The sequence below is a fragment of the Geodermatophilus sp. SYSU D00698 genome, from assembly GCF_054050335.1.
Window position 1 is genome coordinate 112,475 of sequence record NZ_JBJGZD010000007.1, and the last position, 113,570, is coordinate 226,044.

The 113,570-nt window shown below is 76.4% G+C and carries 105 protein-coding genes (1 of these 105 cut by a window edge); 47 read left to right on the plus strand and 58 right to left on the minus strand.

Annotated elements, in window-relative coordinates:
- On the plus strand, positions 1-837 hold the 3' portion of the coding sequence (locus tag ACI8AB_RS08810) for a hypothetical protein (RefSeq protein ID WP_456949810.1). Its footprint begins 63 nt before the window's first position; the window shows 837 of its 900 coding nt (coding positions 64-900); the start codon falls outside the window, past its left edge; the stop codon is at positions 835-837.
- Between the two features lie 6 nt (positions 838-843).
- Here ACI8AB_RS08810 and ACI8AB_RS08815 read toward each other — a convergent pair whose 3' ends face one another.
- Positions 844-1,824: a YihY/virulence factor BrkB family protein gene (locus ACI8AB_RS08815; RefSeq protein ID WP_456949811.1), complete on the minus strand. Its 981-nt coding sequence runs from the start codon at positions 1,822-1,824 to the stop codon at positions 844-846.
- A gap of 115 nt (positions 1,825-1,939) precedes the next feature.
- Here ACI8AB_RS08815 and ACI8AB_RS08820 point away from each other — a divergent pair, with 115 nt between their 5' ends.
- Positions 1,940-2,749, plus strand: coding sequence for a sulfite exporter TauE/SafE family protein (locus tag ACI8AB_RS08820; protein ID WP_456902200.1), 810 nt, complete (start codon positions 1,940-1,942; stop codon positions 2,747-2,749).
- A 132-nt stretch (positions 2,750-2,881) separates the two neighbouring features.
- The gene (locus ACI8AB_RS08825; RefSeq protein ID WP_456949812.1) at positions 2,882-3,778 is read left to right on the plus strand and encodes a hypothetical protein; all 897 of its coding nucleotides are present in this window, start codon (positions 2,882-2,884) and stop codon (positions 3,776-3,778) included.
- A gap of 39 nt (positions 3,779-3,817) precedes the next feature.
- Here ACI8AB_RS08825 and ACI8AB_RS08830 read toward each other — a convergent pair whose 3' ends face one another.
- Positions 3,818-5,467, minus strand: a complete 1,650-nt coding sequence (locus tag ACI8AB_RS08830; protein ID WP_456949813.1) for an AMP-binding protein — start codon at positions 5,465-5,467, stop codon at positions 3,818-3,820.
- 7 nt (positions 5,468-5,474) lie between these two features.
- Positions 5,475-6,446 (minus strand): cyclase family protein, encoded by a 972-nt coding sequence (locus tag ACI8AB_RS08835; protein ID WP_387988902.1) that lies wholly within the window; start codon positions 6,444-6,446, stop codon positions 5,475-5,477.
- 117 nt (positions 6,447-6,563) lie between these two features.
- Between ACI8AB_RS08835 and ACI8AB_RS08840 the strand changes: the two genes are divergently transcribed.
- The gene (locus tag ACI8AB_RS08840; RefSeq protein ID WP_456949814.1) at positions 6,564-7,835 is read left to right on the plus strand and encodes a hydroxyacid-oxoacid transhydrogenase; all 1,272 of its coding nucleotides are present in this window, start codon (positions 6,564-6,566) and stop codon (positions 7,833-7,835) included.
- Between the two features lie 66 nt (positions 7,836-7,901).
- Here ACI8AB_RS08840 and ACI8AB_RS08845 read toward each other — a convergent pair whose 3' ends face one another.
- Positions 7,902-8,318 (minus strand): PaaI family thioesterase, encoded by a 417-nt coding sequence (locus tag ACI8AB_RS08845; RefSeq protein WP_456949815.1) that lies wholly within the window; start codon positions 8,316-8,318, stop codon positions 7,902-7,904.
- Between the two features lie 191 nt (positions 8,319-8,509).
- On the minus strand, positions 8,510-8,836 hold the full coding sequence (locus ACI8AB_RS08850) for a WhiB family transcriptional regulator (RefSeq protein WP_456949816.1): 327 nt from the start codon (positions 8,834-8,836) through the stop codon (positions 8,510-8,512).
- Positions 8,837-9,099: 263 nt separating this feature from the next.
- On the opposite strand from ACI8AB_RS08850, the gene ACI8AB_RS08855 reads away from it, so the two are divergent.
- The 6 genes from ACI8AB_RS08855 (at position 9,100) to ACI8AB_RS08880 (ending at position 15,453) form a co-directional block, all read left to right on the plus strand.
- Positions 9,100-9,441 carry a YciI family protein gene (locus ACI8AB_RS08855; protein WP_387988905.1) on the plus strand — a complete coding sequence of 114 codons (342 nt, stop codon included), beginning with the start codon at positions 9,100-9,102 and terminating at the stop codon, positions 9,439-9,441.
- 1 nt (position 9,442) lies between these two features.
- Entirely contained in the window at positions 9,443-10,687 is a 1,245-nt protein-coding gene (locus tag ACI8AB_RS08860) for an RNA polymerase sigma factor (protein WP_456949817.1), read from the plus strand.
- 158 nt (positions 10,688-10,845) lie between these two features.
- Positions 10,846-11,832: a BMP family protein gene (locus ACI8AB_RS08865; protein WP_456949818.1), complete on the plus strand. Its 987-nt coding sequence runs from the start codon at positions 10,846-10,848 to the stop codon at positions 11,830-11,832.
- Positions 11,833-11,894: 62 nt separating this feature from the next.
- Entirely contained in the window at positions 11,895-13,445 is a 1,551-nt protein-coding gene (locus tag ACI8AB_RS08870) for an ABC transporter ATP-binding protein (protein ID WP_456949819.1), read from the plus strand.
- A complete protein-coding gene (locus ACI8AB_RS08875) occupies positions 13,442-14,527 on the plus strand; it encodes an ABC transporter permease (protein WP_456949820.1) in 1,086 nt (361 codons plus the stop codon). The genes ACI8AB_RS08870 and ACI8AB_RS08875 overlap by 4 nt, the downstream gene beginning before the upstream one ends.
- On the plus strand, positions 14,524-15,453 hold the full coding sequence (locus ACI8AB_RS08880; RefSeq protein ID WP_456949821.1) for an ABC transporter permease: 930 nt from the start codon (positions 14,524-14,526) through the stop codon (positions 15,451-15,453). The genes ACI8AB_RS08875 and ACI8AB_RS08880 overlap by 4 nt, the downstream gene beginning before the upstream one ends.
- A gap of 41 nt (positions 15,454-15,494) precedes the next feature.
- Here the strand turns inward: ACI8AB_RS08880 and ACI8AB_RS08885 are convergent, their stop codons facing one another.
- The 6 genes from ACI8AB_RS08885 to ACI8AB_RS08910 form a co-directional block, all read right to left on the minus strand.
- Positions 15,495-16,757 (minus strand): D-arabinono-1,4-lactone oxidase, encoded by a 1,263-nt coding sequence (locus ACI8AB_RS08885; RefSeq protein ID WP_456949822.1) that lies wholly within the window; start codon positions 16,755-16,757, stop codon positions 15,495-15,497.
- A gap of 23 nt (positions 16,758-16,780) precedes the next feature.
- Complete coding sequence (locus ACI8AB_RS08890; RefSeq protein ID WP_456949823.1) at positions 16,781-18,127, minus strand: cytochrome P450; 1,347 nt, start codon at positions 18,125-18,127, stop codon at positions 16,781-16,783.
- Between the two features lie 96 nt (positions 18,128-18,223).
- Complete coding sequence (locus ACI8AB_RS08895; RefSeq protein WP_456949824.1) at positions 18,224-18,691, minus strand: heme-degrading domain-containing protein; 468 nt, start codon at positions 18,689-18,691, stop codon at positions 18,224-18,226.
- Positions 18,688-18,969: a YciI-like protein gene (locus ACI8AB_RS08900; protein ID WP_456949825.1), complete on the minus strand. Its 282-nt coding sequence runs from the start codon at positions 18,967-18,969 to the stop codon at positions 18,688-18,690. The genes ACI8AB_RS08895 and ACI8AB_RS08900 overlap by 4 nt, the downstream gene beginning before the upstream one ends.
- 166 nt (positions 18,970-19,135) lie before the next feature.
- Positions 19,136-19,339, minus strand: a complete 204-nt coding sequence (locus ACI8AB_RS08905) for a cold-shock protein (RefSeq protein WP_012948522.1) — start codon at positions 19,337-19,339, stop codon at positions 19,136-19,138.
- Positions 19,340-19,533: 194 nt separating this feature from the next.
- Positions 19,534-19,680 carry a hypothetical protein gene (locus ACI8AB_RS08910; RefSeq protein ID WP_387988915.1) on the minus strand — a complete coding sequence of 49 codons (147 nt, stop codon included), beginning with the start codon at positions 19,678-19,680 and terminating at the stop codon, positions 19,534-19,536.
- 205 nt (positions 19,681-19,885) lie between these two features.
- Between ACI8AB_RS08910 and ACI8AB_RS08915 the strand changes: the two genes are divergently transcribed.
- Positions 19,886-20,710, plus strand: a complete 825-nt coding sequence (locus ACI8AB_RS08915; protein WP_456949826.1) for an alpha/beta hydrolase — start codon at positions 19,886-19,888, stop codon at positions 20,708-20,710.
- 2 nt (positions 20,711-20,712) lie between these two features.
- On the opposite strand, the gene ACI8AB_RS08920 is transcribed toward ACI8AB_RS08915, so the two are convergent.
- Both ACI8AB_RS08920 and ACI8AB_RS08925 read right to left on the minus strand, forming a co-directional pair.
- The gene (locus ACI8AB_RS08920; RefSeq protein WP_387988917.1) at positions 20,713-20,901 is read right to left on the minus strand and encodes a hypothetical protein; all 189 of its coding nucleotides are present in this window, start codon (positions 20,899-20,901) and stop codon (positions 20,713-20,715) included.
- A gap of 78 nt (positions 20,902-20,979) precedes the next feature.
- Positions 20,980-23,403 carry an MFS transporter gene (locus ACI8AB_RS08925; protein WP_456949827.1) on the minus strand — a complete coding sequence of 808 codons (2,424 nt, stop codon included), beginning with the start codon at positions 23,401-23,403 and terminating at the stop codon, positions 20,980-20,982.
- 63 nt (positions 23,404-23,466) lie between these two features.
- On the opposite strand from ACI8AB_RS08925, the gene ACI8AB_RS08930 reads away from it, so the two are divergent.
- Entirely contained in the window at positions 23,467-24,078 is a 612-nt protein-coding gene (locus tag ACI8AB_RS08930; protein ID WP_456949828.1) for a TetR family transcriptional regulator, read from the plus strand.
- Position 24,079: 1 nt separating this feature from the next.
- On the opposite strand, the gene ACI8AB_RS08935 is transcribed toward ACI8AB_RS08930, so the two are convergent.
- Positions 24,080-25,408, minus strand: coding sequence for a cytochrome P450 (locus ACI8AB_RS08935; protein WP_456949829.1), 1,329 nt, complete (start codon positions 25,406-25,408; stop codon positions 24,080-24,082).
- Between the two features lie 204 nt (positions 25,409-25,612).
- Between ACI8AB_RS08935 and ACI8AB_RS08940 the strand changes: the two genes are divergently transcribed.
- Both ACI8AB_RS08940 and ACI8AB_RS08945 read left to right on the plus strand, forming a co-directional pair.
- On the plus strand, positions 25,613-26,002 hold the full coding sequence (locus tag ACI8AB_RS08940) for a DUF4326 domain-containing protein (protein ID WP_456949830.1): 390 nt from the start codon (positions 25,613-25,615) through the stop codon (positions 26,000-26,002).
- Positions 26,003-26,039: 37 nt separating this feature from the next.
- Positions 26,040-27,065 carry an aldo/keto reductase gene (locus ACI8AB_RS08945; protein WP_456949831.1) on the plus strand — a complete coding sequence of 342 codons (1,026 nt, stop codon included), beginning with the start codon at positions 26,040-26,042 and terminating at the stop codon, positions 27,063-27,065.
- A gap of 25 nt (positions 27,066-27,090) precedes the next feature.
- Here ACI8AB_RS08945 and ACI8AB_RS08950 read toward each other — a convergent pair whose 3' ends face one another.
- Entirely contained in the window at positions 27,091-28,266 is a 1,176-nt protein-coding gene (locus ACI8AB_RS08950; protein WP_456949832.1) for a DUF222 domain-containing protein, read from the minus strand.
- 89 nt (positions 28,267-28,355) lie between these two features.
- Entirely contained in the window at positions 28,356-29,528 is a 1,173-nt protein-coding gene (locus ACI8AB_RS08955) for an MFS transporter (RefSeq protein WP_456949833.1), read from the minus strand.
- Positions 29,529-29,588: 60 nt separating this feature from the next.
- Between ACI8AB_RS08955 and ACI8AB_RS08960 the strand changes: the two genes are divergently transcribed.
- Positions 29,589-30,074, plus strand: coding sequence for a cupin domain-containing protein (locus tag ACI8AB_RS08960; protein ID WP_456949834.1), 486 nt, complete (start codon positions 29,589-29,591; stop codon positions 30,072-30,074).
- A 38-nt stretch (positions 30,075-30,112) separates the two neighbouring features.
- On the opposite strand, the gene ACI8AB_RS08965 is transcribed toward ACI8AB_RS08960, so the two are convergent.
- The 7 genes from ACI8AB_RS08965 to ACI8AB_RS08995 all read right to left on the minus strand — a co-directional run bounded on the left by ACI8AB_RS08965 (position 30,113) and on the right by ACI8AB_RS08995 (position 36,690).
- Positions 30,113-31,048: an alpha/beta hydrolase gene (locus tag ACI8AB_RS08965; RefSeq protein ID WP_456949835.1), complete on the minus strand. Its 936-nt coding sequence runs from the start codon at positions 31,046-31,048 to the stop codon at positions 30,113-30,115.
- Positions 31,049-31,126: 78 nt separating this feature from the next.
- Positions 31,127-31,975, minus strand: a complete 849-nt coding sequence (locus ACI8AB_RS08970; protein WP_387988927.1) for an ABC transporter permease — start codon at positions 31,973-31,975, stop codon at positions 31,127-31,129.
- Positions 31,972-32,934 (minus strand): ABC transporter ATP-binding protein, encoded by a 963-nt coding sequence (locus tag ACI8AB_RS08975; RefSeq protein WP_456949836.1) that lies wholly within the window; start codon positions 32,932-32,934, stop codon positions 31,972-31,974. The genes ACI8AB_RS08970 and ACI8AB_RS08975 overlap by 4 nt, the downstream gene beginning before the upstream one ends.
- Entirely contained in the window at positions 32,931-34,025 is a 1,095-nt protein-coding gene (locus ACI8AB_RS08980; protein WP_456949837.1) for a hypothetical protein, read from the minus strand. The genes ACI8AB_RS08975 and ACI8AB_RS08980 overlap by 4 nt, the downstream gene beginning before the upstream one ends.
- Positions 34,009-34,518 carry a sigma-70 family RNA polymerase sigma factor gene (locus ACI8AB_RS08985; RefSeq protein ID WP_387988930.1) on the minus strand — a complete coding sequence of 170 codons (510 nt, stop codon included), beginning with the start codon at positions 34,516-34,518 and terminating at the stop codon, positions 34,009-34,011. The genes ACI8AB_RS08980 and ACI8AB_RS08985 overlap by 17 nt, the downstream gene beginning before the upstream one ends.
- Before the next feature lie 169 nt (positions 34,519-34,687).
- Positions 34,688-35,278: a TetR/AcrR family transcriptional regulator gene (locus ACI8AB_RS08990; RefSeq protein ID WP_456949838.1), complete on the minus strand. Its 591-nt coding sequence runs from the start codon at positions 35,276-35,278 to the stop codon at positions 34,688-34,690.
- Complete coding sequence (locus ACI8AB_RS08995) at positions 35,278-36,690, minus strand: amidase (RefSeq protein ID WP_456949839.1); 1,413 nt, start codon at positions 36,688-36,690, stop codon at positions 35,278-35,280. Before ACI8AB_RS08995 ends, ACI8AB_RS08990 begins: the two co-directional genes overlap by 1 nt.
- Positions 36,691-36,826: 136 nt before the next feature.
- Here ACI8AB_RS08995 and ACI8AB_RS09000 point away from each other — a divergent pair, with 136 nt between their 5' ends.
- Complete coding sequence (locus tag ACI8AB_RS09000) at positions 36,827-38,029, plus strand: cation:proton antiporter (protein WP_456949840.1); 1,203 nt, start codon at positions 36,827-36,829, stop codon at positions 38,027-38,029.
- Positions 38,030-38,039: 10 nt separating this feature from the next.
- On the opposite strand, the gene ACI8AB_RS09005 is transcribed toward ACI8AB_RS09000, so the two are convergent.
- The 7 genes from ACI8AB_RS09005 to ACI8AB_RS09035 all read right to left on the minus strand — a co-directional run bounded on the left by ACI8AB_RS09005 (position 38,040) and on the right by ACI8AB_RS09035 (position 44,261).
- Positions 38,040-39,446, minus strand: a complete 1,407-nt coding sequence (locus ACI8AB_RS09005) for an ATP-binding protein (protein WP_456949841.1) — start codon at positions 39,444-39,446, stop codon at positions 38,040-38,042.
- A 91-nt stretch (positions 39,447-39,537) separates the two neighbouring features.
- The gene (locus tag ACI8AB_RS09010; RefSeq protein WP_456949842.1) at positions 39,538-40,866 is read right to left on the minus strand and encodes an alpha-amylase family glycosyl hydrolase; all 1,329 of its coding nucleotides are present in this window, start codon (positions 40,864-40,866) and stop codon (positions 39,538-39,540) included.
- Between the two features lie 82 nt (positions 40,867-40,948).
- Positions 40,949-41,545, minus strand: a complete 597-nt coding sequence (locus ACI8AB_RS09015; protein WP_456949843.1) for a hypothetical protein — start codon at positions 41,543-41,545, stop codon at positions 40,949-40,951.
- Entirely contained in the window at positions 41,542-42,249 is a 708-nt protein-coding gene (locus tag ACI8AB_RS09020) for an HDIG domain-containing metalloprotein (protein WP_456949844.1), read from the minus strand. Before ACI8AB_RS09020 ends, ACI8AB_RS09015 begins: the two co-directional genes overlap by 4 nt.
- 80 nt (positions 42,250-42,329) lie before the next feature.
- A complete protein-coding gene (locus ACI8AB_RS09025) occupies positions 42,330-42,536 on the minus strand; it encodes a hypothetical protein (protein ID WP_456949845.1) in 207 nt (68 codons plus the stop codon).
- Positions 42,537-42,639: 103 nt separating this feature from the next.
- Positions 42,640-43,161 carry an RDD family protein gene (locus ACI8AB_RS09030; RefSeq protein WP_456949846.1) on the minus strand — a complete coding sequence of 174 codons (522 nt, stop codon included), beginning with the start codon at positions 43,159-43,161 and terminating at the stop codon, positions 42,640-42,642.
- Positions 43,158-44,261 (minus strand): hypothetical protein, encoded by a 1,104-nt coding sequence (locus ACI8AB_RS09035; protein WP_456949847.1) that lies wholly within the window; start codon positions 44,259-44,261, stop codon positions 43,158-43,160. Before ACI8AB_RS09035 ends, ACI8AB_RS09030 begins: the two co-directional genes overlap by 4 nt.
- A gap of 313 nt (positions 44,262-44,574) precedes the next feature.
- On the opposite strand from ACI8AB_RS09035, the gene ACI8AB_RS09040 reads away from it, so the two are divergent.
- The 3 genes from ACI8AB_RS09040 (at position 44,575) to ACI8AB_RS09050 (ending at position 48,537) form a co-directional block, all read left to right on the plus strand.
- Positions 44,575-47,256, plus strand: coding sequence for a LuxR C-terminal-related transcriptional regulator (locus ACI8AB_RS09040; protein ID WP_456949848.1), 2,682 nt, complete (start codon positions 44,575-44,577; stop codon positions 47,254-47,256).
- Positions 47,257-47,417: 161 nt separating this feature from the next.
- Positions 47,418-47,897: a DUF7144 family membrane protein gene (locus ACI8AB_RS09045; RefSeq protein WP_456949849.1), complete on the plus strand. Its 480-nt coding sequence runs from the start codon at positions 47,418-47,420 to the stop codon at positions 47,895-47,897.
- Between the two features lie 142 nt (positions 47,898-48,039).
- On the plus strand, positions 48,040-48,537 hold the full coding sequence (locus tag ACI8AB_RS09050; RefSeq protein ID WP_456949850.1) for a DUF6325 family protein: 498 nt from the start codon (positions 48,040-48,042) through the stop codon (positions 48,535-48,537).
- A 12-nt stretch (positions 48,538-48,549) separates the two neighbouring features.
- Here the strand turns inward: ACI8AB_RS09050 and ACI8AB_RS09055 are convergent, their stop codons facing one another.
- The 4 genes from ACI8AB_RS09055 to ACI8AB_RS09070 all read right to left on the minus strand — a co-directional run bounded on the left by ACI8AB_RS09055 (position 48,550) and on the right by ACI8AB_RS09070 (position 52,983).
- A complete protein-coding gene (locus ACI8AB_RS09055; protein ID WP_456949851.1) occupies positions 48,550-49,146 on the minus strand; it encodes an Rv1733c family protein in 597 nt (198 codons plus the stop codon).
- Between the two features lie 15 nt (positions 49,147-49,161).
- On the minus strand, positions 49,162-50,580 hold the full coding sequence (locus tag ACI8AB_RS09060) for an MFS transporter (protein WP_456949852.1): 1,419 nt from the start codon (positions 50,578-50,580) through the stop codon (positions 49,162-49,164).
- Positions 50,581-50,622: 42 nt separating this feature from the next.
- Positions 50,623-50,985 carry a carboxymuconolactone decarboxylase family protein gene (locus ACI8AB_RS09065; RefSeq protein ID WP_456949853.1) on the minus strand — a complete coding sequence of 121 codons (363 nt, stop codon included), beginning with the start codon at positions 50,983-50,985 and terminating at the stop codon, positions 50,623-50,625.
- Positions 50,986-51,105: 120 nt separating this feature from the next.
- The gene (locus tag ACI8AB_RS09070) at positions 51,106-52,983 is read right to left on the minus strand and encodes a glycoside hydrolase family 15 protein (protein ID WP_456949854.1); all 1,878 of its coding nucleotides are present in this window, start codon (positions 52,981-52,983) and stop codon (positions 51,106-51,108) included.
- Between the two features lie 133 nt (positions 52,984-53,116).
- Between ACI8AB_RS09070 and ACI8AB_RS09075 the strand changes: the two genes are divergently transcribed.
- The gene (locus ACI8AB_RS09075) at positions 53,117-54,706 is read left to right on the plus strand and encodes a hypothetical protein (RefSeq protein WP_456949855.1); all 1,590 of its coding nucleotides are present in this window, start codon (positions 53,117-53,119) and stop codon (positions 54,704-54,706) included.
- A gap of 12 nt (positions 54,707-54,718) precedes the next feature.
- Here the strand turns inward: ACI8AB_RS09075 and ACI8AB_RS09080 are convergent, their stop codons facing one another.
- Together ACI8AB_RS09080 and ACI8AB_RS09085 are read right to left on the minus strand one after the other, a co-directional pair.
- Positions 54,719-55,306: a potassium channel family protein gene (locus ACI8AB_RS09080; RefSeq protein ID WP_456949856.1), complete on the minus strand. Its 588-nt coding sequence runs from the start codon at positions 55,304-55,306 to the stop codon at positions 54,719-54,721.
- An 8-nt stretch (positions 55,307-55,314) separates the two neighbouring features.
- On the minus strand, positions 55,315-56,862 hold the full coding sequence (locus ACI8AB_RS09085; protein ID WP_456949857.1) for a DUF2252 domain-containing protein: 1,548 nt from the start codon (positions 56,860-56,862) through the stop codon (positions 55,315-55,317).
- 112 nt (positions 56,863-56,974) lie between these two features.
- On the opposite strand from ACI8AB_RS09085, the gene ACI8AB_RS09090 reads away from it, so the two are divergent.
- The 3 genes from ACI8AB_RS09090 to ACI8AB_RS09100 are packed head-to-tail and all read left to right on the plus strand — an operon-like array spanning position 56,975 to position 58,434.
- Entirely contained in the window at positions 56,975-57,541 is a 567-nt protein-coding gene (locus tag ACI8AB_RS09090) for an HdeD family acid-resistance protein (protein ID WP_456949858.1), read from the plus strand.
- A gap of 57 nt (positions 57,542-57,598) precedes the next feature.
- A complete protein-coding gene (locus tag ACI8AB_RS09095; RefSeq protein WP_456949859.1) occupies positions 57,599-57,868 on the plus strand; it encodes an SHOCT domain-containing protein in 270 nt (89 codons plus the stop codon).
- A gap of 44 nt (positions 57,869-57,912) precedes the next feature.
- On the plus strand, positions 57,913-58,434 hold the full coding sequence (locus ACI8AB_RS09100; protein WP_456949860.1) for a DUF1269 domain-containing protein: 522 nt from the start codon (positions 57,913-57,915) through the stop codon (positions 58,432-58,434).
- A 109-nt stretch (positions 58,435-58,543) separates the two neighbouring features.
- Here ACI8AB_RS09100 and ACI8AB_RS09105 read toward each other — a convergent pair whose 3' ends face one another.
- On the minus strand, positions 58,544-59,035 hold the full coding sequence (locus ACI8AB_RS09105; RefSeq protein WP_456949861.1) for a hypothetical protein: 492 nt from the start codon (positions 59,033-59,035) through the stop codon (positions 58,544-58,546).
- A 144-nt stretch (positions 59,036-59,179) separates the two neighbouring features.
- On the opposite strand from ACI8AB_RS09105, the gene ACI8AB_RS09110 reads away from it, so the two are divergent.
- The 4 genes from ACI8AB_RS09110 (at position 59,180) to ACI8AB_RS09125 (ending at position 63,748) form a co-directional block, all read left to right on the plus strand.
- Positions 59,180-60,877, plus strand: coding sequence for an alpha/beta hydrolase (locus tag ACI8AB_RS09110; RefSeq protein WP_456949862.1), 1,698 nt, complete (start codon positions 59,180-59,182; stop codon positions 60,875-60,877).
- Positions 60,878-60,895: 18 nt separating this feature from the next.
- Entirely contained in the window at positions 60,896-61,606 is a 711-nt protein-coding gene (locus ACI8AB_RS09115) for a CPBP family intramembrane glutamic endopeptidase (RefSeq protein ID WP_456949863.1), read from the plus strand.
- Between the two features lie 74 nt (positions 61,607-61,680).
- Positions 61,681-61,920 (plus strand): three-helix bundle dimerization domain-containing protein, encoded by a 240-nt coding sequence (locus ACI8AB_RS09120; protein WP_387988951.1) that lies wholly within the window; start codon positions 61,681-61,683, stop codon positions 61,918-61,920.
- Positions 61,886-63,748, plus strand: a complete 1,863-nt coding sequence (locus ACI8AB_RS09125; RefSeq protein WP_456949864.1) for a SulP family inorganic anion transporter — start codon at positions 61,886-61,888, stop codon at positions 63,746-63,748. The genes ACI8AB_RS09120 and ACI8AB_RS09125 overlap by 35 nt, the downstream gene beginning before the upstream one ends.
- Here ACI8AB_RS09125 and ACI8AB_RS09130 read toward each other — a convergent pair.
- Positions 63,724-65,103: a diacylglycerol/lipid kinase family protein gene (locus tag ACI8AB_RS09130; RefSeq protein WP_456949865.1), complete on the minus strand. Its 1,380-nt coding sequence runs from the start codon at positions 65,101-65,103 to the stop codon at positions 63,724-63,726. The genes ACI8AB_RS09125 and ACI8AB_RS09130 overlap by 25 nt on opposite strands.
- 262 nt (positions 65,104-65,365) lie before the next feature.
- Between ACI8AB_RS09130 and ACI8AB_RS09135 the strand changes: the two genes are divergently transcribed.
- Both ACI8AB_RS09135 and serA read left to right on the plus strand, forming a co-directional pair.
- Positions 65,366-66,106 (plus strand): HpcH/HpaI aldolase family protein, encoded by a 741-nt coding sequence (locus ACI8AB_RS09135; protein ID WP_456949866.1) that lies wholly within the window; start codon positions 65,366-65,368, stop codon positions 66,104-66,106.
- Positions 66,107-66,184: 78 nt separating this feature from the next.
- Positions 66,185-67,393, plus strand: coding sequence for a phosphoglycerate dehydrogenase (gene serA / locus ACI8AB_RS09140; protein WP_456949867.1), 1,209 nt, complete (start codon positions 66,185-66,187; stop codon positions 67,391-67,393).
- A gap of 60 nt (positions 67,394-67,453) precedes the next feature.
- Here the strand turns inward: serA and ACI8AB_RS09145 are convergent, their stop codons facing one another.
- Complete coding sequence (locus ACI8AB_RS09145; RefSeq protein ID WP_456949868.1) at positions 67,454-69,730, minus strand: immune inhibitor A domain-containing protein; 2,277 nt, start codon at positions 69,728-69,730, stop codon at positions 67,454-67,456.
- Between the two features lie 354 nt (positions 69,731-70,084).
- Between ACI8AB_RS09145 and ACI8AB_RS09150 the strand changes: the two genes are divergently transcribed.
- Complete coding sequence (locus ACI8AB_RS09150; protein ID WP_456949869.1) at positions 70,085-71,029, plus strand: sugar phosphate isomerase/epimerase family protein; 945 nt, start codon at positions 70,085-70,087, stop codon at positions 71,027-71,029.
- On the opposite strand, the gene ACI8AB_RS09155 is transcribed toward ACI8AB_RS09150, so the two are convergent.
- Positions 71,010-72,428, minus strand: a complete 1,419-nt coding sequence (locus tag ACI8AB_RS09155) for an MFS transporter (RefSeq protein ID WP_456949870.1) — start codon at positions 72,426-72,428, stop codon at positions 71,010-71,012. The two genes, ACI8AB_RS09150 and ACI8AB_RS09155, sit on opposite strands and share 20 nt — an antisense overlap.
- A gap of 148 nt (positions 72,429-72,576) precedes the next feature.
- Here ACI8AB_RS09155 and ACI8AB_RS09160 point away from each other — a divergent pair, with 148 nt between their 5' ends.
- The 6 genes from ACI8AB_RS09160 to ACI8AB_RS09185 all read left to right on the plus strand — a co-directional run bounded on the left by ACI8AB_RS09160 (position 72,577) and on the right by ACI8AB_RS09185 (position 78,968).
- Positions 72,577-73,764, plus strand: a complete 1,188-nt coding sequence (locus ACI8AB_RS09160) for a YVTN family beta-propeller repeat protein (RefSeq protein WP_456949871.1) — start codon at positions 72,577-72,579, stop codon at positions 73,762-73,764.
- A gap of 160 nt (positions 73,765-73,924) precedes the next feature.
- Positions 73,925-74,716 carry an ABC transporter ATP-binding protein gene (locus tag ACI8AB_RS09165; RefSeq protein ID WP_456949872.1) on the plus strand — a complete coding sequence of 264 codons (792 nt, stop codon included), beginning with the start codon at positions 73,925-73,927 and terminating at the stop codon, positions 74,714-74,716.
- Entirely contained in the window at positions 74,704-75,612 is a 909-nt protein-coding gene (locus ACI8AB_RS09170) for an ABC transporter ATP-binding protein (RefSeq protein WP_456949873.1), read from the plus strand. Before ACI8AB_RS09165 ends, ACI8AB_RS09170 begins: the two co-directional genes overlap by 13 nt.
- Complete coding sequence (locus tag ACI8AB_RS09175) at positions 75,609-76,499, plus strand: branched-chain amino acid ABC transporter permease (RefSeq protein WP_456949874.1); 891 nt, start codon at positions 75,609-75,611, stop codon at positions 76,497-76,499. The genes ACI8AB_RS09170 and ACI8AB_RS09175 overlap by 4 nt, the downstream gene beginning before the upstream one ends.
- Positions 76,492-77,730, plus strand: coding sequence for a branched-chain amino acid ABC transporter permease (locus ACI8AB_RS09180; RefSeq protein ID WP_456949875.1), 1,239 nt, complete (start codon positions 76,492-76,494; stop codon positions 77,728-77,730). Before ACI8AB_RS09175 ends, ACI8AB_RS09180 begins: the two co-directional genes overlap by 8 nt.
- Entirely contained in the window at positions 77,727-78,968 is a 1,242-nt protein-coding gene (locus ACI8AB_RS09185) for an ABC transporter substrate-binding protein (RefSeq protein ID WP_456949876.1), read from the plus strand. Before ACI8AB_RS09180 ends, ACI8AB_RS09185 begins: the two co-directional genes overlap by 4 nt.
- Before the next feature lie 53 nt (positions 78,969-79,021).
- On the opposite strand, the gene ACI8AB_RS09190 is transcribed toward ACI8AB_RS09185, so the two are convergent.
- Both ACI8AB_RS09190 and ACI8AB_RS09195 read right to left on the minus strand, forming a co-directional pair.
- On the minus strand, positions 79,022-80,179 hold the full coding sequence (locus tag ACI8AB_RS09190) for an acyl-CoA dehydrogenase family protein (protein ID WP_456949877.1): 1,158 nt from the start codon (positions 80,177-80,179) through the stop codon (positions 79,022-79,024).
- On the minus strand, positions 80,176-81,723 hold the full coding sequence (locus tag ACI8AB_RS09195; protein WP_456949878.1) for an acyl-CoA synthetase: 1,548 nt from the start codon (positions 81,721-81,723) through the stop codon (positions 80,176-80,178). Before ACI8AB_RS09195 ends, ACI8AB_RS09190 begins: the two co-directional genes overlap by 4 nt.
- 121 nt (positions 81,724-81,844) lie before the next feature.
- On the opposite strand from ACI8AB_RS09195, the gene ACI8AB_RS09200 reads away from it, so the two are divergent.
- On the plus strand, positions 81,845-82,513 hold the full coding sequence (locus ACI8AB_RS09200; protein WP_456949879.1) for a TetR/AcrR family transcriptional regulator: 669 nt from the start codon (positions 81,845-81,847) through the stop codon (positions 82,511-82,513).
- A 2-nt stretch (positions 82,514-82,515) separates the two neighbouring features.
- On the opposite strand, the gene ACI8AB_RS09205 is transcribed toward ACI8AB_RS09200, so the two are convergent.
- The 7 genes from ACI8AB_RS09205 to ACI8AB_RS09235 are packed head-to-tail and all read right to left on the minus strand — an operon-like array spanning position 82,516 to position 92,179.
- Complete coding sequence (locus tag ACI8AB_RS09205) at positions 82,516-83,280, minus strand: enoyl-CoA hydratase-related protein (protein ID WP_456949880.1); 765 nt, start codon at positions 83,278-83,280, stop codon at positions 82,516-82,518.
- Positions 83,273-84,874 carry a class I adenylate-forming enzyme family protein gene (locus ACI8AB_RS09210; protein ID WP_456949881.1) on the minus strand — a complete coding sequence of 534 codons (1,602 nt, stop codon included), beginning with the start codon at positions 84,872-84,874 and terminating at the stop codon, positions 83,273-83,275. The genes ACI8AB_RS09205 and ACI8AB_RS09210 overlap by 8 nt, the downstream gene beginning before the upstream one ends.
- Positions 84,864-86,903: an ATP-binding protein gene (locus tag ACI8AB_RS09215; RefSeq protein WP_456949882.1), complete on the minus strand. Its 2,040-nt coding sequence runs from the start codon at positions 86,901-86,903 to the stop codon at positions 84,864-84,866. The genes ACI8AB_RS09210 and ACI8AB_RS09215 overlap by 11 nt, the downstream gene beginning before the upstream one ends.
- Positions 86,900-88,480 (minus strand): acyl-CoA carboxylase subunit beta, encoded by a 1,581-nt coding sequence (locus ACI8AB_RS09220; protein WP_456949883.1) that lies wholly within the window; start codon positions 88,478-88,480, stop codon positions 86,900-86,902. Before ACI8AB_RS09220 ends, ACI8AB_RS09215 begins: the two co-directional genes overlap by 4 nt.
- On the minus strand, positions 88,477-90,246 hold the full coding sequence (locus ACI8AB_RS09225; RefSeq protein ID WP_456949884.1) for an acyclic terpene utilization AtuA family protein: 1,770 nt from the start codon (positions 90,244-90,246) through the stop codon (positions 88,477-88,479). Before ACI8AB_RS09225 ends, ACI8AB_RS09220 begins: the two co-directional genes overlap by 4 nt.
- Positions 90,243-91,037 carry a TIGR03084 family metal-binding protein gene (locus ACI8AB_RS09230; protein WP_456949885.1) on the minus strand — a complete coding sequence of 265 codons (795 nt, stop codon included), beginning with the start codon at positions 91,035-91,037 and terminating at the stop codon, positions 90,243-90,245. The genes ACI8AB_RS09225 and ACI8AB_RS09230 overlap by 4 nt, the downstream gene beginning before the upstream one ends.
- Positions 91,034-92,179 carry an acyl-CoA dehydrogenase family protein gene (locus ACI8AB_RS09235; RefSeq protein ID WP_387988996.1) on the minus strand — a complete coding sequence of 382 codons (1,146 nt, stop codon included), beginning with the start codon at positions 92,177-92,179 and terminating at the stop codon, positions 91,034-91,036. The genes ACI8AB_RS09230 and ACI8AB_RS09235 overlap by 4 nt, the downstream gene beginning before the upstream one ends.
- Positions 92,180-92,297: 118 nt before the next feature.
- On the opposite strand from ACI8AB_RS09235, the gene ACI8AB_RS09240 reads away from it, so the two are divergent.
- The 4 genes from ACI8AB_RS09240 (at position 92,298) to ACI8AB_RS09255 (ending at position 96,076) form a co-directional block, all read left to right on the plus strand.
- Entirely contained in the window at positions 92,298-93,320 is a 1,023-nt protein-coding gene (locus ACI8AB_RS09240) for an LLM class F420-dependent oxidoreductase (protein WP_456949886.1), read from the plus strand.
- Positions 93,321-93,371: 51 nt separating this feature from the next.
- The gene (locus tag ACI8AB_RS09245) at positions 93,372-94,223 is read left to right on the plus strand and encodes a patatin-like phospholipase family protein (protein WP_387989000.1); all 852 of its coding nucleotides are present in this window, start codon (positions 93,372-93,374) and stop codon (positions 94,221-94,223) included.
- A gap of 1 nt (position 94,224) precedes the next feature.
- Positions 94,225-95,253 carry a lysophospholipid acyltransferase family protein gene (locus ACI8AB_RS09250; RefSeq protein ID WP_456949887.1) on the plus strand — a complete coding sequence of 343 codons (1,029 nt, stop codon included), beginning with the start codon at positions 94,225-94,227 and terminating at the stop codon, positions 95,251-95,253.
- Between the two features lie 67 nt (positions 95,254-95,320).
- Positions 95,321-96,076, plus strand: coding sequence for an alpha/beta fold hydrolase (locus tag ACI8AB_RS09255; protein WP_456949888.1), 756 nt, complete (start codon positions 95,321-95,323; stop codon positions 96,074-96,076).
- 22 nt (positions 96,077-96,098) lie between these two features.
- Here ACI8AB_RS09255 and ACI8AB_RS09260 read toward each other — a convergent pair whose 3' ends face one another.
- The 3 genes from ACI8AB_RS09260 to ACI8AB_RS09270 all read right to left on the minus strand — a co-directional run bounded on the left by ACI8AB_RS09260 (position 96,099) and on the right by ACI8AB_RS09270 (position 100,263).
- Positions 96,099-96,836: a ferredoxin reductase gene (locus tag ACI8AB_RS09260; protein WP_456949889.1), complete on the minus strand. Its 738-nt coding sequence runs from the start codon at positions 96,834-96,836 to the stop codon at positions 96,099-96,101.
- Positions 96,806-97,414: a molybdopterin-dependent oxidoreductase gene (locus tag ACI8AB_RS09265; RefSeq protein ID WP_456949890.1), complete on the minus strand. Its 609-nt coding sequence runs from the start codon at positions 97,412-97,414 to the stop codon at positions 96,806-96,808. Before ACI8AB_RS09265 ends, ACI8AB_RS09260 begins: the two co-directional genes overlap by 31 nt.
- A 71-nt stretch (positions 97,415-97,485) precedes the next feature.
- Positions 97,486-100,263, minus strand: a complete 2,778-nt coding sequence (locus ACI8AB_RS09270; RefSeq protein WP_456949891.1) for a LuxR C-terminal-related transcriptional regulator — start codon at positions 100,261-100,263, stop codon at positions 97,486-97,488.
- Between the two features lie 206 nt (positions 100,264-100,469).
- Here ACI8AB_RS09270 and ACI8AB_RS09275 point away from each other — a divergent pair, with 206 nt between their 5' ends.
- The 5 genes from ACI8AB_RS09275 to ACI8AB_RS09295 all read left to right on the plus strand — a co-directional run bounded on the left by ACI8AB_RS09275 (position 100,470) and on the right by ACI8AB_RS09295 (position 105,144).
- Positions 100,470-100,823: a DUF6510 family protein gene (locus ACI8AB_RS09275; RefSeq protein ID WP_456949892.1), complete on the plus strand. Its 354-nt coding sequence runs from the start codon at positions 100,470-100,472 to the stop codon at positions 100,821-100,823.
- A gap of 26 nt (positions 100,824-100,849) precedes the next feature.
- Positions 100,850-101,836: a thioredoxin gene (locus ACI8AB_RS09280; RefSeq protein WP_456949893.1), complete on the plus strand. Its 987-nt coding sequence runs from the start codon at positions 100,850-100,852 to the stop codon at positions 101,834-101,836.
- A gap of 29 nt (positions 101,837-101,865) precedes the next feature.
- A complete protein-coding gene (locus tag ACI8AB_RS09285) occupies positions 101,866-103,125 on the plus strand; it encodes an epoxide hydrolase family protein (RefSeq protein WP_456949894.1) in 1,260 nt (419 codons plus the stop codon).
- A complete protein-coding gene (locus ACI8AB_RS09290) occupies positions 103,122-103,589 on the plus strand; it encodes a hypothetical protein (RefSeq protein WP_456949895.1) in 468 nt (155 codons plus the stop codon). Before ACI8AB_RS09285 ends, ACI8AB_RS09290 begins: the two co-directional genes overlap by 4 nt.
- 85 nt (positions 103,590-103,674) lie before the next feature.
- Positions 103,675-105,144, plus strand: coding sequence for a peptide ligase PGM1-related protein (locus ACI8AB_RS09295; protein ID WP_456949896.1), 1,470 nt, complete (start codon positions 103,675-103,677; stop codon positions 105,142-105,144).
- Positions 105,145-105,221: 77 nt separating this feature from the next.
- On the opposite strand, the gene ACI8AB_RS09300 is transcribed toward ACI8AB_RS09295, so the two are convergent.
- The 6 genes from ACI8AB_RS09300 to ACI8AB_RS09325 form a co-directional block, all read right to left on the minus strand.
- On the minus strand, positions 105,222-105,842 hold the full coding sequence (locus tag ACI8AB_RS09300) for a hypothetical protein (protein ID WP_456949897.1): 621 nt from the start codon (positions 105,840-105,842) through the stop codon (positions 105,222-105,224).
- 108 nt (positions 105,843-105,950) lie between these two features.
- The gene (locus tag ACI8AB_RS09305) at positions 105,951-106,781 is read right to left on the minus strand and encodes a succinate dehydrogenase/fumarate reductase iron-sulfur subunit (protein ID WP_456949898.1); all 831 of its coding nucleotides are present in this window, start codon (positions 106,779-106,781) and stop codon (positions 105,951-105,953) included.
- 73 nt (positions 106,782-106,854) lie between these two features.
- Positions 106,855-108,651, minus strand: coding sequence for a fumarate reductase/succinate dehydrogenase flavoprotein subunit (locus ACI8AB_RS09310; RefSeq protein WP_456949899.1), 1,797 nt, complete (start codon positions 108,649-108,651; stop codon positions 106,855-106,857).
- Positions 108,651-109,481, minus strand: coding sequence for a hypothetical protein (locus ACI8AB_RS09315; protein WP_387994201.1), 831 nt, complete (start codon positions 109,479-109,481; stop codon positions 108,651-108,653). Before ACI8AB_RS09315 ends, ACI8AB_RS09310 begins: the two co-directional genes overlap by 1 nt.
- Positions 109,478-109,729: a hypothetical protein gene (locus tag ACI8AB_RS09320; protein WP_456949900.1), complete on the minus strand. Its 252-nt coding sequence runs from the start codon at positions 109,727-109,729 to the stop codon at positions 109,478-109,480. The genes ACI8AB_RS09315 and ACI8AB_RS09320 overlap by 4 nt, the downstream gene beginning before the upstream one ends.
- A 97-nt stretch (positions 109,730-109,826) precedes the next feature.
- Positions 109,827-110,771, minus strand: a complete 945-nt coding sequence (locus ACI8AB_RS09325) for a hypothetical protein (protein ID WP_456949901.1) — start codon at positions 110,769-110,771, stop codon at positions 109,827-109,829.
- 222 nt (positions 110,772-110,993) lie between these two features.
- Between ACI8AB_RS09325 and ACI8AB_RS09330 the strand changes: the two genes are divergently transcribed.
- Positions 110,994-111,233: a hypothetical protein gene (locus ACI8AB_RS09330; protein ID WP_456949902.1), complete on the plus strand. Its 240-nt coding sequence runs from the start codon at positions 110,994-110,996 to the stop codon at positions 111,231-111,233.
- Positions 111,234-113,570: the final 2,337 nt, after the last annotated feature.

Below are 113,570 nucleotides of genomic sequence, written 5' to 3' on the forward strand. Positions count from 1 at the left end.
CCGCCGGCCGCGCACCGCCGTCCGGGCCTGTACCTGGGCGTCGCCGCCGCCGGCGCGGTCCTGGTCAACGTCCTGGTCGGCCCGCAGCCGGCCGCCACCGCCGAGGCCGGGACGGCGAGCGGGTCGGTCGCCGTCGCCGAGGCGCTGGGGCTGTCGGCGCAGTCCGGCCCGGTGACCGCCACCGCCCCGCCGGACCTGGCGCCGCTCGAGGACCTCGCCGCCACCCGCAGCTCGCGGGAGGCCGCCGAGACCGCGGCCCAGCAGTCGCAGGCCGCCGCCGACCAGGCCACCGTCGACCGGCAGCGGGCCGAGGCCGAGGCCGCCGCCCGCGCCGCCGCGGAGGCCGCCGCAGCCGCCGCGGCCGCCGAGGCCGCCGCCGCGGCGGAGGCCGCCGCAGCCGCCGAGGCCGCCGAGGCCGCCGAGGCCGAGGAGGAGGCCGGCCCGGCGGAGACCGCGGGCACCACCGTCGTCTCGGCCGTCGCCCGCATCACCAACAGCACCGGTCCGGTCGAGCCGCAGGTGCAGGCCGCCGCGGACGCCGTCGTCAGCAACGTGCCGGGGGCGGACGCGATCACCCTGGGCGGCACCCGCGCCAGCGCGGCCGACCCGGGCGGCCACCCCTCCGGCAGGGCGCTGGACTACATGGTCATGACCGACGCCGCCCTCGGCGACGCGATCGTCGCCTACCACCGCGCGCACTGGGACGAGCTCGGCGTCGACTACCTGATCTGGGAGCAGCGGATGCTGTCCTCGCCGAACGGGTCGTGGCAGACGATGGAGGACCGCGGCGGCACGACGGCCAACCACTTCGACCACGTGCACGTCAACTACCTCTGACCGCCCTCAGCGCTCGCCCGGGTAGGGCGGCGCGCTGTCGGCGACCACCGCGCCGCGCTCGCCGAGCGGCCGCTCGGGGCCCACGGTGGAGTCCCGGGCGGTCTGCCGCTCGGTCTCGGCGTTGACGACCGCGCCGACGAGCACGAGGAAGACCGTCGTCCACAGCCAGAACATGCTGATGGCCACGCCGGCGAGCGAGCCGTACGTCGCGGAGTAGTCGCCCAGGCTGCGGACGTAGGCGAAGAAGCCGATCGTCGTCGCGAGCCACAGCCCGGTGGTCAGCGCCGCTCCGGGGGTGATCCACCGCCACCGGGCCTGCCTGCGGTCGGGGCCGAACCGGTAGAGGACGGCGAGCACCGCGCTCATCAGCACCGCCGCGGCGACCCACGTCAGCACGGGGGCGACGTCACGGACGGCGCCCGGTGCCCCGGCGAGCGCACCCGAGACCTCGCCGGCGCCGGCGATGATCCCGCCGAGCAGGACCGCGCCGCCGAGGACGAGGACGAGCGCCAGCGCGCTGCGGCGGAGGAAGCCCCGGGTCTCGGTCTCGTGGTACGCGAGGGTCAGCCCGTCGATCAGGTAGGTCATCGCGGTCGTCGCCGTCCACAGCGCCGCGGCCAGGCCGCCGAGCCCGCGCCAGGTGTTCACGTGCGTGGAGGCGGTGGTGATCGTCGTCAGCTGGTCGACCACCAGCGACCGCAGGTCCTCCGGCAGCATCCCCGCCACCCCGGACAGCTGGTGCAGCGCGTCCTGCGGGGTGTTGACGACGCCGTACACCGAGACCGCCGTGACCAGCACCGGCGCCACCGACAGCAGCGCGAAGAACGCCACCGCCGACGCCTGCACCATGAGCCGGTCGCTGAGCACGTGGCGCGCGACGCGGCGCAGCACCCGGCGCCAGTCGCGGGCGGTGAGCCGGTGCGGCGAGTGTGCGTCGGCCGCCGCGCCGACGGGCGGCTGCCGGGTGCGCGCTCCACCCCCTGTCATCGCACCATCGCACCGCCGGACGCGACCGGCCGCAACGCGGCTCCCCGGACCCGGCCGTCCGGTCCCCTCCGGCGTCGGGGAGGCTGGCTGTCCGTGACCGCCCCGGGACGCACGCGTGACTGACCTGCTCCTGCCGGAGGGCCTGACGCCCTCCCTGCTCGCCCTCGTGCTCGTCGCGGCGCTGGCCGCCGGCTGGGTGGACGCCGTCGTCGGCGGCGGCGGGCTGATCCAGCTGCCCGCGCTGCTGCTGGTGCCGGGCCTGGCCCCGGTGCAGGCGCTGGCCACCAACAAGCTGGCGTCGGTGTTCGGCACCACCACCAGCGCGGTCACCTACCAGCGGCGGGTGCACCCGGACCTGCGGACGGCGCTGCCCATGGCCGCGGTCGCCCTGGTCGGCTCGTCCTGCGGGGCGTCGGTGGCGGCCCTGCTGCCGGCCGCGGTGTTCAAGCCGGTGATCGTCGTGGCGCTGGTCGGCATCGCGCTGTTCACCGCGTTCCGCCCGGCGCTGGGGGAGGTGACGGCGCTGCGGCACACCGGCCGCCGCCACCACGGCACCGCGCTCGCCGTCGGGGCGGTGATCGGCTTCTACGACGGCGTCCTCGGCCCCGGCACCGGCTCGTTCCTCGTGTTCGCCCTGGTGTCGCTGCTGGGCTACGACTTCCTCAACGCCAGCGCCAAGGCGAAGATCGTCAACGTCGCGACCAACCTCGGCGCGCTGGCGTTCTTCGTGCCGCACGGGTCGGTCGTCTGGGGCCTGGGCCTGTGCCTGGGCGCGGCCAACACGCTCGGCGGCTACGTCGGCTCCCGGACGGCGACCTCCCGCGGCACCGGGTTCATCCGCGTCGTGTTCCTCGTCGTGGTCACCGCGCTGGTCGTGCGGCTCGGCTGGGACGTGTGGACGGAGAACGTGCGCGCCGCCGGCTGAGGAGCCGGAGCCGATGGGCCCTCGACCCGGCGCGGACGCCGTGCCAGCCTGGGTCGCCGGTCCGGGGTCCGGCGCCGGTGCGCGCCCAGCCGACCCCGTCGCGGGCCGGGCACGACCGACAGGCGGCAGCCGATGGAACCCGTCGCACCGCGGACGCCGGACCCCGCCGAGGAGGTCCGCCCCGGCACCCGGTGGCTGCTGACGGCCTTCCTCGCGCTCACGCTGCTCGCCGTCTCCGAGCTGCTGCTGCTCGCCGACGTCGCCGACCGCTTCTGGGCCTGGTCCATCCGCACCGAGGCGACGGCCGCGTTCCTCGGCGCCGCCTACACCGCCGGCGCGGTGCTGTCGGTCCTCTCCCTCCGGCAGGACCGGTGGAGCCGGATCCGGGTGCCGGTCCTCACGGTCACCCTGTTCACCGTCCTCACCTGCGCCGCGACGCTGATCCACACCCACCGCCTGCACCTGCTCACCGGCGGGCCGGTCGCCCGGGCGGCGGCCTGGGTCTGGCTGGCCGTCTACCTCGTCGTCCCGGCGCTGTGCCTGGCGGTGGTCCTCGGGCAGGAGGTCCGCCGGGGCCGGCGCCCGCCCGTGCGGCTGCCGATGCCGGCCCGGCTCACCGCGCTGCTGCTCGTCGAGGGGGCGCTGCTGGCCGCGGCGGGCGCGGTCCTGTTCGCCGGCGGGCTCACCGTGCACCACCACGTGGAGACCGTCACGTCGTTCTGGCCGTGGGAGATCACGCCGCTGAGCTCGCAGGTGATCGGCGCCTGGCTGCTCGCCCTCGGGTTCGCCGCGGCGCTGTCGGTCCGCGAGCGGGACCTGGACCGGCTGGGCGTCGCGGCGGTCACCTACACCGTGTTCGGCGCGCTCGAGCTCGTGGTGGTGCTCTGGTACCGCCGCGACGTCGAGGCCGACGACCCGTGGCTGTGGGCCTGGGTGGCCCTGCTGGTCGCGGTCGTGGGCACCGGCGCGGCCGGGATCCGGGCCGCCCGGCCCACGTGGTCGCGCCGGCCGGGCGCGCCGGTGCGGTGACCGGGTCCCCGCCCGGGGCGGGGCGGGGACCCGGCCCGCTCACGTCCCCCGCAGCTCGCGGCGGAGGATCTTGCCGGTGACCGTCTTCGGCAGCTCGTCGAGCACGACCACGCTGCGCGGGTACTTGTAGGCGGCCATCCGCTCCCTGCAGTGCGCGATCAGCTCCTCCGGGGTGGTGCTGGCCCCCGGCCTGAGGCTGACGAACGCCTTGACCGTCTCGCCGCGCTTCTCGTCGGGCACGCCGACGACGGCGGACTCGCGGACGGCGGGGTGCTCGGCCAGGACGTCCTCGACCTCGCGCGGCCACACCTTGTAACCGGACGCGTTGATCATGTCCTTCTTGCGGTCGACGATGAACACCCAGCCCTGCGGGTCCATGAACCCGACGTCGCCGCTCCTCAGCGCCCCGCCGGGCAGGTTGGTCGTCGTCTCCTCGGGCTTGCCCCAGTAGCCGGCCACCACCTGCGGGCCCTCGGCCACGATCTCGCCGACCTCGCCCAGCGGCAGGTCCTGCCCGTCGTCGCCCTGGATGCGGACGACGGTGTTCGGCGCCGGCACGCCCACCGACAGTGCGCCCGAGTTCGGGTCCACCGGCGACGGCGACCCGAACGGCGTCACCGTCATCGGCGACGTCGTCTCGGTGAGGCCGTAGGCGTTGTGCACCTGCTTGCCGGTGGCCTCGAAGAACCCGCGCTCGGCGGCCGGGGAGATCGCGGCCCCGCCGGAGTAGACCGACGTGAACGAGTCGAAGTGCTCCTTGCGGAACCCCGGGGCGTTGAGCAGCGCGCTGAAGGCGGTGATCGCGCCGATGGTGAACGCCGGCCGGTGCTCGAGGAACGCGTCGAGCACCACCTGCGGCTCGAACCGGTAGGCCAGCACCAGCGGCGCCGGCACCAGCATGCTCACCGCCACGTGGCCGATCAGGCCGGTGATGTGGAACAGCGGCGCGATGCCGAAGATCGCGCCGTCCCGCCCGGCGTGGGTCCAGTCGCGGTAGACCTGCGCGGTGAAGCAGACGTTGCGGTGGGTGTTCATCGCGCCCTTGGGCACGCCCGTCGTCCCCGACGTGTAGGTCAGGAACGCGACGTCGTCGGGGCCCAGCTCCACCGGCGGCGGGGTCTGCCCGCGGTACCGCTCGACGAACTCGAGCAGGTCGGTGGTGCCCTCGTGCCGCTGCCTGGTGACGCCGGCGAACAGCCGCTCGTCGTCGCGGGTCTGCAGGTCCAGGCCGCTGGTGGTGAGCACCAGGCGGACGTCGGTGCCCGGGACGACGTCGCGGGCGACCTCGTCGTAGAGGGTGTCCAGGCACAGCAGCACCGTCGCGCCGGAGTCGGCCAGCAGGTAGGACAGCTCCCGCGCCCGGCTCATCGGGTTGATCGACACCATGACGCCGCCGGCCTTCCAGGTGGCGACCATGGCCACGACGAACTGCGGCACGTTCTGCAGGTAGACCGCCAGCCGGTCACCCGGCCGGAAGCCGGACTCCAGCAGCCCGGCGGCCATCGCGTCGGTCATCGCGTCGAGGTCCCGGCGGACGACCGTGCCGTCGAAGTAGCGCAGCGCGTCGCCGTCGGGGTCGCGCTGCACGCCGGCGCGGAACATCGACAGGGCGTCGCCGAACTCGATGTCGTAGTCCGGCGGCTGGTCGCCGTAGAGCGCCAGCCAGGGGCGGTCGTCGTAGACGCTCACGACGGGCTCACTTGAGGACGACGGGGTTGACCGGCGAGCCGCTGGCCTTGTGCACCTTGAGCGGCGCGGCGACGTAGAGGCCCTCGTACTGCCCGTCCTCGGCGGAGTCGGCGGCCAGCGCCTCGAGGTCGGCGATCTCGGTGAGGGTGACCCCGAGGTTGCGCATGAGCGCGTTGTGCAGCACCAGCGCGACGCCGTTGTTCGGGTCGGTGGTGACCTCGTTGGCGATGGTGTCGGTGACCAGGTTGGGGATCTCCATGTCCTGGAACCACCGCACCAGCTCCGGGCTGTAGACCAGGCCGGGCTCGTTGAAGCCGTCGTAGAAGGCGTCGCCCTGGTCGAAGAACAGCTGCAGGAAGTTCGTCCGGATGATCAGGACGTCCCGCTTGCGGATCTCCACGCCCTGCTGCTCGGCGCAGGCGAGCAGGTCCTCGTGGGTGAAGGTCTCGCCCTTGTCGAGGGTCGGCTTGCCGCGGAACCGGGCCATGTCCAGCAGCACGCCGCGGCCGACGACGCCGCGCTGCGCGATCGGCTCGACGCTGGCCTTGTCCATGCCGCCGACGGTGGTGCGGGCGTCGTAGCCGTTCCAGAGCTTGCCGCCGTACCAGACGTGGCCGAGGCCGTCGTACTGCGTGGAGCCCTGGAGGAAGGCGTTGATCTTGTCGTCGGCGTAGTGCAGGCCGCCGGGGTACTGCGGCGCGTCGTCGGAGTCCCAGGTGGACTCGTCGAGGATCTGGGTGCGCTCGGCGGGGGAGCGGCCGGGCCACACCGGGTCGCCCTTCGGGTCGCCGATCAGCCGCTGCAGCGTGAACACCTTGCCCTGCCGGACCAGCCCGACGGCGGCCAGCACCTGCTCGGGGCCGAGGTAGTTCAGGGCGCCGACCTCGTCGTCGTCGCCCCACTTGCCCCAGTTGGTGGGGGAGTCGGCGAGCAGGTCGTCGAGGGCGGGGACGGCGGTGGTCTCGGGTTCTGCGGTCACGGCTGACCTCCAGGGGAAGGTTGGTGGACGCACCCGACCCTGCCGCGCTGTGGTCCCCGCCACAAGGAGGGTGCAACGATCCGTGCAACCGGATCCGCCCGAGCCGAGGAGGCCGACATGACCGCCGAGTCCGTGTTCACCTACGGGGCGCCGCAGCTGAAGTTCGGCAGCGGGGCGTCGGAGGAGATCGGGTACGACCTCAGCCGCTTCGGCGTGCGGCGGGTCCTGGTGGTCACCGACGCTGGGGTGTCGGCCACCGGCCTGCCGCAGCGGGTCGCCGACCAGATGGGCCGCTTCGGCATCGAGGCGCGGGTCTACGACGGCGTGCACGTCGAGCCGACCGACGTCAGCCTGACCGAGGCGATCGAGGCCGCCCGCGAGTCCGGGCCGTGGGACGCGTTCGTCGCCGTCGGCGGCGGGTCGAGCATCGACACCGCCAAGGCGATCAACCTGCTCACCACCAACCCCGGCGAGCTCCTGGACTACGTCAACGTGCCGGTGGGGAAGGGGCAGGCGCCCACCGAGCAGCTCAAGCCGCTCGTCGCCGTCCCGACGACGACCGGCACCGGGTCGGAGAGCACGACCATCTGCGTGATGGACGTGCTGGCGCAGCGGGTGAAGACCGGCATCAGCCACGCGCGGCTGCGGCCCACCCTCGCCGTCATCGACCCCGACCTCACCGTCACCCAGCCGCCCGGGGTCACCGCCGCGGCGGGGATGGACATCCTGTGCCACGCGCTGGAGAGCTACACCGCCCGCTGGTACACGACCTACGACCGCAAGGCCCCCGAGCAGCGGGTGCCCTACTGCGGGTCCAACCCGATCTCGGACATGTGGTCGGAGAAGGCGCTGTCGCTGCTCGCGGGCTCGTTCCGGCGGGCGGTGCGGCACGGCGACGACACCGCCGCGCGCGGGGACATGGCGATGGCCGCGACCTTCGCCGGCATGGGCTTCGGCAACGCCGGGGTGCACGTCCCGCACGCCAACGCCTACCCGATCGCCGGGCAGGTGAAGGACTTCCATCCGAAGGACTACCCGGCCGGTGAGCCGATGGTGCCGCACGGGATGTCGGTGGCGCTGACCGCGCCGGAGGCGTTCCGGTTCACCTTCGAGGCCGCGCCCGAGCGGCACGTCCGGGCGGCGCAGCTGCTCGCCCCGAACGCCGGCCAGCCCGACGACCCGGCCGAGTTCCTGCCCACCGTCCTCACCGACCTGATGCGCGACATCGACATCCCCAACGGGATCGCCGCGGTCGGCTTCGACGAGGGCGACGTCGACGACCTGGTCGAGGGCACGATGAAGCAGCAGCGGCTGCTGGCCACCTGCCCGCGGGAGGTCACCGCCGAGGACGTCGCCGGGATCTTCCGCCGCTCGATGTCGCTGTGGTGACGTCGCTGTGGTGACGTCGCTGTGGTGAGCCCGCGCCGGTGAGCCGGGGCCGCCCCGCGCCGCGGATCAGCCCGCCGGGACGATCGTCTTCGTGACCTGCGCCGAGGCGACGAGGGCGCCGTCCACCGTCGCCTCGGACCGCAGGAACGCCACCGCGCGGCCGCGGCGCAGCACCGAGCCGGTGACGTCGACCCGCGCACCGGCGCGCACCGGGCGCAGCAGCGAGGCGGTGAGGTCGTGGGTGACCGCGTGCTCGGCGTCGCCCAGGGAGGGCAGCAGCGCGAGGAAGGCCGCGACGTCGAGGAAGGTGTAGACGACGCCGCCGTGCAGCAGCGCCGCCTGGTTCTGCGCGGGCGCGCCGACGGGGAACCAGATGCCGGCGGTCGGGTCGGCGGGGTCGCGCAGCTGCATGCCCAGGTGCCGGTGCAGCGGGATGTCGAGGACCGCCTGCACCCGGGCGGCGCCGACGTCGGGCGAGCTCACCGGCGGGCCGGCAGGTCGAGCACCCGGCGGGTGGGCAGCGCGGCCGTCGCGGGGACGCCGGGCGCCGGCCCCGGCGGGTGGTGGAACGGCACGACCTCGGCCACGGGCGGCTCCTTCGTCGGGCGGTGGTCCGGCCACGGGACCCGCGTCGGACCGTAACCCGCGGGACCGGGGCCGCCCCGCGCAGGCGGTCAGGCGCTGAGCCGCATGCTGCGGCGGGCCAGGCGCACCCGCCGCCGCTCACGCTCGGACAGTCCGCCCCAGATGCCGAAGCGCTCGTCGTTGGCCAGCGCGAACTCCAGGCACTCGGTGCGGACGTCGCAGCCGGCGCACACGCGCTTGGCCTCGCGGGTCGAGCCGCCCTTCTCCGGGAAGAAGGCCTCGGGGTCGGTCTCGGCGCACAGCGCGTCCAGCCGCCAGGTGGCGTCGCCGCCTGACAGGACGCTCCAGACCGAGCCGGCGAGCGCGTCGGGCTGCGCGGAGGACTCGGTGATCAGGCTGAGGCGGGAGGTCGGCACGGGGGGCTCCTCGGGGTCTGGGAGGTGGCGTGACCCGTGCGTGACGGACGGGTACGCCCTGACTGCTGACAGTGACGTTACGGAGTGCCCGACCCGTCGCGCACCGTCAGAACATCTGCGGAACCTGGCCGTCCGGTTGTCAGATCATGCCGGATACGACGACGCCCGGAAGTCCTTCCGCGCGAGCTGTCGATCTGGTGCGGTGCTGCGTGTCGTAGAGGTGGAGGGCCCGGCAGGCGGGCCCCCGGAGCCCGGAGGACACCATGACGAAGTACCTGGTCCTGATCTACGAGGACGAGGCGCAGTACGCCACCGCGACCCCCGACGTCTACGGCGAGATCATGGCCGAGCACGAGGCCTTCTCCGCGGGCGTCGAGCAGCTGGGTGCGAAGCTGCTCGGCGGCGAGGCGCTGGAGCCGACGACGACCGCGACCAGCGTGCGCGGCGGCGAGGTCACCGACGGCCCGTTCGTCGAGACCAAGGAGGCCCTCGGCGGCTACTACCTCGTCGACGCCCCCGACCTCGACACCGCGCTGGCCGTCGCGCGGACGGTGCCGGCCCGCTTCGGCGGCGTCGAGGTCCGCCCGGTGATGACCTTCGACTGAGGTGGCCCTCCCGACCGCCGACGCCGTCGCGGCCGCGGTCGCCGACGCGCACCGTCGCGAGTGGGCCTTCGTGCTCGCCGCGACGGTGCGCGTCACCCGCGACCTCGACGTCGCCGAGGAGTGCGTGCAGGACGCCTTCGCCGCGGCGCTGACCGACTGGGCCGCGCACGGCGTCCCCGCCCGGCCCGGCGCCTGGCTCACCACCGCCGCCCGGCGGCGGGCGCTCAACGTGCTGCGGCACCGCGGCGTCGAGCGGCGGCACCTGCCGCTGCTGGTCGAGGAGGACGTCGCGCCGGCGCTGGTGGACGAGGCGCACGGCTACCCCGACGACCGGCTGCGACTGGTGGTCACCTGCTGCCACCCGGCGCTGGACCGCCCCGCGCAGGTGGCGCTGACCCTGCGCCTGGTGTGCGGGCTGAGCACCGCCGAGGTGGCCCGCGCCTTCCTCGTCCCGACGGCGACGATGGCCGCGCGGATCACCCGCGCCAAGAGGAAAATCGCCGTCGCCCGCATCCCGTACCGGGTGCCGCCGCCCGCGGAGCTGCCCGAGCGGGTCGACGCCGTCCTGTCGGTGGTGCACCTGCTGTTCACCACCGGCCACACCACCCCGGCCGGGGAGGACCTGGTGCGCCACGACCTGGTGGAGCGCTCGGTCGGGCTGGCCCGGATGCTGCGCCGGCTGCTGCCGGGCGACCCGGCGGTGGCCGGGCTGCTCGCGCTGCTGCTGCTCACCGACGCCCGCCGCGAGACGCGCACCGGCGCCGACGGCCGGCTGCTGCTGCTCGAGGAGCAGGACCGCACCCGCTGGGACCGGGCCGCCATCGCCGAGGGCGTCGCGCTGGTCCGCGAGGCGCTGGGGGCCCGGCCGCCGTCGCGGTACGCGCTGCAGGCGGCGATCGCCGCGGTGCACGCCGAGTCGCCGTCGTGGGCCGACACCGACTGGGCGGAGATCGTCGCGCTCTACGGCGTCCTCACCGCGGTGTGGCCCTCGCCGGTCGTGGCGCTCAACCGCGCCGTCGCCGTCGGCTTCGCGTCCGGGCCCGCGGCGGGGCTGGCCGCCCTCGACGAGCTGGCCGCCGAGCCGCAGCTGGCCGGCTACGGCTACCTGCCCGCGGCCCGCGCGGACCTGCTGCGGCGCCTCGGCCGGGTCGCCGAGGCCCGCGACGCCTACGCCGAGGCGCTGCTGCTCACGGAGAACGCCGTCGAGCGGGAGTTCCTCGCCGGCCGGCTGCGCGAGCTCGGCTGAGCCGGGCCAGGGCGGTCGGCGAGGCTGCGACTCGATCACGGCTCGGCGCGGGGTGTTGTGTCCCACACGTCTCAGCGCTGAGATACCCGCACGATCTCCCAGCCGGTCGACGACGGGATGTGCCGCCCATGCGATCTCCTCGAACCAGTGCGAGTGCCGTGGCCGTAGCGGCCCTGCTCGTCCTCACCGCCTGTGGCGGGTCGAGCGACGGGGGCGGCGGCGGGGGAGGAGGCGACGGCGACGCGCCGCGGATCGCCGCCGTCTTCTCCGGCACCACCACCGACGCCGACTACACCTTCCTCGGCCTGCAGGCCCTGCAGGCCGCCGAGGAGGACCACGGCGCGGAGACCACCTACTCCGAGAGCGTCCAGGTGCCCGACGCCGAGCGGGTGCTGCGCGAGTACGTCGCCGACGGCTACACCGTCATCTGGACCCACGGCAGCCAGTTCTACGACGCCACGGTGGCCGTCGCCGAGGAGGCGCCGGAGGTCGTCTTCATCGCCGAGCAGGACACCCAGCCCTCCGACGTCCCCGACAACGTCTGGGTCCTCGACCGCAACTTCCACCTGGCCTTCTACCCGCTGGGTGTCCTGGCCGCCGGTGCCAGCCGGAGCGGGCGCATCGCCTACCTCGGTGGCGTGACGCTGCCCTTCTCCTACTCCGAGGTGCACGCGGTCGAGCAGGCGCTGGCCGACAGCGGGTCCACCGCGACCCTGACCCCCGTGTGGACCGGGGACTTCAACGACCCGACGCGCGCCCAGCAGTTCACCAGCCAGCTGCTCGCCGACGGCAACGACGTCGTCCTGACCTCGCTGAACCTCGGGGCCGTCGGCGCCTTCGAGGGCGTCGGCGACGCCCCCGCGGGCGTGCTCATGACGGCCAAGTACACCGACAAGTCCAACCTCGCCCCCGACCACTACCTGACGTCGGTGCTCTACGACTTCACGCCGATGCTCGACGAGATCCTCACCTCGGTGGAGGACGGCGAGACCGGCGGCTACCTCGGCATGGACTACGAGCAGGGCATCTCGCTCCAGCCACCGACCAACGTCGACCAGGCCGTGATCGACCAGGTCGACCAGGTCGTCGAGCAGCTCCGGTCCGGCGAGATCGAGGTCGAGCGCGACGTGACCCCGGTCGAGTGAGCGGCGCCATCGCGGCGGGCCCGGCCGGGGGTGCTGCCCCCGGCCGGGACCGCCCGCTCACGATGAACGGGATCACCAAGTCCTTCGGGACCGTCCGCGCCCTCGTCGACGCCGACCTGGAGCTGGCGCCGGGAGAGGTGCACGGGCTGGTCGGGGGCAACGGTGCCGGCAAGACGACGCTGATGAACGTCCTCTACGGCCTGTACCGGGCCGACGCCGGCGACGTCCGCGTCGACGGCCGCACCGTGCACATCCGGTCCCCGCGCGACGCCATCGCCCTCGGCATCGGGATGGTGCACCAGCACCTGCTCCAGGTGTCGAGCTACACCGTCCTCGAGAACGTGGTGCTGGGGACCACCGCCGGGACCGGTGGGCTGCGCGGTGCCGCACGCCGGATCACCGAGCTCTCCGACCGCTTCGGCCTGGCGGTGGACCCGCGGGCCCGCACCGACCGGCTGTCGGTGGGCGCGCGGCAGCGGGTGGAGATCCTCAAGGTCCTCTACCGCGGGGCCCGGGTGCTGGTCCTCGACGAGCCGACGACCAACCTCACGCCGCAGGAGGTCGACGGGCTCTTCGTCTCCCTGCGCGGCATCGTCGCCGAGGGCACCAGCGTCGTGTTCATCTCGCACAAGGCGCGCGAGGTGCTGGCCATCTGCGACCGGATCTCCGTCATGCGCGACGGCCGGCGGATCGCCACGGTGCCCCGGTCCTCGACCGACGCCACCGGCCTGGCCTCCCTCATGGTCGGCGAGCTGGCCGCGGAACGGACCTCCGAGGTCGCGGCGGCCCTCGGGGTCGGCGCGGTCGGGCAGACCCCGGCCGCGCCGCCCGCCGAGCAGCGGCGCCCCGACGCCGGGCGGGTGCGGCTGGCCGTCTCCGGCGTCACGGCCGACAACGACCACGGCGTCCCGGCGCTGCGCGGGCTGGGACTCGAGGTCCGGGCGGGCGAGGTGCTGGGTGTCGCCGGGGTGGCCGGCAACGGGCAGGTCGAGCTGGCGGAGGTGCTCGCCGGCGTCCGGCCGGTCCGTGCCGGCCGCGTGTCCGTCGACGGCACCGACCTGGCCGGTGCACCCACCCACCGCTGGCTGTCCGCGGGGGTCGCCTACGTGCCCGAGGACCGGCACCGGGACGGGATCCTGGGGGCGGCCACCGTCGCGGACAACCTGCTCCTGGGCGCCCAGAGGCGCGCCGAGCACCGTCGCGCCGGGCTGATCGACTGGCGGCGGGTGCGCGACCACGCCCGGGAGACCATCGACCGGTACTCGATCAAGGCACCCGGTCCCGACGCCCTGGCCGGGAACCTCTCCGGGGGCAACATCCAGCGGCTGGTGCTGGCCCGGGCCTTCGACCGGGAGCCCGCGGTCCTCGTGCTGCAGAACCCCACCCGCGGGCTGGACCTGCGCTCGACCCGCTTCGTCTACGACCGGGTCCACGAGGCCCGCGACCGGGGCTGCGCGGTCGTGCTGATCTCCGAGGACCTCGACGAGCTGAGCCTGCTCGCCGATCGGATGGTCGTCCTCTACTCCGGGGAGGTCGTCGGGGAACGGGCCCGCGGGGACTACGACGTCTACGAGCTCGGCCGCCTCATGGCCGGGGTCCAGGAGGACGCATGAGCGCCCCCGTCCTGACCGACACCGACGCGCCGGCCCCAGCGCCCTCGGGGCCCCTGGCCCGGCTGCTGCGCGGGCTCCTGCCCTATGCGCTCGCGCTCGTGCTGGCCTTCGCCGTCTCCGGCGTCGTCATCGCGGCCCTGGGCTACGACGTCGTCGAGGCGTACCGGACGATCCTGACCACGTCGTTCCGCACCGGGTTCGGCTTCACCGAGACGCTGACCAAGTGGGTGCCGCTCACGCTGCTCGCACTGGGCTTCACCATCCCGCTCGCGGTGGGGCGGTTCAACATCGGCGGTGAGGGCCAGCTCCTGGTGGGGGCCACGGCCGCGGCCGGGGTGGGGATCGTCTACGCCGACCTGCCGGCCGCCGTCCTGCTGCCCCTGGTGGTCCTGGCCGGGGTGCTCTCCGGCGCGGTCTGGGCCGGGATCGCGGCGCTGCTGATGGGGCGCTTCCGGGTCAACGAGATCCTCAGCACCGTCCTGCTGAACTTCGTGTCCTTCCAGGTGCTCGACTACGCCGCGACCGAGGTGTGGCCGGACCCCGCGGCCGGGGTGGCGGCCACGCAGCGGGTCGGTGAGGGCGCCGAGCTGCCGGTCCTGGGCGGGCCGCCGGGCGTGCACGCCGGCATCCTGCTCGCGCTGCTCGTGGCGGCGGTGACGGTCGTGGTCATGCGGCGCACGGCCGCGGGCTTCGATCTGCGGGCGGCGGGGGTCAACCCGCGGGCGGCGGCCATCAACGGCATCCGGGTGGAGAAGGTCGCCGTCCTCGCGCTGGTCGTCGGGGGCGCGCTCGGGGGACTGGCCGGCGCGCTCGAGGTGGGTGGCGTGCACGGGCGCGCCATCGAGGGCATGCAGTCCAACTTCCTGCTGCTCGGCATCATCATCGGGCTGATCGCCCGGGGCAGCGCGCTCTGGGTGCCGGTGGTGGCCTTCGGCATCGCGATCCTCGAGGTGGGCGCGAGCTCCATGCAGCGCACCGTCGGGGTCCCGGCCGAGATGGTGCTCATCATCGAGGCGCTGATCCTGATCTTCCTGCTGCTCTCCGACGTGATCGCGGGGCGGCTGGCGCGGAGGGTGGCATGACCGAGTTCGCGTCCCTGGCCCAGCTCACCGTCGTGGCCATGGTCCCCTACCTGCTCGCCTCCCTCGGCACGATGATCGGCGGCCTGACCGGCGTCTTCAGCGTGTCGCAGGAGGGCGTGATGCTCCTCGGGGCGGCCGTCGGCTTCCTCGTCAGCTACGGCACGGGCAGCACCACGGTCGGCATCCTGCTGGCGGCCGGGACCGGGGCGGTGTTCGGCGCCGCCCTGGGGTGGGCGACGACCATCCTGCGGCTCGACCAGTTCGTGGTCGGACTGGCGCTGTTCTTCGCCGCCACGGGCCTCGCGGGGCTGCTGTACCGGATCGTCATCGGCCAGGGGGCGACGACGCCGCGCGTCGACACCCTCCCGCGGCTGGAGATCCCGCTGCTGAGCGACATCCCGGTCCTCGGGACCGCGCTGTTCTCCCACAACGTGCTCGTCTACCTCACCGCCCTGCTCACGGTCGGCGCGTGGTTCTTCCTCTACCGCACCCGGGCCGGCCTGGACCTGCGGTCGGTGGGGGAGAACCCCAAGGCGGCCGACAGCCTGGGCATCCCGGTGGTGCGCAACCGGCTGTGGACGGCCACCGCGGGAGGCGCGCTCATGGCGGTGGCGGGGGCGTACCTGCCGCTGGTCTACACCGGGACCTACACCGACACCATCGTCGGCGGCCGCGGCTGGCTGGCGATCGCCCTGACCTTCTTCGGCGGGTGGCGGCCGCAGTTCATCGCCCTCGGCGCCCTGTTCTTCGCGGCCATGGACGTCGTCGCGCTGCGCGCCGAGGTGGCCGGCATCGACATCCCCAGCCAGGTGCTGCTGGTGGTGCCCTACGTGGCCACCCTGCTGGTGATGGTGTTCGCCTTCCGGTGGGCGAAGGTGCCGGAGTTCCTCGGCCGCAACTACGACCGCGAGTCCCGGACCGCCTGACGTCGGCGGGGCCGGCCGGTCCCCCGGAGCCGGCCGGCCCCTCAGGCGAACGCGGCGACCGTCCGGTCGAGGTAGTCGTTGCGGAACGCGCCGCGCGGGTCGTACCGGCGCACCAGCGCCCGGAAGTCGGCCATCCGCGGGTAGAGCCCGGCCAGCTCCGCGGCCTCCGTGGTGAACAGCTTGCCCCAGTGCGGGCGGGCGCCGAACGGCCGCAGCGCGGCCTCGATCTCCGGCAGCACCGCGGTCACGGCGGGCTGGTCGGGCAGCCAGGTGAAGTGCAGCGCCATGACGTCGCCGCCCGACGCCGGGCTCAGCCACAGCTCGTCGCCGGCGACGGTGCGGATCTCGCTGACCTGCAGCAGCGGCGCGACCCGGTCGGCGAGCCCGCGCAGCGCCTCGAGGGCGGCGCGGCCGTGCCGGCGGGGGACGAACCACTCGCTCTGCAGCTCGTCGCCCTTGCTGGGGGTGAACTCGGCGCGGAAGTGCGGCAGCCGCTCGTGCCACTCGCCGGGGACGCCGAGCTGCTGGGTGAGGTTCTCGACCGGGGTGTCCGGGAGCATGTGCGTCGGCTCGGTCGCCGCGCGGGCGCCGAAGAAGTCCTCGGGTGCCGCCGGGTCCTCCGGCCGGGACTTGACCCACACCGAGGTGACCCGGTGCCAGTCGGTGAAGACGCTGACGCTGTAGGCGGCGTCGGCGACGCCGTCGAGGTCGGCGAACAGCCGGTCCCAGGTCATGTCGACGTAGACGGTGTTGGCGACGTCGAAGGTCGGCTGGAACCGCAGCGCGACCCGGGTGACGACGCCGAGCGCGCCGAGGTGGACGACCGCGCCGGGCAGGTCGGCGTCGTCCTCGCCGAGCACGACGACCTCGCCGTCGGAACGCACCAGCTCCAGCCCCGCCACCGACGTGGCGAGCGAGCCGTTGCGGTTGCCCGAGCCGTGGGTGCCGGTCGCGGTCGCGCCGGCGACGGTGATGTGCGGCAGCGACGCCAGGTTGTGCAGCGCCCGCCCGGACGCGGCCAGCGCCCGGACCAGCTCGCCGTACCGCATCCCGGCCGGCACCCACAGCACGCCGCCGCCGTCGTCGTCGATCCGCGCGACCTCGACGCCGGTGTCGAGGTCGTCGAGGACCACCAGGTCGGCGGTGGTGTCGGCGATGTCGTTGAAGCAGTGCCGCGAGCCGAGGGCCTTGACCCGCTCGCTGCCGGCGACGACCTCCTGCACCTCGGCCACCGTCCGCGGCCGGTGCACCCGCGCGGCGCGGTAGGTGAGGTTGCCGGCCCAGGTCCGCAGCGGGGTCTCCACCGGTGGCACGCTACGCGGCGCCCTCAACGGGCGAGGCCGGCGGCGGGGGACAGCGCCGGGGTCAGCGTGACCGGCAGCGACTCCCAGCCGCGCAGGATGACCGTGCTCCGGCGGCGCCCGGCGCCGGCGGCGGCGAGGTCGGGGAACCGCTCGAACAGCGCCAGCAGCGCCACCTCGCCCTCCATCCGGGCCAGGGCAGCGCCCAGGCAGAAGTGGATGCCGCTGGAGAAGGCGACGTGGTCACGGGCGTTGCGGCGGGTGACGTCGAAGGCGTGCGGGTCGTCGAACACCCGCGGGTCGCGGTTGGCCGCGGCGAGGACCAGCAGCACCAGGTCGCCCTCGGCGATCGGCACCCCGTGCACCTCGGTCGCGCGCCGGGCCCGCCGGCCGGTCCGCTGCACCGGCGACTCCAGGCGCAGCACCTCGTCGACGGCGTTCGGCCACAGCGACGGGTCCTCGGCGAGCAGCCGGCGCTGGGCCGGGTGCGCGAACAGCAGCGCGGCGCCGTTGCCGACGAGGTTCACGGTCGTCTCGAAGCCCGCGCCGAACACCAGCGCGGCGGTGGCCATGAGCTCCTGCTCGGTGAGCGCGGCGCCGTCGTCGTCGGCCGCGGTGACCAGGCCGGACAGCAGGTCGTCGCCGGGCTCGCGGCGCAGCCGGCGCAGGTGGCCGCGGAACCAGGCGTCGAGCTCGCCGAGGTTGCGCTCGACCTCGCGGTGGGTGCGCCAGGACAGGCCCATGTCCAGGCTCGGGGTGGCGCCGTCGGCCCAGGCGAGGAACTGCTCGCGCATCGCCACCGGCACCCCGAGCACCTCGGAGATGACCGTGACCGGCAGCAGGCTGGCGTAGCGGGCGACGAGGTCGACCTGCCCGCCGGTGGCCGCGGCCTCGCGCTCGAGGTCGTCGAGCAGGGCGTGGGCGATCTCGCCGGTGCGCTCGCGCAGCCGGGCCACCGCCCGGGCGGTGAAGGCCCGGCTGACCAGCCGGCGGTAGCGGGTGTGGTCGGGCGGGTCGACGGCGAGCATCGACGGCGGGTCGATCGGCCCGACGCTGGGCCGGGGGCCGGCCAGGCGCAGCGCCAGCCGCAGCACCGGCGGCAGGCCCTCGGTGCGGTTGCCGCCGATCTGGCCGAAGTCGTCGCTGCGCAGGACGTCGGTGCAGACGTCGTGGTGCACGCTGACCCGGGCGAACGCGCCGCCGGCGAACGGTGCCGGCGTGCGCAGCCGCTCGTAGTGGGCGTGGGGGTCCTCGCGCACGACCGGGTCGCGGAGGACCTCGGCGTCGGGGTTGCCCGCCCGGGCCCGTGCCCGGATCGCCAGCCGCATCGCGCCGTGCGTCGCGGCCCAGCGGACCGCACTGCGCACCGTCACGTCCCCGCACCTCCGGAGTCCCGTCCTCGGCGCCGTCACCGTCGACGGTGCACATCCTGTGACACGGGTCCCACAGGTACCAGTACCGACCCGTACTCAGCGGCCGAGGTGCGCCCGCATCGCCGCGACGACCATCCGGTGGTCCTCCAGCTGCGGCAGCCCGGACACGACGACGACGCCGACCGGGCCGACGTCGCGCACGAGCACCGGCACGGCGCCGCCGTGCGCGGCGTACCGCCGGGGGTCCAGCCCGGAGGACTCCTCGAACGTCGTGCCCTTCTCCACCCAGGACTGCCGGACGTACAGCGAGCTGTGCCCGAAGCGGTGCACGGTCCGGGCCTTGCGCGCGATCCAGTCCGCGTTGTCGGGGGTGGCGCCGGTCAGGGCGGCGGAGAACAGCCGGTGCCCGTTGCGCCGGATCTCGACCGCGACCGGCGCGTCGGCGCGGCGGGCTCCGGCCACGAGCGCCGAGCCGAGGTCCCAGGCGTCGTCGTTGGTGAAGGTTGTGAACCGCAGCTCGTCCTCCTCGGCGGCGAGCTCCGCGACGGTCGGGAAGCCGCTCACGACTCCCGCCCCCCGACGACGACGTCCCACGGCCGGACCGTCCAGCCGGTCACCAGGCCGTGGACGACGTAGGGGTCGGACTCGGCGAAGCGCTCCACGACCTCGCGGTCGGCCGTCCAGACCAGCAGCGCCCGGTCGAACGGGTCCGGCTGCGCGCCGGCGAGCAGCAGCTCACCCCGCTCGTGCGCCGCGCGGGCGAGCGCGAGGTGGTCCTCCCGCAGCGCGGCCCGCCGCTCCAGGTAGTCGTCGGCCAGGGAGTACTCGAGCAGCAGGTACATGGCCGCCACTCTCACACGGGGGCGTGCCCGCCGGGCGCCCCGCGGTCCGGCGGTCCGGTTCCGGGCCCGGGGACGACGGGACCCCCGCGGCCGAGGGGCCGTGGGGGTCCGGTGGTGGTGCGGCGGGAGGACACGGCGCGGTCGCGCCGCGTGCCCCCGGTGGTGCTCAGATCGCGCGGACGTTCTCCGCCTGGGGGCCCTTCTGGCCCTGGGTGACGTCGAACTCGACGCGCTGCGCCTCGTCCAGCGACCGGTAGCCGGAGCCGCTGATCGCCGAGAAGTGGCAGAAGACGTCGGGGCCGCCGCCGTCCTGCTCGATGAAGCCGAAGCCCTTCTCCGCGTTGAACCACTTCACGGTGCCCTGGGTCATGTCGTTCTCTCTTCCGTGCTGGGGGTGTCGGTCCGGCAGGTGCCGGCGCCGGGTCGCCGCACCGACCGGCAGGACCGAGAGGAACGTCAGGCAGAGACGACTGCGGACGTCCGAGAACGAAGCAGAGGCACGACAGCGACCGGAGGCCACTGTACCGGCTCCCGGCGCGGGGGCGGCGGCCGTCCCCGCCGTCGTCACCAGCGGAGCGGGTCGGTCAGCCGGGACTGTGCCGTGCGGCAGACCCGGCAGTTCCCCCAGGCGAGCAGGGACAGCGGTGTGGTCGGGGAGCCGCACTCGGGGCAGTCCACCGGCTCGTCGGACCGGGCCCGGGCGTCGCGCATCTCACTCGAGCGTCGCTCGTGGACGGTCTCGTCGCCCCGGCAGGGGCATCCGAGGTGGGCTTCGGCGCAGCGTCCGCGGTGTGTGGGAACGGGACCTCCTCCGGTCCGTCCCGACGCTACCGGTCGCGGGCCCTCCTCGGGTGCGTCCCGCGGCGCCGCCCGGTCCGGCGGGGTGGCGGTGCGGGCCGTCCGCGACCATCGGGCCGTGCGCTCCGGACCGCGGGCGGCGCTGGCCGTCGTCGTCGTGTTGGCTGTGGTCGTGGGCCTGCTGTGGACGTTCCAGCGGCGCCTGGTCTACCTCCCCGACGACGGCCCGCTGCCCGCCGCGGCCGTCGCGGTGCCCGGCGCCCGGGACGTCGGGCTGACCACCGCCGACGGCCTGACCCTGGGCGCCTGGTTCGTCCCCGGCCCGGCCGCCGACGCGCCCGCCGTCCTGGTGGCGAACGGCAACGGCGGGCACCGGGGGCTGCGCGCGCCGCTGGCCCGGGCGCTGTCGGACGCCGGGCTGGCGGTGCTGCTGTTCGACTACCGCGGCTACGGCGGCAACCCGGGCAGCCCGAGCGAGGAGGGCCTGGCGCTCGACGTCCGGGCCGCGCGGACCTGGGTGCTCGAGGAGGCCGGCGTGCCCGCCGGCCGGCTCCTCTACTACGGCGAGAGCCTGGGGGCGGCGGTGGTGACCGAGCTGGCCGTGGAGCACCCGCCGGCCGGGCTGGTGCTGCGGTCGCCGTTCACCGACCTGGCCGCCGTCGGCGCCGAGCACTACCCGTTCCTGCCGGTCCGGCTGCTGCTGCGCGACCGGTACCCGGTGGCCGAGCGGGTCGCCCGGGTGCGGGTGCCGACGACGGTCGTGCTCGGCACCGCGGACACGATCGTGCCGCCGGCGCAGAGCCGGCGGGTGGCCGACGCCGCCGCCGCTCTGCACCGGCTGGTCGAGGTCCCCGGTGCCGACCACAACGACCTCGTCCTGCTCGACGGCGCGGCGCTGGTCGACGCCGTCGTCGAGCTGGCCGCGCTGACCGCCGGGGAGTGAGGTCAGCGCGGCTCGTCCGGCAGGACGCTGCCCACCAGGCGCCGGCCCACCCAGTGCAGGGCCTCGTCCCCGGGCGCGGGGTCCCAGCCGGCGGGCGAGAGGTACACCTCCCACAGGTGCACCTGGGCCTGCCAGTACCGGGTCACCGCCTGCCGGACCCGGCCCGCTGTGCTCGCGGTCAGGATGTCCATGCCCCAGGATCGGTCGCCGCGTCGCGCCGCGACAGGGGTGTCCCTGCCGGGGACCGCAGCAGTTCTGCCGGATCCGGCTCAGGGACTCGCCGGCGCGGAGGTGGTGGTGCCCGAGGTGGTGGTGCCCGAGGTGGTGGTGCCCGAGGTGGTGGTGCCCGAGGTGGTCGCGGTCCCGGTCGACGGCGTGGTCCCGGTCGGGGTGGTCGTCGTCGTCCCCGCCGGTGGGGTGGTGGTCGTGGTCGGTGGGGTCGTGGTCGGTGGAGTCGTGGTCGGTGGGGTGGTGGTGGTCGCGGGCGGCGTGGTGGTCGGGGTGGGCGTGGTGGTCGGCGCCGGCGGCGTGGTGGTCGGGGCAGGCGGTGTGGTGGTCGCGGGCGGCGTGGTGGTCGGGGTGGGCGGTGTGGTGGTCACGGCCGGTGGGGTCGTGGTCGGTGGGGGCGTGGTCGGGGTGGGCGTCGCCGTCGCGGCCGGCGGGGTGGTGGCCTCGGGTGGAGTGGTGATCTCGGCCGGCGGGGAGGTGGTCTCGGGTGGAGCGGTGGTCACGGCCGGCGGGGTGGTGGTCTCGGCGGGCTGCGTGGTCGGGGCCGCCGTGGTCGGGGCCGCCGTGGCCGGGGCCGGCGCGGGCGCGGCCGTGGTGGTGGGCGCCGGCGCCGGCGTGTCCGGGGGCGGCTCGGACGTCCCGGGGAGCGCGGTCGCGTCGGTCGCGGGCGGAGGCACGACCGCGGCGGAGGTGGGGGACAGCTGCGGCGGGGCGGTCCGCGGCGCCTCGGTCAGCGCGGCGGGGACGGTGTCCGGCACGTCGGTCGACCGCGTGAGGACCTGGGTCAGCAGGACGACACCGCCGAAGAGGCCCAGCACCATCCCGCCCACCAGGGCGACCTCCACACCCCGCGGCAGGCGCCGGGTCGGGACCACCCGGGACACCGGCGCGACACCCACGACCGGCCGCCGACGGGCCACCACCGAGACGACCGGACCCAGGGCGCGTCCGATGCCGCGGTGCCGGGCCTGCGCCCGCCGGGGTGCGAGCACGGCGGACAGCAGCGCACCGCCGAGCAGGACCGCCGCCCCGACGCGCAACGTGACGGCGTAGCCGGCGGCGAACGCCTCCCGGGCGCCGTCGGCGACCGCCGCGCCGGCGGACCCCGAGCGGCCGGCCACCTCGACGGCCTGCGCCATGCCGGACCTCGCCCAGGCGGAGGTCTGCGTGGGCAGGTCCGCGACCACGGGGGACAGGTCGCCCCGGTAGACGGCGAGCAGGACACCGGCGGCGACCGCGCCGCCGAGCGCGCCGCCGACCCAGCGCGTCGCGTCCCCGACCGTGGCGGCGGGCGAGCGCCGGTCGGCGGGCAGGCCCTCGGCGATCAGTGCCGTGGCCGAGATCAGCGCCTGGCCGAAGCCGATCCCGAAGAGGAACGTCGCCGCGGGGAACTGCCACAGCGGCGCGTCGCCGTCGGCCTGCCGGGACAGCAGGAACGCCCCGATGCCCATCTGGAGCAGCGCCCTCGTCGTGACCGCGCGGGGGCCCTGCCGGCGCAGGACCGGGGCGATCCGCACGGCCACGGTGGTGCCGACCGCCATCGGAAGCAGCCACAGCGCGGCCTCCAGAGGCGAGAGGCCGCGCACGTACTGCAGCCACTGCGGCGCGAGGAAGAGCAGACCGCAGGCGGCGGCGAACTGCAGGAGGACGACGGCACGGCCCAGGGACAGGCGCCGGTCGCGCAACAGCCGGACGTCGACCAGCGGGTGCCGGCTGCGCAGCTGGTGGCGGGTGAACGCGGCCAGCGACACCGCGCCGACGGCGAGGGCGCCGAGCGTCGTCGCGTCGGTCCACCCGCGCACGGGCCCCTCGATGACGCCCCACACCGCACCGCCGAGACCGGCGAGGGCGAGCACGCCGCCGAGCGGGTCCAGCGGCCGGTCCGGGTTCCGCGAGGCCGGGACGACGACGAGGCACAGCACCAGGACCAGCCCGGCGAGCGCGCCGGAGGCGACCTGCACGCTGCCCCACCAGGCGACCTCGAGCAGCGCGCCGGCGAGCAGCAGCCCCAGCAGCACCCCCGCGCCGGAGACCGCGGCCCACACGCCGATCGCGGAGGCGTGGCGCTCGGCGGGATGGGCGTCGACCAGGACCGACAGCGTGGCCGGCACGACCGCCGCCGCGCCGGCGCCTGCCAGCCCGCGCAGCGCGACGAGCGCGACCGGGTCGGTGACCAGGCCCGACGCGGCGGTGCAGGCGGCGAACACCGCCAGGCCCAGCAGCAGCGCGCCGCGCCGGCCGAAGCGGTCGGCGGCGACGCCCAGCGGCAGCAGCAGCGCGGCGAAGGCCAGCCCGTAGGCCTGGACCGCCCAGGTCAGCTCGGTCTGCGTCGCCCCGGTGGCGCGGCCGAGCTCGGGCAGGGCCAGCGCGAGCGAGGGGGCGGCTCCGACGACCAGGGCCGAGGCGGCGCCCGTGGCGGCGAGCAGGGTGCCGAGGCCGCCCCGGGCTCCTCGGGCGTCGGGCATGCTGGACTCCAGACGATCGCCTGACACGCCCGTCTCAGGGCGGTGACCCAGGATGGAGGGGCCGTGACGGAGGTCGCAACCCCCGTGCGGCTGCTGGACGCGGCCGAGGAACTGCTCGCGACCGCCGGTGCCGCGGGCACCTCGGTGCGTGACGTGCTGCGGCGGGCAGGCGTCGCCAACGCCGCCGCTGTGGGCTACTACTTCGGCGGCAAGGACGGGCTGGTCGCCGCCGTCGAGCGCCGGGTGGTGGACGGTGTGGTCGCCGACCGGGAGCGGGTGCTGGCCGACCTCGGCGGGCACGCCGGCGTCGAGGCGCTCGTCGACGGCTGGGTGCGGCCGATCGTCGCGCTGCGCTGCGCGGGCCGCGGCCGGTACGCCGCCCGCGTGTTCACCCGGATCTTCGACCAGCCGCCGGACCGCTGGGAGGCCAACGGCGCCGCGGCGGTGCGTGCGACGGCCGGGCGGTACTGCGCCGCCCTGGCGCCGCTGCTCCCGCACCTCGACGGCCGCGAGCTCACCTGGCGCTGGCAGTGCGTCACCGCGACGACGGACTTCTACGCCATCGGCGCCCTCGACTTCGGCGAGCCGGCACCCGGCCCGGACGACGTCGACGCGCACGTCCGCCGCCTCGTCGTCCCGGGCGCCGCGCTGCTGCGCGCCGACCCCGCCGGCTGAGTCAGAACGTCACCGGCAGCGCGTCGACGCCGTACACGAACGACAGCCGGCGGAACGCCAGCCGCTCGGGCGGCACCGCGAGGGCGATGTCCGGGAACCGCCGGAACAGCGCGGGCAGCACGATCCGCAGCTCCAGCCGCGCCAGCTCGGCGCCGACGCAGCGGTGGATCCCGTGGCCGAAGGCCAGGTGCCCGCCGCGGGTCGGCCGCCCGGGGGCGAGCGCGTCGGGGTGCGCGCCGGCCCAGGCCGGGTCGCGGTTCGCGGCGCTCAGCGAGACCAGGACCGCGTCGCCGGCCCGCAGCCGGTGCCCGGCGACCTCGGTGTCCCGCCGGGCGAAGCGGGGGAAGGCCACCTGCACCACCGACAGCAGCCGCAGCAGCTCGTCCACCACCGTCTCGGCGTCCCGGCGCGGGCCCTCGCGCACCAGCGCCGCGGCGGCCGGGTCGCGCAGCAGGACCAGCGTGCCGAGCGAGATCGTCGACGCCGTCGTCTCGAACCCGCCGGTGACGATCCCGTCCGCCAGGCCGGCCAGGTCGGCGTCGGAGACGGCGTCGCCGTGCTCGCGGACGATCCGCCCGAGCAACCCGTCGCCGGGGTCCCGGCGCTGCCGTGCGACCGCGTCGAACAGCAGCCGGCGCTGCGCGGACACCGCGCCGAACGCGCCGGCGGTGCCGCGGGCGGCGTCGAAGCGCCGAGTGGCCAGGCGGGTGACCAGCTGCTCGTCGGGACGGTCGAGGCCGAGGAGGTCGCAGACCGTCCGCATCGGGACCGGGCCGGAGACGTGCCGGGCGAGGTCGGCCGGCGGCCCGGCCGCTTCGAGCTCGTCGAGCTGCCGGGCCACGGTCTCCTCGATCGCGGGTTCGAGGCGCTGCAGGCGGGCCCGCGTGAACTCCGGGGCGACCAGGCCGCGCAGCCGGGTGTGGTCGGGCGGGTCGGTGAACCCCAGGCCGCCGACGTCGTCGGCGGTGGCCGACCCGGTGCCGCTGAACAGGTGGCGGACGTCGGTGCTGAAGCCGTCGCGGTCGGCGAGCACCGCGCGGGCCTCCGCGGCGCCGGTCACCAGGAGCACGGAGAGGTCGAAGGGCAGGTCCAGCCGCCGCACCGGCCCGCCGTCGCGCAGCTCGGGCACCGGGTCGACGTCGACCCGCCGCAGCGGGACCGTCGCGGCGGCGGGGAGGAACGTCAGGCGGGAGAGGTCCAGCCCGCGGCGGCGGACGCGGCGCAGCGCCAGGCGGCCGAGCCGGTCCCGGACGCGCGCCGCCGGACCGCGGCGGGGAGGGTCGGGAGCGGAGGGCTGCGCGGGGTCGAGGGTGCACTCGGGAGCGGACACGGCGCCTCGTCGTCGGCCACGGGGGTGGAGCCCGGCGGGAGGTGACCTCGGTCCCGCCGGGCACCTCGAGCCTCGCGACGGCGCCGCGCGCGGACCATCGGGTGAGGCCCCCGAAAGCGCTCGTCGGACCGGGGGTGTCCCCGGACGGGGGAGCCCCGGGGGTCGCGGCGCGGTCCTGTCACACCCGCGCGGCAGCATCGGCCCATGACCGGTCCGGTGCGTGTGCAGCTCTCCCGGGCGCGCGGCTGGCGGAAGCCGCCGAACACCGTCGTCGTCGCCCGCCCCTCGCGCTGGGGCAACCCGTTCCGGGTGGGGGAGACCTACCTGTGGCTGCCCGGCGACGACGAGACCGCGTGGCCGCTGCCGACCGCGCGGGAGCCGGGGGAGCAGGAGGACGGCAGCCGCGTCGTCCGCTGCGCCGACCGTGCCACCGCCATCGAGTGGTATCGCCGCTGGGCCGCCTCCGGCGACCTCGCCGCCCAGGCCCGCCGGCAGCTGCGGGGGCGGAACCTCGCCTGCTGGTGCCCGGCCGGCGAGCCCTGCCACGCCGACGTGCTGCTGGAGCTGGCCAACCGGGTGCCGGCCCTGCGCTGACCTCGCGCGGCCCCGCGTCCTGTGGCTTGCTGGACGCATGGACCTGCGCACCCTCGGCCGCAGCGGCTGTGCCGTCTCCTCCCTGGCGCTCGGCACGATGACCTTCGGCGCGGAGACCGACGAGGCGGGAGCGCACGAGCAGCTCGACGTGTTCGTCGAGGCGGGCGGCACGCTCGTCGACACCGCCGACGTCTACTCCGCCGGCGCGTCCGAGGAGATCGTGGGGCGCTGGCTGGCCTCGCGCCCGGCCGACGTCCGCGACCGCGTCGTCCTCGCCACCAAGGGCCGCTTCCCGATGGGCGGGGACGTCAACGCGCTCGGCACCTCCCGCCGGCACCTGCGCCGGGCGCTGCACGACTCGCTGCGCCGGCTCGGCGTCGACTCCGTCGACCTCTACCAGCTGCACGCGTGGGACCCGCTCACGCCGCTGGAGGAGACGCTGCGCTTCCTCGACGACGCCGTGTCCGCGGGCGAGATCGCCTACCCGGGGCTGTCGAACTTCACCGGCTGGCAGGTGCAGCGGGCCGTGGACGTGGCCGAGCGCGCGCACCTCGCCGTGCCGGTGACCCTGCAGCCGTCGTACAGCCTGCTCGTGCGCGACGTCGAGGCCGAGATCGTGCCCGCCTGCCTGGCCAACGGCCTGGGGCTGCTGCCCTGGGGTCCGCTGGGCGGCGGGTGGCTGTCGGGCAAGTACACCCGGGACCAGCGGCCCACCGGGGCGACGCGGCTGGGCGAGGACCCGGCGCGCGGGATGGAGGCCTACGACCGGGTCGCCGCGCGGGAGCGCACGTGGGACGTGCTGTCGGCGGTGCAGGACGTCGCGGAGGCGCGCGGTGCGACGATGCCGCAGGTGGCGCTGGCCTGGCTGCTGGCCCGGCCGGGCGTCAGCTCGGTGATCCTCGGGGCCCGCACCACCGACCAGCTGCGCGGCAACCTGGGAGCCGCCGGACTCGTGCTGAGCGAGGAGGAGACCGCGCGGCTCGACGCCGTCAGCGACCCCGGTTGGTCCGACTACCCCTACGGCGAGGTCGGCGCGGAGCAGCGCAGCCGCTCGCTGGGCTGACACAGGCGCGCAGGCGCGAGGTACGTCAGGCGGCGGGGGCGAGCAGGGGTGCCGGGGTGGTGATCTCGGTGCCGTCCGGCCGGTAGGTGCGCCATCGGCCGTCCGGTTGTCGCTCGACCCGGAACCCGTGGTGGACCTTCGTGTGGTGCCGCTCACACAGCAGCGCCGCGTTGTCGAGGCTGGTGTCGCCGCCGTCGATCCAGTGGACCAGGTGGTGCACGTCGCACCACCACGTCGGCGCCCCGCAGCCGGCGAACACGCACCCCCCGTCGCGCAGCTCGGCCGCCTTGCGGATGTGGCGGCTGGCCAGCCGCTGCTCGCGGCCGAGGTCCAGCGGTGCGCCGTCGGGGCCGAACACCACCCGGGACACCGCCCCGTCGCAGGCCAGCCAGCGGGCTCTCGCGGCGGAGATGGTGGCGCCGAAACCCATCCGCCCGGCGTTGGGACGCCCGTGCGGGTCGACCAGCTCGTCGAGGTCGATGACGACGGCGATCTGCGGCCTGTGGCCGCGCAGCTGCGGCAGCGAGCCGGCGGCCAGGGCGTTGTCGGCGACCTGCACCAGCGCGTCGCCGAGGCGCTGGGCGCGGGTGCGCCCGTCGCCGGCGGGCCGGTCGGCCTGCACGTGCGCCTCCAGCACGGTCTGCAGCCTCTCCCCGCCGACGGCGTCCAGATGCCCGCGGAAGGACAGCGACCCGTCGGCGTGCCGGGACAGCGTCAACGACCGGCCCTCGGTCGGGTCAGGCTCCGGCCCGTCCGGGTCGAGGTCGTCGCAGTAGCGCTGGACCACCGCGACGAGGTCGGCGTGCGACTGCTCGACCGCCACGCCGGTGAGCACCGCGTCGACCACCGCCAGGTCCACGCCCTGCTCGGCGGCCGAGGCCAGCCGCTCCAGGGTCACCGCCTCGGCCGCCTTCGCCATCTGCTCGGCGGTGACCAGTCCGGCGTCGTGGGCCTCGGCCAGCGCCGGGAGGTGCTCCAGCGCCCGCCCGGTGCGCACCAGCCGCGCGGCGGCGGCACCGGAGAGCCGGCAGTGCCCGCGCAGCCACGACGCCATCGACCTCAGCCCGTCCCGCTCCGGCGCCTGGGACAGCTCCGCGGCCCGCACCGCGCGGGCGAGGCGGGCGTCGATCCGGTTGCGCTCGGCGACCAGCGCGGCGACGTCGTCGAGGACGTCCCTGCTCCCCGGCTCACCCGAACACATGTACGAAGCCTACCCAATCAGGCACCCTCCCGCGCGGTGAATCCCCAGGTCAAACGCCTGTCCACGGATCGCATCCGAGGGTTGACATCTCACCCGCGGGCGGTGGACCGCAGCTCCCACCACAGCCAGGCGGCGAGCGCGAGCGGCACCGCCACGAACGCCGCCAGCGCCGGGACGGTGCCGGACACCGAGCCCAGCCAGGCGAGCAGCAGCGGGGTGCCGAACCCGACGTAGGCGAAGGCGTAGAAGGCGCTGTTCATCGCCCCGCGGGTGTGCGGGGGCGCGAGCTGCGCGGTCAGCGTCAGCCCAGCGGTCAGGCACAGCCCCCCGCCGGCGCCCATCAGCGCCGACGCCGGCAGCAGCAGCGGCTCGAACGTGGTCGCCACCGCGACCACGCCGAGCGCGAGGCCGACGGCGCCGAGCGTCATCCCGAGCGGACCGCCGGCGCCCCCGGCCCGCCGACCGAGCCGCGCCGCCACCGCGCTCGCCGCCAGCGCCAGCCCGCCCACCAGTCCGGCGTACGCGACGCCGACGCCGTCGGGCACCACCAGCAGCGGCAGCACGGTCGCCGCCACCGCGGGGAAGGCGAACACGCCCGTGGCGGTGGGCGCGAGCACCGCGCGGAACGGCCGCCGCGCCTCCGGCGGCAGGCCGAGGGTCATCAGCCGGCCCGGCCGGCGCTCCCGCACGGTCTCCGGCACGGTCAGCAGCGCGGCCAGCCCGACCAGCAGGACGGCGACGTGCACGAGGTACGGCAGCGTCGTCGGCGCCGGGCCGTACTCGGCGAGCACCCCGCTCATGGCGGGCGCGATCGCGAAGCCCAGCGACGTCGACACCGCCCCGCGGGTGGCCGCCGACTGCTGCCCGCCGGGACCGGCCAGGTCCTGCAGCCACGCGTTGGCCACCGAGAACACGACGCCGGACACCGCGCCCTGCAGCAGCCGTCCCGCGTACAGCAGCGGCAGGTGCTCGGCCGCGGGCACGAACAGCAGCGAGACCAGTCCCGCCAGCACCGCGAAGGGGAGGACGACGGTGCGCCGGCCGAACCGGTCCGAGGCGGCGCCGGACACGGTCAGCGCGGCGATCAGGCCGATCGCGTAGCAGCCGAAGACGGCGGTGAGGTCGGCGTCGGACAGCCCGAGGGTGCGCCGGTAGACCAGCAGCAGCGGCGTGGGGACGTTGGTGCCCAGGGCGACGGTGAAGAGCCCGAACGTGAGGGCGTCCAGCCGCCGCCCGACCTGCTCCGTCGCAGCGTCCGGCACCCGGCGGACGCTACCGCCCCGCTGCGAGGATGGGCGCCGGCGACGAGAGGAGCCGGAGCCGTGTCCCTGCACCGCCACTACCCGCCCGACCTCTACCGCGGCACCACCGGCGAGGCCACCGCCTGGCTGCGCCGCGCCGACCAGCCCCCGGACACCGTCTCGGCCGCCGGCGTCACCTGCGAGTTCCTCGCCACCGGGGACCAGACGACCGGCCGGTTCGGCCTCTACCGGTGGACCTTCGGCACCGACGCGTCCGGCCCCGGCCCGCACTTCCACCGCTCGATCTCCGAGCAGTTCTACGTCCTGCGCGGCGAGGTGGAGGTCTACGACGGGCGCAGCTGGGTCACCGCGGGCGCGGGCGACTTCCTCTACGTCCCCGAGGGCGGGATCCACGGGTTCCGCGGCGGCGACCACGCGTCGATGCTGCTGATGTTCGCGCCGGGCGGGCCGCGCGAGGAGTACTTCCGGACGCTCGCGCGGGGTGCGCAGATGACGCCGGAGGAGCGGGCGGAGTTCATGCTCCGCCACGACACGTACTGGGTCTGACGGGCCGGCCACCCGCGGCGGGTGGCCGGCCCGCCGCCTCAGCCCCGGAGCAGCTCGCCGAAGCGCGCGCAGCTCTCGTCGATCGCGGCCTGCGCGGCCGGGGACCAGGCGCCCATGTCGAAGAAGCCGTGGACCATCCCGTCGTAGCGGCGCACGTCGGCCTGCACGCCCGCGGCCCCGAGCGCCTCGCCGTAGGCCTCGCCCTCGTCGCGCAGCGGGTCGAACTCGGCGGTGACCACGAGCGCCGGCGGCAGGCCGGCCAGGTCGGCGGCGTGCAGCGGGGACAGCCGCGGGTCGCGGGCGTCCTCCCAGGTCCCGGCGTAGTGGCCGTGGAACCAGTCCATCGTGTCCCGCTCGAGGAAGTAGCCCTTCCCGTTCTCCACCCGGGACGGGTACTCGCCGGCGACGTCGACCGACGGGTAGACCAGGAACTGGGCGGCGACCTTCGTGCCGTCGTCGCGGAGGACCTGGGCGACGACGGCGGCCAGGTTGCCGCCGGCGCTGTCGCCGGCGAGCCCGAGCCGGGAGTCGCCGCCGAGCTCGTCCAGGTGCTGCGCCACCCAGCGCGCCGCGGCGACGGCGTCCTCGGCGGCGGCCGGGAACGGGTGCTCGGGGGCGAGCCGGTAGTCGACGGCGACCACCACGGCCCCGGCGCCGCGGCAGACGTTGCGGGCCATGTTGTCGTGGGTGTCGAGGTCGCCGATCACCCAGCCGCCGCCGTGGAAGAACACGACCGTGGGGAACGGCCCCTCGCCCTCGGGCCGGTACACCCGCGCCCGCAGGTCGCCCTCGGCGCCGGGGACGGTGCGGTCCTCGGTGCTCGCCACCGGCACCAGGTGCTCGGGCGAGCGCGCGCCGTGCGTGAGCGCCAGGTACTGGGCGCGGCCGGCCTCGGGCGTGCCCTCCCACATGGGCGGCGCGCCGGACTGCGCGAGCAGGGACAGCAGGGCGGAGATGTGCGGGTCGACCGGCACGGGGCAACTCCAGACGGCGTCGTCGGGCGGGGGCGGGGTCGTGTGACCCCGGCCACGGACGGTACCGAGCCGGGACGGCTACAGGTCGCGGCGGGAGAACGCCATCCCCGCGAGCCCCAGGACGACGGCGACCCACAGCGCCGCCCACGCCAGGTAGGTGGCGGTGAGCGGGGCCTCGCCGAAGAACGGCGACCCGCCGAGCTCGGTGAACTGCCCGACCAGCGTCGGGTCCTGGAAGGCGTTCATCGCCCCGCGCCACAGCCCGTCGGTGGGCAGCAGCATCCGCGACACCGCGCCCACCCGCGCGACGCCCTCGTTGCCCAGCGCGTCGCCGATCCCGCCGACGACGCCCGCGATCCAGGTGGCGCCGAACAGGCCGACCGCCACCACGCCCGAGGCCATCGGCGAGATGACCGTGGACAGCAGCAGGGCCAGGGTCAGCAGCACCGCGGTCTGCGCGGCGAGCAGCGCGAGCCCCACCAGCGGCCGGGGCGGCCAGTACCCGACCGTTCCCTGGACGACGACGAACTGCGCGAGCCCCGCCAGCGCGACGAACGCGCTGCCGAACGCCACCAGCCCCAGCCACTTGCCGACCAGCACCGCCGAGCGGCGGACCGGCCGCGCCAGCACCGCCAGCGCCGCCCCGGACTCCACCTCCCCGGAGACGGTCGGGCCGGCGAGGAACGCCGTCCCGAGCGCGGCGATGAGGCTGTAGCCGAACATCACCAGGTTGAGCACGGTCGACGCCGCGATCCGCGCCTCGCCGCTGGTCAGCCCGCCGAACTCAGCGTCCAGCCGGGCGAAGCCCCACGCGGACAGCCCGAGCAGCGCCAGCGTGAGCACCGCGAGGGAGCGCAGCACCTTCCGCCGCGCGGCCTCGCGCAGGGTCAGGCCGGCGATCGTCAGCACGACGCGGGCGGTGCTCACGACTGCGCCGCCGGACCCGAGCGGAGGACGTCGAGCAGCCGCTCCTCCAGGCTGATCCGCCCTGGCTCCACCGCGTGCACCCGGACGCCGAGCGCGACCAGGTCGGCGACCAGCGCCGGCACCGCGGCGTCGGCGTCCTCGGGCAGCGTGACGGTGAACCGGTCGCCGCTGCGGGTCAGCCGGCCGGTGGCGGCCAGCCGCGCCTCGGCGCGGGCGTCGACGCCGTCGAGCCGCAGCCGCACCTCCCGCTGCCCGAGCAGCTCGGCCAGCGTCCCGGCCGCCGCGACCCGCCCCCGGTCGAGGATGACCACGCGGTCGCAGACCCGCTCCACCTCGCCGATCAGGTGCGAGTTGAGCAGCACCGCGACGCCGCGCTCGCGCAGCGACAGCACGACGTCGCGGACGTCCACGCGGCCGAGCGGGTCCAGCGCGCTGGTCGGCTCGTCGAGCACCACCAGCTCCGGGCGCGCCACCAGCGCCACGGCCAGCCCCAGCCGCTGCTGCATGCCCTTGGAGAAGCCGCCCACCCGGTCGCCGGCGCGGTCGGCCAGGCCGACCAGTGCCAGGACGTCGCGCTGCTCGGCCGCCGGCACCGCCGCGCCGGACAGCCGCACGTGCAGGGCCAGCACCTCCGCCGCGCTGAGCCACGGCTGGTAGCGGAACAGCTCGGGCAGGTAGCCGACGCGGGCCCGGGCCCGCGGGTCGCGTGCCGGCCGCCCGAGCAGCAGCACCTCCCCGGCGTCGGGCCGGACGAGGCCGAGCAGCATCTTGATGACGCTGGTCTTGCCCGCGCCGTTGGGCCCGAGCAGCCCGAGCACCTCGCCGCGGCCGACGGCGAAGGACACCCCGTCGACCGCGGTCCGCCGTCCGTACCGCTTGCGCAGCCCCTGGCACCAGACCGCCGGCGACGGCGGCAGCTCGGCCAGCAGCCGTTCCGCGGCGGCGGTCGGGGAGGTCACTCCGACAGACCCCGGGCGACGGCGAGCACCTCGTCGGCGCCCAGCGACCCGGCCACCGCGGTGACGACGCCGTCGGTCACCCACACCACGCCGGCGACCGAGCCGTCCCGCGAGGTGAGCACCGTGGCCTCCTCGCCGTCGACCTCGGCGGTCGAGCTGGTCGCCAGCCCGGCCGGCACCGGCAGCGGCAGCGTCGTGCCGTCGCCGGAGAAGGACCGCAGCTGGGCGGCGAGGTCCTCGGGCATGCCGGGCAGCGACAGCAGGTAGTCGCGGGCGGTCCCGAACGGGATGCCCGAGGACTCGGCGGTGGGGGCGACGACCCGGGCGACGACCAGGCCGGGCGCGCCGCTGCCGCTGGTCCAGACCGCGGCGACGCCGGGACCGGCGGTCAGCCGGAACCGGCCGCCGTCGAGACCGGCCGGCGGGGGCGGCAGCGTCTCCCCGGACGCCGCGGCCGCCTGCGCCGCCCGCTCGGCGGAGAAGGTGAACTCCACGGCCGCCCGGTCGCCGACCTGGTAGGACGGCTCGCCGCCCACCCCACCGGGGAGCTCGCCGACCCGCGGGACGGCGAGCCCGGTGACGTCCTCCGCGGCGGCGGCGTCGGCCACCGGGCGGACGTCGGGCTCCTCCAGCACCTGCGCGGTGCCGTAGGCGGACAGGTCGGGCAGCGCCACCAGGTCGGCCTGGGTGACCGTGACCGGCGCGATCTCCTCGGTGCGGAAGACCTGCAGCCAGTCCGCGGCGGCGGCCGCGCCGCCGCCGGCCAGCAGCGCGACTACGCCGACGGCGGCCACGAGCGGGCTGCGCAGCCGGGCGCGCCGGCGGCGGGCCGGGGCGGGAGCGGCCGCGCGGCGGCGCTCGTCCAGGGCGACCGCGGACGACAGGCGGTGCCAGGCGGCCCCGGTGTCGGGGGCGGTGTCGGCGGCGGTGTCCGGGGACAGGGCCGCGGAGACGGCGGTGGCGTCGCGCTGGGCGGCGGCCAGGCCGGTCAGGCACGTGGCGCAGCCGGCGACGTGCTCGCGGTCGGCGTCGGGGACACCGGCCGGCTCGTCCACGAGCCGGCGCAGCGTGCCCTCAGTCGGATGACGCATGGCGGGTCAACTCCTCGCGCAGGGCGGACTCGGCGCGTCGCACGGTCGTGCCGACGCTGCCGGGGGACAGGTCGAGGGCGGCCGCGACCTCGGCGTAGCTGAGGCCGCTGTGCCGCAGGACGAGCGCGACGGCCTGGCGGCGGGGGAGCCGGGCCAGGGCCGCCCGCACGCGGCGGCGCTCGTCGAGGGTGACGACGTCGTCGGCGACGTCGGGCACCGCGGGGTCGGGGCCGCCGGCCGCCTCCTCTCGGGTGGCGCGGCGGCGGCCGGAGCGGAGGTGGTTGAGGGCGGTGTGGGCCGCGGCGACCGAGAGCCAGCCCGGCGCCTCGCCGGCCGGCACCGTGGTGCGGGCGAAGGAGAGGAAGACCTCCTGGGCGACGTCCTCGGCGCCGTCCCGGGAGCCGAGCACCCGGGCGGCGACGCCGACCACGCGCGGGTAGGAGGCGCGGAAGACCTGCTCGAGGTCGGCGCGGACCGCTCCCCGTCCCGACACGGCCCCGCCGTCCTCCCGATCCGCCCGGCCCACCCGCCGGCTCCGGCCGGCCCGGGACAGGACGGCCGGCACGGCGGCCGCCGGTGCGGGGACACCGTGCCTCATCGCGCTCACGTCCAGGGAGCACCGCCGCGCCCGCGGATGTGACACGGCGGCTCCGGGCCCGGGCTCAGGTGTCCTGGCGGAGGTGGGCGACGAGCCCGTCGAGACCGGGGAGCTGGTAGCTCCAGAAGCCGGCGACGAGGGCGCGGCCGTGGTCCCGGTCGCGCGCCGTCCGCAGGATGCGGGCCAGCGCGCGGCGGGTGTTGTCGAAGACGAGGTCGAGGACCTCCCGCTGCTCGGGGGTCGGCCGCCGGCCGAGGGAGCGCTCGGCGTGGCCGACCAGGCGCCGGACGAAGGCGGCGGGGTAGCCGGCGAACGGCGTCCCCTCCGCGCGGTCGAGCAGCACGGCGACGGCGAGGGGGTGGTCGAGCCAGAAGCCGAGGAGCTCGTCGGCCGGGGCGCGGTGGGCGGATCCCTCGGCCAGGGCCGCGACCCGGGTGTCGAGCAGCCGGTCGTGGCGGGCCGGCAGGTCCGGCGGCACCACCGCGTCGAACAGTGCCTGCTTGGAGCCGAAGTACCGGTACACGTTCCCCGGGACGGTGCCGGCCAGGTCCCCGATCGCGGCGACCGAGGTGCCGGGGTAGCCGTGCTCGGCGAAGCAGCGCAGGGCGGCGTCCTCGATCCGCGCGCGCACCTCCGGCTTGAGGACCTGGGCCATCACCGCGCTCCCGGAGCGGCCGGCTCCGGTGGCCGGACGTCGGCCCACGGGGCGGCGCCCTCGAGCTCGAGGGCGAGCGCCAGCAGCATCCGGTCGGCACCGGGCCGGGCGGCGAAGTGGATGCCGACCGGCAGCCCGTCGTGCCGGCCGAGGGGGACCGACATCCCCGGGCACCCCGCGACGTTGTGGATCGGCGTGTACCCGACGGCCTCCTCGGTGCGGCGGATCAGCGTCTCCCGGCCCGCGGAGGGGGACAGGTGCCCGACCGGCCAGGAGGTGCGGGCGAGCGTCGGGCTGAGGACGACGTCGCAGTGCTCGAACAGGCCGAGGTAGGCGCGGGTGGCGTCCGCGAACGCGCGCCCGGCCCGCGCCGGCCCGTCCGGGCCGCGCGACGAGGCCCAGTCGATCAGCTCGAGGGTGAACGGCTCCAGCTCGTCCGGGCCCGGTGGCCGCCCGAGCAGCGGGACGGCCGCGCGGGCGACCTGGGCCATGGTCAGGGCGGCGGCCGTGAAGGAGCCCCGGCTCAGCTCGGGGCCGTCGACCTCCAGCGCCGGAGCGACGTCCACGACGTGCCCGAGCGACGCGCACAGCGCGGCTGCCCGGTCGAGTTCGTGACGGACGGCCCGGTCGGGCTGCTCCCCGAGCAACGTGGGCGCCAGCACCGCGATCCGCAGCCGCGCGGCCGGCGGCCCGGTCACCCGGCCGACCGGTGGGTGCACCGCCCCGGGGCCGCGGTGCTCGGTGGCCGCGAGGAAGGCCGCGCTGTCGCGGACGGACCGGGTGACGACGTGCTCGACGAGCAGGGCGCCCAGTCCGGGCGCCTCCGGGCCGGTCGGCTCGCACCGCCGGTGCGACGGCTTGAACCCGAAGACGCCGGTCAGCGCGGCCGGGACGCGGAGCGAGCCGCCGGCGTCGCTGCCGTGCGCCACGGGGAGGACGCCGGCGGCGACCAGCGCGGCGGAGCCGCCCGAGGACCCGCCCGCGGACAGGCCCGCCCGCCAGGGGTCGGCCGTCACGCCGTGCAGCGCCGTCTCGGTGCTGCCCAGCAGTCCGAACTCGGAGCTGGTCGTCGAGGCGACCACCTGCACTCCGGCCTCCCGGACGGCCGTGGTGTAGGGCGAGTGGCCGGGTGCGGGAGTGGTGGCCGTGAGGCGGGAGCCCATGGTCCAGGGCAGCCCGGGCCATGCGAGCAGCTCCTTGACCGCGAACGGCACGCCGGCGAGGGGACCCCGTGCGGTCCCCTCGCCGGGCACGGCGGCGGCCGGGGCGGCGACCGCGTTGAGGTCGCTCCGCTCGGCCATCAGACGGCGGGCCGCCTCGGCCAGCTCGGCGGCGGTGACCTCGCCGTCGCGCACGAGGCGGGCCGCGTCGAGGGCGTCCCAGCAGCGGTACTCGGTCAGCGACAGCGTCACGGGGCCAATCGTGAATGCATCGTTCGCGTTTGACAACGGGCCGGCGCCCGGCGCCGTCGGCAGGGGCGCCGGGACGCTTCCCCGCGGGCGGGAGCGCGCGGGAGGATCGGCCGGCGCCCGGGCGAGGGGAGTACGGGTGGACGACGTCGTGGTGATCGACACCCTGGCCGCGGTCACGGCCGTCTCCGTGCTCGCCGCCGTCCTCGTCGGGCTGTTCCCGCGGCTGCCGGTGCCCCAGGTGGTGCTGCTGCTCGCCGGCGGGATGCTGCTGGGCCCCTCCGCACTGGACGTCGGCACGGCGCAGGACGTGCGGGTGCTCGCCGACGTCGGGCTGGGCTTCGTCTTCCTGCTCGCCGGCTACGAGCTCGACCCGCGGCTGTTCCGGGAGGACGCCGGCCGCCGGGCACTGCTCGGCTGGACGGTGTCCCTGCTGCTGGCGCTCGGCGTCGTGGGCCTGCTGCACGCCGGGGGCGTCGTGGAGGCGTTCCTCCCGGTGGCGCTGGGGTTGACCACCACCGCCCTGGGGACGCTGCTGCCGGTGCTGCGGGAGAAGGGGCTGCTCGCCGGCCGGCTCGGGCGGTACCTGCTGGCCGCGGGCGGCGTCGGGGAGCTGCTGCCCGTCCTCGCGATCGCGGTGTTCCTGGGCAGCCAGGGCCGGGTCGCCGCGCTGGTGTCGCTGGGCGCGGTCGCCGCCCTCGCCCTCGCCCTCGCCCTGCTGCGCCGCGGCGTCCGGGACGGCAGCCGGCTGGCCCGGGCCGTCGTCGCGGGCCAGGACGCGACCGCGCAGATCACCCTGCGCGCCACCGTGCTGCTGCTGATCACGCTCATCGCGGTCACCGAGCAGTTCCACCTGGACGCGGTGCTCGGGGCCTTCCTCGCGGGGATGGTGCTGCGGCGGTGGGTCGGCGGGGCCGCGCCCCAGCTGGAGGCCAAGCTGGACGCGGTCGGCTACGGCTTCTTCGTGCCGGTGTTCTTCGTGGCGTCGGGCATGGCGCTGGACCTCGGCTCGATCGCCGACGCGCCGCTGCGGCTGGTGCTGTTCTTCGCGCTGATGCTCGCCGTCCGGGGCGGCCCGGCGCTGCTGGTCTACCGCCGGGTGCTGCCGCTGCGGCAGCGCGCGCAGACCGCCCTGGTCAGCGCCACCGCGCTGCCGGTGCTGGTCGCGCTCACCGAGATCGGCCTGCGCAGCGGCCACATGCTGCCGGAGAACGCCGCCGCGCTGGTCGGCGCCGGCGTGGTCACCGTGCTGCTGTTCCCGGCCCTGGCCGTCGCCCTGGACCGGCGGCCGGCCGCCCCGGCGCCCGTCCCGGCCGCCGGGGGCCCGGCAGGCCCTGCCTGAGACACCCGGGTCAGTGACGTCCGGGACGCCGGACCGGCAGGCGCACCCGGAGCACCGTCTCGCCGGGCCGCAGGTCGACGTCGATGTCCCCGCCGTGCCGGTCGACGATCCGCCGGGAGATGTCCAGCCCCAGGCCGGTGCCCTCGCCGACGCCGCGCGTCGTGAAGAACGGGTCGAAGGCGTGCGCCCGGACCTCCGGGGTCATCCCGGCGCCGGTGTCGCCGACCTCCACGACCACCGCGTCCCGGTCCACCCGCGTGGACACCCGCAGCGTCCCGCGGTCGCCCATCGCGTGCAGGGCGTTGTCGACCAGGTGGGTCCACACCTGGTTGAGCTCGGCGGCGCGCGCCTCGATGCGCGGCACGCCGGGTGCGTGGTCCCGGACGACGGTCACGCCCGGCGGCACCCGCGGGGCGAGCATCGCCAGGGTGCTCTCCAGGCCCTCGGCGAGGTCGGTCTCCCGCACGGCGGCCCGGTCGAGCTGGGAGTAGGACCGCACCGCCGCCACCAGGTCGGAGATGCGCCGGGTGGACTCCTTGACCTCCGCCAGCAGCCCGCTCGCCTCCAGGGTGCTCGCCACCCACTCCAGTGCGGGCTCGAGCCGGTCGGCCCCGACGACGCCGGCCACCCGCTCGCCCCAGGCGACGTCGGCGCCCGCCCCGCTGAGCGCGGGGGCCAGCGTCCACCCGTGCGCCACCCCCTGCCGGGACAGCCAGTCGGCGAGGGCGTCCTCCCGGTCGGCGACCTCCAGCGGGTCCCCGCCGGGCCGGGTCCCCAGCTCCTGGCGGAGGGTGTCCAGCCGGGTGAACTCGCCGGCGGTGACCGGGGCGGCGGCCAGCCGGCGCAGCGACGACAGCATCGCCGCGTGGGCCTCGGTCAGCGCGTCGACCGCCCGGGTCGCGGCCGCGGCCGGGTTGTTCAGCTCGTGCGCGAGACCGGCGGCCAGCGTCCCGAGCGCGGCCAGGGCCTCCCGCTGGCGGGCCATCGTCTCGTAGTTGCGCGCCGACCGGGACACGCCCTCGGTCAGGTACAGCCCCAGCGGGAAGCGGCTGGCCCACAGCTCCCGCAGCGCCGCGGCCGGCACCCGCAGCACCCGCCCGTCCGACGCCGCCCGGCCGGTGGCGAGGTAGGCGCCGTGCTCGTCCCACGCGCGGAAGCCGCCGGCCCAGCGGCCGGGCACGTCCATGACCCCGAGCCGGGTCTCCTCCGACCCCAGGTGGCGGACCAGGTCGATGCTGCCCTCCAGGAGCACCCACCAGGACTCCGCGGGGGCGTTCTCCACGAACAGCACGTCGCCGTCGGTGAAGGACACCTCGGTGCCGACGGCGGCCAGGGTTCGCAGCTGGCCGTCGTCGGTGCCCGCGAACAGCCCGATCCCGCGCAGGGCGGGGACGGCGGGGTCGGTGGTCTCGGTCATCCGGGCGGCCTCCTGCCTCCCGGTCTCCCCGGGCGTCCCCGGAGCATGCCGGGCCCGCCGGGGCCCCGACAGGCCCCCGGACGCGGCGACCTCAGCCGGTGAGGACCGCCCAGCCGTGCGCGGGCAGCTCCACCCCGCCCCGCCCGTCCCGACCGCGGCCGACGGTCGCCGCGCCGGCGAGGACGGCCCCCGCCCCGGGCGCGGGCACGCGCACCGCGGCGTCGGCGAGGTTGAGCGCGACCAGCAGCCGCTGCCCGTCGCCGGCCACGGCGTACACCAGCTGCTCGTTGGCCACGTGCACCTGCTCGGGCGCCGCGGTGTGCAGCCAGCGGTGCCGGCGGCGCAGGCCGACCAGCTCCCGGTGCAGCGCGAACGTCGGCGCGCCGAGCGGCGAGAGCCCGGACGGGTCGGCGGGGAACGGCGGCCGGACGGCGTCGTCGCCCCCGGCGCGGTGCTCCTTCACCCCGCGGAAGGCGTGCTCGTCGCCGGCCCACACCGCCGGCGTCCCGCCCACGGTGAACAGCACCGCGAGCGCGTGGGGGAGGTGCCGGACGTCGGGCAGCTGGCTGGCGATGCGGGTGACGTCGTGGTTGCCGACGAACGTCCACGGCACGAAGGAGCGCAGGAAGCCGGCGTGCCGCTGCAGCGACCAGGCCAGCTGGAACAGGTTGCGCTCGGCGATCCCGTGCCAGACCGCCTGCCACAGCTCGTACTGGGTGACCGCGTCCAGCCCGCCCTCGGCCACGAGCCGCGGGTAGTCGCCGTGGATGACCTCCCCGACGACGTAGGCCTGCGGGTGGCGGGCGCGCACGGCGGGCAGGACCCGGGCCCAGAACGACGGCGGCACGGTGTAGGCGGCGTCCAGCCGCCAGCCGTCGGCGCCGCGGTCGAGCCAGTGCGTCATCACGCGGGTGACCAGGTCGGCGACGGCGGGGGAGGAGTGGTCGAGCTCGACGAGCAGGTCGTGGCCCTCGAAGACGTCGGCGCCCGGTGCGGTGCCCGGCGTCCAGTCCGGCGGCCAGTGCAGCCGGAACCAGTCCGCCGTCGGGGCGTCGCGCCCCTGCTCGGCGACGGCGCGGAACGCGGGGTGGTCGCGGCCCACGTGGTTGAACACGCCGTCGAGCAGCACCCGGACGCCGCGCTCGTGCGCCGCGGCCAGCAGCGCGTCGAGGTCGGCGTCGTCACCCAGGCGCGGGTCGACGCGGAAGTGGTCGACGGTGTCGTAGCCGTGGGTGCCGCTGGCGAACACCGGCCCGAGCGCCAGGCCGTTGCAGCCCAGTGCCAGCAGGTGGTCCAGCCAGCGCTGCAGGTGGGGCAGCCGGTGCCGCAGCTCCCCGGGCGGGAGGGCGGCCGGCTCCGCGCCGGTGAAGGACAGGGGGTGCACCTGCCACCAGATCGCGTCGGTCACCCAGTCCGGCACGTCGCTCCTCCCGTGGTCGGCGGCCCCGGGCGGGGCCCCCGCCACCCTCCCCGAGCGGGCGCGCCCCCGCAGGCCGGGCGGCTCAGCCGCGGGCCCCGCGCCCCCCGGTGGCGCGGACGAGCAGGTCGGCGGCCGGCGTCCGGCCGAGCTCGGCGAGCAGGTCCGCGGCCTCCTCGTCGAGGCGGACGGCCAGGCGGGCGCGGCCGGTCCACGTGCCGCGCTGCCGCAGGAGGGCCCGGCCGAGGGACCACGCCCGGAACTCGGCGACCAGGCCGCGCGCGTCCCCCGGCGGCGTGACCGCGACCCGCCCGCGGGCCCGCCGCAGGGCCTCGTCCCGGTCCAGCACGGCCGCGACGTCACCGGGCAGGTCGGGCCGGGCCGCGACCGCCGCCCGCACGTGCACCAGCGGCGTCGCCGCCACCTCGCCGAGCCCGGCGGCGGGACCGGCGAGCGCGGCGGCCAGCAGGCCCGCGGCGGGGGAGACGTCGTCCAGGACGGACCGGACCAGCCGCACGACCTGGCCGGCCGCCCAGGGGGAGGCGTCCTCGGTGTGCTCGGTGACCGCGAGCACCAGCGCGGTGGCGGCGACGTCGTCCCCGCGCCAGAGCCCGTGCCGGCCGGCCCACTCCCAGGGGTCCTCGGCGGGGTACCAGCGGGGGGCGGGGCGGTGCGGCGTCACCCCGTCCCATCGGCCACCCGGGGAGGGGAGCTGGAGCCTCCGGCGGCGCCCGTCCCCCGGTCGTGGGAGGGGACCGCACGCGGACCTCCCAGGTGCCGCAGGCGCCGTTCGGTGCGCGCGACGGCGGCCCGGACGACCGGCGCGCGCCGGGGGTGGGCGCGGGCGGTGGCGCTGCCGGGGCCGTGCCGGCCCAGCACGTCGGCGAAGCGGGTCTCGACGTCGACGGTGCGGCCGTCGGCGGCCGTGGTCTGGTCGGCGAAGGTCAGCGCGTCGGCCAGGGGACCGGAGGCGTACCGGGCGGTGTCGAAGTCCCGCACCAGCTCCCCGAGCCCGCGCTGGTCGGCGACGAACCGGGCGCCGGAGTGGTGGGCCACCAGCCCGACCACCACCGGGTGCCAGCCGCGGTCGCGCAGGTACAGGGCCCCGTCGAGCGGGTGGAAGCCCGTGCGCCGGACCTCCGGGGCGTAGCCGACGTCGTGCAGCCACGCGGCGGCCAGCAGTAGCGGCCGGTCGGCGGGCGCCACCGCGGCGGCCGCCTCCTCCGCGCGTCGCGCCACCGCCTGCTCGTGCCGCCAGCGCGCCCCCGAGTCGCCCAGCAGCCGGGCGGCCAGCCGGTGCGCGGCCTCGACCAGCAGCCAGGACGGGGGGTGCGCCGGAACCGTCCCGGCGCGGACCGTCCCGGACGTCTCCTCACGCGGTGGCACGGGTCCTCCCCGGTCGGGTGTCGCGCGGGCCGGCCCTCCTCCGGCGTCCGCCGGCGCGTCGTCCGCGGGGGACGACCGGGTCACCGCCGCTGCGCGGCGTGCCGGTACTCCAGGAGGGCGTTGAGGTTCGCCTCGGCCTGCGTCCGCAGCTCGAGGGCCAGCTCGAGGGCCTCCGCGTCGCCGGGCCGCCCGCAGGCGCGCCGTGCGGTCCGGAGCTCGGCGAGCGCCCGCACGATGAGGGAGTCGAGGACGGTGAAGCGGTCCGGGGTCGGCGCCAGGGTGGGCATGGCGGACCTCCCGCCGGTCGTCGCGGCCCGGTGCTGCCGGGTCCGGGCCGCGCGGGGCACGGCGTCCCGGACACCCCGAGCCTCCCCCGTGACCCGGCGGCGGTCATCGTCCGCCAGGGACGACCGGGGCCGGCGGCCGGTCGTAGACGACCGAGGTCCGCAGCAGCAGGTCCTGCACCGACCGGTTCCCCCGGCTGACCAGCACCCACAGCAGGCCGACGGGGAACACCACGCACAGCACCGCCCGCACCGCGGACCGTCCCCAGCCCAGCCGGTCCCCGCGGTCGTCGCCCACGCGCAGCCCGAGCAGCCGGTCGCCGTACGTCCGCCCGGCGTCGGCCCAGGTGACGGCGAGGTAGACCGCCAGCACGCCGAGCGTCCAGGACAGCAGCGTCGACGACGAGGGCGCCGGGAAGGAGAAGCCGGCCGGGTTCACGAGGAACCGGGCGGCCGCGACCGCCGTGCAGCCCCCGACCACCAGCAGCGCGACCACGAGCAGGTCCACCACGTTGGCCAGCGCACGGGTGACCAGGCCCGCGCGACCTCCCCGCGGCGCCGCGTGCTCCGCCGGCGCCGGTGCCGGGAGGCCGGCCCGCGTGCCGCGCCGCTCCCCGGCCCGGGTCACGACGACGCCTCCGGACCGGCGGGGCCGCGGACGCCGTCGCCCGCCGTGGTCCGCCGCGCGTGCCGGCGCAGCAGCCGGTCGACCACCCGTTCCACCGCCCGGTCGGCGTCGGCGCCCTGGTCGCGCACGGAGCGCACCACCTCCAAGGTCACCGAGCCGGTCGAGGCGCGCAGCAGGCCGGGCAGGTCGATCACCTCGACCACGTACCGCGCCAGGCCGGCGAGGTCCATGCGCAGGGCCGCGGCGTCGAGGTCGACGCGGGCCACGGCGCGGTCGAGGTCCACCCGCTCGACGACGGCGTCGAGGTCGACGCGGGCCACGGCGCGGTCGAGGTCCACCCGCTCGACCACGCCGTCGAGGTCGACGCGGGCCACGGCGCGGTCGAGGTCCACCCGCTCGACGACGGCGTCGAGGTCGACGCGGGCCACGGCGCGGTCGAGGTCCACCCGGTCGACCACGCCGTCGAGGTCCACGCGGGCCACGGCGCGGTCGAGGTCCACCCGGTCGACCACGCCGTCGAGGTCCACGCGGGCCAGCACCCGGCCGACGTCCACCCGGTCGGCCACCGCGTCGACGTCCACCCGGCCGACCGCGGCGTCGAGGTCGACGCGGGCCACGGCGCGGTCCAGGTCCACCCGCGCCACGACGGCATCGAGGTCGATCCGGTCCAGCACCCGGCCGACGTCCACCCGGTCGGCAACCGCGTCGACGTCGACCAGGGCCACCAGCCGGTCGAGGTCCACGAACTCGCGGACCAGCGCCGGGACGTCGAGGCGGGCGAGCAGTCCCCGGGCCACCGCCGGGACCACGCGGTCGGCCGCCCCGGCCAGCGCGCGCGCCGTCGCCACCACGGGGTGGGCGAGCGCCTCCGGTGCGCGCCCGGGCCGCGGCAGGCGTGCGACGACGGTGCGGCGGCGGATGGCGGCGCGCTCCGCGAGGAGGCGTGCCAGCGCCGCCGTCACCTCGAGCACCGCCACCGCTGCCTGCACCGCGTCCCGGACCGCGCCGTCGGCGTCGAACCGGTCCGGCGACGGGGCGGCCGACGGTGCACCGGCCGGCCGCAGCTCCTCGACCGGTGGGCCACCGGGGTTCACGGCCACCGGGGGACGCCGCCCGCTGTCAGGACCATGCGCCCTCCCTGCCTCGGAGCCGCCAGCGTCCGGCAGGGGTGCTGCCCGTCCCTCATCCGGAACGGATGAACCCCGGCCCTGCGGGGAGCGGGAGGCTCCGGTGACCTCCCGCCCCTCCACGGCGTGTTCCGGGGGAGGGGAGGCCGGTGACCTTCGGCTCTGAGGTCCCGCAGGGGGGACGGCCAGGCTGGGGAAGGGGACCGGTCGCACGCCGGCCCGGTAGGCGCCCAGAGGGAGGCTCGGGAACGGGGGACGGCCTGCACCGCACGCGGGAGGACGCGTCATGGCGAGTCTGTCGCCGATCCACGCGACCGGGTCGGGGACGGCGGTGCCTGCCGCTGCGCGACCCGGCCCGGCCCTGCTGGCCTCCAAGCTCACCCCGCCCGAACCCGGGGACGCGACGGTCCTCCGGCCGCGGCTGACCACCGCGCTGTCCCGGGCGGTGCAGCGGTCGCCCCTGACGCTGGTCAGCGGGCCGGCGGGTTCCGGCAAGACGGTGCTGGCGGCCTCGTGGGCGCGCAGCCGGCCGGACGGCCCCGTCACCTGGCTCACCGTCGACGACTACGACGACACGGCGGCGTTCTGGAGCTACGTCGTCGGTGCGCTGGAGTCGGTGGGGCTCGCGCGCGCCGGCCTGCCGCCCCTCGAGCCCGGGGGGCCGGAGCCGCCGGCGTTCGTCCCGTCCCTCGCCGGTCGGGTAGCCGCGCTGCCCCGGCCGGTGACGCTGGTGGTCGACGACGCCGACCACGTGCGGGACCGGTCGATCGCCACGGGGCTCGACCTGCTGGTCCGGCACTCCGGCGGCAGGCTGCGGCTGGTGCTGTGCGCCCGCGCGGACCCGCCGGTACCGCTGCACCAGTACCGGCTGGCCGGGACCGTCTCGGAGATCCGCGCGGCGGAGCTGGCCTTCACCCCGGACGAGGCCCGGGAGCTGTTCGCCGCGATGGGGGTGCCGGTGTCGCCGGAGGTCGCCCGCACGCTCCACGCGGAGGCGCAGGGGTGGGCGGTCGGCCTGCGGCTGGCGGGCGCCGCCCTCGCGCAGGGAGCCTCCCCCGAGCACCTGGTGACCTCGCTCGCGCAGGACGACGGCAGCGTCGCGCAGTACCTGTTCGCGGAGGTGCTGCAGCGGCAGCCGGCCCCGGTGCGGAGGTTCCTGCTCCGGGTCAGCGTGACCGCGGAGCTGTGGCCCGACCTCGTGGACCGGCTGTGCGGGCGGCCGATCGGCCGGCGGGTCCTCGCGGGGCTCGCGCGGGCCAACGCCTTCGTCGAGGCCTCGCCCGGCGCGCCCGGCGGATACCGCGTGCACCCGCTGTTCCGGGAGATGCTGCAGGCCCAGCTGGCCTACGACCACCCCGGTGACGTCGCCGCCCTGCACCGGACCTGCGCCGACTGGTACGCCGCGGCCGGCCGGGTCCCCGAGGCGGTCGGTCACGCCGCCGCCGCGGAGGACTGGCCGGCGGTCGCGCGGCTGCTGGTCGACGACCTGCTCGTCCCGCGCCTGCTCGCGCACGGCACCGACCCGGCGCTGGCCGGGGTCCGCGCGCTGCCCGAGCGGTTCCGCGGTCCCGACGCCGCCGTGCTCCGGACCGCCGTCGCCCTGGCCGACGGGGCCGCGCCCGCGGCGGCCGACCTCGCCGACGTCGCGGCGGCCCGCGGGGAGGGCTCCCGGCCGGCGCTGCGCGTCTCGGCCTCGCTCACCTCCCTGGCGACCGCCGCCGCCTCCGGCGTCCCCGCCGGCGCCCGGCTCACCGAGGCCGACGCCGCCGCTCCGCTGCTGGCCGCGCTGCCGGACGACGACCGGCGGGAGGGTGCCGCGGTGCTGGGCGCCCTGCGCGCCGCCGCGGCCCTCGGCACCGACGAGCCGACCGGGCAGCTGGTCGCCGGGCTGCGCACGGCGGCGGTCGCCGCCCAGGCGGCGGGCTCGCGGCACCTGCGCAGCGGCACCGTCGCCTCCCTGGGCCTGCTCGAGGCCCTCGAGGGCCGGCTGAACCACGCCGTCGAGCTGGCCGGCGAGGCCGAGAGGCTCGCGGCCGGGGAGGGCCGGGACGACGCCGCGCGCGAGCCGGCGTCGGCGACCGCGCTCGCGTGGACGCACCTGCGCCGCTACGACCTCCCCGCGGCCCGGGAGTGGCTGGGCCGGGCGCACGCCCGCACGCGGTCCCTGGGTGACGGCACGGCCGGCGCCGCCCACGCGGAGCCGCTCCTCGCGGTGCTGCAGAGCCAGCTGCTGCGGCTGCGGCACGAGTACGACGCGGCGGAGCGGTGCCTGGGGCCGCACCTGCGGGGACCCCGCCTGCCCCGGTGGGTGGCCGAGCCGGTGATCGGCGAGGTGGTCCGGCTCGCGGTCGCCCGCGGGCACGTGACCGAGGGACTGTCGATCCTCCGGGAGACCCGGGTCGACGAGCCGTGGAGCCGGCGGCTGCGCGCGACGGTCGACCTCCTGTCCGGCGACCCGACGGCGGTGACGCCGACCGAGCCGACGGGGACCAGGGCGCCGGCCGCCGTCGTCGAGGCCCGGGTCATCCGCGCCTGCCAGCTGCTGGAGGCAGGCCACGCGCTCGCCGCGGTGGACGAGCTCGCCGAGGCCCTCGAGACGGCCCGGCCCGAGCTGCTGCGCTGGCCCTTCGTCGACACACTGCCCCAGGCCCGGCGGCTGCTGCGCACGCAGCCTCGACTGCAGGGACCCGCCGCCTGGCTGAACCCGTCGGCGACAGCCGCGCCGCGCCCCGGCGCGACCCGCCCGCCGGCTCCCCGGGAGGTGCCCGACGTCGTCCAGGAGCTCAGCGACCGGGAGACGGAGGTGCTGCGGTACCTGGCGGGGATGCTGTCCACGGCGGAGATCGCGGCGACCATGTTCATCTCGGTGAACACCGTCCGGACGCACATCCGCAGCATCCTGCGCAAGCTCGCCGTGAGCCGGCGCAACCAGGCGGTCCGGCGGGGCCGCGAGCTCGGCCTCGTCTGACCTCCCGGCGGCGCGTCGCCGCGGCGGGAGGCGGCCGGGGTCATGCAGGGCGGACGATGCCGCCCGGTCCGCCGGGGCCCACGCTGCTGCCGCACACGCCTCGGGTCCCGCCTGCCGCACGGGCCACCGGGACCCGGGGCCGGACCGAGGAGGAGAGGCACGTGACAGACACCTCGCGCGCGGACGCGACGTCGACGACCACGTCGGTGCCGCGGCCGCGTTACGAGCAGCGACCCCTCGAGGAGCGGCCGCCCAGCGGCTGGGCGGGCTGGGTCGTCTTCGCCGGCGTCATGCTCGTCATGCTCGGCACGTTCCAGGTGATCCAGGGGCTCATCGCCGTCTTCGACGACGGCTTCTACCTGGTCACGCAGTCCGGCCTGGCGGTGAACGTCGACTACGACGTCTGGGGCTGGACGCACATGGTCATCGGCGTCATCGGGGTCGCGGCGGGGCTCGGCCTGCTGGCGGGCAACACGGCCGCCCGCGTGGTCGGTGTGTGCATCGCGTTCCTCAGCGCGCTGGTGAACCTCGCCTTCATCGCCGCGTACCCGGTGTGGTCGGTCCTCATGATCACGATCGACGTCATCGTGATCTACGCGATCATCGTCCACGGGCGGGAGCTGAAGTCCGACTACCGCTGACCGCCGACGCGCGCGGGGGTGCCCGTCCCGGGACGGGTGCCCCCGCTGTGCTGTGCGGATCGTCCGCGCGGGGGGACGTGGACCGGCGGCCCCCGCGGCGACCCTGGGTCGACCGCCGTCCACCCGCACCCTTGGGGCAGAGATGACCACGGACCTCCAGCAGCCGACCGACGCCTACCGGGCCGATCTCGACCAGATGGGACCGGTCGACTACCTCGTCGTCGCCTTCCCGGCGGAGCGCATGACCGGGGAGGCCCTCCCGCTGCTGGTCGACCTCGTCGACCGCGGGGTCATCCGCATCCTGGACCTGGTGTTCCTGCGCAAGGACGCCGACGGCACCGTCACGGCCCTGGAGCAGACCGACCTCCGGCGGATGCAGGTCCTCGAGGCGGCGCTGTTCGACGGCGCGCGCTCGGGCCTCCTCGGCGACGACGACCTCGCCGAGGCCGCCGCGGCGCTGGACCCGGGCACCGCGGCCGGCATCCTCGTCTACGAGAACGTCTGGGCGGCGCCCTTCGCCCGCGCGCTGCGGCGCTCCGGCGGTCAGCTGGTCGCCTCCGGGCACGTGCCCGTGCAGGCGATCATCGCGGCGCTCGACGCCCTCGAGGCGGAGCAGCCGGCCCCCGCCGAGCGGCCCTGAGCGGCCGGCCGCTCAGCGCCGGGTGCTCCACTCCCGCTCGACGGCGGCCCAGCCCTCCGTCCACCGCCGGTCCCGGCGGGCGTCCAGGCAGCCGCACAGGACGACGTGCAGCGTCCACGCCGCCAGCGGCACGCCCACGAGGGCCAGGACCCCCGCCGCCGTCGCCGCCGCCGGGACGGTGCCGGGGTCCATCGGTTCCCGGGTGACCCGGCCGGCGCCGTCCACCCACACGGACACCGCCGTCCCGGCCGGGGTGTGCGGGCGGACCTGCAGCACACCCTCGCGGGGCAGACCACCCGGGGCCGGCCACGTGGCCCGCGCCGGCACCGCCCCGGCCACGCGGTCGCCCAGCCCCTCCGGGTCGAGCGCGGCGGGCGCGTCCTCGAGCAGCACGGCGCGCCCGCGGTGCCGCTCGGCGGCCTGCGTCTCGGCCTGCGCCTCGAGGGACTGCCGCGTGGTCGTGGTGGCCGTCACCGCCAGGGGCGCGGCGGCCGGCAGGGCGAGGACGACGGCGAGCCGGCCCAGCACCTGGAGCCGGTCGGTGCCGCGTTCGAGCGGCCCCGAGCCCGGGGTGCACGACCGGACGGGGTGGTCCAGCGGGCCGTCCACGGCGGGTCCCCGGGATCACGCGGACGGCGCGGGCGCCCGGTGCGACGGGTGGGGGAGCAGGAAGGCGGCCAGCCACCCCACGACGGCGAACCCGCCGACCACCACGATCGCGGTGAGGAACGGGGGGTTGCCCGCGGCGGCCGCGCCCACGAGCACCGAGCCGGCGATCGCGACGCCGAGCGAGGACCCGAGGTTGGAGACGCTGCGCGAGACCCCGGAGATGTCGCCCTGGACGTGTTCGGGCCACGCCGACTGCACGACGTTGACCGACGCGGTCAGCATCGCCCCGACGCCGAAACCCATGAGGAACAGCCCGGGCCAGAACGTCCAGATCGCGGAGTCCTGCCGGGCCAGGGCCAGCAGCAGCGCGAGACCCGCGACGGTGAGCGTGAAGCCGGCCCGGATCAGCCGGCGCTGCGGGTGCCGGCTGGCCATCCGCTGCGCCGCGCCGGAGGACAGCAGGACGCCGACGGTGGCCGGCAGCAGCATCAGCCCGGTCTGCACGGCCGAGTAGCCCCGCTCCTGCTGCAGGAAGACCGAGATGACGAAGAACGAGCCCTGCATGACCAGCCACTGCACGGTCTGGGTGGTCAGCCCCAGGTTCGACGTGCGGTTGCGGAACAGCGACGGCGAGACCAGCGGCGTGCGGCCGTGCCGCTCGCGGTTCTGCGCGTGGAGGAGGAAGACGGCCAGGAACACGCCGCCGAGGGCGACCAGGATCCACACCCGGGAGGACGTCCAGCCCTGGGTCCCGGTCTGCAGGATCCCGAAGACGACGAGGAACAGCCCGGCGGCGGACAGGACGGCACCGAGCAGGTCGAAGCGCGGGCGCTGCGCCGGCAGCGGCGGGTCGTCGATCCGCCGGGCGAGCAGCACGATCACGGCCACGACCACGGCCTGCAGCACGAACGACGCCCGCCAGCTCACGTAGCTGGTGATCAGGCCGCCGATCAGCGGCCCGGCGGCGGCCCCCAGCCCCGCGGCACCGCTGACGACGCCGAACCACTTGGCGCGGGTCTTCAGGTCGTCGAACACGACGGTGACGAGGATGTAGATCGGCGGGATGAGCAGCGCGGACCCGATCCCCTCGAGGAGCGAGTAGCCGACGGTCAGCACGACCAGCCCCGGCGCGAGCGCGGCCAGCAGCGCGCCCGCCCCGTAGACCACCAGGCCGAGGACGAAGCAGCGCTTGCGGCCCCAGATGTCGGTGAGCTTGCTGCCGGGGATCATCAGCGCCGCCATCGTCAGCGTGAACAGCGTGATGGTGGTCTGGATCCCCGCGACGTCGGTGTCGAGGTCGTCGGCGATCGTGCTGATCGCGACGTTCATGTTCGACGCCGCGTAGCTGGCGATGAACTGCGCGAGGGCGAGCGGCAGGACGACCGCCCCGGCCGTCGCGGTGGCCGCCGCGCCCGCGGCGCCGGTCCTGGTCACGGGGGGGCCTCCGGCTGGGGATCGGCGCCGCGGCGGACGGGGTCAGGAGGTGCGCTGCTCGGGGATGGCGTCGGCCAGGGCCTCCGCACCCAGGACGGCGCGCAGGATGTTGCCGGCGGCCGCGGTGATGCGCGGGGTGCCCACCAGCGGGGCGACGGCGACGAGCACGGCCTGCGCCTGCTCGACCGTGACGCCCGAGTCCCGGGCCATGCCGAGGGTGACCGCGTAGGACGCCGGCGGTGCGCCGACGGCCACGAGCACGGCCAGGCGGACGAGCAGGTAGGTGCCGGGGTCCAGGCCCGAGCGCTCGAGCGCGTCGAGGTTCATGGCGAGGACGGTCTCGATGACCGGGGCGTCCCCCCGGGCGAGGGCGTCGAGGGTGTCGTCGGGGACGGTCTGGGTCATGGCTCCTCCTGGGTCATGGCTCCTCCTGGGGTGGGCCGGCGGCTGGGGTGGGACGACGGTGCCCAGCCTCGGCAGGGCGGGCGCCGTCGGACCTCCCCCTCCGCGGACGACCCGGCCGGCTCAGGGGGCGCCGACGACGTGCGGCGCCCGCCCGTCGAGGGCCGCGTCGAGGGTGACGGCCGCGTCGATGAGGGCCAGGTGGGTGAACGCCTGCGGGAAGTTGCCGATCTGCTCGCCGGTGAGGGCGATCTCCTCGGAGTACAGGCCCACGTGGTTGCCGTAGGTGAGCATCTTCTCGAAGGCGGTGCGGGCGTCGTCGAGCCGGCCGGCGCGGGTGAGCGCGTCGACGTAGGCGAACGTGCAGAGCGAGAACGTCCCCTCCGACCCGCGCAGCCCGTCGGGGGAGGCCTCGGGGTCGTAGCGGTAGACCAGGCTGTCGGTCACCAGCTCGCGGTCCATCGCCCGCAGGGTCGACTCCCACATCGGGTCGCGGCCGTCGATGAACCCGACGGTGGGCATCCGCAGCAGCGCGGAGTCCAGGACGTCGGTGTCGTAGTGCTGGACGAAGGCGTTGCGGGTGCGGTGGAAGCCGCGGTCGAGCACCTGGCGGTAGACGGCGTCCCGCTCGGCGGTCCAGCGCCCGAGGGAGGCGGGCCGGCCGTGCTCGGTCGCCAGCCGGATGCCGCGGTCGAAGGCCACCCAGCTCATGACCCGCCCGTAGGTGAACGGCTCGCGCCCGCCGCGGGTCTCCCAGATGCCCTCCTCCGGCTGGTCCCAGTTGTCGGCCAGCCAGTCGAGCACCCGGGTGACCGCCGACCAGCCCTGCGCGGGCAGCGGCAGGCCGGCCCGGATGCCGCTGTAGAGGCTGTCCAGCGCCTCGCCGTAGATGTCGAGCTGCAGCTGCTCGGCCGCGCCGTTGCCGACGCGCACCGGTGCCGAGCCCCGGTAGCCGCGCCAGTGCTCGAGCACGTCCTCCTTGAGGTCGGAGGAGCCGTCGATCCGGTACATGATGTTGAGCGGTCCGCTGTCGCTGCCGGCGCGCTCGCGGATCCGGTCGCCGAGCCAGCGGCCGAAGTGCCCCGCCTCCTCGCGCATCCCCAGCCGCAGCAGCGCGTGCACCGAGAACGACGCGTCGCGCACCCAGGTGTAGCGGTAGTCCCAGTTGCGCTCCCCGCCGACCTGCTCGGGCAGGCCCGCCGTCGGCGCCGCCACGATGCCCCCGCTCGGCGCGTAGGTCATGAGCTTGAGCGTGATCGCCGACCGCTGGACGTCCTCGCGCCAGCGGCCGCGGTAGGTGGACCGGTCCACCCACGACCGCCAGCCGGCGACGGTCTGGGCGAGCAGCGCCCGGACCTCGGACGGGCGGATCTCCCGCGGCCGGACGTCCGGGCCGGTCTGCAGCACGACGCCGCGCAGCTGACCGGCCTCCAGCGTGATCGCGGCGTGCACGTCGGTGCCGTCCAGCCGGGCCTGCCCGAGCCGCTCGTCGTCGGCCTCCCGGACGATGTGGAGGGTCAGCTGGGCGCCGGCCGAGGTGAAGACAGCGCCACCGGGTGTGACGTCGACCCGGTGCGGCTGGCGGCCGTAGTCGAAGCGGGGGGCGACGTCGACCTCGAAGGTCACCCGCCCGCGGACGCACTGCAGCACGCGCACGATGCGGTGGTCGTCGGTGGCGGCCGTGCCGGCCGTCGGCATGAAGTCGAGGACCTGCCCCATGCCGGCGGGGGTGAAGAAGCGGGTCACCAGGACGGCGGTGTCCGGCAGGTACATCTGGGAGGACGTCCAGTCCGTGCCGGCCGGGCGGATGCGGAAGTGCCCGCCGCGCTCGTCGTCCAGGATCGCGCCGAAGACGCTGGGCGAGTCGAACCGCGGGGAGCAGAACCAGTCGATCGACCCGTCGGTGGTGACCAGCGCGGCGGTCTGCAGGTCGCCGATGATCCCGTGGTCGGCGATGGCCGTCTCGGGCCGGGCGGTCGCGGGCGGGAGGGTGTCGGTCATGGCGGCGACCGTGCTGCCGGGCGGGGGCGGCCGCATCGTCCCCCGTGGGTGATGAGCCGCGGACCCCGTGCCCCCCAGGGTGGGACGCCGTCGGCGGGCATCCCGCTCCTGCCGCGGCAGGGAGGTGGGTCCCGTGCGCCGCTCCGTCACCGGTCTGCTGCTGCTGGTCAGCACCGTCGCCCTCGTCCTGGCGAGCACGTCGCTGTGGCTCCGCCAGAACGTCATCGACACGCAGACCTTCGTGGCCGACGTCGAGACGATCGTGGACCTGCCGGAGGTGGAGGCCCGCGTCACCGAGCAGGTCACGGCGACGGTGATGGCGAACCCCGAGGTGCAGACCGCCATCGACGACGTCGTCGCGGCGCTGCCCGACCGGCTGCAGCAGTACCGGTCGACGGTGGAGGGCGGCGTCGGCTCGCTCGTGTCGGCCGGCGTGAGCCGGCTGCTGGCCTCCGACCCGTTCCGCCCGCTGACGGAGTCCGCCCTGACCTCCGCGCACGACCAGCTGGTCGCCGGCGAGGCGGTGCGGTTCACGCTCGGGCAGGCGAAGGAGCGCATCCCCGCCTCGGTGCAGGACGGCCTCGCCGGCCAGGTGCTCGACCTCGTGCCCGACGACGTCGGCGTCACCCTCCTGACCCCGGCGCAGAACCCGGAGGTCTACGACGCCGTCGACCTGCTGCGGTCGGTCTGGTGGTGGCTGGGTCTGCTGTCGCTCGGCACGCTCGCGGGCGCGCTCGCCGTCTCCCGGCACCGGCGCGGGACCCTGCGGGCGTGGGCGGTGACCACGGCGGTCCTCACCCTGCTGGTCCTGCTCGCCCTGCGCATCGGCCGCGGCCCGGTGGTCCAGGGGGCCCGGCCGGACAACCGGGACGCCGTGGGCGCGGTGTACGACGTCTTCGCCGGCGACCTGCGGTCCTGGACGCTGTGGCTGCTCGCCGGCGCCGTGCTCCTCGGCGTGCTGACCGTCGTGTGGGGCCGGCTCGGCCTCGTCGCCGGCGTGCGGCGGGGCGCGGCGTCGGCCCGGGACGAGCTGCGGCGGCGCCGGGAGCGGGCGCGGGCGACGCAGGCGGCCACCGCCGGGGAGGCGGCCGACGGCATCGAGCCCGGGGCCGTGGTCACCGCCCGGGAGCCCTGGACGCGGCGGACCGTCGCCTGGGCGCGCGCGTTCGCCGACGGCCTGGACCTGCCCGGCCGCACCGCCCGGTGGGGCGCGGCGGTGCGTGACCACCTCGGCCCGGCGCGGTGGGCCGGCATCGCGCTCGGTGCCGTGGTGCTGCTGCTCTGGCCGTCGCCGACCCTGTCGGTGCTGGTCTGGGTCGCCGCCCTGGTGGCGCTGTGGATCGGTGCCCTGGAGTGGCTGGGCGGGCGCGCGCCGGCGGCCCCGTCGGCGCCGGGACCGGGCGTCCCCGCCGCGGACGGGGTGCCGGCCGGGGTGCCGGCCCCCCGCCCGGGACCGGAGACGGGCGGCGTGCTGGTCGGCGCCGCCACGACAGCGGGGACGGCGGCGGCCGGGACGGCCGGAGGGCCGTCGGGCGCCGGGCCGCTGCCCGCGCCCGCGCCGGTCCCCGAGGCCGAGCGGCTGGTCCCGGCCCTGCCCCCGGAGGCGATCTCCACCCTCGAGGACCGGCTCGACCTGCTGCTGCGCCTGGGCGCCGCCCGCGACGCCGGCGTGCTGTCCGAGGAGGAGTTCCTCCGGGTGAAGGGCCGGCTGCTGGCCTCGTGAGCGGGGGCCGGGTCAGCCGTCCCGGCCGGGCGCCGGGCTCCCCGCCTGCGCCGCCCGGCGGTGGTCCACCGCGCCGAGGAACAGCTTGAGCACGAGCCCGATCAGCACGAGGTCGCCGACCATCAGCAGCGTGGTGAGGACCCGGGCGACGGGACTGACCGCGCTGATGTCGCCGAAGCCCACGGTGGCGAACACGGTGACGACGAAGTAGACGCCGTCGACGCGGTCCAGCGGCTCGCTGAACGCCCGCGGGTCGCTGCCGGACAGCTGCACGAAGGCGGTCGCGAACAGCAGCAGGAACAGCGGCAGCGACAGCGCGATGCCCTCGACCGCCTGCAGCCCCGGGTGCCGGGAGCGCAGGATCGCCCGCACCTGCACGGCCACCAGCACCCCGACGGCGAGGACGCCGGCGCCGAGCGCGAGGACCGTGCGCACGGTGAACGGCCGGTCGAGGGGGAGGAGGGCGTAGACGACGAGGAGCCCCGCCGTCGTGAGCAGCGTCCGCGCGACGCCCCGCAGCAGCGCGCCACGCCCGGGCGGCAGGACCGGCGGTCCGGCCGGGGGGCCGGGGCGCGACCCGGCGGCTGCGGGACTCGCCACGGCGCGCCTCAGACGCCGCGCTGCACGGGCACCCGGCCCGCGGTGGCCGCCTCGGCCAGCTGACGGTGGTCGCCCTCGGTGACGTCGGCGCACGCCTCCGCATACTCGGCGAACGCGTGCTCGAACGCCGACGAGGAACCCAGGTAGCCGGCGATCGCGATGCGGTCGCCGGTGCGGGCGTGCGCCCGGGCCAGGCACCAGGCGCACACCGCGCCGTAGAGCTCGAGTCCCTCCGGGCGCAGGTCACCCAGCTCGACCGACCCCTTCCAGTCCCGCAGCTGCCGGATGTAGAAGTCCCGCTCCACGCCGTCGACGCCGGCGGTCCGCTCCCAGCCGAGGAAGACGTCGCTGGCCTGCTGCATGAGGCGCTGGCCGGCCACCACCCGCTGGCCCTGGTGGGTGTAGCGGCTGGGCCCGACGAACTCGGCGTGCACCGAGGGGCCGGCCTCCTTGACCTGCAGCAGCAGCGGGTCGTCGTCGTCGCGCCCGACGAGCAGGACCACCCAGCAGCGGGTGCCCACGCTGCCCACCCCGACGACCTTGCGGGCCATGTCGACGAACGCGTACCGCTCCAGCAGGGTGCGGCGGTCGACCTGGAGCGAGCTCCGGTACTGACGGATCAGGCCGTGGAAGGCGCCGGCCGGGTCCGGGCCCTCCGCCCCGGGCACGAGGTCGCGCAGCGGCACCAGCAGCGGCGGCTCGGCCCTGATCCGGAGCCGCCCGTCGACCACCTCGGTGAGCTTGCCGAAGGCCTGGAGGCTGTCTCGGGTCCGCGCCCGCTCGAGCGCACGGGTCAGCCGCTTGCGCGCCCCCGCCCCGAGCTGGGGCGTCAGGTCGTGCTGCAGCGCCTCGGCGTCGAGGCCGGCGTACCAGACCTCGATGTCCCGCTGTCCCGCGAACTCCGCCATCGCCGTCCGGTAGCGCGCGCCGGCGGCGACGGTGACCGCCCGCCGCTGCCTGCGGGGCAGGCCGTTCTCCCGGCCCGCGAGCTCCAGGCTGGCGACCAGCCGACGGACGTCGTGCTCGAAGGGGCCCGGCAGGGTCTCGTCGAAGTCGTTGGTGTCGAACAGCAGCCGCCGCTCGGGGGAGCCGAACAGCCCGAAGTTGGCGGCGTGCGCGTCCCCGCACAGCTGCACGGTCAGGCCCGAGCGGGACGCGCCGGCCTGGTCGGCGGCCATGACGCGGGCGGCGCCGCGGTAGTAGGCGAAGGGGGACGCCAGCATCCGCCCGTAGCGGATCGGCACGAGCTCGGGCACCCGGCCGGCCGCCTGCTCCTCGAGCAGGGTGAGCGGGTCGCGGGTGCGCGTGTCCCGCGGGGACCCGGCGAGCGCGTCGAGGGGAGCCGTGGCGCGCAGCGCCTTCCCCGCGGCCCGCCGCTGGGCCGGCGTGGGTCGCGGCGGCCGGCCGGCCCCGTGCGGCGGCCGGTCCTCGACGGTGACCGTCGTCCCGGTCAGCACCTCGCCGCCGTCGAGCACGGTGCCGCCGCCTCCGCGGCGCGCGTCCCGGGTCGGGGCCGTGGTCCGGGCCGTCCGGCGTCCGACTGCGCCTGTCCTCATGGCCCGACGGTGCCGGGCCGGACGGCGCGGTGGCCTCATCCGGCGGGGATGAGGCCGTGCCGCTCCGCCACGACGACCCTCGGCGCGGGAACCCCGCCGGGAGGAGACCGCGATGACCACCCACCTGTCCCGTCCCTCCGTGACCGCCCCGCCCCGGCGCGGCGGCGCGCGCGTGGTGGTCGGGCTGCTCGGCCTGGCCGTCGTGGTCCTCGGGGTCGTGCTGCTGGCCAACCCGGTCGCCGCCGCGCGCAGCCTCGCCCTGCTCGTCGGGCTGTCGTTCGTCGTCGGGGGACTGCTGGAGATCGCCGTCGGGTGGGACTCCGGGCGCTCGCGCGGGGCCTCGGTGCTGCTGGGCGCCGTCCTCGTGGTCGGCGGCGTGCTGGCCGCGGTCTGGCCCGGCGTCACGCTCTGGACGCTGGTGCTGGTCACCGGGCTGTCGCTGATCGTCCACGGTGCCGGCCGGATCGCCCTGGCCGCCGTCGGGCGGGACCGGGTCGACGGCCGGGGCTGGCTGGCCGCGCTCGGCGTCGTCGACGTCGTCGTCGGCGTGCTGGCCCTCACCTGGCAGGAGGCCACGGTCCTGGTGCTGTGCGTCCTGTTCGGCATCCAGGTGCTGTTCCTCGGCCTGGTGCTGGTGGTCGTCGGCTTCCTGCGCCCTCCGGCGGCCGCTGACCGGTGACCCGGGACCCGGGACCCGGGACGACGACGAGGACGGACGAGGAGGACAGGAGCCGACATGCCAGGACTGCTGCGCGGTGTCGCGCGCACCGCCGCCATCGCCGGCACGGCGACCGCCGTGTCGAACCGCGTCTCCCGGCGCCAGGCCCACCGGTGGGCCCAGCAGGAGGCCGTCGCCGCGCCGCCGCCCGCCGCGCCGGTGCCCCCGCCGCGCGTGGACACCGACACCAAGCTCGCCCAGCTGCGCGAGCTGGGCCGGCTGCGGGACTCCGGCGTCCTCGACGAGGCCGAGTTCGAGCTCCAGAAGAGCCGGGTCCTCGACTCCTGACCGGGCCGCCGGTCCGGTCCACCCATCCCCGAGGGAGGAAGTACATGGCCACCATGACCGTCTGGACGTTCCCCACCGCCGACGGCGCCGAGCGGGCCCAGGCCACGCTCCAGGACCTGCAGCGCCGGGAGCTGATCCGCATCCACGACGCCGCGCTCGTCACCTACCCGGAGGGGGCGCGGAAGCCGAAGACGCGTCAGCTGAACAACCTGGCCGGGGCCGGCGCCCTGGGTGGCGCGTTCTGGGGGATGCTGTTCGGCCTGATCTTCCTCGTCCCGCTGCTCGGCATGGCGGTCGGCGCGGCGATGGGTGCGCTCACCGGCAGCATGAGCGACGTCGGCATCGACGACGCCTTCATCCGCCGGATGCGCGAGGAGATCCAGCCGGGGACCTCGGCGCTGTTCGTCCTGTCCTCGGACGCGGTGATCGACAGGGTCAGGGACGCGTTCGAGGGCCAGGAGATGACCCTGGTGGAGAGCAACCTCAGCAACGACCAGGAGGCCAGGCTGCGGGAGGTCTTCGCCGAGACCGAGGCGCCGGCGCCCGCGACCGCGACCGCGGGCTGAGCGCTCCCCGACGGGGCCCGGCCGCAGCCGCGCGCGGCCGGGCCCCGCCCCGTGCGGCGGGTCAGTGCACGAGGGCCTAGTGCACGAGGGCCTAGTGCGCGAGGGCCTCCTAGTGCACGAGGGCCTTGAGCGCGACGAGACCGGCGCCGACGACGGCGACGAGCGCGCCCCGGACCAGCGCCTGGGCGGGCGTGCCGCCGGCGAGCCGCACGCCCCAGTAGCCGTAGGAGCCGATCAGGCCCACCCCGGACCACTTCGCGAGGGTGAACGCGGTTCCGGTCGCCAGCACGCCGATCGCGGCGAGCAGGAAGAAGACGGCGGGGAAGACCACGCCGAACCCGACCGCCCCGGCGTCCTCGGTCATGTGCACGACCTCGGGACGGGTGACCCGCCGCCGCGCGCGGGTCTCGGCCCCCACCACGTCGCTGTAGACCTCGGCGAGCCCCACGGCCACGGCCGTCCCCAGCAGCCACACGGCCAGGACCCCCGGCGCGGGCGGGTGCTGCTCGACCGCGACCACCAGCGCCAGGCCGATGATCGAGCCGTAGACGACCCGGCCGACCTGCCGGGAACCGAGGTGCGCCTCGAGTCCGGCTCGCATGGGTCGCAGCGTGGGGGTCGCCGCCGGGCCGCACATCGTCCGTTCGGTGCGATCCTTGCCCCCCCGGGACGCCCCTAGCCTCGGCGCCCCCACGTGCGCGCGGAGCCCGACATGACGACGGAACCGGCTGTCCGAGACACCTCCGTGACGCCCGCCGTCCCCCCGCCCCGCACGGCACCGGAGGAGGGGCCCCCGCGGCGGCCGGTCCGCCGGCGGCTGCGGTGGCTGCCGCGGTACCGGTGGAGCGGGCTGGCGGGGGCCGTGGTGCTCGGCTGCCTGTCCCTGACGCCGTCGCTGCTGCCCCGCGGCTGGGTGGTCCAGGGCCTGGTCGCGGGCATCACCGCGGCGATCGGCTACGGGCTGGGGACGGGGCTGGCCTGGTTCGTCGCGGAGACCACCGACCGCCGGATGTCCGCGCGGTTCCGCCGCCGTGCCTGGCAGGTGCTGGCCGTGGCCGGGACGGTGCTGGTGGTGGTCTCGCTGTGGCTCGGCGCGCGCTGGCAGCGCGAGGTCCACCTGCTCATGGGGCTCGACCCGCCCCGCGGGTACTCCTCGGCCGGCATCGTGGTCGTGGCGGTGCTGCTGTTCGTCGTCCTGGTCGCCGTCGCCCGCGGCGTCCGGTGGCTGGGCCGCGGGCTCGTGCGGCTGCTGAGCCGCGTCCTCCCGCGGCGCCTGGCGCGGCCGCTCGGTGTCGTGGCCGTCGGGGCGCTGGTCGTGTTCCTCGTCAACGGCGTGCTGTTCCAGGGGCTGGTCGAGGCCGCGAACTCCGCGTTCAGCGTGCAGGACGACCGGACGGGGGAGGGCGCCGTCCGCCCCGCCGGCGCCGAGCGCTCCGGGAGCCCCGGCTCGCTGCTGCGGTGGGAGGACCTGGGCCGGCAGGGCCGGATCTTCGTGGGCACCGGCCCGACGCCGGAGGACCTCACCGCCTTCTCGGGGCGGCCGGCGCTCCCGCCGGTGCGCGTGTACGCGGGGCTGGCCTCGGCCGAGGACGTCGAGGAGCGCGCGGACCTCGCCGTCCGGGACCTGGTCCGGGCCGGCGGCTTCGACCGGGCGGTGCTCGCCGTGGTCACCACCACCGGGACCGGCTGGGTCGACCCCGCGGCCGGAGCCGCGCTGGAGCACGAGTTCAACGGGGACACCGCGATGGTGTCCATGCAGTACTCCTACCTGCCCAGCTGGATCTCCTTCCTCGTCGACCAGGCCAAGGCCCGCGACGCCGGGCGGGCGCTGTTCGACGCGGTGTACGGCACCTGGTCCCGGCTGCCCGTGGGCGACCGGCCGGACCTGCTGGTGCTCGGCGAGAGCCTCGGCAGCTTCGGCGGGGAGGCCGCGTTCAGCGGACTGGCCGACATCCAGAACCGCGCCAGCGGGGTGGTCTGGGCCGGACCGCCGAACTTCAACGCGCTGTGGCGGGACCTGGTCGCCGACCGGGACGAGGGCTCGCCGGAGTGGCTCCCGGTGCTCGACGGCGGGCGGACCGCGCGGTTCGCCGACGAGGCCGCCGACCTCGCCGCGCCGCCCGCCCCGTGGGGGGACTCCCGGGTCGTCTACCTGCAGAACGCCTCGGACCCCATCGTCTGGTGGTCCCCGCAGCTGCTGCTGACCCGGCCCAGCTGGCTCGAGGGGCCGCGGGCGCCGGACGTGTCGGACGCCATGACGTGGCTGCCGTTCGTCACCTTCTGGCAGGTCACCGCCGACATGGCCTTCTCGACCGGCGCCCCGGACGGGCACGGCCACCGGTACACCGCCGACTACGCCGACGCCTGGGCCGCGGTCGCGCAGCCGCCCGGGTGGACCGACGCCGACACCGCGCGGCTGCGGCCGCTGCTCGGCCGGTACTGACCCGGCCGGCGCGGGTCCGTGACGGCGTCGGCCCGCGCGCGGCTGCGCACCGGGACCGCTGTCGCGGTGGTCGCCGTGCTGGCCGTGGCCGGTCCGCTCGTGCGGCCGCCGTGGTGGGTGCGCGGCCTCACCGGTGTCGCCCTGCTCGCGGCCGCCCGCCTGTCCGGGCTCGGCTGGCCGGAGCTGGGCCTGGGCCGCGACCGGCTGGCGGCGGGCTGCCGCTGGGCGCTCGGGGCGGTGGGCGTCGTCGGCGCCGTCTACGCCGTGGGCGCCCTGGTCCCGCCGACCCGGCCGGCCTTCCTGGACGACCGCTACGACCTCCCGCTCCCCGGCGTGCTGGCGAAGGTGCTCCTCAGCATCCCGCTGGGCACGGTGGTCCTCGAGGAGGCCGCGTTCCGCTCGGTGCTCTGGGCGGCGCTGGCCCGGCACTGCCGGCCGTGGCAGGTGCCGGTCACCACCGCGGTGCTGTTCGGCCTGTGGCACGTGCCGACCGTGCTGGCCGCCGCGGACGACGACAGCGGGTTCCCCGCCGGCGTGGTCGCGGGCACCGTCGCGGTGACCACCGCCGGCGGCCTGGTGTTCGGCGAGCTGCGCCGGCGCAGCGGCAGCGTCGTCGCCGCGGCCGGCGCGCACTGGGCGACCAACGCGCTCGGCGTGCTCCTCGGGCTCCTCGCGCGGCGCCTGGACGCCGCGGCGGGCGGGTCCCCGGGACTCGTCCCCGGCGGGTGAGGCCCGGGACCGCTGCGGACCGGGACCGTGGCACGGTCCCGGTCCGTCCGTCCCCCGGGGCGAGGAGGCGCGAGATGAGCGTGGTCGCCGAGCCGGCCACGGCGGACGACGGCGCCGTCCCCGGCGCGGACGCGGTCCTCGGCCCGCTCGTCGCCCGGCTGGCACAGGAGTACGGCGCCGACCCGGTGGAGGTCCGGGCGCGGGCGGTGGCCGCGTTCGCGGCGTTCGCCGGGGCCCGGGTGCAGGCGTTCGTCCCGATCCTGGTGGAGAAGCGGCTCCGTGAGCGCTACCGCGTCCCGCGGACGGCCGGCTGACCCGGGCGGCTCCCGCCGGGCACGGGCGACCGGGACGCCGGTCCCGCCCGGCCTCCGGGCGCTGCGCGGCTACCGCCGGGCCTGGCTGCCCCGCGACGTCGCCGCCGGGGTCGTGCTGACCACGCTGCTCGTGCCGCAGGGCATGGCCTACGCGGAGCTGGCGGGCCTGCCGGCGATCACCGGCCTGTACACGAGCATCACCTGCCTGCTGGCGTACGCCGTGTTCGGCCCCTCCCGCATCCTGGTCCTCGGCCCCGACTCGTCGCTCGGTCCGATGATCGCGGCGACCGTCCTCCCGCTGGTGGTCGCGGGCGGGGACCCGGAGCGCGCTGTCGCGCTGGCGTCGGTGCTCGCCCTGGTGGTCGGGGTGGTCATGGTCGTGGCCGGCTGGACCGGCCTCGGCTTCGTCGCCGACCTGCTGTCGAAGCCGACCATGATCGGCTACATGAACGGGCTGGCCCTGACCATCCTGGTCGGCCAGCTGCCCAAGCTGCTCGGGTTCTCGGTGGACGCCGACGGCGTCGTCGGCGAGGCCGTCGGCTTCGCGGAGGGCGTGGCGCAGGGGCAGGTGGTGCCGGCCGCGGCGGCGGTCGGGCTGGGCGGGGTCGCGCTGGTCCTCGTGCTGCAGCGGTGGTGGCCGAAGGTGCCGGCGGTGCTGGTCATGGTCGTGCTGGCCATCGCCGCCGGCGCGGCGTTCGGTCTCGGGGAGCGCGGGGTCGACCTGGTCGGGGAACTGCCGCAGGGCTTCCCGCCGCTGACGATCCCGTCGGTCGGCTGGTCCGACCTCGGGCCCCTGGTCGCCGGGGCGCTGGCGATCGCGCTGGTCTCCCTGGCCGACACCATCTCGACGGCGTCGTCGTTCGCGCAGCGCACCGGCCAGGAGGTCCACGGCGGGCAGGAGATGGTCGGCATCGGGACGGCGAACCTCGCCGCCGGGCTGTTCCAGGGCTTCCCCGTGAGCACCAGCGCCTCGCGCACCGCCGTCGCCGAGCGGGCCGGCGCCCGCACCCAGCTGACCGGGGTCACCGGCGCCGCGCTGGTGCTCCTGATGATCGTCTTCCTGCCCGGCCTCTTCCGCGACCTGCCGCAGGCGGCGCTGGCGGCGGTCGTCATCACCGCCTCCCTGTCACTGGCCGACCTGCCGGGCACCGTCCGGCTGTGGCGCCAGCGCCGCGTCGAGTTCGCCCTGTCGCTGGTCGCCTTCGCCGGGGTGGCGCTGCTCGGGGTGCTGCCGGGCATCGCGCTCGCCGTCGGCCTGTCCATCCTCAACGTGTTCCGGCGGGCCTGGCACCCCTACGAGACCGAGCTGGGCCGGGTCGACGGCCTGCCCGGCTACCACGACGTGCACTCCCACCCGGAGGCCGGCCGGCTCCCGGGCCTGGTCATCTACCGGTTCGACGCCCCGCTGTTCTTCGCCAACGCCAAGACCTTCCGGGACGAGGTGACCGCTCTCGCCCGCGCCGAGCCCGCGCCCCGGTGGGTCGTCGTCGCGGCCGAGCCGGTCACCGACGTCGACACCACCGCCGCCGACGTGCTGTTCGAGCTGGACCGGACGCTCGCCGCCCGTGGGCAGAGCCTGGTGTTCGCCGAGCTCAAGGACCCGGTCCGCCGCAAGATCGAGCGTTACGGCCTCGCCCGCGAGATCGGCGCGCGGGACTTCTTCCCCACCATCGGCGCCGCGGTCCGGGCCTTCCAGCAGGAGACCGGCGCCGACTGGCCGGACGCCGGCCGGCCCGCCGCCCCGCCGTCGCGCGTCCCCGGCCCGCGGGACGCGCCGCCGGACGCGGACCGCGGCAGCGGCGCTCAGCCGTCCGTGCCGGGCGCCTGAGCGGCCCGGTCCGCGCCGACCGGAGCCGGCCGGTCCGGGGGCGCGGCCGGCTCGACCCGGGGCGGCCGGCCGAGGGCCAGGGACCACAGGGACGACCACTGCACCCGGGCCCGCGGCGCGCGGACGCCGGGGCGGTCCCGCGGCAGCCGGACCCGCAGCACCCCCGGGCGGACGGTGCACCGCACCGGCGTGGCCAGCCGCACCGTCTCGCCGTCGATGCCGACGGGGACCTCGGGCACGTCGGCGGTCACCAGCACCTCCTGCGCCTCCGTCGTCCGGATGCCCCGCTGGTGGGCGCCGCGCAGCAGCTCGACGGCCTGCCGCGCGCTGTCGACCCGGATCGCGATGACGCCGAGCACGCCGCGGTCCAGCCGGGACCGCCGGCCGATCCCGGCGAGGTCGGACTCGTCGTAGGAGCCGTTGCTGACCAGCACCGCCTGCGGCCCGTCGACCACCAGCGACCCCGCCTCGGCGCGCAGGTGCGCCCCGCGCCGCCGGCTCAGGAGGTCCGGCAGCGCCGCGATCGTGGTGCCGGCCTTGTCCTCCCGGTACCCGGGGTCCTCGACGATCTCGGCGTAGGCGCCGAAGGACGCGTTGTTCACGAACGGCCGCCCGTTGACCGCACCCAGGTCGATCCGCGCCTCCACGCCGTCGCGCAGCGCGTCGAGGCAGCGGGACGGGTCCTCCCGGTCCAGGCCGAGGTCGAGCGCGAAGTGGTTGCGGGTGCCGGCACTGATCACCAGGAACGGCACGCCGTGCTCGGCGGCGACGTCAGCCACCAGCGCCTGCGTGCCGTCGCCGCCGGCCACGCCCAGCAGGTCCGCGCCGCGGGCGAGCGCGTCGCGGGCGAGCTGCTGCACGTCGGTCCCGGGCCGGTCCAGCAGCGCCACCTCCGCGCCGAGTTCCTCCGCCCGCTCCCGCAGCGCGAACCGGCCGACCTTGCCGCCGCCGGACCGCGGGTTCATCACGAGGAACGGGCGGCGGGGCGGCGGCACCTCGGTGACCGGCAGCGTCCACTCCGACGGGTCCGGCCGCAGCGCGGCCCGGGCGGTACCCAGCGCGGCGGCCCAGAGCAGCGCGGCCACGACGGCGGCCAGCACCAGGTCCTCGGCCAGGAAGACGACGACGAGCGCGAGCGGGGCCACCACGACTAGGGCGAGGGCGAACCAGCGCTTCATCCGGCCGTGGCGGAGGAACCAGAAGACCCCGGCCACGACGGCGACCGCGGTCGCCACCACGAGGGCCATCAGCCACAGGCCGCGCCCGTTGGCGGACTCCAGCAGCACGAGCAGGGCGGCGGCGGCCAGCGCGAGCGCGCCGCGGGCCTCCCACCGCCGGGTCCGCGAGGTCTCCACGGCGCACCTCCTCCGGCCGGCACGGGGATCGTGCCACGCGCCGGGGGGTCCGTGCTCACCCCCGAGGGACGGTTCGCGGCGCCGGGTCGCGGTGGAGGCCGGGCTTACCGAAACTGGATCTGCCCCGCCAGGCCGCGACGGAGGGCCCCGGCCCGTGGCGCGCCGGCCTGGCGGGTGCCCGCGCCGGGACGACGACGCACGACGGACGGCGGGTGGCGGCGGCGGACGACGGGTGGCGACGGGGTGACGGGGGACGGACGGCATGGCGGCGAGCGCGGCGGACCTGCGGCGGCGGTGGGCGGCGGGGGAGGCCGCGCACGGGCTGTGGAGCCTGCTGCCCGGGGCGGTCACCGGCGAGCTGCTGGCGCGCACCGGCGCCGACTACGTCGTCGTGGACCTGCAGCACGGCGCCACCGCCGAGGCCGACCTGCCCGGGACCGCGGCGGCGATCGGCGCGGCCGGCGCGGTGCCGCTGGTCCGCACCCGCAGCCCCGCCTTCGCCGACGTCGGCCGCCCGCTCGACCTGGGCGCCCGTGGCGTGGTCGTGCCCAACGTCCGCGACGCCGCGCACGCCCGAGAGGTGGTGGCCGCCACCCGGTACGCGCCGGCCGGGACCCGGTCGATCGGGCGGCTGTCCGGCGGCGCCGACGAGCCCCTGGTCGTGCTCATGGTGGAGGCCGCCACCGCGCTCGAGGACCTCGACGCCCTGCTCGCCGTCGAGGGGCTGGACGGCGTGTACGTCGGCCCCGGCGACCTGTCCCTGTCGCTCGGGCTGACGGGGGAGGAGCACCGCGGGGAGCTGCGCGGCGTGCTGTCCTCGATCGTCGCGCGGGCGGTCGCCGCCGGCGTGCCCGTGGGCGTGCACGCCTACAGCGGGCAGGAGGCGGCGGGGTTCGCCGCCGAGGGCGCCACGATCGTCACGGTCGCCGTCGACGCCGCCGTGCTCGGCGAGGCGACGGCGGGCCACCTCGCGGCCGCCCGCCCGGGGTCCGACCCCCGCTGACCGGGCCGCCCCGGCCACGACGGGATACTCGTCCCGACGGGGTCCGGCGGGCGGTCCCCGGTCGAGGAGGTCCCCGGAGTGCCCAGAGCCCTGCTGCTGGAGAACATCGACCCGGTGGCGGCCGACCTCCTCGGGGAGGCCGGCTACCAGGTCGAGTCCCTCCGGGGAGCGCTGGACGAGGCCGACCTGGTCGACGCGCTGGACGGCGTCGACCTGCTCGGGATCCGGTCCAAGACGCAGGTGACCGCCGAGGTCGTGCGCGCCCGGCCGGGCCTCGCGGCGGTCGGCGCCTTCTGCATCGGCACCAACCAGATCGACCTCGCCGCGGCCGCCGCCGCGGGCGTCGCGGTGTTCAACGCGCCGTACTCCAACACCCGCAGCGTGGTGGAGATGGCGATCGCGGAGATCGTCATCCTGGCCCGGCGGCTGGTCGACCGGGACCGCGCGCTGCACGCCGGTACGTGGGACAAGTCGGCGGCCGGCAGCCACGAGATCCGCGGGCGCACGCTGGGCATCGTCGGCTACGGCAACATCGGCAGCCAGCTGTCGGTGCTCGCCGAGGCGCTGGGCATGCGGGTGCTGTTCTACGACCTCGAGGACAAGCTGGCGCTGGGCAACGCGGAGCGCTGCGACAGCCTCGAGGAGCTGCTCGAGCGCGCGGAGACGGTGACGCTGCACGTCGACGGGCGGGCCGGCAACGCCGGGCTGTTCGGCGCCGAGCAGTTCGCGCGGATGCGCCGGCGCAGCCTGTTCCTCAACCTCTCCCGCGGGTTCGTCGTCGACCACGAGGCGCTGCGGGAGCACGTCCTGTCCGGCCACATCGCCGGGGCCGCGGTGGACGTGTTCCCCGAGGAGCCGCGCGAGCAGGGCGACCCGTTCGACTCGGTGCTGCGCGGCCTGCCCAACGTCATCCTCACCCCGCACGTCGGCGGGTCGACCCAGGAGGCGCAGCACGACATCGGGCGGTTCGTCGCCGGCAAGCTCGTCGACTACACCACCACCGGGACGACGACGCTGAGCGTCAACCTGCCGACCGTGGCCCTGCACGGGTCGTCGGCGGCCCGGTTCGCGCTGCTGCACCGCAACGTGCCCGGCGTCCTCGCCCGCGTCGACGCGCTGGTCGGCGAGCACGGGCTCAACGTCGACGGCCAGGTCCTGGCCACCCGCGGCGAGCTCGGGTACGCGGTCACCGACGTGAGCGCCGAGCTGCCCGCGGACCTGCTGGCCGCGCTGCGCACCCTGCCGGAGACCGTCCGGCTGACCACCGTGGGCCGCCGGCCGCGCTGAGGCCCTCGAACGCGGAACGGCCCCCCGGCTGACGCCGGGGGGCCGTCCTCGTGTGGCAGGTCAGCCGTTGACGCGGACCTGCATGAACCCGTCGTGGGCGCTGGTGCTCACCACGGTGATCCGGGTGCCGGTCCTCGGCACGTCCACGCCGGTCCAGCCGTTGGCGTCGGGCTGCTCACCCGGCGCCACGTACCAGTCCTGCCGGTCGTCGAAGGTCGGCACGGCGGGCAGCCCGCCGTAGGTGGCGGCGACGCCGGTGTCCGGGTCGTGCAGCGTGATCCGGTCCGTCGCCTGCCGCCCGAAGGTGGAGTCGTAGGACTGGATCCGCGGCCGCCAGCTCTCGCCGTCGGTCCGGTCGGTGCCCTCGTCGTCGGTCGGCTCGTAGAGCAGGCCGGGGTGGGCGTCGACCGGCAGGACCAGCCCGCCGCCGGGGTGGGCGCCGACGTTGTTGTCCCCGTACTGGGTGTTCCAGTAGCTGATCAGCAGGCCGTCCTGGTACGGGAGCCGCTCGGCCCAGTCGGGACGGTTCGGGTCGCCGAAGTTGTACGGGCCGGTCTGCAGGCCGGCGTCGTAGCCGGTGTAGGCGCGGTTCTCGGCGATGTAGGCGTTGAAGTACTCCTCCGTCGCCGTGCCCGTGGTGCTGGTGAACCCGTCGAGGGTCCAGGTCGTCACAGCGGTGCCGTCGATCGCCACCGCGTCGACCAGGAAGCCGGGCTCGGTGGCGGCGCCGTCGGTCCAGTAGCGGAAGCCCACCCGGGCACCCGCCGGGACGCCGGCCAGGCTCGCCGACAGGTCGACCCACTGCCCACCGGTGCTGCCGGTGATGCCGTGACCGTAATTCTGGCCGTTGGGGTCGGTCGTCGTCGACCGGGTGGTCGGCAGCGAGGTGAAGGTGCGGCCGCCGTCGGTGGTGTAGACGGCGTAGGCGTAGTCCCAGTCCTGCTCGATCTGGTAGTTCACCTTGGCGGTGAGCGTCCCCGCGCCGGCCGGCAGCGCCGTCAGCATCGAGTGGTCCAGGTCGTCACCCGAGCCCGAGTACCAGAACTCCGGGCCCTCGAACGGGGTGCCGACGGTGGTGGTGACCTGGCGGTCCGGCAGCAGCACGATCAGCGCCTGCGCCTGCTTGGTGGTGGCAGTCGACGGGCCGAGGCGGGTGTTGGCCCGGGCGCCCGGCTGCACGACCTCGTAGTCCAGCCAGCCCAGCTGCAGCTTCTCCCACGCGCCCATGTGGATCGGCTTCGTGCCGATGCCGTCGGCCGGCCGGCCGCTGTTGCCGTAGGAGCCGGACGACATCAGCGTCCAGAAGGCGGTGCTGTTCTCCGCGCCGCCGCTGTTGCCGGAGGTGTCGTAGAGGTCCGGCAGGCCGAGGTCGTGGCCGAACTCGTGGGCGAAGACCCCGACGCCGCCGTTCTCCGGCTCGACCGTGTAGTCGCCGATCCAGTACTTCGACCCGCCGACCCGCGTGCCGCCGAGCGGGTTCTGCGTGCCGTCGGCGAGGGTCGGTCCGGCGGTGCCGACGCGGTTGGTCTGGTTGTACCAGCGGTGGGACCAGATGGCGTCGTCCCCGAGGACGCCGCCGCCGACCTCCTCGCCCATGCCGGAGTGCACGGCCTGGAAGTGGTCGATGTAGCCGTCGGCCTCGTCGAACTCGCCGTCGCCGTCGTGGTCGTAGCGGTCCCAGACGTCGAACTGCGAGAGGTACTCGTCGATCTCCTCGGCGGTCTTCCCCGTGGCCAGCTGCTCGTCGTACCAGGTGTTGACCGTGTCGTTGACGAAGTCCCAGGTGACGCGGTCACCGAGGTCGTTGTCGCCGTAGGAGGCGCCGGTGCCGGGCACCTGGACCCAGTCCTCGACCTCGCCGGTGACGGTGTACCGGCCCGAGGACAGCTCCTCGTAGAAGTTGGCGACGGAGTTCACGCCGGCGGCCGACGAGTAGAGCATCTCGTCGTAGTGCGCCTGGTTGAAGTCCTTCGTCCAGATGGTGGTGTTGTCCACCGTCCGGTCCGGCTCCGGGATGGCGTTGTGCGGCAGGTCGCTGAACTCGCCGAGGACGGTCCAGATCGCGTCGCTGTCCTCCTGGGCCAGCTCGACGTACTGACCCTTGGCGACCTCGACGACCTTGTTGTCGCCCTGGGGCGTGGCCTGGCCGGAGACGACCTGCTCGAGGGCCTCCTGGCGCAGTTCGCGCTGCTTGTCGCCGAGGGGGTTGGGCAGGTCGTGCGCCCGGGCGGGGGCCGCGCCGGGGTCCTCCCGGGGTGGTGCCGCGTTCGCGGTCGTGGGCAGGGCGACCGCGACCAGCGCGGCGCCCACGACCAGGGGAAGAGCTCTCTTCTTCAAGGACCGTCTCCCGTGTCGGACGAGGACCGCCGACCGCCGGTGGGGGACCACCGGCGGTCACTCTCTGGCAGCCCGCTGAGACGTTAGGTAGCGGCGGTAAATAAGTCGACAATCCGTAACCGAACGGTGACCAACGAGACGAGGCAGTCCGATCCGCGACGTCGTGACCTGCGGTGACGGCGTCACCGCATGTCGACGCCCCTTGCGCTCAGTGATGCGCATACTTCCGCTTTGCGGAGGGCCCAAGTCTCGCTAGGTTGTGGCGCACGGCACAGATCACCGCGGATCGCCGGCCCGTCCGGGCGTTCCGGGGTGCGACGTGCGCCGTCAACCCCGAGAGGACCGATGAAGCCAGTGAGGAACCTGCGACACCTGACGCGAGCGGTGCTGTTGGCCGCCCTGTCCGCACTCCTGTTCGTGGGGCTCGTCGGCCCCGCGAACGCGGCCCCCTCCACCGCCGGCCACACCAGCGCCGACTGCGCCCGGGTGCCGCTGAACAAGATCTCGATCCAGCTGTACACCTTCTCCGCCTACATCGGCTCGGGCTCCGGAGCCCAGCAGCGCCACGAGGAGGTCCTGCGCCGCCTCGCCGAGATGGGCTACCGCAACGTCGAGCCGTACACCCTGGGCGGCTGGACCGCCGAGCAGTACCGGGCGCTCCTGGACCGGTACGGCCTGAAGGCGTCGGCCCGCCACGTCGACGTGGGCTCGCAGTTCAGCGAGGTGAACATCGAGCAGATCCTCGAGGAGAACCGCGTCCTGGGCATCAAGTACTTCGGGTCCGGCAGCAGCGCGGGGGCCCCGTGGATCCCGGAGCAGCAGCGGCTGACGACCGAGGCCGACTGGGTCGCCTACGCCGAGTACCTGGACGCCGTCGGCGAGCAGGCGCGCAAGGCCGGGCAGACGCTGATGATCCACAACCACAACTTCGAGTTCACGACCGTCTTCGGCGACCGCACCGCGTTCGACATCCTGATGCAGCACACCCAGGCCAAGAACGTCGTCTCGCAGCTCGACCTGTACTGGGTCTCCTTCGCCGGCCTCGACCCGATCGAGGACGTCATCGACGTGTACGGCAACCGGATCCAGCTGTTCCACGTCAAGGACCTCAACCCGGCGCTGAACAACCGGATCGAGATCGTGGGCCGCGGCACCATCGACTTCCCGTCGATCTTCGCGGCCGCCGGCGGCAGCACGAAGTACTACGTCGTCGAGCACGACCCGCGCAACGACGGGACGTTCGACCCGTTCGTGGCCGCGCAGGAGGGTTTCGAGTACCTCACCTGCACGAACGGCTGACGCCCGGCACCTGACGAGGGGCGGTCCCGGATCCCCGGGGCCGCCCCTCCGCGCGTCCCAGCGCCAGCCAGGAGACGACGGCGGTCGTCGCGCACACCGCCAGCCCGAGGACCGCGATGGCCGCGTACCCCCCGGGCGCCGGCGCGGCGCCGAGCAGGGTGGCGGTCAGCGCGCTGCCGAGCGCGAACCCCACGTAGCGCAGGACCTGGTTCAGGCTCATGGCGCTGCCGGTCTCCGACGGCGGCACCGCGGCGACCACGAGCGCGGGGAACGCCGCGAAGGACGCGCCCACCCCGAGCCCGGCGACGGCCATGACGGCGAACAGCTGCCACAGCTCGGTGCGGGTCAGGCCGAACAGCACGAACGCGCCGGCCTGCACGACCGCGGCGACCGGGAGCACCAGCTGCTGCCGCCCGCGGTCGGCCAGCAGCCGGGCGAGCCGGCCGCCGAGCACGCTGGCCGCCGAGAACGGCAGCAGCACCAGCCCGGCCACGACCAGCGAGGCGCCGAAGCCCGGGCCGGGGGAGGCCGGCGTCTGCGCCAGGACGGGCACCGAGGCGAGCAGCAGGTAGTTCGACAGGCCGACCAGCAGCGCCGCGACGTGGGCGGTGAGCGCGAGCCGCCCGCGGGCCAGCCGCAGGTCGACCAGCGGCACCGGAGTCCGGGCCTCCCAGCGCACCCAGCAGGCCAGCGCCGCGGCCGCGCCGCCGGCCAGCAGCCACGGCGCCGGGGAGGTCCAGCCCTCCGTCTCCGCCTCGCCGAGCGCGACGAGCAGCCCGGCCAGCCCGGCGCCCAGCAGGAGCACGCCGACGACGTCGAGCGGCCGTCGCGCGGTGGCCGCGGCCGGCGGCAGGACCGCGGCCGCGGCCAGGAGCGCGGCGAGGCTGACCGCGGCGCCGGCCCAGAACGCGGCGCGCACCCCGCCGAGCTCGGCCGCCAGCCCGGCCAGCGGGTAGCCGAGGCCGACGCCCGCGACGACGGTGAGCGACAGCGCGGCGATCGTCGACCGGGAGCGCTCACCGGTCAGCGCCTCGCGGGCGGTGGCGATGGCCAGCGGCGTCAGCCCGAGCCCGAGGCCCTGCAGCGCCCGCCCGGCGACCAGCCACCCCAGCCCCAGGGGGAGGGCCGCCAGCACGCTACCGGCGGTCACCACGGCCAGCACGGCGAGGACGACGCGGCGCCGGTGCGGCCCGTCACCGAGCCGGCCCACCACGGGCGTGGCCACCGCGCCGACCAGCAGCGTGGCGGTCAGCGACCACTGGGCGTCGGGCAGCGGGGCGTCCGTCGCGGCGGCGATCGCGGGGACCAGCGGCGCGCCCAGGCTGCTGATGACGGCGACGACCGTCCCCACGAAGAGCAGCACGGGCACGAGGGCGCGCGGCGAGCGGGAGGGGGTCATGACCTCCAGGGTCCCAGGTGGTTGGTGCGTGCAACGGGTGACGCCGGTCGCGTTGCCGGCACCGTCCCCCCTTGTCCAGGGCCGCGCAGGCCCCGACCATCCATCCTCTGCGACACGCACACCCGGACGGTCGACGGGGCGATGAGCCATGGACCTGCACCACACGGTCACGCACGGGAAGCACTACCGGCGGCGGACGCGCCGGCGCGGGATCGCGCTGGGCCTCGGGGCGGTGGCTCTCGCCGCGGTCGTGCTCGGGGCGCTCCTGTGGTCCGGGGGCTCCGGGTCCCCCGAGCCGCAGGCGGGCGCGGCGGCGACGTCGGCCGGCGTGGGCGAGCACGCGCCCGGCGCGCACGCCGGGGACGCCGCTGCGCCGTCGGGCCCCGCCGCGTCGTCCGGGGCGCCCGCGCCGGCGGCGAGCGCCGCTGAGCCCGGGGTCGGCCCCGCGGTCCCGGTCGGCTCGTCGCCGCACCACCTCGCGGTCACCCCCGACGGCCGCTCCGCCTACGTCGCCGACCCCGTCCTCGGCGCCGTCCTCCGCATCGACCCCGCCACCGCGGAGGTGACGGCGACCATCCCGGTGCCACAGGCGCCGCCGCAGATGGTCACCACCTCCCCGGACGGGAGCCGGGTCTTCGTCTCCGCCTACGACGAGGAGTTCACCACCGACGCCGTCGTCACCATCGACACCGCCACCGACACGGTGGCCGGCGCCGTGCCGGTGGGCCGCGGGCCGTACGCCATGGCGACCGACCCCGGCGGCCGGCTGCTGTACGTGCCCTACTACGACGAGGACCACCTCGACGTCCTCGACGCCGCCACCGGGGCGCTGGTGGACCGGGTCGACGTCGCACCGTCCCCGCACTGGGTCGCCTTCGTGCCCGGCCGCGAGGCCGCGTACGTCACCAACCACTTCTCCGACGTGGTGACCGTCCTGTCCCTCGAGGACCACCGGGTGCTGGCGACCGTCCCCGTCAGCGACGGGCCGCACGCGCTGGAGACGTCGCCGGACGGGACGCGGATCGCGGTGGTCGGCTACATCAGCGACGACGTCACGCTCATCGACCCGGCGACGGACACCGTGGTGGCCACCGTGCCCGGGGTCGGCGCCGGGCCGCAGGACGTCACCTGGGCCCCCGACGGCCGCCACCTCTACACCGCCAACGTGGAGGACGGCACCGTGGCCGTGGTCGACGTCGCGACCGGTGCCGTCACCGCGCGGATCCCCACCGGCACCGACCCGACGAGCGTCACCGTGACCCCGGACGGGCGCCGGCTGCTCGTCACCAATTCCGGCGACGGCACGGTCCGCGTGCTCGACGTCGCCGGCACCTGACCGCGTCCGGGCGACGCCGCCGGCGGACGGCACCGGCCGGTGCCGTATCACCGGCAGGTCACGGTCCCGTCCCGGCCGGGGCCGCGATCTCGACGTTCCCCCTATGGTCCGTCGGCATGTGGCACACATCACACGGGGTGCTCCGGGAGGCGGTGGCGCCGTGCTGACCGTCGACCGGCTGCAGGTGAGCTACGGCGGCGTCGTCCAGGCCGTCAGGGGCGTGTCGATGGAGGTCCCCGACGGCTCGGTCGTCGCCGTGCTCGGGAGCAACGGCGCGGGCAAGACCACGCTGCTGCGTACCGTCTCCGGGACCCTGCGGCTGCACCGCGGCCGGGTCGACGCCGGCACGGTGTGCTTCGAGGACACCGACCTCACCCGCCGCGACCCCGGCCAGATCGTGCGCCGGGGCGTGGTCCAGGTCCCGGAGGGGCGGCGGATCTTCGGCCGGCTCACCGTGGAGGAGAACCTGCGTGCCGGCGGCATGGGCAACCGCGACCGCGCCGCCAAGGCCCGCGCCGTCACCCGCGTGCACGACCTGTTCCCGGTGCTGCGCGACCGCGCCGGGCAGCGCGCCGGGCTGCTGTCCGGCGGGGAGCAGCAGATGCTCGCCATCGGCCGCGCGCTCATGGCCAGCCCGCGGCTGCTGCTGCTCGACGAGCCGTCCCTGGGCCTCGCGCCCCGCGTCATCGGCCAGATCGGCGAGGTGATCGCCGAGATCAACCGCCAGGGCACGTCGGTGCTGCTGGTCGAGCAGAACGCGACGATGGCCCTCGGCGTCGCCGACCGCGCCTACGTCCTCGACGTCGGCGAGGTGTCCCTGTCCGGCGACGCCCGCGAGCTCGCCGCCACCGACGAGGTGCAGCGGCTCTACCTCGGCCACACCGGCGCCGAGCCCGCCGCCGAGCGCGTCGAGCGGGCGCCCCGCCGCACCCTCTCGCGGTGGACGGCGTGACCGCGGCGACCACCCGGGACGACGTCCCGCCGGTCGAGGTCGACGGCGTCAGCGTCTCCTTCGGCGCGATCAAGGCGCTCAACGACGTCTCGTTCACCGTCGCCCCGGGCGCCATCCACGCCGTCATCGGGCCCAACGGCGCCGGCAAGTCGACGCTGTTCAACGTCCTCTCCGGCGTCTACCGCGCGAGCGCGGGGGAGGTCCGGTTCGGCCAGGCCCGCCTGAGCGCGATGCGGCCGTTCCAGATCGCCGGCGTCGGCGTGGCCCGCGCGTTCCAGAACATCGCGCTGTCGGGCACGCAGACGGTGGCCGAGAACCTCATGCTCGGCCGCCACCACCTCACCAAGGCGGGCTTCCTCTCCTCCGGGCTGCGGCTGCCGCGGGCCACCCGGGAGGGGCGGGTCCACGGCGAGCGCATCCGCGAGATCGCCGAGTTCCTCGACCTCGGCGCCAAGCTGCACACGCCCGTCGGCGTGCTGTCCTACGGCGACCAGAAGCGGGTCGAGGTGGCCCGGGCGCTGTGCATCGAGCCCCGGCTGCTGCTGCTCGACGAGCCGGTCGCCGGGATGAACGCCCAGGAGACCGACCGGATGGCCGACGCGATCCGGGAGATCCGCTCGGCGCTGGGGATCTCGGTCATCCTCGTCGAGCACGACATGGGGATGGTCATGTCGCTGGCCGACCGGGTGACCGTCCTCGACTTCGGCCGCCGCATCGCCGACGGCACCCCGGCGCAGGTCCAGTCCGACCCCGAGGTCATCCGCGCCTACCTCGGCTCGGGCACCGAGATCGGCCCCGCCGAGGCCGCCGCCCAGCACACCGCCGCCCAGCATCCCGCCGAGGGCGCCGCCGCCCGGGGCGCCACCGCCACCGACGCCCCGGGGAGCCGGCCGTGACCCAGTTCCTGTCCCTGCTGCTCAACGGCATCTCGCTGGGCGCCATCTACGCGCTCATCGCGCTCGGCTTCGTCATCATCTTCAAGGCCAGCGAGGTGGTCAGCTTCACCCACGGGTCGCTGCTGCTGCTCGGCGCCTACACGATCGCCCGGCTGTCGGGCCCCATCGGTTTCCTGCCCGCGGTGCTCGTCGGCGTCGGGTTCACGGCGCTGGCGGCGTTCCTCGTCGAGCGGCTGGTCATCAACCAGCTCCGCGGGGCCCCGGTGATCAGCCTGGCGATCGTCACCATCGGCGTGGACATCATCATCCTGACCGAGCTGATCCGGCAGATCGGCCCGGACATCCTCAACGTCCCGCACCCGTGGGGCGGCGACTCGGTCCGCATCGGCAGCGTCGGCATCAGCGAGAACCGGCTGATCGCCATGGGCGTCGCCGGGGTCCTCATCGTCGTGTTCTTCGTCGCCTTCAAGTACTCCAGCTGGGGGGTGGCGATGCGCGCCTCGGCCGAGGACGGCGAGGCGGCCGCGCTCATGGGCATCCGGCAGGGCCGGGTGTCGGCGCTGGCCTGGATCGTCGCCGGGGTCCTCGCCGCGGTGGCGGCGCTGTTCCTCGTCGGCGCCCCGACGCCGGGCGTGAGCGCGGCGGCCTACACGGTGGCGCTGCGCGCGTTCCCCGCGGCGATCCTCGGCGGCCTGGACTCCACCGGCGGCGCGCTGGTCGGCGGGCTGCTCATCGGGATCACCGAGGCGCTGGTAGCCGGCTACCAGGAGGAGCTGTCCTTTCTCGGGCGCGGTTTCGGCGAGGTCGCGCCGTACGTCGTGATGATCATCGTGCTGCTGGTCCGCCCCTCCGGCCTGTTCGGGACCAAGGAGCTGACACGTGTCTGACACCCTCGCAGCGACCGGGGCCACCAGGACGACGGCGGCCGCGGACCCGTCCGGGGCCGGCCGCTCCCCGCTGCGCCGGTTCCTCAAGCCGCTGCTGCTCGTGGCGTTCCTCGTCGTGCTGCTGGTGCTCCCGCTGTACGTGGAGGAGTTCTGGCTGCGCACCGGCTTCGCCGTCGCCGGCGCGATCGTCGGCGCCATCGGGCTCAACCTGCTGGTCGGCACCAGCGGCCAGCTGTCGCTGGCGCACGCGTTCTTCCTCGCCGTCGGCGCGGTCAGCTACACCTACGTCTCCGGCGAGTCCGGCGGCCTGGGCACCCGGGCGGTGCTGCGCGGCCTGGAACTGCCGCCCGTCGTCGGCATGGTCGTCGGGGTGCTGCTCGCCGGGCTGGCCGGGCTGCTGTTCAGCCCCATCGCGGCCCGGCTGCGCGGCATCTACCTCGGCGTCGCCTCGCTCGGGCTGGTGTTCATCGGCGTCCACGTGCTCAACACGTGGACGCCGGTCACCGGCGGCTTCAACGGCCGCTCGGTGCCGGAGTTCTCGCTGTTCGGGTTCTCCTTCGGCAACGACGACCCGCTGCTGTTCGTCCTCGGCGTCCCGTTCCGGGAGGCCGAGCGGCTCTGGTACCTCGGCATCGTCCTGGCGCTGGCCGCCTACGTATTCGCCCGCAACCTGCTGCGCAGCCGGCCCGGTCGGGCGCTGGAGACGCTGCGCGACAGCGAGGTCGCCGCGTCCGTGATGGGCGTCAACGTCCAGGCCTACAAGGCGCGGGTGTTCCTGGTCAGCTCGATGTACGCCGGGCTGTCCGGGGTGATGTACGCCCTGTCGATCGGCAGCATCGCGCCGGAGTCCTTCACGCTGATCGTCTCCATCCAGTACCTGGCGATGATCGTGCTCGGCGGCCTCGGCTCGGTGGGCGGCGCGGCGCTGGGCGCGCTGTTCGTCACCGCCCTGCCGCTGCTCTTCCAGCAGTACGCCGACGTCCTGCCGCTGGTCAGTGCCCCCGGTGAGGGCGGTGTCAACGCCGCTCTCGCCGCCCGCTACCTGTTCGGTCTGGCGATCATCCTGGTCGTCCTCTTCGAGCCGGCCGGTCTCGCCGGCCTCGCCTCCCGCTTCCGCCGCCGGCGACGCAGACCCGGCCGCGGATCCCCGAGTGCCACACCGGGCTCGGGTGCGAGCACCACCGTCCCCGACCGGTCAGAACCACCAGCGCAAGGGAGTAGCAGCAGATGAGAGCAGGCACGCGTCTCCGGGGGGCCACCGTCCTGGCCGCCGTCGCCGTCGTCGCGGCGAGCGGCTGCAGCACCAAGGCACCGGACAGCGGCGGCGGGGGAGGGGGCGGCGGCGAGGACGTCGCCACCGACGTCGGCGTCGAGGGCACCACCATCCGGCTCGGCGTGCTCACCGACCTGACCGGCGCCTTCGCTGCGCTCGGTGAGGACATCACCAACGCCAACACCCTGTACTGGCAGGACAACCAGGTCTGCGACACCTACGACGTCGAGCTCGACATCCAGGACACCGGGTACGTGCCGCAGACCGGCGTCCAGCTCTACAGCGCCATGAAGGACAGCATCCTGGCGATGCAGCAGACGATCGGGTCGCCGATCAACACCGCGCTCGCCCCCGAGTACGAGGCCGACTCGATCGTCAACTTCCCGTCGGCGTGGGCCCGCACGCTCACCGAGATCCCGGGGACCGGTGTCCTGGGCGCCACCTACGACGTGGAGATCGCCAACGGCTACCAGTACCTGTTCGACCAGGGGCTGCTGCAGGACGGCGCCACCGTCGGGCACATCTACTTCGAGGGCGAGTACGGCGAGAACGGCCTGGCCGGCAGCGAGGCCGTCGCGGAGGCCCGCGGGCTGACGATCATCCCGGCGCAGATCAAGTCCACCGACCAGGACATGTCCGCGCAGATCACCCAGTTCGCGTCGGCGGGTGTCGACGCGATCGCCCTGACGGTCGGCCCGGCCGCGACCGCGTCAGCAGCCTCGGTGGCCGCGGCCCAGGGGCTGGACGTGCCGATCGTGGGCAGCAACCCGGTCTTCCACCCGTCGTTGCTGCAGGGCCCGTCGGCGCAGTGGCTCAAGGACCACCTCTACGTGGCGTCGCCGATCGCCTCGTGGGACCAGCACCCTGAGCTGCTCGAGCAGTACCAGGCCGCCTATCCCGAGGCCACCAACCCCAGCCTCGGCGCGGTCCTGGGCTACGCCATGGGGCAGGCCATGAAGCAGGTGCTCGACTCGGCCTGCGACGCCGGTGACCTCACCCGCGAGGGGGTCGTCACGGCGTTCAACGACCTCGAGGAGGTCGACACCGGCGGCCTGATCGTGCCGATCGAGGGCTTCGAGACCGGGGTGTCGCCAAGCACGCAGAGCTTCATCCTGCGGCCGGCCGACGTCGTCGGCGGCGCCGAGGTCGTCCAGGAGGCGTTCGAGGGCGAGCTGGCCGCCCAGCTCGCGGGCTAGGCACTCCACACGCCACCGGCGCCCGTCCCCCCGGGGACGGGCGCCGATGCCGTCTACAGGCCCAGCCGTTTGGCGATGACCTCGTTCATGATCTCGGTCGTCCCGCCGCCGATGCCGAGGATGCGCGCGTCGCGGTAGTGGCGCTCCACCTCGGACTCCCGCATGCAGCCCAGCCCGCCGAAGACCTGCACCGCCTGGTCGACGACGGAGTCGCAGGCGGCCACGGCGGTGTTCTTGGCCATCGACACCTCGGTCACGACGTCCTCGCCGGCCAGCCAGCGCTGCATCACCGCGCGGGTGTAGGTGCGGGCGACGTCGACCTCCCGGGCCATCTCGGCGAGCTTGTGCCGGATGACCTGGCGGGAGGCCAGCGGCCGGCCGAACGTCGACCGCCGCCGCACCCAGTCCAGCGCCAGGTCCAGGCAGCGCGCCGCGGTGGCGTAGGCCTGCACCGCCAGGCTCAGCCGCTCGGACTGGAACTGCCGCATGATCTGGACGAACCCGCTGCCCTCCGGTCCGACCAGGTTCGCCGCCGGCACCCGGACGCCGGTGAAGGACAGCTCCGCGGTGTCCGAGCAGCGCCAGCCCATCTTGTCCAGCCGCCGGCCGACGGTGAACCCCGGCGTGCCCTTGTCGACGACCAGCAGCGAGATGCCGGCGTGGCCCGGACCGCCGGTGCGGACGGCGGTGGTGACGAAGTCCGCCCGCACGCCGCTGGTGATGTAGGTCTTCGCGCCGTCGACGACGTACGCGTCGCCGTCGCGCACCGCCCGCGTCCGCAGCGACGCGACGTCGGAGCCGGCGTCGGGCTCGGTGACGCCGAGTGACCCGATGAGCTCCCCGGCGAGCGTCGGGCGGACGTAGCGGTCGACCAGGGCGGGGGAGCCGTCCGCGACGACGTGCGGCAGCGCGATGCCGTGGGTGAACAGGCTCGCCGCGACCCCGGTCGACCCGCCGCCGAGCAGCAGCTCCTCGGTGACGATCGCCGAGTCGATCGCGTCCCCGCCCCCGCCGCCGACCTCCTCCGGGAAGGCGACGCCGAGCAGCCCGGCGGCGGCCGCCCGGCGGTGCAGCTCCCGCGGCAGCTCGCCGGCGGTCTCCCACTCCTCGACGTGCGGCGCCACCTCGCGGGCGACGAAGTCGCGGGCCAGCCGCCGCAGCGCGACCCGCTCGGGGGTGGTCCAGGGGTCGGCGAGCGCGGCCGTCGTCACCGCTGCACGGCCTCCTCGGCGCCGCCGTACTCCTTGCGCAGCGTCGTCTTGAGCACCTTGCCGGTGGCGTTGCGCGGCAGCTCGGGCACGAACTCCACCCGGGTCGGGCACTTGAAGTGGGCCAGCCGCTCCCGGGCGTAGCCCAGCAGCCCCTCCGCGTCGGCCTCGGCGCCGTCGGCGAGGGCGACGACGGCGACCGGCGTCTCGCCCCAGCGCGGGTCGGGCACCCCGACGACGGCGACCTCGCGCACCGCCGGGTGCCGGTAGAGCACCTGCTCGACCTCGATCGGGTACACGTTCTCGCCGCCCGAGATGATCATGTCCTTCTTGCGGTCGACCAGGGTGACGAAGCCCTCGGCGTCCATCCGGCCCAGGTCGCCGGTGTGGAACCAGCCGTTGCGGAACGCCTCCGCCGTCGCCTCGGGCAGCCCCCAGTAGCCGGCGAACACGTTGGGCCCGCGGACCACCAGCTCGCCGACGACGTCGGTGGCGACGTCCCGGTCGTCCTCGTCGACGATCCGCGCCTCGACGTGCATGAGCGCCCGGCCGATCGAGCCGGCCTTCTCCTTGACGTGGTCGGCGTCGAGGATCGACACCGCCGGCGCGGTCTCGGTCATGCCGAAGCCCTCCTGGAAGGGCAGGCCCTTGCCCTGGAAGAACTCGATGACCGGCAGCGGGCACGGCGCGCCGCCGGTGACGGCCAGCTCCAGCGCCGACAGGTCGTGCCGGTCGAAGTCGGGGACCGCGGTCAGCGCGGCCCACATGGCCGGGACGAGGAACTGCACGGTCGCCCGCGACCGCGCCATCGCCTCGAGGGTCTGCGACGGGTCGAACGACGGCAGGACGACGTTGGTGCCGCCCAGGTAGAGCAGCGGCAGCGTGTGCACGCCCAGCCCGCCGATGTGGAACATCGGCGCGACCGTCACGGTCACGTCGCTCTCCCTGAGCCCGCGGCCGAACGACAGGACGTTGACGACGTTCCAGAAGTGGTTGTCGTGGGTGAGCATCGCCCCCTTGGGGCGGCCGGTCGTGCCGGAGGTGTACATCAGGCAGGACAGGTCGCCGCCGGAGACGTCGGTGCCCAGCGCCCGGGGCTCGCCGGACGCCAGCAGCGGCTCGAAGGCGAGCTCGCCGTCGCCGGCCTCGCCGTCGGCCACCACCCGGTGGCGCACGCGGACCCCCTCCGCGCCCAGCGCGGCGCGGGCGACCGGCGCCAGGGGCCCGGACCACACGAAGACGTCGGCGCCGGAGTCGGCGAGCAGGTAGCTGACCTCCGGCGGCGCCAGGCGCAGGTTCATCGGCACGAAGACCGCGCCGAGCTTGGCGGTGGCGAACATCGTCTCGAGGAAGGCGGGGCTGTTGAGCAGCAGCCCGGCCACCCGGTCGCCCTGCCGGACGCCGAGGTCGCGCAGCGCGCGGGCGAGGGAGTCGGTGCGCCGGTCGAAGTCCGTGTAGGTGAGCCGCCGCTCCCCGAACACCAGGGCGGTGCGGTCCCCGGAGAGGAACGCCCGCCGCGTCGGCCAGCTGCCGATGCCCCTGTCCATGTCTGCCCTCTCCCGCGCTGCTGTGGCCTGGGTCACGGAGTCTGTCGAGGACCTGACGCGGTCGTCAACTGCCCGTGGCGTGTGTCAGGCTGCCCGGGCCCGAGGACGCGGAGGTGGGGCGATGACCGGCACGCAGGCCAGTCCGCAGCAGGACCAGCTCCCCGTGACCGACCGGGGACGGCGCACCCGGGCCGCGCTGCTGCAGGCCGGCCGGGAGCTGTTCGAGGAGCGCGGGTTCGCCGACGTCCGGATCGACGCGGTGTCCGAGCGGGCCGGCGTCTCGCACGGGACCTTCTACACCTGGTTCGACTCCAAGGAGTCGCTGCTGCGCGCGATCGTCGCGGTCGTGGTGGAGGACCTGTTCACCGCCACCGCGGTGGGCCCGCGGCTGCCGGCCGACGCCCCCTACGAGCGGATCGAGGCGGCCAACCGGCTGTACCTGACCGCCGTCACCCGGCACGCCCGGATCCTGCGCGTCCTGGACTCGCTGGCCGACACCCGCGAGGAGTTCCGGCGGCTGCGGGTCGACGTCCGGGAGGCCTTCGTGCGGCGCGGCATGGAGGGCCTGGAGCGGCTGCAGGAGCTGGGGCTGGCCGACGCCTCCCTGCCGCCGCGGGCCACCGCCAGCGCGCTCGGCGCGATGGTCGAGTCGTTCGCGCACCTGTGGCAGGACCCGGTGGAGCACCTCGACGAGGACGCCGCCGTCGAGGTGCTCACCCGGCTGTGGGCCGGCGCCATCGGCCTGCCCCGCTCGGCCTGGCCCGACCGCGGCGCCGGCCGACCGGGCTGAGCTCAGGACGCCCAGGACGGGCGGCGCTTCTCCAGCAGCGCGGCGATGCCCTCCCGCGCCTCGGCCGAGCCGAACCGCTCCGCCGACAGCGCGGCCGTCCGGGCGAGGTCCTCCCGCAGGTCCGTGCCGGGCAGCTCGCGCAGCAGCCGCTTGGTGACGGCGAGCGCCTCCGGCGCGCCGAGCGCCAGCTGCGCCACGAACCCGTCGACCGTGGCGTCGAGCTCGCCGTCGGCCACCGCGCGGTCGAGCAGGCCGGCCTCCCGCGCCCGGGTGCCGTCGAAGGGCTCGCCGGTGAGGAACAGCTCGCGCGCCGCCCGCGGGTCCATCCGCCGCAGGCAGGGGACGGCGATGACCGCCGGCGCGACCCCGATGCGGACCTCGCTGAAGCCGAACGTCGCCCCGGCCGGGCCGACGGCGAGGTCGCAGGCCGCGATCAGCCCGAGCCCCCCGGCGCGGGCGGCGCCGTTGACCCGCGCCACCACGGGCTTCGGCCCCTCCATGAGCAGGGTGAGGACCTCCGGCAGGCCGACCGGCCCGGGACCCCCGCCGGCCCGCTGCTCCTTGAGGTCGGCGCCGGAGCAGAACACCGGCCCGGCGCCGGTGAGCACCAGCACCCGCACCGCGTCGTCGGCGAGCGCGTCCTGCAGGGCGGCGTGCAGCTGCTCGAGCAGTGCCCGGGACAGCGCGTTGCGGTTGCGCGGGGAGTCCAGGGTCACCACCGCCGCCGGCCCGCGGCGGGCGGTGGTGACCAGGGGCGCGTCAGCCACGGAACTCGTCGCGCAGCTCGTGCTTCTGGATCTTGCCGGTGGCGGTCTTCGGCAGCCCGGTGCGGACCTCGATCCGCTTGGGCACCTGGAAGCCGGCCAGGTGCGCCCGACAGTGGGCGAGCAGCCGTTCCGCCAGCGCGGCGGGGTCGGCGTCCGGGTCGGCCGGCACGACGACCCCGGTCACTGCCTCGCCCCAGCGGTCGTCGGGGACGCCGATCACCGCGGCCTCGACGATCTCCGGGGACGCGAGCAGCACCCGCTCCACCTCGACGGAGGAGACGTTCTCGCCGCCGGTCTTGACCATGTCCTTGACCCGGTCGGTGAACCAGACGACGCCCTCGTCGTCGAGGTGGCCGACGTCGCCGGAGTGGAACCAGCCGTGCGCGAACGCGGCGGTGTTGGCCGCCGGGTTGTTCCAGTAGCCGCTCATCACGTGCGGGCCGCGGTAGACGATCTCGCCGGTCTCCCCGGGCGGGAGCAGCCGGCCCGCCGGGTCCATGACCCGGGTGTCGACGGTGACCGTGGACGGCCCCCACGACGCCGCCTTGGTCTCCTGGTGCGACGGCCACTGGAACACCGTCGCCGGCACGCACTCGGTCTGCCCCGAGCCCAGCAGCACCCTCGCGTGGGGGAACGCGGCCGCGATCGCGGTGATCCGCTCCTGCGGCATGGGGGCCATCGCGTAGATGCACAGCTGCACCGAGGACAGGTCCCGCGTCCGGATGCCCGGCGACGCCAGCAGCGCGGCGTACATCATCGGCAGCAGCATCAGGTGGGTCGCCCGGCGGCGCTCGACCACCTCCAGGAAGGCCTCGGGGTCGAAGCCGCCGGGCAGCACCGCGGTGCCGCCGGTGAGCAGGACCGGCAGCAGCAGGGTGTCCAGCGCGGTGGTGTGGAACAGCGGCAGCACGATCGGCAGCACGGAGAACTCGTCGCCGCGCCGGTGGCCGACCTGCAGCGCGTTGCTCAGGACGCCGACGTGCACCGCCAGGTGGCTGGTCAGCACGCCCTTGGGCCGCGCGGTGGTGCCCGAGGTGTACAGGCAGTGCACGGTGTCGCGGTCGTCGACGAGCACCCGCACCGGCGTCGGGTCGGCGGCGACGTCGTCCCAGCGCAGCACCTCCCGCCCGGCGACCTGCGCGGGCGGCGTGTCGCCGGTGACGACCACCCGGGTGACCGCGGGCAGCCCGGGCAGCACGGCCTCCAGCAGCGGCAGGAACACCGGGTCGGCGACGACGGTCGCGGTGCCGGAGTCGGCGAGGATCCACCCGACGTCCTCCGGCGCCAGCATCAGGTTGACCGGCAGCGCGACCAGCCCGGCCTTCGCGCAGCCGAAGAAGCTCGCGGCGAACCGCCACGAGTTGCCGAGCAGGAAGGCGACCGGCTCCTGGTGGCCCACGCCGGCGTCGAGCAGGCCGCGGCCGAAGGCCTCGGCGGCGGCGTCGAGGCGGGCGTAGGTGACCTCCTCCTCGCCGTCGACGATGGCGGTGCGGCCGGCGAACAGCTGCGCGGAACGGGTGAGCATGTCGCCCACCGAGAACCGGGTGGCGAGGTTGAGCTCCAGGGGGTCGATCCCGGACAGGTCAGGACGCACCGCGGTCTCCTCCGCTCTCGGGGGCTGTCGGGCTGACGACCGCGAGGACCGCGCCCGTCTCCACCTGCGCGCCCACGTCGGCGTGCAGGGAGGTGACCACCCCGTCGGCCGGTGCGACCACGGGGTGCTCCATCTTCATGGCCTCGAGGACCAGCACCAGCTGCCCGGCGCGGACCTCGTCGCCCTCGGCCACGGCCACCCGCGTGACGGCACCGGGCATGCCGGCGGTCAGCGAGCCGGGCGCGACCGCGGCGGACGGCTCGGGGAACCGCGGCAGCTCGGTGAACGCCGTCGCGCCGTCGGGGCCGTCGACCCAGCTGCGGTCGCCGTCCACGTGCACCTCGTGGGTGCCGCGCAGCCCGCCGGCCTCGACGACGAGCCGGACCCGGCCGGGGCCGGTCACCTCCGTGCCGAGGACGACGAGGTCCACCGGCTCGCCGTCCACGTCGGCGGTGACGCCGCCGCGGTGCAGCCGGTAGCGCACGGTGCCGGCGTCGAAGGCGGTGGTCTGCGGCACCGTCGGGTTGTTGCGCCAGCCCGAGGGCAGGCCGGCCAGCACCGGCGCGGCCGCCCGCCGCAGCGCCGCCCCCGCGAGCGCGGCGACGACGGCGTGCACGCGGCGCCCGGCGTCGTCGACCAGCGGCGCGGCGAGGACGTCGAGGCCGTGCCGGTCCAGGAAGCCGGTGTCGGTCTCCCCGGCGAGGAACGCCTCGGACCGCAGCACCCGCACGAGCAGGTCGCGGTTGGTGGTGACGCCGTGCAGCCGGGCCCGGGCGAGCGCGCCGGCCAGCGCGAGCGCCGCCGACGCGCGGTCCGGCGCCCAGGCGACGACCTTGGCCAGCATCGGGTCGTAGTGCACGCCGACGTCGTCGCCCGCGCGGAAGCCGCTGTCCAGCCGGATCCCCGGCCCGGGCGGCGTGCGGAACTCGGCGTCGGCGGCGAGCGCGAACCCGGCCAGCCGGCCCGACTGCGGCAGCCAGTCGCGCGCCGGGTCCTCGGCGTACAGGCGCACCTCGATCGCGGCGCCGGACAGCGTCGGCGAGACCGCCTCCGGGGGCAGCGCGCGCCCGGCCGCGACGTCGAACTGCAGCCGGACCAGGTCCAGGCCGGTGACCGCCTCGGTGACCGGGTGCTCGACCTGCAGCCGGGTGTTCATCTCGAGGAACCAGAACTCGCCGCCCTCGTCGAGCAGGAACTCCACGGTGCCCGCGCCGACGTAGCCGATCGCCCGCGCGGCGGCCACGGCGGCGTCCTGCAGCCGCTGCCGCAGCTCCGGCCCGACGGCGGGGGAGGGCGCCTCCTCGACCACCTTCTGGTGCCGGCGCTGGATGGAGCACTCCCGCTCGAACAGCGCAACCGTGTGCCCGTGCCGGTCGCCGAACACCTGCACCTCGACGTGCCGCGGGCGCTCGACCAGCCGCTCGAGGAACACCGTGCCGTCGCCGAACGCCGACGCCGCCTCGCGGCCGGCGCCCTCGACGGCCTCGGCGAGCTCCTCCGGCCCGCGGACGGTGCGCATGCCGCGCCCGCCGCCGCCGAAGGAGGCCTTGACCAGCAGCGGCCAGCCCACCTCCCCGGCGGCCTTCTCCAGCGTGTCCCCGGACAGGCCGGTGGCGTCCACGCTCGGCAGCACCGGCACCCCGGCCCGGGCCATGAGCTCCTTGGCGGCGAGCTTGCTGCCCATCGCCTCCACGGCGTCGGGGTCCGGCCCGACGAACACCAGCCCGGCGTCCTGCACGGCGCGGGCGAAGTCCGCGTTCTCGGAGAGGAAGCCGTAGCCGGGGTGCACGCAGTCGGCGCCGGCGCGCAGCGCGGCGGCCACCACGAGGTCGGCGCGCAGGTAGGTCTCGGCGGGCGTGTTCCCGGGCAGCCGGACCGCGACGTCGGCCTCGGCCACGAACGGCGCCCCGGCGTCGGCGTCGGAGTGCACGGCGACCGTGCGCAGGCCCATCGCGCGGGCGGTGGCGAACACGCGCCGGGCGATCTCGCCGCGGTTGGCGACCAGCACGCACGTGAGGGCGCGGCTCACAGCCGGAACACCCCCCATCCGTCGTGCAGTCCTCTCACCGGCGCGTTGTGGACCGCCGACAGGGCGAGGCCGAGGACGGTGCGGGTGTCGCGGGGGTCGATGATCCCGTCGTCGTAGAGCCGGCCGGAGAGGAACAGCGCCAGCGACTCGGCCTCGATCTGCTGCTCCACCGCCGCGCGCATCGCGGCCGCGGCCTCCTCGTCGTAGTCGCGGCCGCGGGCCCGGGCGCTGGCCCGGCCGACGATGTCGAGCACGCCGGCCAGCTGTGCCGGGCCCATGACCGCGCTCCTGGCGTTGGGCCAGGTGAACAGGAAACGGGGCTCGTAGGCGCGGCCGCACATGCCGTAGTTGCCGGCGCCGTAGGAGGCGCCGATGTTGACGGTGAGGTGCGGGACGGCGCTGTTGGAGACGGCGTTGATCATCTGCGAGCCGGCCTTGATGATCCCGTCCTGCTCGTACTCGGTGCCGACCATGTAGCCGGTGGTGTTCTGCAGGAACAGCAGCGGGGTGTCGGTCTGGTTGGCCAGCTGGATGAACTGCGCGGCCTTCTCCGCGTCCTGCCGGAACAGCACGCCGCGGGCGTTGGCCAGCACGCCGACCGGGTAGCCGTGGATGCTCGCCCACCCGGTGACCAGCGAGGTGCCGTAGAGCGGCTTGTGCTCGTCGAACCGGCTGCCGTCGACGACCCGGGCGAGGACGTCGCGCGGGTCCAGCGGCTGCCGCAGGTCGGCCGGGGCGAGGTCGAGCAGCTCCTCGGGGTCGTGCAGCGGCGGGTCGGCCGGCCGGGAGGGGCCGGGGCCCTGCCTGCGCCAGTTGAGGTTCCGCACGATCCGCCGGCCGATCCGGATGGCGTCGACCTCGTCGACGGCGAGGTGGTCGGCGCTGCCGGAGACCCGCGCGTGCATCGCCGCGCCGCCGAGGGACTCCTCGTCGGCGTCCTCGCCGGTGGCCATCTTCACCAGCGGCGGCCCGGCGAGGAACACCTTGCTGCGGTCCTCGATCATCACGACGTGGTCGCTCATCCCGGGCACGTAGGCGCCGCCGGCGGTGCTGTTGCCGAAGACCAGCGCGACGGTCGGGATGCCCGCGGCCGAGAGCCGGGTGAGGTCGCGGAAGCCGCGGCCGCCGGGGATGAAGATCTCCGACTGGGTGGGCAGGTCGGCGCCGCCGGACTCCACGAGGCTGACGAACGGCAGCCGGTTGACCCGCGCGATGTCGTGCGCCCGGGCGGACTTGCGCAGCGTGTACGGGTTGGACGTGCCGCCGCGCACGGTCGGGTCGTTGGCCGACACCACCACCTCGACGCCCTCGACGACGCCGATGCCCGTGACCGTGCTCGCCCCGACCGGGAAGTCGGTGCCCCACGCGGCGTAGGGGGACAGCTCCAGGAACGGGCTGTCGCGGTCCAGCAGCAGCTCGATCCGCTCGCGCGCGGTGAGCTTGCCGCGCTGCCGGTGCCGGGCCAGCGCCTTCTCGCCGCCGCCGGCGGTGGCCAGCCGGAGCTGTTCCTCCAGCTCGGCCAGCCGCTCGAGCATCGCGGCGCGGTTGCCCGCGGCGCGGTCGTCCAGGACCGTCATCCGTCTCCCTCCGGGGGCAGCAGGCGCTCGGGGACGTCGACCACGCGGGAGCGCAGCCACTCGCCCACGGCCTTGGCCTGCGGGTCGAACCGGGTCCCGGCGGCGACGCCGTCGCCGAGCAGCCCCGGCAGCTGGAACAGCAGCGCCCGCAGCCCGGGCAGCAGCTCGCGGGTGACCGGCAGCGCGGCGGCCTCGGGGAGCAGCGCGCGCAGCCGGTCGGGGGTCAGGAAGGCGGCCAGCCAGACGTAGCCGTCGTCGTCGCGGGCCCAGACCCCGAGGGTGGCCGCGCCGCCCTTGTCGCCGCTGCGGGCGCCGGCGACCCGGCCCAGCGGCACGCGGCGGGTCGGGCCGTCGTCGGCCCAGGCGGGCGGCCCGGGCGGCTCCGGGACGTCGGCGGCCCCCGCGGCGGGGACGGCCGACGGCAGGGTCTCGGTGGTCCCGTCGGGCAGCCCGACCACCTGCGGCACCTCGCCGGCCGGCACCCACGCGGCGGAGTAGACGCCGTACGGGGTCGGGCTCGGCGGCGCGGAGGTGGCGTGGAAGCCGGGGATGCTGGCCAGGCCCAGCTCGATCACCGGCACGGTGAACGACTTGCCCACCCGGCGTCGGTCGCGGTCCTTGACCGTGACGTGCAGCAGCGCGGCGGCCTCCTCCTGCACGCCGGCGTCGGGGGAGTCGGTGCGGGCCAGGGTGACGGTGACGTCCTCGACGCCGGACAGAGCCGGGGCCAGCTGGCGGCGCAGCAGCTCCGCCTTGCGCTCGACCTCCAGCCCCGTCAGCGGCAGCGTCATCGCGTTGCGGAAGCCGCCGAGCCGGTTGACCGCCACCTTGAGCAGCCCCGCCGGTGGCAGCCCGCGCGCGCCGGAGACCTCCACCCGGTCGGGGCCGGCCTGCCGCAGCCGCAGCGTGTCGAAGCGGGTGACGACGTCCGGCCCGCCGTAGCGGCTGCCGGTGAGCTCGTAGAGCAGCTGCTCGGTGACCGTCCCGACCGTCACCGCGCCGCCGGTGCCCGGGTGCTTGGTGATCACCGCCGTGCCGTCGGCGGCGATCTCGGCCAGCGGGAAGCCGGCGTGGTCCAGTGCCGCGGGGTCGGCGTCGAGCAGCTCGGCGAAGAAGCTGTAGTTGCCGCCGGTGGCCTGCGCGCCGCACTCGAGGACGTGCCCGGCCACGGTCGCGCCGGCCAGCGCGTCCCAGTCGTCCGCACCCCAGCCGTGGTGCCAGGCCGCGGGGCCGACGACGAGGCTCGCGTCGGTCACCCGCCCGGTGACGACGACGTCGGCGCCGGCCTGCAGCGCCCGCACGATGCCGCGGCAGCCGAGGTAGGCGTTGGCGGTGAGCGCGTCGTCCACGTCGTGGTCCCCGGGCGGGCGGTCGCCGGCGCGCAGCCGGCCGCGGAGGTCGCCGAGGCGGGGGAGCAGGTCGTCCCCGCTCACGGTGGCGACCCGCACCGGGAGCCCGAGCCGCTCCCCGAGCGCGGTGACCGCGGCGGCCAGGCCCCGCGGGTTCAGCCCGCCGGCGTTGGCCACGACCCGGACGCCGCGCTCCAGCGCGGTGCCCAGGCACTCCTCCAGCTGGGACAGGAAGCTGCGCGCCCACCCGGCGGACGGGTCCTCGGCCTTCTGCCGGCCGAGGATGAGCATGGTCAGCTCGGCCAGGTAGTCGCCGGTGAGGACGTCGACCTCACCGCCGTCGAGCATCTCGCGCATGGCCGCGTGCCGGTCGCCGTAGAACCCGGACACGTTGGCCACCCGCAGCGGCGCCGTCACCGCAGCGGCTCCCGCCCGGCGCCGGGCGGGCCGGCGAAGGCCTGCGCGATGCCCGCCCACTCCTGCGCGGCCGGCCCGGTCACCTCGAGGTCCAGGTCGTCGCGGTGCCGGCGCTGGGTGACCAGCAGGCAGAAGTCGAGCGCGGTCCCGCGGACGACGTCGGCGTCGTCGCCGGGCCCCCAGGTCCAGGCCTCCCCGCCGGGGCCGGTCAGCTCCACCCGCACCGGGCGGTCGGGCACCGGCAGGCCGCGGACGGCGTAGGCGAACGGCCGGGCGCGCACGCCGATCTCGGCGACCGACCGCAGCCGCGCGGTCGGCTCCCGGGTCTGGCCGAGCGCGTCCACGACGTCCTGCCCGTGCGCCCAGGTCTCCATCAGCCGGGCCGTGACGAACGACGCCGGACTCATCGGCGGCCCGAACCACGGCACCCGGACGCCGGGGTCGGCGGCCCGCAGCGCCGCGGCGAGCGCCGCCCGTCCCGACCGCCAGGCGGCGAGCACGTCGGCCGGGGGATCGGCGCGGCCCTCGCGGGTCAGCCGCTCCACGTAGTCGCCGGCGCCCTCCCCGAGGCCGGCCACCAGCGCGGCGAACCCGGCGGGGTCGGTGACGGCGAGCAGCGCGTCCCGGTCGAAGAACCGCAGGTGGTTGACGGTGTCGCGGACGTCCCAGCCGGCCGCGGGGGTGGGGGTCAGCCAGGCGGCGTCGTCGAGCGGGGCGACGCGCGCGTCCAGGTCGGCGGACTCGGCGTCGAGGTCGTCGACCAGCGCCTGCAGCAGCGGGGCGCCGCTCACGCGTCGAACCCGTCCATCCGGGCCAGCACCTGCAGCATCACCTCGTCGGCGCCGCCGCCGATCGAGGCCAGCCGGCTGTCCCGGAAGAACCGGGAGGTCCAGGTCTCCTCCATGTAGCCCATGCCGCCGTGGAACTGCAGGCAGGCGTCGGCCACCTCGCGCAGCAGCCGGCCGGCGGTCAGCTTGGCCACCGTGGCCGCCCGGGTGGTGTCCTCGCCGTCCACGTAGGCCTGCGCGCACGCGTAGTTGTGCGACTGCAGCAGGTCGACCTGCGCCGACAGCTCGGTCAGCCGGAAGACGACGTACTGGTTGGCCGCGAGCGGCCGGCCGAACGCCTGCCGCTGCCGGAGGTGCTCGCGGGTGCGCTCCAGCGCGTGCCGGCAGCTGCCCACCGCGCCGTAGGCGGCGAACATCCGCTCGACGACGAACTGCGCCATCTGCTGCTGGAAGCCGCGGCCGACCGTGCCGATCGTGTTCGACACCGGCACCCGCACGTCGTCGAAGAACAGCTCGGCGGTGTCGGAGGAGCGGTTGCCGAGCTTGTCCAGCTTGCGGGAGACGGAGAACCCGGGGGTGTCGGTGGGGACGACGATCTGGCTCATCCCGCGGTGGCCGCCCTCGTCGGAGGTGCGCGCCAGCAGGCACAGCCAGTCGGCCTGGGTGCCGTTGGTGATGTAGAGCTTGCTGCCGTTGACCACCCACTCGTCGCCGTCCCGCACCGCGCGGGTGCGCAGCCCGGCGACGTCGGAGCCGGCGCCGGGCTCGGTGACGGCGATCGAGCAGACCGCGGTGCCGCGGATCGCGGGTTCCAGGTAGCGGCGCTTGAGCTCGTCGCTGCCGAACTCGTGCAGCGACGGCGTGGCCATCATCGTCTGCACGCCGATCGCCATCGGGACGCCGGCGCAGCCGGACCGGTGCAGCTCCTCGCAGAGGATGACGCTGAACAGGTGGTCGGCGCCCTGCCCGCCGTACTCGGGGTCGTACTCCAGGCCCAGCAGGCCGAGCTCGCCGAGCTTCGGGAACAGCTCGTGCGCCGGGAAGGTGCCGGCCCGCTCCCACTCGTCGACGTGCGGGGCGATCTCCCGCTCGACGACGTCGCGCACCGTCTTCCGGAACGCGGCGTGCTCGCTGGTGAAGCGCATGGGGACCTCCGGCGGAGGCGGCGCGGCGGGGGCCGCGACCGGACTTGACGACGGCGTCAGGTCTATCAGGATGGTGTGACCTGCACAACGATCGGTCGGGCCGACGGGAGGACGCGCGATGAGGCTGGGGCTGTCGCTGGGCTACTGGGGCGCCGGCCCGCCGCCGGGTCAGGCGGAGCTGGTCGCGCTCGCCGAGGACCTCGGCTTCGACTCGGTCTGGACGGCGGAGGCCTACGGGTCCGATGCGCTCACCCCGCTGGCGTGGCTGGGCAGCCGGACGACGCGGCTGCGGCTGGGCACCGGCGTCGTCCAGGTGTCGGCGCGCACCCCGACCGCCACCGCCATGGCCGCGCTCACGCTGGACCACCTCTCCGGCGGCCGCTTCGTCCTCGGCCTGGGCGTCTCCGGACCCCAGGTGGTCGAGGGCTGGTACGGCCAGCCCTATCCCCGGCCGCTGGCACGGACCCGCGAGTACGTGGCGGTGCTCCGGCAGGCCTTCGCCCGCGAGGTGGTCCGCCTCGACGGCGAGCAGTACCGCATCCCGTTCCCCGGTGGCACGGGGCTGGGCAAGGCGCTGCGGCCGACCGTCCACCCGCTGCGCGCGGACCTCCCGGTGCTGCTCGCCGCGGAGGGCCCGAAGAACGTCGCGCTGGCCGCGGAGGTCGCCGACGGCTGGATCCCGCTGTTCTACTCGCCGCACGACGACGCCCACTACCGCGCGGCGCTGGCCGAGGGCTTCGCCCGCCCCGGCGCCCGCCGGACCGCGGACGACTTCGAGGTGGCGTGCACGGTGCCGGTGGAGGTCGACGACGACGTCGACGCCGCGGCCGACCGGGTGCGCCCGATGCTCGCGCTCTACGTCGGCGGCATGGGCGCCCGCGGGGTGAACTTCCACTACGAGGTCTTCGCCCGGATGGGGTTCGAGGCCGAGTGCGCCCGCATCCAGGAGCTCTACCTGTCCGGCGCCAAGGCCGAGGCGGTCGCGGCCGTGCCGCTGGCGATGGTGGAGAAGGTGGCCCTCGTCGGGCCGCGGGCCAAGATCGCCGACGACCTCGCGGCGTGGGAGGCGTCGCCGGTCACCACGATGCTCGTCTCCGGGCCGCCGGAGACGCTGCGGACGATGGCCGAGCTGGTGGGCTGAGTGCCGGGAGGCCGGGTGGCGGTCCACCGCCCGGGTGCCACGATGCGGGGCGTGGCAGCGACCGGCGGCACCGCGTTCGTCCTCGGCGGCGGGGGAGTGCTCGGCGCGGCCGAGGTCGGCATGCTGGGGGCGCTGCTCGAGCGCGGCGTCCGGCCCGACCTGGTCGTGGGCACCTCGGTGGGCGCGATCAACGGCGCGCTCGTCGCCGCCGACCCGACGCCGGCCGCCGTGGACCGGCTGCGCGCGGTGTGGGAGGAGCTGGCCTCCCGGCGGGTGTTCGCCGGGTCGGTGCTCGGCCGGGTCGGCACGCTGGTCCGGACCCGCACGCACCTGCACCCGCGCGAGCCGCTGCGGGAGATGCTCGAGGACGCCCTGCCGGTGTCGACGTTCGAGGAGCTCCCCGTCCCGTTCCAGTGCGTCGCGGCGAGCATCGAGCGGGCGGCCGAGCACTGGTTCACCGACGGCGACCTGGTCGACGCGGTGCTCGCCTCCTGCGCCGTCCCCGGGCTGCTGCCGCCGGTGGAGGTCGACGGCGAGCACTACCTCGACGGCGGCCTGGTGCACAGCATCCCGGTCGGCCGCGCGGTGACGCTGGGCGCCGGCACCGTCTACGTGCTGCACGTCGGGCGGATCGACCGGCCGCTGTCCCCGCCGGCCCGGCCGTGGGAGGTCGCCACGGTCGCCTTCGAGATCGCCCGCCGGCACCGGTTCACCACCGACCTCGCCACGCTGCCGGAGGGGGTCACGGTGCACGTGCTGCCCGCCGGGGACCCGGACCCGCCGGGGGCGGCCAACCTGCGCTACCGCGACTTCTCCGGCGTGCCGGCCCGCATCGAGCGGGCCCGCGCCGCGGCGGGGGAGTACCTGGACCGGGTCGCCGCCGGCCCGGGCGGGGGAGTCTGACGTGCTGCCCCCGCGCCGCGTCCGCCGGGTCGCCGGCCCGCTCCTGGTCGGCGTGCTCGCGCTCGCCGTCCTCCTGCTGCCGGTGCTCGCCGTCGTGGCGGTGCTCGTCTCGTTCTTCCTGCCCGGGCGGCTGCGCGCGCTGCGGCTGCTGTGCTTCGGGCTGGTCTACCTCGGCCTCGAGGTGGCCGGGCTGGCCGCCGCGGCGGTGCTGTGGGTGGCCGCCGGCTTCGGCCGCCGGCTGGACTCCCCGCGCTCCCGGGCGGCGCACTACACGGTGCTGCGGGTGCTGCTCGACGTGCTCATGCGGACCGCGCAGCGGCTGTTCGCGCTGCGGCTGGTCACCGACGGCGAGTCCTGGTCGCCGCTGGACGACGGCGTGCCCGGCTCGACCAACGCCATGGTGGTGCTCTCCCGGCACGCCGGCCCCGGCGACTCGTTCCTGCTGGTGCACACGCTGATGAACCGCGACCACCTGCGCCAGCCGCGGATCGTGCTCAAGGACGTGCTGCAGCTGGACCCGCTGGTCGACGTCTACCTCAACCGGCTGCCCAACTCCTTCGTCCCCGCCGACCCGGCGGCCGGGCGGAGCCCGGAGGAGGCCATCGGCGACCTCGCCCGCGACCTGGGCGAGGAGGACGCGCTGCTGATCTTCCCCGAGGGCGCGAACTACACGCCGCGGCGCAAGGTGCGGGCCGTCCAGCGGCTGCGCGAGCGCGGGCTGCTGGCGGCCGTGCGGCGGGCGGAGGCGATGCGGAACCTGCTGCCCCCGCGCCCCGGCGGCGTCGTCGCAGCGCTGCAGGCGGCCCCGCACGCCGACGTCGTCCTCGTCGCGCACACCGGGCTGGAGCACCTGAGCACGGTCCGGGACGTGTGGCGGGGGCTGCCCATCGACAAGACGCTGCACCTGCGGTGGTGGTTCATCCCGGCCGCGGAGGTGCCGCGCGGCGAGGCGGAGCTGACCGACTGGCTCTACCGCTGGTGGGAGACCATCGACGACTGGATCAGCACGACCTCGGCGACGGTCAGATGACCGATGCCCCGCCGTCCGCGGGGCAACGAGCGTGGGAGGCGGACCCCGCACCCCCGAGGAGGTCGTCGTGACCGGTGCCCCTCCCGTCCCCACCGTCGTGCTGGTCCACGGCGCGTTCGCCGACAGCTCCGGGTGGAACGGCGTGATCGCGCGCCTGTTCGCGGCCGGCGTCCGCGCGCAGGCGGTGCCCAACCCCCTGCGCGGGATCCCCGCCGACACCGAGTACGTCGCCGCCGCGCTGCAGCAGGTCCCGGGCCCGGTGCTCGCCGTCGGCCACTCCTACGGGGGCGCGGTGGTCACCAACGCCGCCGCCCGCGCGGACGACGTGGTCGGCCTCGTCTACGTCGCGGCGTTCGCGCCCGACGAGGGCGAGCTCCTCGCCGACGTCGAGGGCGGGTCGGTCGACAGCGTCCTGATGAGCGCGCTCGAGGAGCGCTCCTACCCGACCCCCGAGGGGCCGCGGACGGAGTGGGTGATCCGCGCCGACCGCTTCCACGACGCCTTCGCCGCGGACCTCCCGTCCGCGGTGACCGCCGTGATGGCCGCGACCCAGCGGCCGGTGTCGGTGCTCGGCTTCACCGTGCCGAGCGGCACCCCCGCCTGGCGCACGCTGCCGTCGTGGGCCGTGGTGCCGACCGGCGACCGGGCCGCCGGCACCGACGTGCTGCGCTCCATGGCCCGGCGGGCCGGCGCGGACGTCGTCGAGACCGAGGGCTCGCACGCGGTCATGATCTCGCAGCCGCAGGTGGTGGCCGACGTCATCCTGCGGGCGCTGGACTCGCTCGCCCGCGGCGTGACCCCGCCGGTGCCGGCCGGCGTCTGACCGCGGCCGCCGGCCCCGCCGGTCAGCCGCCGAAGCGCTCGAGCCGGACCGCGGACGGGTCGTGGCCGAGGTCGACCAGCGCCGTGGCGACGCCCTCCACGAAGTAGGTCGGGCCGCAGACGAAGGTGCGCGGCCGCGCCTCCGGGCCGAAGGCGTGTTCCTCCAGCAGCGCGCGGTCCACCCGGCGGGTCGGGCCCGTCCACCCGGGCGGCGCGGCGCGGGTGAGGGTGACCGTGGTCTCCGGCCCGAGCGAGCCGCGGCCGAGGAGGTCCTCGGCGCTGCGCGCGGAGTACAGGAGGCGCACCGGCGTCGTCCCGCCGGTGCGGCGGCGGTGCTCCAGCATCGACAGGAACGGGGCCACGCCCGCGCCCCCGGCCACCAGCTGCACCGGCCGGCGCTCGCCGCGCTCGGAGTCCGCGCGCGCCGACCACACGAAGTACCCGCCGATGGGGCCGCGCAGCTCCACCACGTCGCCCGCGCGCAGCTCGTCGGTCAGGTACGGCGACACCTCGCCGTCGGGCAGCCGCTCCACGAGCAGGGAGACGGCCGGCTCCTCGGGCGCCGAGGCGATCGAGTAGCTGCGCTGCACCGTGTAGCCGTCCTCCGCGGTGAGGCGGAGGTCGACGTGCTGGCCCGGGAGGTGCCCGGTCCAGCCGGGCACCTCGAAGGACAGCCGCCGCACCCGGGCCGTCTCGGCGACGCCGCCGGTCAGCGTCGCCGGCAGCCAGGTCAGTCGCCGCTGTACCGCTGTTCCAGCCACGGGTCACCGCGGTCGTGGTAGCCGAAGGTCTCCCAGAAGCCGGGCTCGTCGACCCGGCCCAGCGCGAAGCCGCGCAGCCACTTGGCGCTCTTCCAGAAGTACAGGTGGGGCACCAGCAGCCGGGCCGGCCCGCCGTGCTCCGGGGGCAGCGGCTCGCCCTCGTAGGTGTCGACCACCCAGGCGCGGCCGCCGGTGACGTCGGCGAGCGGCAGGTTCGTGGTGTACCCGCCGTCGCAGAACGCCAGCACGAAGGCGGCCGCCGGCGGGAGGTCGGCCAGCAGCGTGTCGACGGCGACGCCCTCCCACCGGGTGCCGAACTTCGACCACTTGGTGACGCAGTGGATGTCGACCGAGACGGACTCGCGGGGCAGCGCCCGGAACTCGTCCCACGTCCAGCGGCGCACGCCGTCGACCTCGCCCTGGACGGTGAGGTCCCACTCGGCCAGCGGCGTGCGCGGGGTCGGCCCGGCGGAGAGCACGGGGAAGGCGTCGCCGACGTCGTACTGCCCGGGTGGCAGCCGGTCGGCCGGGGTCGCGGCCGAGGTGCGGTGGCCGAACCCGCGGGAGATCAGGGACATGGCGGCTCCTCCCGACGACGTCCCGACTGTGCCGGGGCGGCCGCCCGGCGGCATCGGTCGATCGACCGCCGTCACCGCTCGGACGGCGGTCGCGGGGTCGGCACCCCGGCCAGCGCGTCGCGCAGCGCGGCGCGGGCGGTGACGCCGAGCTTGGGGAACGCGCGGTAGAGGTGCGCCCCGACGGTGCGGGGGGAGAGGAACAGGCGGGTGCCGATCTGCTTGTTCGACAGCCCGGAGGCGGCGAGCATCGCGATCTCGTACTCCTGCGCGGTCAGCGAGGCCGGGCCCGGCCCGCCGTCCGTGCGGCGCGCGGACGGCCCGGTGGCCCGCAGCTCCGCCGACGCGCGCGCGGCCCACGGGGTCGCGCCGAGCCGCTCGAGGACCTCCAGCGCCGCGGCCAGCTGCTCGCGGGCGGCGCCGGGCGCCCGCGCCCGCCGCAGGTGCTCCCCGTGGGCCAGCCGCACCCGGGCGAGCTCGAAGGGGTGCTCCTGCGCCCCGGGGACGGCGAGCGCGGCCTCGAAGCACCCCCGCGCCTCCTCCTCCGGCGCGACCAGCGCGGCCGCCCCCGCCAGCAGCAGCGCGGGCCCCGACGCGGCGGCGGAGACGGGCGCGCGCCGCAGGGCGGCGACGTGGGCGGCGGCCTGGGCCCGCCGGCCGGTCCGCACCGCCGCCTCGACCACGTCCAGCGCGGCGGACAGCGCGACCGGCGCGTGCGGGGCGAGCCGGCCCGCCGGGCCGAGCGCCGCGAGGTGCCGGGCGGCGTCGTCGTACTCGCCGCGGCCGAGGGCGGCCAGGCCGCGCGCGTGGGCGGCCAGGTGCACGGCGAGCCCGGCCCCGTGCGCGGCCGCGGCCGCGGCCAGGTCACCGGCGCGGGACCGGACGGCCTCCTCGTCGCCGCGCGCGGCGGCGAGCAGCGCCAGGACGTGAACGGCGGGCAGGGCGAGCAGCCGGTACCCGAGCCGCCCGGCCTCGCCGACCGCCTCCGCGGCGGTGCGCCCGGCCTCGTCCCAGCGGCCGGCGGCGAACCCGTCCTGCGCCAGCAGCACCCGGGCGGCGAGGGCGGCGGCGCGGCTCCCGCCCCCTCCGGCGGCGATCCGCCGGAGGGCCGGGCGGCAGGCGGTGAGCCGGCCGGCGGGGGCGGCGGCGGCCGCGACCCGGACGACCGACACCGGGTCGGCGTCGGTCTGCACCGCGGTCACCAGGTCGTCGAGCCGGCCGAGGTCGGCGCGGGTGGCCCGGGCGGGGTCCGCGAGCGTGCGGGCGGCCACGGCCAGCACGGGCGGGACGTCGGTCCCCAGCCGGGCGAGGGCGTCGTCGAACGGGCGCCAGAGGTCCTCCCGGCCGGCGAGGTGGCAGGCGAGCAGCAGGGGCGGGAGGGCGTCCGCGACGGCGGCCGGGCCGGGTCCCTCGTCGAGCGCGGTCCCGGCGGCGCGGGCGAGCACGAGGTGCGCGGTGCCGACGTCGCCCCCGGCGTGCAGCAGGTGCGCGGCGGCGGCCGCGGCGACCGCCGGGGAGCGGCCGGCGCGCGGGTCGGCGGCCCGCGCCCGCGCGAGCATCCCGGGCACGGCCGGGAGGTCGCCGGTCGTGTCCACCGTCGCGGCGGCGGCCGCGGCCAGCCGGCGGGCGCGGGCGGCCCCGGGCGGGGTGAGGTCCGCGGCCCGGAGCAGGAGGGCGACCGCGCCGGCCCCGTCCCCGCGCTGCCTGGCCCGGCCGGCCGCCCGCTCGAGCAGGCCGGCCGCCTCGCCGTCCGGCCCGACGGCGGCCTGCGCCAGGTGCCCGGCGCAGCGCTCCGGGTCCCCGGCCAGCGCCCGCGCCAGCGCGGCGTGCGCCCGCCGGCGGTCACCGCTGCTCGCCAGCTCCACGGCGGCCGCCCCGGTGAGCGGGTGCCGCAGCGCCACGCGCCCGGCGGCCAGGTCGACGCGGACCAGCCGCGCGCGCTCGGCCGGGGCGAGGTCGTCCAGCCAGCCGTCGTCGCTCCACCGGCCGTCGGCCAGGGCGGCCGCGCGCAGCGCGCGCAGGTCGTCGGTGCCCTCGAGCGCGGCCAGCAGGAGCAGCGCACGCGTGGGGGCCGGCAGGGCGCCGACCGGCCGGGCGAAGGCGGCGTGCAGCCGCGTCCCGGGCGGGAGGGGCACCGGCCCGCCGTCGTCACCGGTCAGGACGGCGGGCAGCTCGAGCAGCGCCAGCGGGTTGCCCCGCGCCGCGTCGAGGACCCGCCGGCGCACGCCCGCGGGCAGCGCGGGGGCGCGGGTGCGCAGCAGCTCCGCCGACGCGGCGTCGTCCAGCGGGCCGAGCTCGAGGCGGGGCAGCCCGGTGTCCGGCAGCAGCGGGTCGCCGCCGGTCCGCGCGGCGGCCAGGAACCCGCAGCGGCGGCCGGGGAGCCGGCGGGCGACGAGGCCGAGCACCCGCGCGCTGGACCGGTCCAGCTCCGGCAGGTCGTCGACGACCAGGAGGACCGGCCGCCCCCGCGCCGCGCGGTCGACCAGGGCCAGGACCGCGGACGCCACGGCCAGCGGGCCGGGCGGCGCCCCGGGCCGGAGACCGAGGACGGCCGCGAGGGCGCCGCCGGGCGGGCCCTCGGGCCCGTCGAGCAGCGGCAGGAGGAGCTGGGACAGGCCGGCGTGGCCGACCTCGGTCTCGGACCCCACGCCCGCGGCCCGCAGCACCAGCGCCCCGGCCGCGGCCGCCGTCCCCGCCGCCGCGTCGAGCACCGCGGTCCTCCCGACGCCGGGGTCGCCGGTCACGACGAGCGCGTCGCCCCGGTCGACGGCCCGCGCGAGGAACGCCCGGACGACGCCGTCCTCGGTCTCCCGGCCGACCAGCCCGCTGCCTCCGGTCGTGGTGTCGCCCACGGGGGCCTCCCTCGACTCGCCGCCCGGACGGTCGCTCCGTGCCGGCGTCGTGGTTCGCCCCGTGGAGGTGCGAGTCTCCCGCAGCGGGCGCGGCGGCGGCAGGGGTGCGCGACCGGCGGGGACGGTCGGATGACCGATGCGCGGCCCGGCGCCCGGCGCGACAGTGGCCGCCACGGCGGCGCCCGCGGCCGGGGGAGGGGACGGCGATGGACCTGTCCGAGCACCTGCCCGACGGGACCGGCGGAGCGCCCTCCGGGGTCGACGAGCGCCGGCTGGACGGCAACGCGGCGGCCGGCGTCCTGGCCGAGGTGCTCACCGCCGAGGCGACCGCGGCGGTCTCCACCTGCACCTACTGCGGCGGCCGCGCCCCGCTGGGCGCGCACCTGGTCTACGCCGACGCGCCCGCCCTCGTGCTCCGCTGCCCCACCTGCATGCAGGTCGTCCTGCGCTGCGGTTCGGACGCCTCCGGCACCCGGCTGGAGATGAGCGGCATCCGGCTCCTGTGGTGGTCCCCGGAGCCGGCCGGCGGGACCGGCACCGGCGCCGGCACCGGCAGCTGAGCCCCGTCGAGGAGAGGTCCGGGGAGATGGCGACTCCCGCGCTGCTGCCCACCGAGGGCCGGATGCCGGCGCTCGACGGGGCGACCGGGTGGCTGAACACCGAGCCGCTGACGACCGGGGCGCTGCGCGGCCGCGTCGTCCTCGTCGACTTCTGCACCTTCACGTGCATCAACTGGCTGCGGACCCTGCCGTACGTGCGGGCGTGGGCCGACCGGTACCGGGACGACGGGCTGGTCGTCCTCGGCGTGCACACGCCGGAGTTCTCCTTCGAGCGGGACGCCGGCGCCGTGCGCCGGGCGCTCGAGGCCCTGCGCGTCACCCACCCGGTCGCGCTGGACAGCGGGTACGCGATCTGGCACGCCTTCGCCAACCACTACTGGCCGGCGCTGTACTTCGTCGACGTCACCGGGCGCATCCGCCACCACTGGTTCGGGGAGGGGGACGAGACGCGGTCGGAGACGGTGCTGCAGCAGCTGCTGGCCGAGGCCGGCGCCGACGTCCTCGGCCGCGACTCGGTGACGGTCGTCGGCGAGGGCGTCGAGGCCCCCGCCGACTGGGCCGCCCTGGGCTCGCCGGAGGAGTACCTCGGCCACGGCCGGTCGACGGCCTTCGCGTCCCCGCAGGGCACGGTCCCCGACCGGTCGCACGCGTACGAGGTCCCTGCGCGGCTGCGGCCCGGCTCCTGGGCGGCGGCCGGGCGGTGGACCGTGGGCGCCGAGGCCGCGGTGCTCGACGAGCCCGGCGGGCGGCTGGCCTGCCGTTTCCGCGCCCGCGACCTGCACCTGGTGATGGGGCCGGTCGCCCCGGGGGTCTCCGTGCCCTTCCGGGTGCGCCTGGACGGGCGCCCGCCGGGGGAGGCGGCCGGCGGCGACGTGGACGCGCGGGGGCACGGCGTGGCCACCGGCCGGCGGCTCCACCAGCTGGTCCGGCAGCGGGGCCCGGTCGAGGACCGGCTGTTCGAGATCGAGTTCACCGCCCCGGGCGTCGCCGCGTACGTCCTCACCTTCGGCTAGACCGACGCGCCTCCAGGAGGGAGCCGGCCATGACGACCGCGACAGCAGGGACCGTCCGCCCGTTCCGCGTGGAGGTGCCCGACGAGGCGCTCACCGAGCTGCGGCGGCGCGTCGCGGCGACGGTCTGGCCGGAGCGGGAGACGGTCCCGGACACCTCCCAGGGCGTCCCGCTCGCGACCATGCGGGCCCTCGCGGAGCACTGGGCCACCGCCTACGACTGGCGCGCCTGCGAGGCGCGGCTCAACGCCCTGCCCCAGTTCCTCACCGAGATCGACGGGCTGGAGATCCACTTCCTGCACGTCCGCTCCCGGCACGAGGACGCCCTGCCGCTGGTCGTCAACCACGGGTGGCCCGGCTCGGTGGTCGAGCAGCTCAAGATCGTCGGCCCGCTCGTGGACCCGACGGCGCACGGCGGCGACGCCGCCGACGCCTTCGACGTCGTCGTCCCCTCGATGCCCGGCTACGGCTTCTCGGGCAAGCCGGCGAGCACCGGCTGGGGCCCCGAGCGCATGGCCCGCGCCTGGGCCACGCTCATGCAGCGCCTGGGCTACGAGCGCTGGGTCGCGCAGGGTGGCGACTGGGGCGCGTTCGTCGTCGACCAGATGGGCCTGCAGGCACCGCCCGGGCTGCTCGCGATCCACACCAACATGCCGGCCACCGTGCCGGCCGACGTCAACGCGGCGGCCCTGGCCGGCGAGCCGCCGCCGCCCGGCCTGTCCGACGAGGAGCGCCGCGCCTACGGCCAGCTGCTCCGGACGTTCGGGCAGGTCGAGTACGCCCGCTACATGGCCGCCCGCCCGCAGACCCTCTACGGCATCGTGGACTCGCCCGTCGGCCTGGCCGCCTGGCTGCTCGACCACAACGACGCCGACGGCCAGCCCGCCGCGGCCGTCATGGCCGCCCTCGACCGGACGGCGAGCAGCACCGGCGAGCTCACCCGCGACGAGGTCCTCGACAACGTGACGCTCTACTGGCTGACCGGCACCGGCGTCTCCGCCTCCCGGCTGTACTGGGAGTACCGCGGCGGCTTCTTCGACGCCAAGGGCGTGCAGGTCCCGGTCGCCGTCAGCGTCTTCCCGGGTGAGCAGTACGAGGCGCCGCGCAGCTGGGCCGAGCGCGCCTACCCGCGGCTCATCCACTACAACCGGCTGCCCCGCGGCGGGCACTTCGCCGCGTGGGAGGAGCCGCACCTGCTCGTCGACGAGCTGCGGACCGCGTTCCGGCCGCTGCGCCGGCCCCCGGTGCCCGGCCCGCGCCCGTCGAGCACGGACACCGCGGTGACGCGGTGACGGGTACCGGCCCCTCCCCGTGGACCGGGGCGCTGGCCGGGTACGTGGCCAGCCGCACCATGGACGCCGCCACCGGCTGGTTCCACGGCCGGCAGAGTGCGGAGTCCCGGCGGCGGGAGGAGGAGATCGCGCCGGGCGGCACGCTCGTGCAGCTGGGCAGGCAGCTCGGCGGCGTGGCGGGGCACGACCTCGACGACGCGGCGGCCGGCCGGGTCGGGCTCGCCGTGCACCGCACCCTCGGCGTGACCTACGGGGTGCTCGCCGCGGCGCTGGTCCGCCGCGGCTGGCCGCCGCTGGCCGCCGGGCCGGCCGTCGGCGCCGCCGCGTTCGTGCTGGTCGACGAGGGGACGGCGCTGCCGACGATGACCGCCTACCCGCTGGTCAGCCACGCCCGGGGCGTGGTCGGCCACTCGACGGTCGGGCTGGTCATCGGCCTCCTGCTCCGGCTGACCGGCCGCTCCTGACGCCGCACGCCCGAGGGGCTCCTCCGGCCGCCGGTCCCGCGGGAGGATGGTCGACGCGCGGGGGCCGGGTGCGCCGGGAGGCGCCGTGCGGGAGTTCGCGGAGCTGCAGCGGGACCTGGCGCCGGCCTGCGCGGCGAACGCGCCGGGCTCCCGGATCCCGCACGTGCTGGTGACCCTGCCCTCGTTCAGCATCGGCGAGTCGCTGCTGTCGCACTACGCCGACCGCCTGCCGGCCCTGGAGCACCGGTACCTGGTCACCGTCCTGCTGCTGCCCCGCGTCCCCGGCTGCGAGCTGGTCTTCGTCAGCAGCGCCCCGCCGCCGCGGGCGCTGGTCGACCACTACCTCTCCCTGGTGCCGCGCGCCGCCCGGGCCTCGGTGCGCCGGCGGCTGTGGGTGCTCGTCGTCCCGGACACCTCCTACCGCCCGGTCGCGGCGAAGCTGCGTGACCGGCCGGACCTGGTCGAGGAGCTGCGCCGGCACATCGGCGGCCGGCCGGCGTTCCTCGAGCCGTGGAACGTCACCGCCGACGAGGTGGAGATCGCCCGGCGGCTGGACGTGCCCGTCGACGGCACCGCGCCCGAGCTGTGGCCGCTGGGGTTCAAGAGCGCCGGGCGGCGGCTGCTCGCCGGCGCCGGGGTGCCGGTGCCGGCCGGGTGCGAGGGCGTGCACACCGTCGAGGACGTCGACCGCGCCGTCGACGACGTGCTGCGGCGCCGGCCCGGCGCGGCCGGCGTGGTGCTCAAGCTCGACGACAGCGGCGCCGGCGACGGCAACGTGGTGCTGCGCCGGGACGGCCTGCCCGGCTCCGCGGGCCACCTGCGCGACGCGGTCCGCCGGCTGCCCGACTGGTACCTCACCGCGCTGACCCTCGGCGGCGTCGTCGAGGAGCTGGTGACCGGGGACCGGTTCGCCAGCCCCAGCGTGCAGGGCGAGATCACCCCGGACGGGCGCGTGACCGTGCTGTCCACCCACGAGCAGGTGCTCGGCGGCGACAGCGGCCAGGTGTACCTCGGCTGCCGGTTCCCGGCCGAGCCGGACTACGCCGCGGAGCTGGGCAGGCACGGGCGGGCGGCGGGGGAGGCGCTGGCCCGCTGCGGCGCCCGCGGCCGGTACGGCGTGGACTTCGTCGCCACGTCCGGCCCGCGCGGGTGGACGCTGCAGGGGCTGGAGATCAACCTCCGCAAGGGCGGGACGACGCACCCGTACACGGTGCTGCGCAACCTCGTGCCCGGCCGCTACGACCCCGACCTCGGCCGGTGGACCGCCGACGACGGCACCGTCCACTGCTACTGCGCGACCGACAACCTCGTCGACCCCGCCTGGACCGGGCTGCCGCCGCGCGAGGTCGTCGACGCGGTGGACCGGGAGGGGCTGCGCTTCGACCGGCGCACCCGCACCGGCGTCGTCCTGCACATGCTGTCCGGGCTGGCGGTCGACGGCCGGTTCGGGCTGACCGCGATCGCGCCGACCCCCGCCGCGGCGCACGAGCTGCTCGAGCGCACCCACGCGTGCGTCGACCGGCTGGCCCGGCGGCCGGTGGCCGCCGGGCCGTGACGAGCGCGCCGTGACGAGCGCGCCGTGGCGAGCGCGCCGTGGCGAGCGCGCCGTGACCAGCGCGCCGTGACGAGCCCTCAGACGGTCTCGGGCACCCGGAGGTGCGCCAGGACCAGCTCGAACTCGGCGACGTCGGTGATCTCGGCGCCGCTCTCCCGGCTCGCCCGCTCCCGGATGGCCGCACCGGCCTCCCGGTTGCGCTCCAGGGCCGCGCGGTCCGCGTAGGTCACGGTGGTGGCGGCCGCGCCCTCCCGGCGGTCGAGCAGGACGCTGGCGCTGCAGAAACCGTCCAGCTCCTCGAGGCGCGGCAGCACGCCCATCCGGAAGGTGTCCAGGAGCTCGTCGGCCCGCTCGGGGTCCGAACGCAGCCAGGTGACCCGCGCGCAGGCGCCGGCCGGGGCCTCGTGCAGCCGGTGGAGCGCGGCGATCTCCCAGGTCCGCACCTCCGCCGCGCCGCCGAGGACCGCAGCGAGCCGGTCGCGCATCGGCCGCACCCGGTCGGCCGTGGCGCTCATCGCCTCCTCGGTCTGCCACGCGGTCGCGACGATGCAGCGGCCGGTGTCGCGGTCGACGAGGAAGGACAGGCCGACGAAGCCGTCCATGTCCTGGACCGCCGGCATCACCTCGTCGCGCATGTAGGCGACCGCGTCGTCGATCGCCCGGGTCGTGCCGTGGATGGTGGTCGTCCGTGCGTACACGTCACCGCTCCTCTCGTGCGCGCGGCGACGCCCGGTGCGGCATCGCCGCACCGGCGAGCGTCCCCGCGGTCGCCGCGCGTGGCAACGGGCACGTGCGCGTCCCGGGGGTCAGCGCCGCGGGCGCCGCCCGATCCTCGACCCCAGCCAGGTCAGGGGGTCGTACCGGCGGTCCACCACCCGCTCCTTGAGCGGGATGATGCCGTTGTCGGTGAGGTGGATGCCCTCGGGGCACACCTCGGAGCAGCACTTGGTGATGTTGCAGTAGCCGAGGCCGAACTCCTCCCGGGCGGCGTCCCGGCGGTCGACGACGTCGAGCGGGTGCATGTCCAGCTCGGCCAGCCGGATGAGGAAGCGCGGCCCGGCGAAGGCGGCCTTGTTCTCCTCGTGGTCGCGGATGACGTGGCAGGTGTCCTGGCACAGCCAGCACTCGATGCACTTGCGGAACTCCTGCGGCCGCTCGACGTCGACCTGCTGCATCCGGTGGTTGCCGTCGGGGTCGCGCGGGCGCGGGGTGAACGCCGGCACCTGCGCGGCCTTCTCGTAGTTGAAGGAGACGTCGGTGACCAGGTCGCGGATCACCGGGAACGTGCGCAGCGGGGTGACGGTCACCGGCTCGTCCTCGGCGAAGGTGCTCATCCGGGTCAGGCACATCAGCCGCGGGCGGCCGTTGACCTCCGCGCTGCACGAGCCGCACTTGCCCGCCTTGCAGTTCCACCGGACGGCGAGGTCGCCGGCCTGCGTGGCCTGCAGCCGGTGGATGACGTCGAGGACCACCTCGCCCTCGTTCACCCGGACGGTGAAGGTCTGCAGCTCCCCACCGGAGGCGTCGCCCCGCCAGATCCGGAAGGTGGCGTCGTAGCCGCCCCCGCCGCCGCTCCCGGCGCCGCTCCCGCGACCCTCGTCCACCGCGCCGAGGCTCGGCTCCGCAGGCTCGGTCACGTCCCCTCCTCGCCGGCGCTCGTCAGGTACGTGCCCGGCGGTGCCGTGTCCCCGCGTGACCTCGCGAGCTCGGTCACGTCCCCTCCTCGAAGACCTCGGCGAGCTCCGGCGGCATCTGCGGCAGCGGCTGCCGGGCCACGGTCACCCCGCCGTCCGCCGTCCGGGTGCAGACCAGGTTGGTGCGCCCCCACTCCGGGTCGGTCGCGGGGAAGTCGTCGCGGGTGTGCCCGCCGCGGCTCTCCTCGCGGGCGAGCGCGGCGCGGGCGATGCACTCGCTGACCAGCAGCAGGTGCGGCAGGTCCAGCGCCAGGTGCCAGCCGGGGTTGTACTGCCGGTGCCCCTCGACCGACAGTGCCGCGACCCGCTCCCGCAGCGCGGCGATGCGGGCCAGCGCCTGCTCCATCTCCGGCGCGGTGCGGATGATCCCGACCAGGTCGTGCATCGTCTGCTGCAGGTCCAGCTGCACGGTGTAGGGGTTCTCGCCGCCCTCCCGCTCGAACGGCGCCAGCGCCGCCCGGGCGGCGTCGGCCAGCGCCTCCTCGGCGAGCGCGACCACGCCGGCCCGCTTGGCCGCGTGCTCGGCCGCGGCGGCGCCGGCGCGGCGGCCGAACACCAGCAGGTCCGACAGCGAGTTGCCGCCCAGCCGGTTGGACCCGTGCATGCCGCCGGCGACCTCGCCCGCCGCGAACAGCCCGGGCACGGACGCCGCGGCGGTGTCCGGGTCCACCTCGACGCCGCCCATCACGTAGTGGCAGGTGGGGCCGACCTCCATCGCCTCGGCGGTGATGTCGACGTCGGCCAGCTCCTTGAACTGGTGGTACATCGACGGCAGCCGGCGGCGGACGTACTCGGCCGGGCGGCGGGTGGCGATGTCGAGGAAGACACCGCCGTGCGGGGAGCCGCGGCCGGCCTTGACCTCGCTGTTGATGGCGCGGGCGACCTCGTCGCGGGGCAGCAGCTCGGGCGGGCGCCGGTTGTTCTTCTTGTCGTCGTACCAGCGGTCGGCCTCGTCCTCGCTCTCCGCCGTCTCCTTGCGGAAGTAGTCCGGGATGTAGTCGAACATGAACCGGTTGCCGGCCGAGTTGCGCAGCACCCCGCCGTCGCCGCGGACGCTCTCGGTGACCAGGATCCCGCGCACCGACGGCGGCCAGACCATCCCGGTCGGGTGGAACTGGACGAACTCCATGTTCACCAGCCCGGCACCGGCCTGCAGCGCCAGCGAGTGCCCGTCGCCGGTGTACTCCCACGAGTTCGAGGTGACCTTGTAGGCCTTGCCGATGCCGCCGGTGGCCAGCACCACCGACGGCGCCTCCCAGGCCACGAACCGGCCCGACTCGCGCCAGTAGCCGAACGCCCCGGTGACGCCCTCGTCGTCGGTGAGCAGCCGGGTGACCGTGCACTCCATGAACACGTCGACGCCGAGGGCGACGGTGCGCTGCTGCAGGGTGCGGATGAGCTCCAGGCCGGTGCGGTCGCCGACGTGCGCGAGCCGGGCGTAGCGGTGGCCACCGAAGTCGCGCTGGCTGATCAGCCCGTCGGGGGTGCGGTCGAACAGCGCGCCCCAGTCCTCGAGCTCCCGCACCCGGTCGGGCGCCTCCTGCGCGTGGATCTGCGCCATCCGCCAGTGGTTGAGCATCTTCCCGCCGCGCATGGTGTCCCGGAAGTGCACCCGCCAGCCGTCCTCCGGCCAGGCGTTGCCCATAGCCGCGGCGATGCCGCCCTCGGCCATGACCGTGTGCGCCTTGCCGAGCAGGGACTTGCAGACGACGGCGGTGCGCGCCCCGGCCTCGTGCGCCGCGATCGCCGCGCGCAGTCCGGCGCCGCCGGCCCCCACCACCACGACGTCGTAGGCGTGCCGCTCGAGCTCCATCAGAAGAACCTCACGTCCCGGATCGTGTCGGTGGCGAGCAGGAGGACGTAGAGGTCGGCGAGCGCGACGCTGGCCATCGACGCCCACGCCCACTGCATGTGGCGGGCGTTGAGCCGGGAGACCAGCGTCCAGGCGCGGTAGCGCAGCGGGTGCCGGGAGAAGTTGTTCAGCCGCCCGCCGACGACGTGCCGGCACGAGTGGCAGGACAGCGAGTAGAGGGCCAGCAGCGTCGCGTTGACCAGCAGCACGAGCGTGCCCAGGCCCATGTGGCCCCACTCGCCGGTCTCGTCGCGGAAGGCGAGGACGGCGTCGTAGAAGAGGACGACGTTGATGAGCAGCGCCGCGTAGAGGAAGTAGCGGTGCACGTTCTGCCCGACCAGCGGGAACCGCGTCTCACCCGTGTAGCGCCGGTGCGGCTCGGCCACCGCGCAGGCCGGCGGCGACAGCCAGAACGACCGGTAGTAGGCCTTCCGGTAGTAGTAGCAGGTCAGCCGGATGCCCAGCGGGAAGACCAGGATGTAGATCGCCGGCGAGATCCACGTCGGGCCGGTGAACAGCTCCGGGAAGGTGTCGCCCTCGCACCGGGTCGACAGGCACGGCGAGTAGAACGGCGAGATGTAGGGCTCGGAGAAGTAGTGGGCGTTCTGGAACGCCCGGACGGTCGCGTAGACGACGAACGCGAGCAGCGCCGCCACCGTGATCGCCGGCTGCAGCCACCAGCGGTCGGTGCGCAGCGTGCGCGCCGCGATCGTCGCGCGGCGCGGGGCCGGCCCGCCGTCGCCGCGTCCGGCCGAGGTCGCCCCCGTCCCGCGCGGCGAGGTGGTGGTCACCGGCGGGTGCGGCCGGACCCGCCCAGGCCCTCGTCGTCGCCGTCGCCGTAGACGACCGCGAACGGCTCCCAGGACGTGGCGACCCGGGCGCCGCAGAGGAGGGCCAGGTCGTCGCGCAGCCGGGCGACGTCGACCCTGAGCCGGCGGGCGTCCACGGTGTCACCGAAGTGCCCCGTCAGCGGTGCGCACGCCTCCTCCAGCGCGTCCACCGCGCGGCGGGCCGCCGCCACGTCCTGCTCCAGGGACATCGCCGCCTCCAGACCCTGCTGGCGTCGCCGGGAAGCCGAGGGGGGAAGTGCACCACCGACGCCGGGGCCGGGGAAGGGGGCGCTGCGCCGTCCGGGGTCAGGACGCGCGGTCACGCACCCCGCGCAGGAGGCCAGCCCACTGCCGGAGGACGTCCCACCGGTCGGGCGGCGGCACGGGCGCGGGGCGGGCGAGCAGGTCGAGTTCCGCCCGGAGCGCGGACCGCTGCCGCCCGAGCTCCGCCAGCTCGGCCAGGAGGGCGGCACGGCGTGCGACGGCCTCCCGGTCGAGGCGCTCCCGGGTGGCGGCCGCCTCGGCGTCGGCGCGCCGCCGCTCCTCGCGCCCGGTGGCCAGCATCGCCACGACGCCGGCCCGCGCCCGGACCGCGGCGGCGGCCGCGTCCTCCTCGGCGCGCTGCCGCACCCGGTCGGCGTCCGCGGCGGCGCGGCGCTCGGCCGCCCGGACGTCGTCCAGCCGCGCCGCGGCCTCGGCCCGGGTGGCGGCGGCCGACCGCTCGGCGTCGTCGAGGAGCCGGGCGGCCCGCGCCGCGCACTCCGCCTCGTACGCGGCCGCCGCGGCCGCCGTCCGGTCCGCCTCGGCCTCGGCGTCGGCGAGGGTCCGCTGGGCGCGGGCGACGACCCGCTCCGCCTGCTCGGAGGCGGCGGCCCAGGCGGCCTCCGCCTCGGCGCGCATGCCCTCGGCCTCGTCGGCCGCGGCGGCGAGCACCGACCCGATTCGCCGGGACACCTGGAGGAACTCCCCACCGCCGGACGAGTGGCCGAGCAGCGCCCGGGCCTCGTCGAGCGCGGCGCGGGTGCTCAACAGGCGGGTGACGAGGTGCTCGCGCTCGCGGTCGGCGGTGGCGAGCTGGTCCTCGGCCCACTGCACGTAGGTGTCGACCTGGAAGCGGTCGTAGCCGGCCACGGCGCGGCCGAACATCGGGCCGGCCTCGAGGACGGTGGGCAGGTCCCCGGAGACGTTGGGCCGGCGCCGCTCCGGACCCGTCGGGCGGAGCTCCTCGTCGACCTGCAGCTCGGCGGTCATCCCGCTGCCTCCCTCCGTCCGGGTCCGATCCGGTTCCCGGGACGGTAGGGCGGTCGGCCGGGGCGCCGTCCGTGCGTCCGAGGTGGGATCACCCGGGAGGCGACCCCGGCGCGCCTGATCGGGTGCCGCCGGCTCCGGAGGTGCCTCAGCGTGACGTCGCCCTGCTGGGTGGAAGACCGCGGACGGGCGTCGCCGGGGCGCGCGGTCGGGCACGCTCGGCCCGTGGCAGACGTCCCGACCCCGCCGGACCCGGGGAGCATGACCGTCCCGCCGCTGTTCGGCTGGGAGTCCATCGTCGTCGGCCTGCTGCTGCTCGTGGTCGTCGTCGTGGTCCTGGCCGTGGTCGGCGTGGCGCGGTCGGGCGCCGGCGGCCGGGCGGATTTCCAGTCGTGGCTGGACGCCCGGTCCGCGCGGTCCGCCGGCCCGTACGACGGCACCCCGGGGGCACCCCGGCGCGGCTGACCGCGCCGGGGCCGCTCACGGCGCCGGGGGCGCCTCCTCCGCGGGCTGGGGTGCGGGCGCCGGTTCCTCCGCGGGGGCCGGCTCCTCCGCGGGCTCGGGTGCGGGCGCCGGTTCCTCCGCGGGGGCCGGCTCCTCCGCGGGCTCGGGTGCGGGCGCCGGTTCCTCCGCAGGGGCCGGTTCGGGCGCCGGCGGAGGTTCGTCGGCGGGCACCGACTCGGGCGCGGGCGCCGGCTCGGGTGCCGGTTCGGGCTCGGGTGCCGGTTCGGGTGCGGGTGTCGGTTCGGGTGCGGGGGCCGGCTCAGGCGCCGGTGCCGGCTCCGGTTGGGGTGCCGCCTCGGGTTCCGGTTCCGGCTCCGGCTGGGGCTCGGGCTGGGGTGTGGGTGCCGGTGGCGGCTCGGGCGCCGGTGCCGGCTCCGGTTGGGGTGCCGCCTCGGGTTCCGGTTCCGGCTCCGGCTGGGGCTCGGGCTGGGGCTCGGGCTGGGGTGTGGGTGCCGGTGGCGGCTCGGGCGCCGGTACCGGTTCCGGTGCGGGCTCGGGCGCTGGCGCCGGCTGGGTCTCAGGTGCCGGTGGCGGCTCGGGCGCCGGCACTGGTTCCGGCTGGGGTGCCGCCTCGGGTCCCGGCGCGGGCGCGGGTTGCGGCGCCGGTGCGGGTGCGGGCGCCGGTGCAGGTGCGGGCGCCGGTTCGGGTGCGGGCGCCGGCTCGATAACCGGAGGCGCTTCCGGGCCAGGGGCCTGTTCCGGCTGGGGCGCCGGCGCGGGCGGGACCTCGGGCTGCGGCACCGGTGGCTGGTCGTCTGCCGGTGCCGGCGACTCGTCGGCCTCGGGTAGCGGCTCCGGCGCGGGATCGGGCGCCGGCTGCGGCTCAGGCTGGGGTGCCGGCCCTGACGGGGCTTCCGGCACGGCTGGCGGTGCCGCCTCCGGCTGCGGTGCCGCCTCCGGCTGCGGTGCCGCCTCCGGCTGCGGTGCCGCCTCCGGGACAGGTTCCGGCGCAGGCCCCGTCTCGGATTCGGGTGCCGGTTCCGGCCCGGGTGGAGGCGCGGGCGCCGGTGCAGGTGCGGGCTCGGGCTGGGGCGCCGGCTCGGGTGCGGGCTCCGGCGCAGGCACGGGCTCGGGTGCGGGCACAGGCGCGGCATCCGGCTGGGGTGCCGCCTCGGGACCAGGAGCCGGTTGCGGCTCGGGCGTCGGCTCAGGCTCCGGCTCCGGGGCGGCCGGGGTCTCGGGTGTGGCCTCCGGCTCGGGCTGCGTCCCTGGTGCGGACTGCGGCTCCGGTTCGGGAGCCGGCGCAGGGGCCTGCGCGGGCGGCGGCTCCGGCTCACTCCCCTGGTCCGCTCCCGGATCCGACTCGGTGGCCGCGTCGGGCGCCGACTCGTCCTCGGTCTGCGTCTCCGGCTCGGGCGCCGGCTCGTCCTGGGTCGGCGTCTCCGGCTCGGACGGGGTCCCGGGCTCGGGTCCGGTCGCGGGGTCGGGCTCGGACGGCGTCTCGGGGCCGGACGGCGTCTCTGGCTCGGGCGCCGGCTCGTCGTCGGTCGACGACCCGCTGTCGGTCGAGGGCCCGGGCTCCGCCTCGGGCTCCGGCGGCGACGGGACGGACCCGGGAGCCGGCTCGGTCTCCGGCTCGGGGAGCTCGTCGGACCCGGTCGGGGGCTCGGCGTCGTCCTCGCTCCCGGACCCGGACCCGGACCCGTCCTCGACGTCCGGCTCCGGTGCGGCCGGGGGTGCGGTCTCGTCGACGGGAGCGGGAGCGGGAGCCGGCGCCGGCGCGACTCCGGTGTCGGGCGCGTCCGCCTCGGGCAGCGGAGCGGGCGGCGGCGGGGGCGCGACCTCGGTGGGAGGAGCCGCCGAGACCGGCGGCGGGGCCTCGGCGCCACCCGCCGCGGGCGGCGGCGCCTCACCGGTGGCGGCCGGGACGTCCGGAGCCTGCGGGGGTCCGGCATCCGCCTCCTCCGGCGCGGGCGCCGCCTCGCTCGACGGGGCCGCGGCGGGCGGGGGTGGGCTCGACGGGGCGGGCGGGCTCTCCCAGATCTGGCTGAAGGCGCGGACGATCCCGCCCGTGGCGGGGGTGCCCTGCAGGGCCTGCGCCAGCGAGGCGACACCCGTCGTGACGAGCAGGACCGCGGCCCCCGTCGCGGTGCGCGCGGCACGGCCGGGGAGCCGGGCCCACCACACCGTCCGCTCGGGGGACCGCACCCCGGCCGGCCGGGGCGGGGCCGGCCGCCGGCCGCTGACCCACCGCGCGACCAGCGCCGAGAGCACCCCGCCCAGGAGCAGCAGGGCGATGCCGAGGACCAGCCACACCGTGGCGGAGGAGGCGGGGTCCGCGGCGGTGTCCGAGGTGGT

Bases quoted from the DNA above. Each gene is read 5' to 3' on its own strand.
- ACI8AB_RS08815 (WP_456949811.1), bottom strand. From the start codon at position 1,824: ATGACAGGGGGTGGAGCGCGCACCCGGCAGCCGCCCGTCGGCGCGGCG.
- ACI8AB_RS08825 (WP_456949812.1), top strand. From the start codon at position 2,882: ATGGAACCCGTCGCACCGCGGACGCCGGACCCCGCCGAGGAGGTCCGC.
- ACI8AB_RS08840 (WP_456949814.1), top strand. From the start codon at position 6,564: ATGACCGCCGAGTCCGTGTTCACCTACGGGGCGCCGCAGCTGAAGTTC.
- ACI8AB_RS08855 (WP_387988905.1), top strand. From the start codon at position 9,100: ATGACGAAGTACCTGGTCCTGATCTACGAGGACGAGGCGCAGTACGCC.
- ACI8AB_RS08870 (WP_456949819.1), top strand. From the start codon at position 11,895: ATGAACGGGATCACCAAGTCCTTCGGGACCGTCCGCGCCCTCGTCGAC.
- ACI8AB_RS08875 (WP_456949820.1), top strand. From the start codon at position 13,442: ATGAGCGCCCCCGTCCTGACCGACACCGACGCGCCGGCCCCAGCGCCC.
- ACI8AB_RS08880 (WP_456949821.1), top strand. From the start codon at position 14,524: ATGACCGAGTTCGCGTCCCTGGCCCAGCTCACCGTCGTGGCCATGGTC.
- ACI8AB_RS08900 (WP_456949825.1), bottom strand. From the start codon at position 18,969: ATGTACCTGCTGCTCGAGTACTCCCTGGCCGACGACTACCTGGAGCGG.
- ACI8AB_RS08905 (WP_012948522.1), bottom strand. From the start codon at position 19,339: ATGACCCAGGGCACCGTGAAGTGGTTCAACGCGGAGAAGGGCTTCGGC.
- ACI8AB_RS08910 (WP_387988915.1), bottom strand. From the start codon at position 19,680: ATGCGCGACGCCCGGGCCCGGTCCGACGAGCCGGTGGACTGCCCCGAG.
- ACI8AB_RS08920 (WP_387988917.1), bottom strand. From the start codon at position 20,901: ATGGACATCCTGACCGCGAGCACAGCGGGCCGGGTCCGGCAGGCGGTG.
- ACI8AB_RS08925 (WP_456949827.1), bottom strand. From the start codon at position 23,403: ATGCCCGACGCCCGAGGAGCCCGGGGCGGCCTCGGCACCCTGCTCGCC.
- ACI8AB_RS08940 (WP_456949830.1), top strand. From the start codon at position 25,613: ATGACCGGTCCGGTGCGTGTGCAGCTCTCCCGGGCGCGCGGCTGGCGG.
- ACI8AB_RS08945 (WP_456949831.1), top strand. From the start codon at position 26,040: ATGGACCTGCGCACCCTCGGCCGCAGCGGCTGTGCCGTCTCCTCCCTG.
- ACI8AB_RS08950 (WP_456949832.1), bottom strand. From the start codon at position 28,266: ATGTGTTCGGGTGAGCCGGGGAGCAGGGACGTCCTCGACGACGTCGCC.
- ACI8AB_RS08980 (WP_456949837.1), bottom strand. From the start codon at position 34,025: ATGCGTCATCCGACTGAGGGCACGCTGCGCCGGCTCGTGGACGAGCCG.
- ACI8AB_RS08990 (WP_456949838.1), bottom strand. From the start codon at position 35,278: ATGGCCCAGGTCCTCAAGCCGGAGGTGCGCGCGCGGATCGAGGACGCC.
- ACI8AB_RS09005 (WP_456949841.1), bottom strand. From the start codon at position 39,446: ATGACCGAGACCACCGACCCCGCCGTCCCCGCCCTGCGCGGGATCGGG.
- ACI8AB_RS09025 (WP_456949845.1), bottom strand. From the start codon at position 42,536: ATGCCCACCCTGGCGCCGACCCCGGACCGCTTCACCGTCCTCGACTCC.
- ACI8AB_RS09040 (WP_456949848.1), top strand. From the start codon at position 44,575: ATGGCGAGTCTGTCGCCGATCCACGCGACCGGGTCGGGGACGGCGGTG.
- ACI8AB_RS09050 (WP_456949850.1), top strand. From the start codon at position 48,040: ATGACCACGGACCTCCAGCAGCCGACCGACGCCTACCGGGCCGATCTC.
- ACI8AB_RS09065 (WP_456949853.1), bottom strand. From the start codon at position 50,985: ATGACCCAGACCGTCCCCGACGACACCCTCGACGCCCTCGCCCGGGGG.
- ACI8AB_RS09070 (WP_456949854.1), bottom strand. From the start codon at position 52,983: ATGACCGACACCCTCCCGCCCGCGACCGCCCGGCCCGAGACGGCCATC.
- ACI8AB_RS09085 (WP_456949857.1), bottom strand. From the start codon at position 56,862: ATGAGGACAGGCGCAGTCGGACGCCGGACGGCCCGGACCACGGCCCCG.
- ACI8AB_RS09090 (WP_456949858.1), top strand. From the start codon at position 56,975: ATGACCACCCACCTGTCCCGTCCCTCCGTGACCGCCCCGCCCCGGCGC.
- ACI8AB_RS09095 (WP_456949859.1), top strand. From the start codon at position 57,599: ATGCCAGGACTGCTGCGCGGTGTCGCGCGCACCGCCGCCATCGCCGGC.
- ACI8AB_RS09100 (WP_456949860.1), top strand. From the start codon at position 57,913: ATGGCCACCATGACCGTCTGGACGTTCCCCACCGCCGACGGCGCCGAG.
- ACI8AB_RS09105 (WP_456949861.1), bottom strand. From the start codon at position 59,035: ATGCGAGCCGGACTCGAGGCGCACCTCGGTTCCCGGCAGGTCGGCCGG.
- ACI8AB_RS09120 (WP_387988951.1), top strand. From the start codon at position 61,681: ATGAGCGTGGTCGCCGAGCCGGCCACGGCGGACGACGGCGCCGTCCCC.
- ACI8AB_RS09135 (WP_456949866.1), top strand. From the start codon at position 65,366: ATGGCGGCGAGCGCGGCGGACCTGCGGCGGCGGTGGGCGGCGGGGGAG.
- ACI8AB_RS09155 (WP_456949870.1), bottom strand. From the start codon at position 72,428: ATGACCCCCTCCCGCTCGCCGCGCGCCCTCGTGCCCGTGCTGCTCTTC.
- ACI8AB_RS09160 (WP_456949871.1), top strand. From the start codon at position 72,577: ATGGACCTGCACCACACGGTCACGCACGGGAAGCACTACCGGCGGCGG.
- ACI8AB_RS09185 (WP_456949876.1), top strand. From the start codon at position 77,727: ATGAGAGCAGGCACGCGTCTCCGGGGGGCCACCGTCCTGGCCGCCGTC.
- ACI8AB_RS09195 (WP_456949878.1), bottom strand. From the start codon at position 81,723: ATGGACAGGGGCATCGGCAGCTGGCCGACGCGGCGGGCGTTCCTCTCC.
- ACI8AB_RS09200 (WP_456949879.1), top strand. From the start codon at position 81,845: ATGACCGGCACGCAGGCCAGTCCGCAGCAGGACCAGCTCCCCGTGACC.
- ACI8AB_RS09220 (WP_456949883.1), bottom strand. From the start codon at position 88,480: ATGACGGTCCTGGACGACCGCGCCGCGGGCAACCGCGCCGCGATGCTC.
- ACI8AB_RS09235 (WP_387988996.1), bottom strand. From the start codon at position 92,179: ATGCGCTTCACCAGCGAGCACGCCGCGTTCCGGAAGACGGTGCGCGAC.
- ACI8AB_RS09240 (WP_456949886.1), top strand. From the start codon at position 92,298: ATGAGGCTGGGGCTGTCGCTGGGCTACTGGGGCGCCGGCCCGCCGCCG.
- ACI8AB_RS09265 (WP_456949890.1), bottom strand. From the start codon at position 97,414: ATGTCCCTGATCTCCCGCGGGTTCGGCCACCGCACCTCGGCCGCGACC.
- ACI8AB_RS09275 (WP_456949892.1), top strand. From the start codon at position 100,470: ATGGACCTGTCCGAGCACCTGCCCGACGGGACCGGCGGAGCGCCCTCC.
- ACI8AB_RS09280 (WP_456949893.1), top strand. From the start codon at position 100,850: ATGGCGACTCCCGCGCTGCTGCCCACCGAGGGCCGGATGCCGGCGCTC.
- ACI8AB_RS09285 (WP_456949894.1), top strand. From the start codon at position 101,866: ATGACGACCGCGACAGCAGGGACCGTCCGCCCGTTCCGCGTGGAGGTG.
- ACI8AB_RS09310 (WP_456949899.1), bottom strand. From the start codon at position 108,651: ATGGAGCTCGAGCGGCACGCCTACGACGTCGTGGTGGTGGGGGCCGGC.
- ACI8AB_RS09320 (WP_456949900.1), bottom strand. From the start codon at position 109,729: ATGTCCCTGGAGCAGGACGTGGCGGCGGCCCGCCGCGCGGTGGACGCG.
- ACI8AB_RS09325 (WP_456949901.1), bottom strand. From the start codon at position 110,771: ATGACCGCCGAGCTGCAGGTCGACGAGGAGCTCCGCCCGACGGGTCCG.